Here is a 96,950-nt window from a genome sequence, read left to right as displayed (position 1 = left end):
GACCGCCGTATTTTTTAGCAAGTACAGAAGTAATTGCCGCAGTTAAAGTTGTTTTACCATGGTCAACGTGGCCGATTGTACCAACGTTAACGTGGGGTTTTGTACGTTCAAATTTTTCTTTAGACATTTATCGTCCCTCAATGTAATACAAATCGGTGGTGAGTCACCACATTAACCAAGTATCATATTCAATATCAACATAATACTAACTTAAAATTAGCTCTGAATAATAACAGATAAAGCTATCAAGTGACAAGCTTTAAAGCAGTCAAATTTGATATTTTTAGAAGTTTAGGAAATTAACAAGAATGGTGCTGATAGGCAGATTTGAACTGCCGACCTCACCCTTACCAAGGGTGCGCTCTACCAACTGAGCTATATCAGCAATTGGAGCGGGCAGCGGGAATCGAACCCGCATCATCAGCTTGGAAGGCTGAGGTAATAGCCATTATACGATGCCCGCATGTTCAAACTCGGCTACCTAAATGCTTCAATTAGCTATTGCTAATATTAGATGATGGTGGTGGGGGAAGGATTCGAACCTTCGAAGTGTGACACGGCAGATTTACAGTCTGCTCCCTTTGGCCGCTCGGGAACCCCACCCCGAATCTTTATAAACTGTTTACTTAGGAAAATGGTGCCGGCTGCCGGAATCGAACTGGCGACCTACTGATTACAAGTCAGTTGCTCTACCTACTGAGCTAAGCCGGCCTAAGTGCTGCGCATTATGGACTAGAACATTTAACCTTGCAAGCAAAAAAAACAAATTTTATTTTGTTTGATTAAAAAAAAGTCAAAAATATAAAAAAGACCTGAAATATGAGCTATTTCAGGCCTTTTTTTAATCAAAAAATTAATTTAGATTATTTCTTTTTAGCGACTTTTTTCTTAGGGGTCTCAGCACCTTTTGCTGCGGTATGGATAGCAACATCCTCATTAATGTCCCCTTTGTCCTGATATGCACGACCATAATAGGTATCAAGCAGAATTTGTTTTAACTCTGCAATTAAAGGATATCGAGGATTTGCACCAGTACATTGGTCATCAAAAGCATCAACCGCTAATTGATCGACTTGAGACAAGAAAGTCTTTTCATCCACACCAAATTCTTTAATGGAGAATGGAATATCAAGATCTTTTCTAAGTTGATCTAACCAACCAATTAATTTCTCGACTTTTTTCTCATCTTTATCAGTAGCTGCGGTTAAACCTAAATGATCAGCAACTTCTGCATAACGGGCAATTGCTTTAGGATAACCATATTGGCTAAATGTGCCTTGCTTAGTTGGTTTGTCAGTTGCATTAAAACGCACAACATTACTAATTAACATCGCATTTGCCACACCATGTGGAATATGGAAAGCTGCACCAATTTTATGCGCCATTGAGTGACAAACACCAAGAAATGCCTGAGCAAAAGCAACACCAGCTAATGTCGCTGCACTATGCACTTTTTCTCGAGCGACAGGATTTTTAGCACCTTCCCGATAACTTGCAGGTAGATAAGTTTTAAGTATGCTTAAAGCTTGTAATGCTTGTCCATCAGAAAACTCACTAGCCATGACTGATACATAAGCCTCTAGTGCATGTGTTACTGCATCATAACCGCCAGCTGCACAAAGTGAGCGAGGCATATTCATCACTAAATTAGCATCAACAATAGCCATATGTGGAGTAATTGCATAATCGGCTAATGGATATTTTTGCCCCGTTGCATCATCAGTAACCACAGCAAATGGCGTCACTTCAGAACCTGTACCTGATGTCGTTGTTACACAAATTAATTTTGCTTTTTGACCCATATTTGGGAAATGGCAAGCACGTTTACGGATATCCATAAAGCGCAATGCTAATTCTTCGAATTTGGTTTCAGGATGCTCATATAAAACCCACATGATTTTAGCTGCATCCATTGGTGAACCACCACCTAATGCAATTATAGTATCAGGTTGGAATGCTCGCATAGAATCTGTTCCTTTATGCACAACACTTAAAGTTGGATCTGCTTCTACATCAAAGAAGGTTTCACAAATAACGCCTTGAGCTTCTAATTGATCAGTAATTTGTTTTGAGTAACCATTATTAAATAAGAATTTATCTGTTACCAAAAATACACGTTTTGCGCCTTGCTCAATCACTTCACTTAAAGCAACAGGTAGTGAGCCACGTTTAAAATAGATAGAACTTGGTAGTTTATGCCATAACATATTTTCTGCTCTCTTAGCGATGGTTTTCTTATTAATTAAGTGCTTCGGTCCAACATTTTCAGATACCGAGTTTCCACCCCAAGAGCCACATCCTAAAGTTAAAGATGGCGCTAAATCAAAATTATACAAATCACCAATACCACCATGAGCCGCTGGTTGATTAATTAAAATACGGCAAGTTTTCATTTTACTACCAAAATAAGCAATACGTTCACGGTTGCTATCTTGATCAGTATAAAGAACAGAAGTATGCCCCATTCCCCCCATTTCAACTAATTTTTCCGCTTTATCTACCGCTTCAGAAAAATCTTTCGCTTTAAACATGGCTAGCGTTGGTGAAAGTTTTTCATGGGCAAATGGCTCAGACAAATCGACTTTACTCACTTCACCAACAAGGACTTTTGAACCAGCAGGCACTTTAAGACCAGCCATTTCAGCAATTTTTGTTGCTGGTTGACCAACAATATTGGCATTTAATGCGCCTTTATCGTTTAAAATAATACCTTGTACTGCTTTGGTTTCTTTAGCATTTAATACATATGCACCATATTGGGTTAATAAACGACGCACTTCATCATACACAGAATCAACCACGACAATAGCTTGCTCTGAAGCACAAATCATACCATTATCAAAAGTTTTAGACATAAGTACAGAAGCTACAGCACGTTTTAAATCAGCTGTTTCATCAATAACAACAGGCGTATTACCGGCTCCAACACCTAATGCTGGTTTACCTGAACTATAAGCAGCTTTAACCATACCCGGTCCACCTGTCGCTAAAATAGCTGCCACATCATCGTGATGCATTAATGCATTTGATAATTCGATAGATGGTTCATCAATCCAACCAATAATATCTTTTGGTGCACCCGCTTTTATTGCTGCATCTAACACAATTCGAGCCGCTTCAATCGTTGATTTTTTTGCTCTAGGATGTGGAGAGAAAACAATTGCATTACGTGTTTTTAGACTAATTAAGGATTTGAAAATTGCGGTAGAAGTTGGATTAGTAGTAGGAACAATTCCACAAATAATACCAAGTGGTTCTGCTATAGTAATAGTACCAAATGGCTCATTTTCAGCGACTACCCCACAAGTCTTATCGTGACGATATTTATTTAAAATATACTCTGCAGCAAAAAGATTTTTTATGACTTTATCTTCAACAATTCCCATTCCTGACTCAGCAACAGCCTGCTGTGCAAGAGGGATACGTGCAGCAGCAGCGGCGGTTGCTGCTGCCACAAAGATTTTGTCAACTTGCTCTTGAGTATAAGTCGAATAAGTCTCCTGTGCTTTTTTGACGCGAGCCATTAACTCATTTAACTCATTCATATTAGTTACTGCCATAGATTTCTCCTTGAAATTAAAAAATAAATCGGGATCGTTTGGCGTCTTCCATGAAACTATTTAATGCTTAAGCATAATAACAAAACGAAATTGACGTTATCGTAAATCAGATTTTTACTTTATACAATAATATATTGAAGAAAAAAAAGCATGTTAATAAAAGTAACTAATTTATTTATACTTTGAACCACTGAAAAGAAGTAATTAAACAGTACACAAAGGGAAACTACTTTTAATAAATAAGTAGTTATCCTTTAATGCTATTTCTGATAAAGAAAAAATGGCTAGTTCTAAAAAGTTATATGTTACATAATTTATTTAACACATAACTAACGGCCACAAAACCAAAGGTAGCTGTAACTGTTGTAATTGCTCCAAACCCCGATTCACAGTCCATTTTTTTAGGCCCCTCTGCATCACTTTTTGTAAAGCATATTTGCCCATTTTTAGAAGGATACGTTAATTGTTCCGTTGAAAATACACAAGGAATGCCATATTTACCTTTACTATCTTTGTTTAATTTATAATTATGCTTTAGCTTTTCACGTAACTTCGCCGCTAATGGATCTTGAACGGTTTTTGCTAAATCAGCAATTTTAATTTGTGTCGGATCTTTTTGACCACCAGCCCCGCCAATGGTAATCACTTTTAATTTTTGTCGCTTACAATATGCAAGTACCGCTGCTTTATCATGTACACTATCAATTGCATCGATAATATAGTTATACCGTGGTGATTGCTTTGTTCCCAAATATTCGCTGACGTTATCGATATTAATGAAATCATCAATTTCATTCACCACACATTCAGGGTTAATTTGTAAAATACGTTCTGCCATCACTGAGGTTTTAGCTTTACCTATATTAGATTTTAAAGCATGAATTTGACGATTAGTATTTGTCACGCATACATCATCCATATCAATTAAGGTAATTTTACCAATACCACTACGCGCGAGTGACTCTGTAACCCAAGAACCGACACCTCCAATACCAATTACACAAATATGCGCTTGTGAAAAGCATTGCAAAGCCGACTGACCATAAAGCCTTGCAATACCACTAAAACGTTGAAGATAAGATTCTGTATTCATCGATTATGATTGATGGTGCTTATAGCTAAACACCTACGCTCCTGAAATTTTTTACAAATTATAACTGCAATATTATTTTATAAACAAGTTATTAATAAGTATTAGTGATACTATACCTTTTCAAGAATAAAACACTAAATTTCTAGCTCTCATAAAGATCAACTAAATCATCCCGATGATGCGCAATAAGTAGGATATTATTTGTCATTAATTGTATTCGTTTGAGTTATTAATTTTCCCTACAATAAATGTTGTTAACTATAATAAAAGAGGAAATAAAGAATGCGAAAACCCAAAAAACTACTTAATAATCCAAATAATGTAAGACAAGAAGTCATGCAGGGGTTAATCTATGCCAATCAGGGTAGATTAACTGCAATTTCTGAACATTGTGCCGTTTATGGTAACCATATTGCCAGTGATCAAGTAGTTATTGTCTCAGGTGGTGGTAGTGGCCACGAACCAACCTTTGCAGGATTTATTGGTAAAGGCGGAATTGATGGCTGTGCAATTGGCGAAGTTTTCACATCGCCATCTCCAGATCAAATTATTGAGGTAACCAAAGCTATAGAAAAAGGAAAAGGCGTACTATTTTTGTTTGGTAATTATTCTGGTGATGGAATGAATTTTGATATTGCAGCCGAAATATTAGGAGAAGAAAATATTGTCATCAAAACGATTCGAGCAACTGATGATATTGCTTCGGCACCATTATCTAAGATTTCTGATCGCCGTGGCGTTGCTGGTATTATGTTTTTATACAAAATTGCTGGCGCTGCCGCACAATTTGAAAAATACGACCTTGAAAATCTCTACCAAGTTGTATCAAAAGCAAACAACAATGTTCGTACCATCGGTGTCGCCCTAGATGGATGCGCATTACCTCAATCAAATCATTTCAATTTTGAATTAGATGATAACGAAATTGAAATTGGTATTGGTATTCATGGTGAAGCTGGATTACGTCGACAAGCTATAACGTCATCTGATGAAGTTGTTAACGAGATGATAGACAGCTTGTGTGATGATTTACCGTTTAAAAAAGGCGACCGCGTATGTGTATTAATTAATAATTTAGGCGCACTGAGTAACGCCGAACTGTTCATTGTAACACGTAAAGTCGGTATTGAGCTGGATACACGCGGCATAATCAGCCACGATGTCGTTGTTGGCCATTTTTGTACATCCCTTGAAATGTCTGGTTTTTCAATTAGCTTAATGAAATTAGATGAAGAATTACAACATCTTTATGATTTACCTTGTCAAACACTAGGATGGAGAAAATAGAATGAATTTATTACAAGTTCGTAAAATGATGTTATTTACCGCCCAAAAAATGATCGAAAGTGAACCAACATTAACCGCTTTAGATCAATTAGTCGGCGATGGCGATCACGGCATCGGTATGAAACGTGGATTTACAGCTATCATGGTGCTACTACAAGACGAAAAATTTCAACCAACTAATATAGGTGATTTTTTTACGCAAATTGGTACAAAATTAATGATAAGTATGGGCGGAGCTTCTGGCGCTATTTTTGGTACTTTATTTAGAGCGGGCGGAAAAAGTATTACAGGCGTAACAGAGTTTGATTCTGATGCATTATCAAAACTCCTTAATGAAGGTTGGCAGGCAGTCTATCAACGAGGAAAAGCCAAACCAGGGGATAAAACTATGGTTGATGCCTTAGCCGCTAGTGCAACAACCGCAAGTCAATTAACATCTTCGAAGTTAATCGATGCGCTCCCTAAAATAGCACAATCTACTATGGAAGGCGCAGAAAAAACGAAACAGATGATCGCTGTATTTGGACGAACTAAAAATTTAGGTGAACGCGCAATTGGTCACATGGATCCGGGAGCGGCTTCAATGGCGTATATCTTAAAATATATGAATAAATATATCCAAACCCAATAAAACAATAAATCCGCCGACATTATCGGCGGACATCATCATCGCAATATAGATAAAATAATATTCTAAGTATTCAAACAACATCTAATTTTTTAAAATAAAATTTCTTACTGATTCACTATTTTTCTATTAATTGGCTAAAACCAATAGACTAAAAATCATTTTTTAAATTTAATTTGCGAAGGATATGCCCAACGCTGTAATTCCTCTGGCGGAAATCCACCTGGATCTTTACCACCATTAATCAGTAAAGCGTGATAGTATATTTCAGCCATTTCTTCAATATATGCAGCCTTTAATACAGCCTCATAAGGATCTTTGTCTACGGCAATAGCACCATGCTTTTCCATTAAAATGGCATCAGCTCGTTTTATGGGTTCTATAACGCTATTTGAAAGGTCTGGGGTACCCGGTCGACCATAGGGTGCAACAGGGATCACACCATCTTTTAAATTAAGAATTGCACACTCATAAACAACGGCAGGAATAGGTTTTGCTAATACAGCAAATGATGTTGCAAAAATAGAATGCGTGTGTGAAATAGCAAAAACATCTGGACGGGCTTTATAAATCTCAAGATGCATTAAACACTCACTGGTTGGTCTCAATCCTGAATCGGCTTCAATAACGTTAGCATCAATATCCATCACAACAATATCCCGAATTGTTAACAACTTTTTATCAATTGTTGTTGGCGTGACAAGAACATACCCTGACTCTTTATCACGAACGCTAGAATTACCTGCTTTATGTTTACAAAGCCCCCACTCACTCGATTTTTTAGCCATGTCGACCACATATTGTTTTTGTATCTCTAACATTGTGTAACTCCTATTTTGACAAGATATTCATTGATAATTGGCAAACAATTCCCAAATTTCATTGCTATTTTTGGCATTTCGTATGCGCGTTGCACCTTCGTGAAATTCTAATAATTCATTTAATTGAGCAAGTGCTTTAAGGTGTTTTTGAGGATTATTTGTTGCTAAAACAACAATTAAATCAGCTTGCATATAACCACAAATAGTGATTCTTTCTGATAATTTAAGTAAAGACATAGCGACTTTATTTACACCATCATCAATACCAGCATGGGCAATAATTAACCCATCGACCAGCATAATGTAAGGTTGCTCAAATTGGATTTTATTCACCATTCTTTCAAGATACTCACTTTCTATGGATTGGTTGTTTAACAATGGTTGGGCAGCTAATGCTAATGCATCCTCCCATGCTATATTCACTTTTTCTATAATGTTGATATGTTCTTTTTGCATTAAGTCGGCTAATGAGGGAATTTCTTGTTGTGTTATTAGTACGGGGTTATCATTCATTTCATCGTTATAAAGATATGCAGTTAACTCCTTTTGCAGTGCTTTTTGATCTTTGATATTGCTATATTTTTCAATAATTAACATCAGCTCATCAATTTGAATAATGCTAGGATCAATACCTTGTAAAGTGCCAATCACTTGATGACGAAAAGCATTTTTATGAAAGTTATTCAGTGAAGGATTAACAATAAATAACAATTTATCGGTAGATAAATGTGAGGTAGAAAAAACAATATCATAATAATGATGATATTTTTCGAACTCACGTTTAGACATGGCATCAGAAAAATGTAATTCAGGGAGCAATACTTGTAAAGTCAGGTAAAGATAAGTTGAGACAGTTGCACTATTTTCGCAAACAAAAATAGCGATCTTCTTTGTTTTAATTCGATTAATCAAACCTTCTCGAGTTAACCAACCGCCCAAAAGTACAGTAATAAAAGCGACCTCTTCATCTGGCATATTACAATGCAATATTTTTTCAAAAGGGGAAATTGCTTTTCGTACCATTTCATGTAAGTGACCAAATTCTTGCAATACAATGTCATATACACTGTTGATATTTGAAATATGATATCGAATACGATAATAAGCAGGTTTCCAATGCTGATAAATACGTTCAATCAGTTCGCTCTTATCTTTAAAGGTGATACAACTAATCTGTTCAAAATTAGCAATAACCTCAACGACACATTCTAATAGCACCGCATCTAAATGGAAATATTTATCGGATAGAGTTTGTATATTAGAGCTTTGCACTAATACCATCAAAAAAATTTGCTCATTAAGATCAGTGATACCAAATTTTTCAATGAGCTTTTTCAATAATTGAAAATCACGACTATTTGCAGCTTCAATATAATTCTCTGGCAAAAGCTCAATTTTTTTATCGGTTTCTATGCGCTGTAACATAAAACAAATAAAGTAAGTCAGCTCTTGCAACTGCTCATCAGTAAAAACAATTTTTAATTTTTTTTCTATTTCGCTAAAAACCTGCCCTACTTGTTCTAAACGACCTTGAGTAATAGTCTCATTTTCTCTAAAAATTTTATCAGCTATTGGCATACTAATAATTCGGCGAATTAATTTTAGCAACAAATAACGTTTGTCAATTTCAGTACCGATAATACGATAACCATTCTCGCGGTCATAGTTGATTTGTAAATGATATTGAACAATCATTGCTTGTACTTTTTTGATATCATTAAGAACAGTGTTTTGACTGACGGTAAGGAACGAAGAAAGATGTATTAACGACATTCTTTCCGTTCTAATTAATAGAAAAAAGAGTAGCAAATGAACTCGTTCATCTTCAGAATAAATATAACGTCCAATAGCAAGCGATACAGGCTCATCCCTAAAGGTTTCGATCACTAATTTAGGAACACTAAACTTACCTGTTTTAAATCGTTTAATTAATTCAAGATTAGATGATTCAAGAAAGTCATTAATTTTCTTAATGGTATAACTAAGCTGTTTACGAGTTAACCCAAATTCAGATTGAAGCTCTACACCACTCATATTTGGATTATGAATTAATGCTTTTAAAACAACATGAATTCGCTTATCGACAACCATATAATAATTACCTTATTGTTCGTTGTCTGATGGCAACTAATATTACCACCAGATTTATTGCAAAATATGTTCAACGAATGCTTTAGATCTCATTTATTCATTATTTTTCCGCTATGTCCTGCATGGCTTCTTTACGCAGTTCACGAGCATAAAAGAAATACCCCACACACCAATAAACAGCAAAAAATAATGGAACAAAATAGCCTTTTAAGCATTGCCAAATAAATGAAAATGCATAAGTAAAAATAGGCGCATCAATTGAACTATTTGAAATTAGCTGATTAGCTGGGATATCAATAGCCTTAGTTGTTAATCCTAAATCGGTAATAATCGGTGCAAATTGAGTTCCAACAAATAAGAAGAATGGCACACCAATGATGGCTAAAATCACCATTCTTAATGTGTTTCCTTTAGTTAAAATATATGCAGGAACAATAAGTGCCAAATTGATAATGCCAGCAAAAGGGAGAAGCTTGTTACCAGGTAAAATAACAGCCCAAATTAAGGTAAAAGGAATAGCTGCGATAACTGTAAACCAAATTTCACTTGAACCACCCATAAATGGCCAATCCAAGCCAACAAATAATTTACGTCCAGCAAAGCGTTTATTCATATATTCACTAATTGCTTCAGAAATTGGCGATAATGCCTGCATAAATAACTTAGAAATCATTGGAAATAGCATAAGCGCTGTAGCGGCTTGCACACCTAGCATTAAGATAGCTGCAACATCATAACCAGCAATAATCCCGAAAATCACACCTAACAAAAAACCAATCACATGATTTTCAGCAAATACACCAATTTTAGAACGTAATGTTGCTGCGTCCATTGGTTTATTTAAAATAGGTATTTTGCGAAGGAGTAGATCAAAAGGATAATAAATCGCACTGAAAAATAACATTCTATGAGTACAAGTTACCCCCGGAATACCCGTTAGTTTTTCAATTCGATGTTGGTTAATATCCCCCGAATTAAGCTCTAATATGATCTGCAAAGTAGCAATAATAAAGGCAAGAGGCAAAGCCACAACAGCACCTAAAATTGGTGTAGCGACGGCAACAACAATAAATGCGGTAAAAATTTTCCCCCACACATTCCATAAGTCTGCGTTAAAGGTATCAGTCTTTTTTAGTACCAACATTAAAATATTGACACCTACTTGCAAAGGAAACATAAGAAAAGCATATGGCCAAGCCCAAGATACGTTCGCCATAGTTGTCCAACCGCCATCGATAATACTCAATTCAATCCCTGTTCGCTCCATCATAGTTTGCGCTGCTAAGCCAATAGCACCCACCATAAAACCAATCAACATACTCATACCAACAAATGCTACACCTAACGTAATGGCAGCCGAAGCACCATCTCTAAATTTCATGCGTACAATTAAACCCGCAATGAGCATAATGAATGGTACAAAAACTGGCGCACCTAAATTCAAAATATAATTTATAATTGTTCCTAAAAATTCCATATTTGTACTCCTATTTACAGGCATCAATAATTTTTTGTAGCTCCGCTTCCATATTCATCCCTGTTAAAAACGCAATACCATTGATGACAGGAATAGGGTACTGTTTTTCAATTTTAGTTATCGCTATATAAGCAGCACTATTTTTAATGTGAGTATCGACAGATTTAAGATCAACAACTTCTACTTTTATTTCATCAAGATTCCGTTCTTTTAATAAACGAGTAACCTTGCTGGCGACGGTTTGTGATGTGGCCACTCCGCTGCCACATGCAACAATAACTTTTTTCATAATGCCTCCTTATAAATTGATATTGGATGTCAATAGTGTAAAAATTTCATGTTCAGTTTTTGCGTGATAAAGTTCTTCTAAAAAACACGAATTCACAAAGCAGGACATCAATTTTTGCAATAAATCAATATGCCCATCCTTTTGATTAAACCCTAGCAAAAACACAAAGTTAGCCTTTAACACATGGTCATTATTTGCCATTTCACGCCATGGAATGGTTTCTTTGGCTCGAGTAAAAAAGATAAACGGTCTAATAACATGTTCGACATCAGTATGCGGCATCGCAACCACATAAGGCTCAGTTGGTAATGCGGTAGGAAATGAAGACTCTCTTTGTTTAATTGCATCTAAAAAGGAATGATTTACATAACCACCACTTTTTAAAATAGGAAAAGTAAAATCGAAAAATTGATTTGTATCTTGAAAGTCTTTATCTAAAAGAATCAAATCTTGAAAAAACATTTGGTCGTTAGATTCATTTCCCATTTCATCCTCCATCATGATGTGATCAGCAAACTTTTAGAAATATTGTTAATTTGCTATTGCTAGAATTAAATCAACACTAATTTGATAGCATCAATTGTAGGAAATTAAGGTAAAAGAAACGAATGGATTTGATACCAAATAATATCCATGATATTGCTCATCACAGGGACAATGATGTAGCTATCCCTTAAGCTATTGCAACTCAGAAGTAGCAATTCGCAATTATAAAAACAAAGGAGGTAAACTAGAAAACCATGATAAAGCACAACATTGTATCAATATAAAAAAGCAAGCGCTGGAATTCGAGTTAAATCTCTATGCTATAGAGTGACCTCTAAATAATTTAAATAAGGTGTGTCAATCAACGTCATTGTTAATGATAACAAACTGTTGCTTGACAAAGACCTTATATTTAGTAAGGATATCATTTGACTTTGTACTATTTTGTTCTAACGGCATTTTTCTAAAAAGAATTTAATACATTGAGCCTAAGGAAACTGCTATTACCAATTGTCACTATATAGAAAATATAGCTCGTATTGATAAAAAAATTAAGGATTGTTTCATGACTTGGATAACCGTAAAATCCGTCACCTATCCACGTCAATCCTCAAAAGTAATTGCCAAAGTCAAGACGGGAGTGAGGCCATTAGAAAAGATTTTAATTCGAAGAATACCAGTTAATTTGCTGATATTTGAAGTTGGGCATTTTGGGATTAAATTTTTACATGAAGACGAATCAGAAATAGATAAAGTAATGAAAAATTCACGTGAAAGGGGATTAAAAGAAAAAGATCTTGTTGATAACGATGAAAATCCATTACAAAGCTCAAGTAAAGCCAACGGCTTTCGGGAAAGTTATGGTTGGTATCCTGTAGATTTTCCTTTTCAACCTATAAATATTTTTAATGGCAAAAACATCATTTCTAGCGATAGTACTTTAAATGGTAACCATCCCAAAAGACGAAAGAAAGATCACAACAAAGAATTAACTGAATTAACGCCAACAAAAGACCGAAATGCAGGGCGCAAAAAAAATAATAATGACCATTCTTGCCGAGCCTTTGATCCACATCAAAATGGTCATTTCCATTTGGAGAAAATCAAATTTACAACATCGCCTTATTTGTTGCCTAATGATACGCGAAATGAAGAGCAGATATTTGATGCAATACAACAGAATGGGACACATGAAGAATGGAGTTGGACCAATGACAGTTATAAGAAAAACAATTGCCGTACTTTTTTGTTTTTATTATTAACTACCTGTAATTTAGCTGATCCTGATTGTATTGGGTTAGAGCAAGATAGGCATTTTATCCGTTATAAAAAATCTTTAGATAGCCTTTCTAAAAAAACAACAGAAAAAAATATAATAAGAAAAATACTAATGAAAAAACTATTAGATATATCTGAAAATGCGAAGCTTGAATAATGTAATAAGTAAACCTAAATTTAAAGGAGTTAATAATGACATGAAACATTTAATAAAAATATGTTTATTTTCTTTTGTATTATGGGTAGCAACTTTTCAATCTGTTTTAGCCGAGGTAAAGATGCAAGACCAACAAGCACAACTAGTCAAAAAACTAAAAACACAGGGCATTATACCCAATAAAGTCTATTTTCAACGTGATTTTGATATTTTTATTGATAAAAAATATAGCTTTCCTGAAGAAGATTTATCCACATCGGTAATTGCTCTAGAAAACCATCCTGATATGTATGAAATCGCAACTCAAAATATTGCTCAGGTCAAATTAAATCAGAATTATCAATATAGTAATATATGGCAGCGGGAGCGCAATATTATTGAAATATTATATCCGACCGATTCTTTTCAATCGCTAGAGGATGGTGTTTATTTTTATACCTTAGATGAGCATAAACAATTACAACAACACGCTTCATTTGAAGAAGTGTTTGAATTACCTTGCTATCTGCGGGTTGAAAAAAAGCATGGTATTGTGGTCAGTATTCAAAAAAGACCTTTAGCTGCAATGACGCATTATCGTTATGATTATTGGGACAATAAGAACATAAAACAGCTTAACCTCGATATGTATGATAACAATCATAATATTATTTATACCTCTGAAGTCCTTTTTGATGAAAATACGGGGCTAATGACTCAAGCAACGAGAAAAAACCCGATAACGGGGCGCTATTCAATTGAAAATTATATTAGAGAGATTAATCTTTATAGCATTGCGGACTACTTTAACAAACAAGGCATAAAAACTAATCATGTCATTCATCATAACCAGTCCCTAATACATGCAGAAAACCAAATACTTAATAAAGCAGGTCAAGTTATAAAAACAAAAAATAGGGAGCCTGAAGACATCTTTGATTTTGAAAAAGATTTGCCCGAACCCTATCCTTACAATAAATTAATGATAGATGTAAAAAAAGCCCATATGTTATTTACGGATTCGTTGTTTGAACAGGGTCTGGATGATAATAGTAAATACGATAGTGAGGCTAAACAACGCGTCGAATATTTAGGCATTAAACCTAAGCAAGTTTATTACCATCAATTACCTTTTCCCGGTTTTATGGCAGAGCGATACAAAAACTTTCCCCACCAAGCCCCATTAACATTAATTGAGGCCGAAAACCAATCTCCTCATGATAAATATAGCGATTTAATCCAAGTAGAAATAGGTGATAATTATCAGTATAAAAAAATTAATAAAACAAAATGGCAACAATCGCCAATTTCACTACCTTTAGCGCAGTTTAAATCATTAGAAAATGGTGTATATTTTTATACGTTGACAGATAAAGACCAATTAACGCCATTAGATAGCATTGAGCAGGCAGTTAGCTTACCCACTTATATCCGTGTTGAAAAAGAAATGGGCAAAATCATATCAATATTACAAAAAAAACGAATACAGTGGTTATCCACCGAATTTGAATATAAAAAAAATGTCCCTATTAGCAGTAAATTGACCGTACTTGAAAGCCTAGTGATACCTAAATTAATGATAGAAACCAAGTATGAAAAAGGTAGTTATATACCGTTATCTCAAATTATCAAAAATGAACAAGGAACCACCATCAGAACATTTATACATTGTAAAAAGAAGAATATTGCTGCGATATTAGAAAGATTTAATGAGCAGGGCATTAAAACTAACCATATTGAAATATCAAATGAAGGAGATATCCTGAACCAATATCTTGATAATAAAGGCAATGTGTTATTTACCACCCATGAAATTGAAGACCAAAATAATCCTCAACTCTATGATAATTTACCTTTTAACCCTGATGGTTTTGAAATGATACTATTTGAACATGTTTAATGAAAAAAAATAATAACTAAATAATTTAGATAACTTAAATAAGGTGCGTTAATCAACGACATTTTTCTAAAAAGAATTTAATACATTGAACCTAAGGAAACTACTATTACCAATTGTCACTATATAGAAAATATAGCTCGTATTGATAAAAAAATTAAGGATTATTTCATGACTTGGATAACCATAAAATCCGTCACCTATCCACGTCAATCCTCAAAAGTCATTGCCAAAGTCAAGGCGGGAGTAAGACCATTAGAAGAGATTTTAATTCGAAGAATACCGATTAATTTGCTGATATTTGAAGTTGGGCATTTTAGGATTAAATTTTTACATGAAGACGAATCTGAAATAGATGAAGTAATGAAAAATTCACGTGAAAGGGGATTAAAAGAAAAAGATCTTGTTGATAACAATAAAAATCCATCACAAATCTCAAGTAAAGCCAATGGCTTTCGGGAAAGTTATGGTTGGTATCCTGTAGGTTTTCCTTTCCAACCTATAAATATTTTTAATGGCAAAAACATCATTTCTAGCGATGGTACTTTAAATGGTGACCACTCCAAAAGACAAAAGAAAGATCACAACAAAGAATTAACTGAATTAACGCCAACAAAAGATCGAAATGCAGGGCGCAAAAAAAATAATAATGACCATTCTTGCCGAGCCTTTGAGCCGCATCAAAATGGTCATTTCCATTTGGAGAAAATCAAATTTACAACATCGCCTTATTTGTTGCCTAATGATACGCGAAATGAAGAGCAGATATTTGATGCAATACAACAGGATGGGACACATGAAGAATGGAGTTGGACCAATGACAGTTATAAGGAAACCAATTGCCATACTTTTTTGTTTTTATTATTAGCCACCTGTAATTTAGCTGATCCTGATTGTATTGGGCTAGAGCAAGATAGGCATTTTATCCGTTATAAAAAATCTTTAGATAACCTTTCTAAAAAAACAACAGAAAAAAATATAATAAGAAAAATACTAATGAAAAAACTATTAGATATATCTGAAAATGCAAAGCCGGAATACAACAACTAGTAAATCTAATTTGAAAGGAGTTGAAGACGATATGAAAAACTTGGTAAAGATATGCTTAATCCCTTTTTTATTATGGGTGAGAACTTTTCACTGTGTTTTAGCAGAGGTAAACATAAATAATCAACAACAAATGATACAAAAATTAAAAGCTCAGGGCATTGTACCTGATAATGTCTATTTTCAACATGATTTTCTAAACTTTCTTAATAATAAATACAGTGTCCCTGAAAAAGAGCTATTCTCGTCATTAGTTAATTTAGAAACAAAACCCAAAATGTATAAAATGGCTATTCAAAATATAGCTCAGGTAAAATTAAATAAAAACTATCAATACAACGATGTATGGCAGCGTAAGCGTAATATTATCGAAATATTATATCCAACAGATTCCTTTCAATCGCTAGCTGATGGAGTTTATTTTTATACCTTAGATGAACATAAGCAATTACATAAACAAGCCTCATTCAAAGAGGTTTTTGAGCTACCTTGCTATTTACGGGTTGAAAAAAAACATGGCATAGTGGTCAGTATCCAAAAAAGACCTTTATCAACAATTAATCATTATCATTATGATTATTGGCAAAATCATAATTTAAAAAACCTTAAAATAGAATTATATGATAATGATCACAATATTATATATTCTTCTGAGGTATTTTTTGATGAAGATACGGGATTAATGACCAAAGCAATTAGAAAAAATATAAAATCAGGAAATTCAGTCATTGAATCCTATATTAGACAAGATGGTATCTACGCAATTGATGATTATTTTGATAATCAAGGAATTAAAACTAATCATGTGATTCGTTATGAAAAACCCAAACATATAGAAAATCAAATTTTAAATAAAAATGGCAAAGTAGTTAAAACTAAAAAATACGAGCCAGAAGAAATCTTCGATTCTCAAAAAGATTTAGATGAACCCTATCCTTATAATAAATTAATCATGAATGTACAAAAAAGTAATGCATTATTAACCGATACGATGTTTGAACAAAGTATTGGCGATAATACGATAACCATTCTCTCGCGGTCATAGTTGATTTGTAAATGATATTGAACAATCATTGCTTGTACTTTTTTGATATCATTAAGAACAGTGTTTTGACTGACGGTAAGGAACGAAGAAAGATGTATTAACGACATCCTTTCCGTTCTAATTAATAGAAAAAAGAGTAGCAAATGAACTCGTTCATCTTCAGAATAAATATAACGTCCAATAGCAAGCGATACAGGCTCATCCCTAAAGGTTTCGATGACTAATTTGGGAACACTAAATTTACCAGTTTTAAATCGTTTAATTAATTCAAGATTAGAGGATTCAAGAAAGTCATTAATTTTCTTAATAGTATAACTAAGCTGTTTACGAGTTAACCCAAATTCAGATTAAAGCTCTACACCACTCATATTTGGATTATGAATTAATGCTTTTAAAACAACATGAATTCGCTTATCGACAACCATATAATAATTACCTTATTGTTCGTTGTCTGATGGCAACTAATATTACCACCAGATTTATTGCAAAATATGTTCAACGAATACTTTAGATCTCATTTATTCATTATTTTTCCGCTATATCCTGCATGACTTCTTTACGCAGTTCACGAGCATAAAAAAATACCCCACACACCAATAAACAGCTAAAACCAATGAAACAAAATAGCCTTTTAAGCATTACCAAATAAATAAGTTGATTTCCCTGTATTCCGCCTGCTTTAATGCAAACAGAATAAGGAAATAACTAGATCATTAAAAATTAAGATATTAATTTTTAAATGAATGAATTGGAGCAGGAATTCGTCCCCCACGGTTGATGAAATCACATGAACCAAATTTGCTTACCGGCATAACTGGTGCATGACCTAATAAGCCACCAAATTCGATATTATCGCCGACTTTTAAACCTTCCGCAGGAATAATTCTTACCGCTGTTGTTTTATGGTTAATCACCCCTATTGCAGCCTCATCAGCAATAATTGCTGAAATAGTTTCAGCCGGCGTATCACCAGGAATCGCAATCATATCGAGTCCAACTGAACATACACAGGTCATCGCTTCAAGTTTTTCAAGATTTAATGCACCGTTATTAACAGCATCAATCATACCTGCATCTTCAGAAACAGGAATAAATGCTCCGCTTAAACCACCAACATGACCACACGCCATCACACCACCTTTTTTAACTGCATCATTAAGCATAGCTAGTGCCGCTGTTGTGCCATGCGTGCCTACTGCCTCTAACCCCATTTCTTCTAAAATATGAGCAACCGAGTCACCAATGGCTGGCGTTGGCGCTAACGATAAATCGACAATTCCAAATTTAACACCTAAACGTTCAGAAGCTTCTTTACCAACCAATTGTCCCATTCGTGTAATTTTAAATGCGGTTTTTTTGATGGTTTCAGCAACAATATCAAAAGGTTCACCTTTAACTTTTTCCAGCGCTCGTTTAACTACACCGGGTCCACTAACACCCACATTAATCACACAATCAGCTTCACCTACACCATGAAAGGCACCAGCCATAAATGGGTTATCTTCAACCGCATTGGCAAACACAACTAACTTAGCGCATGCCATGCTGCTATTATCTGCCGTTAATTTCGCCGCTTCTTTGATAATATGTCCCATTTGCTTTACAGCATCCATGTTGATCCCCGTTTGGGTAGAACCAACATTAACTGATGAGCAAACTCGTTCAGTTTGTGCTAAAGCTTGAGGAATGGATTTTATTAAAATCTCATCTCCTTTATGATAGCCTTTTTGCACCAGTGCCGAAAAACCACCAATAAAGTTAACATCTACCGCTTTGGCCGCTTCATCCAGTGTTTTGGCAAACGCGACATAATCTTTATCATCGCTTGCACCAGCAATCAAAGATATTGGTGTGACAGAAATACGTTTATTAATAATTGGAATACCAAATTCTGAGGTAATCTCATTGCCAACTTTGACCAAGTTTTTAGCTAATCGTGTGATTTTGTCATAAATTTTTTGCCGTGCTTTTTCACCATTACTATCTATACAATCAAGGAGAGAAATACCCATGGTTATTGTGCGGATATCAAGCTTTTCTTCCTCAATCATTTTAATGGTTTCGAGGATCTGTTTTGTTTCCATTAGAACTATCCTTTTAAATAAACAACGAATTAATATTACAAACGATGCATAGCATCAAAAATTTCTTCACGTTGTAAGTTGACCTTGACCTTAAGCTTATCGCCTGTTTGGATAAGAGTTGTTTTTACCTCATCAAATGACACTTTAATTTTAGATAAATCAAGTAGCATAATCATCGTAAAATATTCATCCATAATGGTTTGGCTGACATCTAAAATATTAATATCTAGTTCATACAATTTTTGGCTAATACCAGCGATAATTCCCGTTTGATCTTTGCCGATGACTGTTAAAATAGTTTTCATAATACTCCCCGCACAAATTTTAGACAATTAAATAGTATTTATTGAGCTAACTATAATAGCATCTTCAAAAATTATCGAAATAGGAGTAGATTGTTTTTTATTAAAACAAAAAACTATCACAATAAATATAAAGGGCGATATTATGGTGAATTTCCAAAAATCCAATAAATTGGAACATGTTTGTTATGACATTCGTGGACCAATTCTTGAACATGCAAAGCGACTCGAAGAAGAAGGTCAAACTATTCTTAAACTCAACATTGGAAATCCCGCTCCTTTCGGTTTTGCTGCCCCTGATGAATTATTAGTTGATGTAATTAGAAATTTATCTTCTTCACAGGGTTATTGTGACTCCAAAGGTCTTTATTCTGCTCGTAAAGCAATCATGCAACATTATCAAGCCCGAGGAATTAATAGTTTAGATGTTGAAGATATTTACATTGGCAACGGTGTATCAGAACTAATAGTGCAATCTATGCAGGCATTACTTAATAGTGGTGATGAAATACTCGTTCCTATGCCTGATTATCCATTATGGACAGCTGCAGTTAGCTTGTCTGGCGGTAATGCTGTGCACTATCTTTGCGATGAAGAAGCAAACTGGTCACCAGATTTAGAAGATATTAAACAAAAAATCACCCCAAAAACGAAAGGAATAGTGATTATCAATCCCAATAACCCAACTGGTACGGTTTATAGTAAAGATGTGTTACTTGAAATTGCGGAAATCGCTAGACAACATAATTTAATTATTTTTGCTGACGAAATTTACGATAAGATTTTATATGATGATGCCGAGCATTATTCTATTGCCGCATTAGCGCCCGATTTATTTGTTATTACCATGAGTGGTCTATCAAAAACTTATCGCGTTGCTGGGTTCAGGCAAGGTTGGATGGCACTTTGTGGCCCTAAACACCACGTAAAAGGCTATATTGAAGGCTTAAATATGTTGGCTTCAATGCGCTTATGTGCCAATGTACCATTACAACATGCAATTCAAGGTGCACTAGGTGGTTATCAAAGTATCAATGAATTTATTGTACCAGGAGGACGACTATACGATCAGTGTATGTTGGCCTGGAGACTTCTTAATGACATACCCGGCGTTTCATGTACCAAACCACAAGGTGCTTTGTATCTATTTCCAAAATTAGATCAGAAAAAATTTAACATCCATAACGATCAAAAATTAGTTCTGGATTTCTTATTGCAAGAAAAAGTGCTACTTGTACAAGGGACTGGATTTAATTGGCATAAACCCGATCATGTTAGAATTGTTGCATTACCTCATTCCGGTGAACTTGAAGATGCTATTGGGCGATTTGCTAAATTCTTATCTTCTTATAAACAATAAATCGATAATTCATTTATTCCCAGTTTTTACTGGGAATAAATTTAATAGATCAATCAAAATAGCCATATTACCTTTAACTATTTCATCATGAAGACAAGCACCCTCACAATAAAACGTTGAGTTGCTAGTGTTGTTGACGAAAACTTCATATTATCCCAAACAAATGTATAAAATTTAAAGGCTAACTGCGTATCCCAAAATAGCAATATTATCAGTTAATTCAAATTGCAAAGATTTCTGAAGGTAGAAGTTTTCTTTATAACTTCTCATGTTTTCGAATTGAACAGCTTGTTTATAACCTTGATTTGCTACTAAGTATCCCGCCGCAACTGTTGCAATTAGAATAAAAAATTGACTAATCCAAAAACCGGCTTTTTTATTTCATCAATTTTATCTATCTTAGAGTTTGACATTATTTTATCAGGTTTTATTTTCTTCACTCCCTGAGCCAACACTTGATAGATAGCAAAAAAAAGCGCCATGAATGGCGCTTTAGACTAAGAATAACTATTTTTTATTTTTTTAGTTCAGCTAGTTTTTTACGAATGTTTTTAGCGCGATCTGATGAAGATGGATGACTACTTAAAATTGAAGAATCACCGCCACCTAATTTATCAAATGCAGTTGCAAGACCTGCTGGATTAATTTTTTTCTTAACTAAGTAATCGAAAGAGTAATTGTCTGCATCTTGTTCTTGTTTTTGTGAAAACTGAGAATTAATCACAGCTGATGCTAAAGCACCTAATTTAGATTTAGATAATGAAGCTACTGCTGCATTACCTGATGCTGCCGCTGCATCACGTGCTATTTCGGTTGCATAAGCAACTTGCATAGCTTTCTTGCTATGACCTAAAGCAACGTGACCTAATTCGTGGCCTAAAACACCTTCAATTTCATTGTCAGTCATCATGTCCATTAAACCACTATAGACACGAACACAACCATTAGCCATCGCCCAAGCATTAACATCTTTTGTAATGTATACTTTATAGTTAATTGGAGTTCCATCTAAGTTATTACCAAGGGCTTTAGCGATTTTATTTAATCGTTTAGTATAAGCACTTTTTGCAGGAGCGATTTTTGATTGGGCATCCATTTCAGCGCATGATTTTTGACTTAATGCTTTCACATCATTATCACTTAAAGTTGCAGCTTTCAAACCTTTCATTCCAAGACTAGTTAAGTCATCTGCACTCATGTTTTTACAACCAACTAGAGACATTGCAGCAACTAAAGGTAGTGCAACCAACAATGTTTTTTGATGTTTTTTCATACTCTTTTCCTTATATCAATATAAATTTCAATTGCCTATTTTTTTTAGACGGGTGAAATTTTAACGCAACTATCATAATAATCAATAAATAATTACTTGCTTAGGTATTATGAGGGCTTTAGACTAATGCCTCATTTTTTGAGGAACACAATTATGCAACTATCCGATTTTGATTTTTATCTCCCCAAAGAGCTGATTGCCCAACATCCTTCCAAAACCAGAAGTGCATGTCGACTTTTATCACTTGATAGCCACACAGGTAAAATTGAAGATAATGTATTTACTGATATTATAGATAAAATAAATCCTGGCGATTTACTTATTTTTAACAATACGAAAGTTATTCCTGCTCGCTTATATGGGAAAAAAGCTTCAGGAGGAAAAGTTGAAATATTGATTGAAAAAATATTAGATAGTAACCGAGCTCTTGCGCATATTAAGGCATCAAAATCACCCAAAGTAGGCTCTGAAATGATATTAGGAGAAGATGCGTCTATTTATGTTACCATGCTAGCACGCCACGATGCTTTATTTGAATTACAGTTTCCTGATGATATACTTAGCATTTTAAATAAAATTGGTCATATTCCATTACCGCCTTATATCGATCGTCCAGATGATGACCAAGACCGTGAAATTTATCAAACAGTTTATAGCAAAGTGCCTGGTGCTGTTGCTGCACCGACGGCTGGCCTTCATTTTGATAATCCTCTATTAGAAAAATTAAAACAAAAAGGGGTTGAAATGGCATTTGTTACTTTACACGTCGGCGCAGGAACGTTCCAACCGGTTAGAGTTGAAAATATTGAAACACATGTTATGCACTCTGAGTATGCCGAAGTACCTGAATCTGTTGTGGAAGCAGTGTTAGCGTGTAAAGCAAGAAACAATAAAGTTATCGCTGTAGGGACAACGTCTGTTCGAGCTTTAGAAAGTGCTGCACAAAAAACAGGAAAAATAGCATCTTTTTTTGCTGATACCCAAATTTTTATATATCCGGGCTATCAATTTAAGGTTATTGATTCACTTATTACCAATTTCCATTTACCTGAATCAACCTTGATTATGCTTGTTTCTGCATTTGCTGGTTACCAAAATACCATGAATGCTTATCAACATGCAGTTAATGAAAACTATCGATTTTTTAGTTACGGTGATGCCATGTTTATCACCACTGAGGATAACCAATCTTAAAGGCATGTTAAATAAATAGCCAAATAAAATTAGACTAAGCCATAATAACTAAAACTTTATTGGCTATTTTAAAACTATCCATATAAATACTTATTTATTGCTTAATCTACCTAAAATACGATCAATACGTTTTGTATTTGACGGATGTGATGTTATTTTTTGGGTTGAATGAATCGGCATCTTTTTTAACATAGTTACAAGGCCTATAGGATTAATATTTTCGCGTATTAATAAATCTAAAGCATAATGATCCGCTTCAAACTCATATTGTTGGGCAATATCTTCTTTAATAAGAACAACAATATCGTTATTAACTAGCTCAACATAAGGGGCAAGTCTAAAAGATTTTATAGCATGCTTAAGGGCAATATGAGCTTGCTCATGAGCTAAAACAGCCTGTAGCTCATTATCATTCAGTAATTTCATTAGCCCACTATTTATACGAATACAACCATTAACTGTAGACCACGCATTAGGTTCGGTATTTAAATAAACTTTGTAAGTTACTTCAATATTATTAACTTGTTTAGGTAATGTTTGGGTTAGCATTTCAAGTCTTTTGTAAAGCCAACTATTTTCATTAGCAATAACAGATCGTTTATCTGATTGCGTACACGATTGTGCTCCAATAGCCACAAGATCTTGTTCAGACAACTGTTTAATTTGTTCAGATGTAATAATAAATGTAGTGTCATTATTTTGGTTTTGACAACCAACCAATACACTAAATAAAAAGCATGACATTATAAATGAAATAATATGTTTCAAGGGTTTTAATTCCTTTCTATATTGTCTATTGAGACCTAGCACGATAAACTATGCCCCGCAAATGAATGATACTACTACGTAGTATAACAATGATTGGCGCCAAACTGTTTATTTGGTCGCAAGAGGTTAATAAAAAATGAAATTTGAATTAGACAATACCGACGGGTTAGCACGTCGAGGTCGTATGAAATTCGATCGCCGAGGAGTCGAATATACTGTTGAAACTCCAGCATTTATGCCTGTTGGTACTTATGGAACCGTAAAAGGTATGACACCTGAAGAGGTTGCAGCAACCGGGGCTCAAATCTTACTTGGTAATACATTCCATTTATGGTTAAGGCCTGGGCAAGAAATCATGCGCAAACATGGCGACTTACATGACTTTATGCAATGGCATGGCCCTATTTTAACCGATTCTGGTGGGTTTCAAGTTTTTAGTTTAGGAGATATTCGCAAAATCAAAGAAGAAGGCGTCTATTTCCGTAATCCAATCAATGGAGATTCGATTTTCTTATCCCCCGAAATTTCAATGGAAATTCAATACGATTTAGGTTCAGATATTGTCATGATTTTTGATGAATGTGCGCCCTTTCCTGCAGATTGGGATTACGTCAAAAAATCAATGGAGATGTCATTACGCTGGGCCAAACGAAGTCGCCAGAGATTTAATGAATTAGGCAACAAAAATGCGCTATTTGGTATCGTGCAAGGAGGTATACATCAGGAATTACGTGATATCTCAATTAAAGGATTAACCGAAATTGGCTTTGATGGCTATGCAGTTGGGGGATTGGCTGTTGGAGAACCTAAAGCGGATATGCACCGAATTTTAGAAGGTACTTGTCCACAATTACCTGCCGATAAACCTCGTTACCTAATGGGAGTAGGTAAACCTGAAGATTTAGTTGAAGGAGTACGCCGCGGAATTGATATGTTTGACTGTGTAATGCCAACCCGAAATGCGCGTAATGGCCACTTATTTGTTACCGATGGTGTGATAAAAATCCGGAATGCTAAATATAAAGACGACACCACACCACTTGATCCTCATTGTGACTGTTATACGTGTAAGAATTATACTAAATCTTATCTTCATCATTTAGATAAGTGTGGTGAGATTTTAGGTGCGCGTTTAAATACCATCCACAATTTACGTTATTACCAACGCTTAATGACAGAAATTCGTGAAGCTGTTGCTAACAAACGTTATGAAGATTTTGTTGTCGAATTTTATCAACGCATAGGTAAAACACCGGCACCTTTATCAAAATAAACACGTAATGGGCATAATTTTTTGCGGTAAGTATTGACACTTTTTAGTTAGCGCAGTATTATGCGCTTCCTAACGGCGAGTAGCGCAGCTTGGTAGCGCAACTGGTTTGGGACCAGTGGGTCGGAGGTTCGAATCCTCTCTCGCCGACCAATTTTATTAGAAAAGCCTGCTCATATGAGTAGGCTTTTTATTATCCCTATTTCGAAATGATAAAAACCGATTTATATTTCAAACCTAACTTAGCAAAATAACGTTGCTTTAATAATGCAACTAAAAACTAGAATCTAATATCGTTTTTATTCTATCTAATCTTTATCAAAACTATAAACTGTCACGGGATTTAATCACGGGAAATAATGTCGATAAACCTGACTTATACTGTTCTGCTGTGTTTTTAGCTTATTTAATAATAAAGTTGCAATGTATTCCCCAATTTGTTTGGCTTGCAATGCCACTGTTGTCAAAGGGGGAAAGCTAACTCGACTAAACTCATTATCACCAAATCCCTCACAGATAATTGGATATTTTGATTAAGCTTATCGGAAACCTGGCATTCGTAAAGCTTTTGATACTGTCATTGTTCCCACACCAGCATATTTAGGGCTATCACATTTCTATTATTTTTTAATACCTAGTGTTTATTCAGTATGTTAACCTACTTAACAACAATCAATGTTATCAATTCTGTCAGTGATCGAAAAAAGGCAATACAACTTTGTTCTGCGCCATTATTAAAAAATAATACCATTCCACCAAGTTATATTAAGGCTATTTTTGAGCTGCATGAATCAATAGGGCCTTATTACGTATTGGCACAGGGTATTGCTAGACTAGAACAAGGTATAGATCAATTAGGTTTATCCATGTTATTAGTCAAGCAAAGAGTTAAATTTAACTCTCAAGAGAATGACCCTGTCTATTTAATTACTCTATTAGCAGACAATGATAGCACCAGCGAAATCGTGATGAAATTTTAGCTTTTATCGAACTTTATTAAATTCAATTAAAATCAATAAAAAGAAACCAAAATTATTGGTTTCTCTTGCTACCACTTTAAAATATTATCAAACAAACTATTTAATCAGTAATCAAGGTGCTATTAGCTAGCCATACTGCCATACATGATTAACAAAGCAACAACACCAATTGCTAATATCGCTGTAGTGTATTGTGTTTTGATACGATACTTTTTCACTTCACCAACTGACAGATCTCTATTTTGGTTCTTACTTTGATAGTAATAATACATCGGTAAACCAATTAATGTCAGTACGATTGATGCAATACCATTTTCTGTTTGATGAATCAGCATACCATAAATGACATAAAGAGAACCCGCAATAGCAATAATAGGAATAAGTGGATAGCCAATTACTTTATAAGATCTTGGTATATTAGGGTATTTTTTTCTGGCTATAATAACACCAATAAAAGTTAATAAATAAAAAAACCAAATCGAAAACATCGAAATTTCAGACAAACGATCGGCATCTAATAATACCGAGTATAAAAATGAAAAAACGACAAGCACTAAAATTGCATTTACCGGTGAACGGCTGTCTTCATCTATTGTGCTTAAATAGCGCGCACCAACGATATTGCCTCGCTCAGCCATACTAAAAATAGTACGTGATAATGTCATTATATAGCCATTAATTCCTCCCAAAATTGAGACCATGATACCAACTGCAACCAAATTACCACCTAAATGTCCAAACAGACGTTGCGATGCAACAGAAGAAGCCTTATGTCCTAATGAGACCATCTCTTGAACTGGAAAGATTTTAAATAATGCAATATTGATACAAGCATAGACAATGACTAAAAATATAATTCCCAAAATAATTGCTTTAGGCAATACTTTAGCTGGATTATTAATTTCACCCGCAACCGATGCTACTTGAGCCCAGCCATCATAAGCAAATAATGTAGCTAAGATCGCAACAGCAAAGGGGGCATACGTCTCAATACCCTGACCACTAGCACTAAATAATGCAACTTGCCCATTACCTTTACATAATCCAAATATCGCTAGTAACAATATTGGGATCAATTTACAAGCCGTCGCAATAGTTTGCAGATAGCCAGCTTGTTTAACACCAATTGCATTAATAAAAGCAATAAAACCTAATGCTCCAGCTCCTACTGCCATTTTGTATGTACTTTCAATTTCAAATAATGAACAAAACACCGAACTAAAATAGCCTACTAGTGCACCAATTAAAGCAGGCGAAAAAATGACTGTCATCATCCAACCATAAAGATGAGAAATTTTGGCACCATAGATTTTTTCTAAATAAACGAGCATTCCACCAGTTTTTGGAAACATAACACCTAGTTCGCAAAGCGTTAACCCGCCACAAATAGAAATAACACCACCAATTAACCAAGCTAATAGTGCATAATAATAATCACCAGCGACTTCTAGTACTGCAGGGGGTTTCATAAAAGCACCGGCCCCTAAAACCATTCCCACAACCAGTGATAATGCAGAAACTAAACCAAGATCTTTCCTTAATTTATTTTCTAAATTATGTTCTGACATAAAGATCCCCTGAAATATATAAATAAACGTAAAAAATTTATTCATAATAGGGATTTATTTATAAAATACAAGAAAGATTCACTTTACCTAATTAAAAACTTAAAAAATAAGTATGATAAAATAAATAAAAAGTCAGCAAGAACTGACTTTTTATTCGTTATATTTTTGAAAAATTATTCATTTTTCTTCGCTTTCATATCAACAACCATACGACCTCGAATTTTACCAGCCTACATTTTCTCAATCATATCATTGATATTTTCCTATATAACTAAATAATAATTAAAGTTCTACGGTCAGTATTTATTATGCAATATCTTTAGCGATATACTTTTGACTGTTATTATTAATTAATAAAAATAACCCAATCAATGCACCAAATCCAAATAATCCAATAACATAAATGGCAGGCGCCATTTTGCTCACAAAATCACTCAAAAAGGAGATCAACAAAGGGGTTAATCCGCCGGTAATGGCGTAAGCCATATTAAATGAAAACGATACCCCACTGTAACGAATCTGAGTAGGAAACACGGTCACCATAAAATAAGCAAAAGAACCGACAATACCAACGACAAAACCCGTTAATGAATAAGTCACGAATAAAAGGTGCGGATTATCTAATGAAAGATAAAAAATAGCGATAACAATGGTTGCAATAGTACAACCTATAAATATCACTTTTCCCATAGCAAATTTATCCATCATCATGCCATAAAAAGTACAACTTATAATGAGCCCAATAATTGCCAATATATTTCCTTGCAACGCATCGATCGGCGAGTAGCCAAATTGCTTTTGTAATAAAATTGGTGTCATTAGCATAATCACCATAATACCTGCAGATAGCACCCAAGTGAGTAACATTGACAAAATAGTCTGAGGTAAATACTGCGTTAACACAGTTATAACTGGTATTTTTTTAGCCAATTCTTGTTGTTTACGCTTTTGCATTTCCAGAAAAATTGGTGTTTCTTTTAACCAACGACGTAAATACATTGCAATCAATCCAAAAACACCACCGATAATAAATGGTATACGCCATCCCCAATCAATGAGTTGTTCGGCTGATAAGAATTTATTCATAGCTGCTGAAACTAACGAACCGAGTAAAATACCTAGACTTAATCCACTGGTTAAAATGCCACATGCCAATCCAATTTTATTTTTCGGCACATGCTCAGCAACAAAAGTCCAAGCCCCTGGAACTTCACCACCAACCGCTAATCCCTGACACAATCGCATTAATAACAATAATAGAGGTGCAAAAATACCAATATGCGTGTAAGTAGGTAAACAACCTATAAATAGTGTTGGTAATGCCATAAGTAATATACTTAACGTAAACATTTTTTTGCGACCGAACAGATCGCCAAAGTGCGCCATTACAATACCACCGAATGGGCGAATCAAATATCCAGCAGCAAAAATACCAAAAGTTTGAACTTGACTAAGCCAAGCCGGCATATCATTTGGAAAAAACAGATGACTTATGGTTATTGAAAAAAAGACAAAAATAATAAAATCATAAAATTCTAATGCTCCACCTAATGCGGAAAGAGCCAATGTTTTATAGTCCTGAACATTTAGAGTTCTTGTCGGTGTATGGGTTACTACATCTTGCATGTGGATCCTTGTAAATTATTGTTTACAAACAGTTTAACATTGTGAACTACTATACCCTAACGCTTATTTTTTTAAAGGAAATCTTTGCTCGCACGATGATGTAAACTCAATCATCATCGCATTACATAATAATTGAGTTCGCTTTAATTAAGTATAGCGCTAAAACTAGCACAAATGATTAATAAACAACCAAACAAAAAAACTACAATGAAATCTCATAATAAATGGGAGAGCTATAAAATGGCTAAAAAATGTATTTCTCGTGGCAAATTCACACGTATGCAGCAACTATCAAACCAAGATGGTGTTATCGCTGCGTTAGCGATCGATCAACGAGGTTCAATGGTTAAGATGATGGAATCGGCCGTTGGTAAAGATCGTTATCATATTGATATGGTGTATGAATTTAAAGAGCTCGTTTCTCAAGAGTTAACTAAATATGTCAGTGCAATTTTGTTAGATGAAGAATATGGCTTTAAAGGCATGGCTGCCAAAAATAGTAATGCAGGATTAATCATGTCATACGAAAAAACTGGATATGACGCTAATACGCCAGGGCGATTACCCGATATTTTGCCCGAAGATTCATTACAACGTTTAATAAAAAAAGGGGCGGATGCCGCAAAAGTATTGGTTTATTATAATCCTGATGATCCTCAAGATATTTTAGATAAAAAGCACGCTTTTTTAGAACGTTTAGGCAATGAAGCAAGAGCTGCCGATATTCCTGTTTTTGTTGAACCTATTGTATATGATAACGTGATAACTGACGATAAAAGCCCTGAATTTGCAAAAATCAAACCACAAAAAGTCATTAATACCATTAAAGAATTTACTAAAGAACAATATTACATTGATATTTTAAAAGTCGAAGTTCCTGTGCTGTTTAAAAATGTAGAAGACTTTAACGACAACAACGTCGTTGTCTACACGCAAAAACAAGCAGCAGACTACTTTAAACAAGCCAGCGATGCCGCAACGCGCCCTTTCATTTATTTAAGTGCGGGCGTACCAACAAAAACCTTCCACCAAGAACTGATTTTTGCTGGTGAAAATGGTGCTAAATATAGCGGTATTTTAGGCGGTCGTGCAACATGGTTTGAAGGTGTTGCAGCCTATGCAAATGGTGGTAAAGAGGGCTTAAAACGTTGGTTAGATCAAACTGGTCGTGAAAACGTTGAACAGCTTAACAAAATATTAAAACAATACGCTACACCTTGGTATGATATCTATGGTGGCAAAGATAATATTGAAGTAATTGATATTAAATTAAGTAATTAATAAATCAAAAAAACAAACGGGGGTTATTTCTATTTCCCCCGTTCTTTATTATGATGTGACGTTTTATAACTATGGCTTAACATCAAAAAAATAGTAAAATCGACATTCCTGATTATTAAATGGCTCTATCAAAAAACAGATCAACCTTCGTGCGGTCTGCCATTGATTGAATATAAGCCTTAATTTTAGGTGGAAAAGTTAAAGTTTTTACACACGTCAAATTTCGTAAAATGGGAAACAAACAGATATCATCTAAAGACAATTGACCATTACACGCATTTGGCGAAACAATCAATGAATCAAGTTTATTTAATACATCTGAAACGTCAGAAACTAACGAATCGGTTTGCATCAAACATTCATCAAACGAACCCATTTTCTTCGATTTACTAGTGACAAAATAATCAATAGCACTTTGTGTTGCAAATTCGGCTAAACCCAGTTTTATATAACGTGGACACACTAGCTTATAATCGTATTGTTGTAACTGTTTTATTCGCTTTGCAATATCTGAAGATCTCAAACCAGTTAAAATCGGACTGCCGCCATAATTGGTATCAACATAATCAACAATATCTAGGCTTTCTGGCATATAACTGCCATCATCTTTTTGTAAAATAGGTGCCATTTTTTCACCAATCATACGTTCTGGTAATGCAAAATCATCGCTCAGTAATACCTGCTGTTCAACCGATACATTTTTTAAACCAAAAATCATTCTAGCCCTGACACAAAAAGGACAATGTTCATAAATATATAGTTTCATTTTCGACTCCTTAAGCAGTCAATTGCCCAACATAAAAAAGCTAATCCCAAAAAGAATAAAAAAATCTTACTCACAGCAAATAGCGCTTTAAAATAACCAACCTGCACAACATTAATAAAAGGATAAGGATATTGATTAGTACAATAACCTCGAATAAAAATATAAACGCCATATCCAATCATCGATAATAGTGATCCAACGATAACCTTAACATTAATTCGTCGAAATGGCCCCCAAATAAACCAACTTAATACTCCCAAAATAGGGATGACAACATGTAAACTTTCATTAGCTATTTTCAACAGTGTATTAGGTGGATTATGAATACTTCTTAACACCAAGTTATATATAATAGTGGTGATAATCACACCAACTAACCCATTCAACCGAATAACTTTAAAACTATACCGCTGACAATTAGGATTGGCAGCTAGCCAAAAACAACTCAATGCCAACATTAAATTCGATAAAACAGTAAAGAAACTATAATAATAAACTAATCGCCCTATTGAAGAACTTGGTTGCCAAGGACGAAATCGAGTATGACAATAAATATAAGTTTCCATGGCAATAATAAAGATAGCAAACAGCGCAATAAAAAGATTAACACTTCGCTTTAACATAAATAATATTAAAATAACCAAAACCGCAGTATATAGTAATTAATCAAGAAAATAAAAAAATAAGCTACAGCTGTTATAAAAGAAACTTATTGACAAATAGTATATAATGTAACGAATAAATGTAATGTAGAGATGATTTTGATGTCTAATCAAGACACGCCAACCCAAAATAAACGGTTAATAGAACGTTTTCTAGATTCATTATGGCTAGAAAGAAACTTAGCTGAAAATACCATTGAGTCTTATAGGCATGATTTGTTGGCATTAAGTCAATTTTTACAACAACAAAATATCACCTTTCTGACTACTCAAACACATAATTTGCAAGAATTTTTAATGCAACGAGTAAAAGATGGGTATAAAGCAACTAGTTCGGCACGCTTACTTAGCGCAACTAAACGTTTTTTCCAATATTTATATCAAGAAAATTATCGTACCGATGAGCCCTCTGCGGTGCTATCATCCCCTAAACTTCCCAAAAAATTGCCTAAAGATTTAACCGAATCACAAGTGAGTGCGTTACTTGAATCCCCCAGTATCGAAGATCCTATCGAATTAAGAGATAAAGCCATGTTAGAAGTACTTTATGCAACAGGCTTGCGCGTGTCCGAGCTAGTAAATTTAGAAATTAGTGATATTAGTTTACGACAAGGCGTCGTAAGAGTTATAGGAAAAGGAAACAAAGAACGCCTAGTACCACTGGGTGAAGAAGCCATTTATTGGCTTGAATATTATTTTAAATATGCCCGAAACGATCTTCTAAAAAACGGTGCTATTGACGCTCTCTTCCCAAGCCGATTAGGTAAAAAAATGACACGACAGACGTTTTGGCATAGAATAAAATATTATGCCATACTGACTGGCATCAATATTGAGGCACTTTCGCCCCATGTGCTTCGACATGCTTTCGCAACCCATTTACTTAATCATGGAGCGGATTTACGTGTTGTACAAATGTTGCTTGGACACAGTAGCTTATCAACTACACAGATTTATACTCATGTGGCAACAGAAAGATTAAAACAATTACATAGTAAACATCATCCTCGAGCATAATACTCGAAAAAATAAGGATAATTAAATGAAAAAATTAGTTTTAGGTTTGGTATTAATATCAACTACAGCGCTAGCAAGTAATGCCGATATTATTAATTCGATGGGTAAATTAGGCTACAATGAACAAAATATCAAAATTACAACTAGCCCCATAAACGGTTTAAAAAGTGTCAAAACACCTGATGGTATTTTTTATGTTACTGATGATGGAAAATACCTAAGTCAAGGTCCTATTTATGACGTTCAAGGCGATCAACCTGAAAATATCGCCAATAGCTACAATCTTAGCTTAATAAAATCAATTGAAAACGATGCTATCGTTTATAAAGCTAATAATGAAAAATACATCATTTCAGTTTTTACTGATTACACTTGCCATTACTGTCAACTACTACATGAAAATATCAATAAATATTTAGACGCGGGTATTTCTGTACACTATTTTGCTTTCCCTCGCGCAGGCGCTGACAGTGATGTTGGTAAAAACATGCAATCCATTTGGAGTGTAACTAACCGTAAAGCAGCATTTGAGAATGCTTATAAAGGCAACACCATTCCTAAAGCTAACAGTATGGTGCCTTACGTAACACAGCAATTCAATATCGGTAGAAAAATCGGAATTAATGGTACACCAGCGATTATTTTACCCGATGGACAATTGGTTTCTGGTTATGTTCCAGCAGATAAATTAATTGAAACTTTAGATAAAAAAGTAACTAAATAACAATTAACAAATTATTTCTGTTAAAAATTAAAACATAATACATGCTAGCGCCAACACGCTAGCATATAAAATATGAAAAAAAATAAATTAATACATCGTAAATTAGTTGAAGTATATCCAGAATTTACTAATGATATTCCGCTATTATTGCAGCGAATTTATGCTTTACGTGGCATTACTAGCATGCAAGAGCTTGACTACAGCACGCGCAATCTTTGCAATTACAATAAATTAGAAGGTATTGAAAAAGCCGTTGAAATTCTTTATTCAGCAATGAAGAATAATGAACACATCATGATTGTTGGCGATTTTGATACCGACGGCGCTACAAGCACAGCCTTAACAGTTAGAGCACTTAAAAATATGGGCTGTCAATTTGTTGATTACATCATTCCAGATCGCTTTGACGATGGGTATGGATTAAGTATATCGGTTGTAAAAAAAGCTATTCTACAAAAAGCCCAGCTCATTATTACCGTTGACAATGGCATTTCTGCCACTGAGGCTGTTGATTTTGCCAAACAATCAAATTTATCGGTTATTATTACCGACCACCATTTATGCCCCGACCGATTACCTAATGCCGATGCAATAATCAATCCTAATTTACCTAATTGCAGTTTTCCATCCAAGCATTTAGCTGGAGTGGGTGTAGCTTTTTATTTTATGCTAGCTTTACGCGCAAAATTACGACAAGAAAATTGGTTTGCTGACAAAAATTTGACCGAATATAATGTGACAAATTTATTGGATTTAGTTGCTTTAGGTACTATTGCTGATGTGGTTAAACTTGATCACAATAATCGGATTTTAGTTCATCAAGGTATAAACAGAATTCGATCAGGTTATTGTAGTGAAGGCATTAAAGCCTTATTACAAATCGCTAAAAAAGATCAAGCTTCTTTAACCTCAACAGATTTAGCTTTTTACATAGCACCAAGGTTAAACGCAGCAGGCAGAATGGACAATATGGCATTAGGCGTTCAATTATTACTTTGTGATAATTATGATTCAGCTATCAATAAAGCCACTGATCTTGATAATCTCAATAACGATCGAAAGCTCATTGAACAAACAATGCATAAAGAAGCTTTATCTTTTATTGAAGAAGTCGAAAAACAAAACACCTCCATTCCTAACTTACTTGTGTTTTATCACCCTGAGTGGCACCAAGGTATTATTGGCATTTTATCGTCACGTTTAAAAGATAAATATTATCGACCAGTTATATCATTTGCCTCAACTCAAGATGGTTTTTTAAAAGGCTCTGGTCGCTCAATTAAAGGGCTACACCTGCGAGATCTTATTGATGAGTTAAATCAGCAACACCCTAATTTAATAGCCAGCTTTGGTGGCCACGCAATGGCGGTTGGATTAACTATTCGCGAAGAAGATTTAGAACGTTTTAAAATCAGCATTGAAGCACTCTTAAACACACGATTAAAACCTGATTTACTAAAACAGATTATTGAAACCGATGGTGAAATAGATAGCCAAGATTTTACTTACGCAATTGCCAAACAGGTAAAAGAATCGGGCCCATGGGGCGAAGGATTTTGTACCCCCATTTTTGATGGTGAATTTATTATTCATCAACAGCGATTATTGGCCGACAAACACCTTAAATTAGTGTTGGAACCCCAAAATGGGGGTCCACTTATTGATGGGATATTTTTTAATGTAAATAGACAGCAATGGCCAGATCAATCAATAAAAAATGTAAAAGTAGTTTATCATCTAGATGTCGATGAATTTCGTGGTAACCAAGCACCAAATTTAATCATTAAACATCTATGGCCTATCGCATAAGCTACTAGAATCGATTATAATTACAAAATTGCGCCGAATTTACATCTAAATTGCTGACCAAATAGACAATGGTACCCAACATCATTAATATAAAATTTATACAACATTAAGGATAAAAAATGCATATTCATATTCTTGGAATTTGTGGCACATTTATGGCAGGGATTGCATTAATAGCTCGTTCTCTAGGTCACAAAGTAACAGGCTCAGATAAAAATGTTTACCCACCAATGAGCACACTTTTACAAAAAGAGCATATTGATATCATTGAAGGATATGAGCCATCACAACTAACATCTACACCAGATTTAGTCATCATCGGTAATGCCCTATCACGAGGTAATCCTTGCGTTGAATATATTTTGGATAATAATATTCCTTATATTTCAGCACCTCAGTGGTTACATGATAATGTATTACGCGATCGTTGGGTCATTGCTGTAGCTGGCACACATGGAAAAACCACAACCGCAGGGATGATCAATTGGATTTTAGAAAAACAAGGTTATAAGCAAGGTTTTGTGATTGGTGGTGTACCTGGCAATTTTGATGTTTCAGCAAGATTAGGCGAAGGTAATTTTTTTGTCATTGAAGCGGACGAATATGACTGTTCATTCTTTGACAAACGTTCAAAATTTATGCATTACTGTCCTAAAACACTGATCATGAACAATTTAGAATTTGATCATGCAGATATTTTTGATGATCTAAGTTCAATTCAAAAACAATTCCACCATCTAGTTCGTTTAGTACCAAGCAAAGGACTAATCATCTCACCACAAGAAGATGTAAATTTAAAACAAGTATTGGCTAAAGGCTATTGGAGCGAACAAGTATTTACTGAATCAGAAACAGGTTGGTTGGCACAACGCATCAGCAATGATGCAAGCCATTTCGCTGTTTTCTATAACAATAAAAAAGTAGGTGAAGTCAAATATTCATTAGTGGGCGAACATAATATGCATAATGCATTAATGGCAATCGCAGCTGCTCATAATGTGGGTATTGAACCTGCTGACGCCTGCTTAGCATTAGGTTCGTTTGTGAATGCAAAAAGACGCTTAGAACTCTACGGTGAAGTTAATAACATCGAAATCTATGACGACTTTGCACACCACCCAACAGCCATTTTAGCAACATTAGAAGCTTTACGTAGCAAAATCGGTGCTAACCGTCGCATTTTAGCAGTTCTTGAACCCCGTTCAAATACAATGAAATTAGGCATATCTAAAGATGAGCTAGCCCCATCGCTTGGACGTGCAGACGAAATTTTCATCTTCCAACCGGAACATCTCCCTTGGCTAGTTGCTGATGTAGTGGATGCTTGTATTCAACCAGCTTACTGGACTGGCGACATTGATTTACTAGTTGAAATGATCACCAAATCAGCTCGACCAACAGACGTAATTTTAATTATGAGTAATGGTGGCTTTAATGGTATTCACAACAAGATTTTAGAAAGTCTAGAAAAAAAACAAATAAAAGATCGAGAAGAGCAACCATTAATCTAGTCACGATATATTAATAACAACATAAGATATGCTCATCACAGGGCATATCATACAAAAGGATATATCATGACATAATAGCTATGTTATGTCGCAGAATAAAATTGAAAAATTTATCTCATGACGCCCAATTAATTACAGTGAACCGTAATTGCTAGCCCACCCCGTGATGTTTCTCGATATTTTGCATTCATATCTTTTCCTGTTTCATACATGGTTTTAATCACCTTATCTAACGATACTTTTGCCGCAGTAATTCGTCTTAAAGCCATTCTCGTTGCATTAATTGATTTTACCGCAGCAATGGCATTACGCTCAATACAAGGTACTTGCACTTGACCGGCAACCGGATCGCAAGTCAATCCTAAGTTATGTTCCATCGCGATTTCTGCAGCCATGCAAACTTGCTCAGGATTACCCCCTAAAAGCTCAGCAAGCCCTGCCGCAGCCATAGAACAAGCAACACCCACTTCTCCTTGACATCCAACTTCAGCACCAGAAATAGACGCATTGATTTGATAAAGTTGCCCTATCGCACCACAAGTTAGAAAAAATCGAATATAAATATCTGGTGTCACTTCGTTAATAAATTTATCATAATAAGCCAGCACAGCTGGGATAATACCACACGCCCCATTTGTTGGCGCCGTCACCACTCGACCACCAGCAGCATTTTCTTCACTAACAGCAAGCGCAAACATATTTACCCAATCAATAACCACCATGGGATCACTAATAATTTTATCTTTGGTCGTAGATAATTGACGATATAACGAAAACGCACGACGAGGGACTTTTAGTGGTCCAGGTAATAATCCTTCAGTATTCATTCCACGCTTGATACATTTCAAAATAGTTTTTCCAACTCGCGAAAAATAATGTTCAATTTCTTCATAAGTGTGTAATTGCAGCTCATTTTTCATCATAATACTGGAAATTGACAATGAATTATCTTCACAATGTTTTAGTAACTGTTCCGCTGAAGAAAATTGATAAGGAAGTTTTATTGAATCTTGCTCTTGTTGACCAAATTTTTCCTCTTCAACAATTTGACCACCACCAACAGAATAATACGTTTTTTGAAATAGTAATTTATCACCATTATAGGCACTCAACGTCATGCCGTTTTCATGTAATGGCAAAAATTTGGAATGAAACACCATACAACTATCCAAAGGAAAGTCGATTTCGTAACGATTATGATAAATCGGTAAACGGTGAGTTTGGCTTAATTTTTCGATAAAAACAGGAATATTATCAATATCAACAGTATCAGGTTTTTCACCAGCTAACCCCATAATGATAGCAATATCAGTTTGGTGCCCTTTACCTGTTAACGACAAAGAACCATAAACATCAGCAACAATTTTAGTAACCGATGACATCATATCATTGCTAATTAGTTGATCAACAAACGCCTTCCCAGCTCTCATTGGTCCAACTGTATGCGAACTTGAAGGACCAATACCAATTTTAAATATTTCAAATACTGAGCTCATTTTACTCCTTGAAATTATTATCTTTTATTTTTAAAGTAAATAAAAATCTATTCATAATAGGAAAATATTATGCGGTTCACCATAACATAATTAAGCTTAGAATGAATATTTAAATAATTTTGGCAAAAAACGAGTAAGAGAAATTTCAAATAAACGGTATTTTTTAGTAAAAAAGACATAAACAATATAGCGATTATACCTATTGAAATTTAACATTTTATAGTGAAAAAAATAATGTTAAAAATCCCAAAATTATAAAATAACTAATTTTAAAGGCTTAATTATTAAAGATTGTATTTCAATCAAGAATTGAATCATAATAACAAATTATTCCTGTTTCTAAATGCTCAATTTCTAACTCGCCACCTGTTAAAATTTCATCACCAGAAAAATAACTTGGCTTTCTTTTTAGGGTCACTTTTCCCAAAAGCTCATCATTGTAATAAAAATACCCTTCATCACTAATTTTATTATAAGGATCATCCGATTCCATCAATCCTGTACCACAAGGACAATCGATAGAATCAATCCTATGACCATCTTTAGTTTCGCACCCATCTCCTCGCCAGCCAAAATCCAAAATTTCATCATAACTTAAATCCATTAAATAATATTTGGTTATTTTCACAGGATAATAGAGTATAGCAAAGACTAATAGCACATAAATAATATGCGATATTTTTAATTTTTTGAGTTTCATTATTTTCTTATTACTTATTACTAAATTACTTGTATGAATAAAAGGCACAGGTAATGCCTGATTCAAAATCCTTAACGTACAGTTCCCCACCAGTAAATCGTTCTAAAGGAATATAATCAGGTTTTCTTTTCAAATAAACTTTTTTCATCAGATCACTACCAATAATATAGCCATTCCCATCTTTGATATAAATACCGTTACTGTTATACGGATTCAACATGTATTCTCATTCACCCACATAAGCTCCATCATTTCTTCATAACTAAAATCAGTTAAATAATAAATAATAAATTTAACTGATTGGTATAATACCAAAACCACAAAAAAGGCTGCCACCAAGCGTGATAAATTTAATTTATTCATATCGATTTTTCCTATTACTCATGCTGATAATTTACAATTAATCTTTATGATTCACAATAATTATCAATAAAATTGCTTTAGTGTTGCGTTGGGTACTGCTAAACTAGCTCACATTTTTATTATATTTATAAATAAATTATTTTCGGGATAAATTTATGCGAACCAGTAAATATCTTCTTTCAACGTTAAAAGAAACCCCCGCTGATGCAGAAGTCATTAGCCATCAATTAATGTTACGTGCAGGCATGATCCGTAAAGTGGCTGCGGGTTTATATACTTGGCTTCCCACTGGTTACCGAGTCCTTAAAAAAGTAGAAAATATTGTTCGTGAAGAGATGAACAAAGCAGGAGCAATAGAAGTATTAATGCCGGTCGTGCAGCCTGCTGATATTTGGCAAGAAAGTGGTCGTTGGGAACAATATGGCCCAGAACTATTACGGATTAAAGATCGTGGTGATCGTGATTTTGTATTAGGACCAACTCACGAAGAAGTCATTACTGACTTACTACGTAATGAAGTAAGTTCATACAAACAATTACCACTTAATGTCTATCAAATTCAAACTAAATTTCGTGATGAAGTACGCCCACGTTTTGGTGTGATGCGTTCGCGTGAATTTATTATGAAAGATGCATACTCTTTCCATACCACACAAGAATCATTGCAAGAAACTTATGATGATATGTACAAAGCCTATAGCGCTGTATTTACACGCGCAGGTTTAAACTTTAGAGCAGTGCGAGCTGACACAGGATCGATTGGTGGTAACTGGTCACATGAATTCCAAGTATTGGCCGACAGTGGTGAAGACGACATCGTGTTTTCAACAGAATCGGACTATGCCGCTAATATCGAAATGGCACAAGCACAAGCGCCAACACAAAAACGCTTAGCGCCGACTAAAGCAATGGAACTGGTTGATACACCAAACGCCAAAACGATTGAAGAATTAGTCGAACAATTCAATTTACCAATTGAAAAAACCGTGAAAACCCTAATGGTGAAAGCCACAAAAGAAAGCGGTCACCAACTTGTTGCGCTATTAGTCCGTGGAGACCACACCTTAAACGAAATCAAAGCCGAAAAAATTGATATCGTTGCCTCACCACTAGAATTTGCAACCGAAGAAGAAATCCGTACGATTGTGAATGCAGGGCCTGGCTCATTAGGACCAATTAACTTAAATATGCCAATCATCATCGACCGTGATGTTGCAGTCATGAGCGACTTTGGTGCGGGTGCAAATATTGACCACAAACACTACTTCAATATTAATTGGGAACGCGACGTTGCCCTGCCTCGTATTGAAGATATCCGCAACGTGGTTGAAGGCGACATCAGCCCTGATGGCAAAGGCACATTACAAATCAAACGAGGGATTGAAGTTGGTCACATATTCCAACTTGGAACCAAATACTCTCAAGCTATGAAAGCAACAGTTCAAGGCGAAGATGGGCAAAATCACGTTATGATCATGGGTTGCTACGGTATTGGGGTTAGCCGAATTGTGGCAGCAGCAATTGAACAATGCCACGATGAACGTGGTATTGTTTGGCCTGAAGCCATTGCACCATTTAGTGTCGTGATTATTCCAATGAATATGCACAAATCAGAAAAAGTCCAAGCCACGGCCGAAAAACTTTACGCTGATCTACAAGCTGCTGGCATTGAAGTTCTTTTTGACGACCGCAAAGAGCGCCCAGGAGTAATGTTTGCTGATGCTGAACTAATTGGTATTCCACACACAATTGTCATTGGTGAGCGTAACCTTGAAAACGGCGAGGTTGAATACAAACATCGCGCTGGTGGCGACAAACAAATGGTAAAAACAGATAACATTATCGACTTTATCAAACATCGAACTCAATTAGCTTAACGTTCAAATAACTTACTAAATAGCCTAAAAGCACAACTGCAATAAACCAATTACTGTTGTGCTTTTGCATTTTTTATCGTACTCCAAACCACCATCACCTAAGCAACCACTAAAAAGCTAAATTTGATTACAAATTCAAAGTGATATTGTATTTTTTTTCAGCTAAAATAAATCAAAATAAATCTTATCTCAATGGGTTGAAATAATGTTAAAAAAAGTCATGGCATTTACACTATCTGCCTCGTTATTATTACAAAGCACACCTATCGTTTATGCTGATAACATCAACCTACCAGACATGGGTACTGCCGCGGCCACAACCCTCAGTATTGGCCAAGAAATGGAAATGGGCGATTACTACATACGAATGTTACGTGCCAGTGCGCCAATTATTAACGACCCAGTTTTAAACCAATATATTAATGAGTTAGGCAAAAAATTAGTCACTAAATCAGAATCAGTAAAAACCCCTTTTCAATTTTACATTATGAAAAGCGATGTACTTAACGCCTTTGCTTTCTTTGGTGGGAATGTCGTCATTCATTCACAATTGATATTAGACACCGACAACGAAAGCCAATTAGCTTCAGTCATGGCGCACGAAATTGGACACGTCACCCAACGCCACTTAGCCCGAGCAATGGAAAACCAAAACCGTAACAGCCCTTATGTGTGGGGAGCAACATTAGGCTCCATCTTACTGACTTTAGCGAATCCCGAAGCTGGCATGGCGGCAATAACAAGTACTATGGCAGGTTCGGCGCAAAATATGATTAGCTTTACACAAAGTAACGAACAAGAAGCCGATCGAGTTGGTCTTAAAACGCTATCAAAAGCAGGATTTGATCCTTATGCTTCATCGGAGTTTTTACAAAAACTAGCCGATCAAAGCCGTTTTAGTAGCAAACCACCCGAAATATTACTCACTCACCCACTCCCCAACAGCCGAATAACCGATATTCGCAATCGCACATTACAATACAGCAAAAAAAACGTAACACCTTCATTAAACTATTATTTAGCAAAAGCACGATTAGCAATTTTAATCAATAACAAAAAAAATGCCGGTAAACTACTCATACAAGATTACAAAAAACTAAACAATGAACAAAGTAACATTGCCGCTATTTATGGCAACGCTTTAACTGACAACGTAAGCGGTAACAACCAAAAAGCTAAACAACAATTACAACCCTTACTAGACAATGATCCTAATAATATTTGGTATATCGACTTAATGACAGATATTGATTTAGCACTCAATAATAACAATGCAGCCATTACTCGCTTACAAGCGGCGTTAAAAAAAGCACCCGATAGCTCGGCATTGCAATTAAATCTAGCAAATGCATACATAAAAAACCAAAATTATCAACAAGCGGTGAGTTTATTACATCGTTACACTTTCGACCATAATGACGATACTAATGGTTGGGATTTGCTCGTTACAGCTTATGGTGGGTTACGTTCAAGAGCTCAAGAAATGAGTGCTCAAGCAGAAGTCAGTGCATTAAAGGGGAATTTTAAACAAGCGATTATAATTTTACAAAACGCGAAAAACCAAACCAAAGGCAATCAAATAATGATGTCCAAAATCGATGCCAGAATCAACCAATTACAACAACTACAAAAACGTTATGCGGCTTATATGCGATAATGGATTGTAACAATAACTTCTCGACTAATCATCGAAATAGTACTAGTCGAGAAGTTAACAAAAAGCTTATTTTTCAGACAAATGATCCACATTATTGTAGAATTTTACTGTAAATTTTCCAGCTGACTGATTATCATCTTGCTTATAATTAACTACACTAATGCTCGTATTGAGCATCCTCGGAAAATAATCCTCATCACGATGTAAACGCCAATCGCCACCATTTAAAACACAAAGCAATATACGCAATACCGTACCATGTGACACAACCAAAATGTTCCCCGAATCATGAGGCGCATTTTGCACAATAGTGTTTAGTCCTTGCTTCATACGCGCTAAAATATCGGGGTAACTTTCGCCTTGGTTAACAGACGAATCAAAATTAGCCGGATCAGTCAAATAGACATTAAATTCCGGCACATCTTGTTTTAAAGTGGGCACATACTTACCTTCCCAAAGGCCAAAATCCATTTCACGCAGATCCGCAAGCTCAGAAGTAGGAATAGCCATATTATTTTCATTCACAATATAATTACGTGTATCCATTGCACGTTTTTGAGGACTTGAATAAGCTTGCATAAAAGGTACATCTTTTAAATATTGCCCAGTTAATTTAGCACCTAAAATACCTTGTTCGGTTAATGGAGAATCTTTTGACCCTTGCATCTGATCTTTAACATTCCATTGCGTTTGACCATGTCTAATTAAATATAAATTTAAATCTTTCATTCGTACTAACTACCTTTTCTATTTAAAAATTCTGTTTGCTGATATTTATCTTTTCTAAGATAGTTTAAACAGCTCTGTAAAGCATCATCCATAGGTGCATTTAATTGCATCTCTTGTCCCGTTTTAGGATGAATAAATTTGACGCTAGCGGCATGTAAAAACAACCGATTAAGCTTAGTGCCAGCTAACAATACATCAAACTGCCTATCACCATAACGATCATCAAAAGCAATTGGATGATTAGCATATTGCGTATGGATGCGGATTTGATGGGTACGTCCAGTCACAGGGCTGGCTTTAATCAAAGTGGCAAAATCAAAACGCTCTTCAACTTTAAACCGTGTTTCCGATGGCTTACCCTCTTTATCGACTTTCACCACTCGCTCGCCGCTTTTCAATACGTTTTTAAGTAATGGAGCCTGAATCACCTTACATTCAGAAGACCAATTCCCCTTAACAAGCGCCAAATAATTTTTTTGCATTTGTTTAAGGCGCAACTGTTCATGTAACGCTTTTAATGTAGAGCGTTTTTTAGCGATCAACAACACACCCGATGTTTCGCGGTCAATACGATGCACCAACTCCAAAAACTTAGCCTCGGGTCTTAGCGCACGTAAGCCTTCAATTACACCAAAACTTAAACCACTACCGCCATGAACGGCAATACCCGATGGTTTATTAATCGCTAATAAGACATCATCTTCATAGATAATGGACTTTTCTAAATCAGCGACTTTATTAAGCTTGGTTGAAATTTCTGGCGTGGCTTTTTCAGCTACGCGAATAGGAGGGATACGAATTTCATCGCCAATATTTAATTTATATTCAGGTTTAATTCGCTTTTTATTAACACGAACTTCGCCCTTTCTTAAAATACGATAAATCATACTTTTTGGCACACCCTTTAAATAGGTGATTAAAAAGTTATCAATTCGTTGTGTCGCATTTTCCTCTGAAATGGTAACAAATGAGACTTGTAACTTGGTTTGTGGAGCATTTGAGTCCATAAAAAATGATTAATCCGCCATCAATAAATAAAGTCGTTTACATTATTCAAAAATAAATTACACTATCGACATTAAAGAATCACGATAGATAATATCCAATATAATTAAAGAAAAATGATTATAACGGAATATGGAGGAATAAAATAGTATGTTGTCACTGCTTAATCAATACTCACAAAGCAGGTTCGCTTGGTTCTTATTGTTCTTTTCCACGCTTAGTTTTGAAATAACCGCACTTTATTTTCAACATGGTCTAGGGCTGGCACCTTGTACACTTTGTATTTACCAACGTTGTGCCATATTTGGCATCATGCTAGCTAGCATCATAGGACTAATTGCACCTAAAAACATATTTGCACGGTTAGTGGCCATTTTAATTTGGCTTTTTAGCGCCTATAAAGGATTTGCTTTAGCAACATTTCATGCCCATCTACAATTTGAACCAAACTTAAGTGACACTTGCTCACTCAGTCCTCAGTTTCCAGCTTGGTTACCATTAGACTCATGGTTACCTAGTTTATTTAATGCTTACGGATCTTGCGCTGATAAAATATGGACATTTTTAACTATCGAAATGTCACAATGGATGATCATCATCTTTGCTTGCTACCTTATTGTCGGCTTAGCCATATTAGTATCACAGCTATTTTCAGCACCTAAAAGCTCAATGTGGAGCAAGTAACACTATTTATAGAGCTAGCACTTTTTGTTGATTTTGTTAGAATGTGTGACAATTTTATTTTACAAATTGTCACACACAAATGCTTTTGGAATATCACCCACCTATTAAACCTTGGCTGTCTATTTTATATCAAGATGATCACATTGTCGTTGTCAACAAGCAACCTGGTATCTTATCGGTTTCAGGGAATAAACCTCAATTTATTGATAGTATTATTCACCGTTTGCAACAAAAATATAGCTATGTCGAATCCGTACACCGACTAGACATGGCAACCAGTGGCATCATGGTTGCCGCCTTATCGAAACTTGCCGATCGTGAAATAAAAAAACAGTTTCGGGAACGCATTCCCAAAAAAACCTATATCGCCGTTGTTCATGGGCACCTTGAGCAGGACACTGGCCGTGTTGAATTACCCCTAATTTGCGACTGGCCCAACCGCCCAAGGCAAATGGTCGATTTAGAAAATGGCAAACATGCACTGACTGAATATCAAGTTATTGCTCGCAATCCCGACAATACAACACGAGTAGAATTATTTCCTTTTACCGGACGCTCTCACCAATTGCGTGTTCATATGCAAGCCATTGGCCACCCAATTTTAGGCGATAAATTTTATGCGCATCCCGAAGCATTTGCTATGTCTAAAAGACTGCTATTACACGCTCAATTACTCACGATTAATCACCCAAAAACAGGCGAAAGTATGACGTTTAGCTCTGAGCCCGATTTTTGAAATACAAAACCGGTTTATACCAATGGCTAAAACTCATTAAAATAAAGGAAATTAAAATGCAAAAAATTGTATTAGCAACAAACAACCAAGGTAAAGTGAATGAATTGCAAAAATTACTCGCCGATGCCGGTTTTGATATTATTGCACAAAGCCAATTTAACGTACCTGATGCCGATGAAACAGGTTTAACATTTATTGAAAATGCCATATTAAAAGCAAGGCATACTGCCAAATTAACAGGACTGCCTGCCATTGCTGATGACTCAGGCCTAGCGGTCGATGCGCTGGGTGGACAACCGGGGATCTATTCAGCGCGTTATGCGGGTGAACATGGCAACGACAAAAGCAATAATCAAAAACTTCTTACAGCATTACAAAACGTCCCCAAAGAAGCCCGCACAGCCTACTTCTATTGCGCGCTTGTCTTTATGAGACACGAAGCCGATCCAACCCCCATCGTCTGTTTAGGCAAATGGAATGGCTTTATCTTAAATGAAGAACAAGGTGAAGGCGGTTTTGGCTACGATCCACTTTTTTACATCCCAGAATTAGGCTGCACTGCAGCACAGCTCACCAAAGAACAAAAAAGCCAAATATCACATCGAGGCCAAGCACTTAAGCAACTTATTGCAAAAATTAAAACTGATTATTAATGATTAACAATATTATTTATATTCAAAATTGTATATCAAGAAACAAACAGTATATAATTAATGCATCAATGGGCGTGGAGTTAATATTGTGATTCTACTGATAGTAAGTGGTCGCTCCGGTTCGGGCAAATCAATAGCCCTACGAGCGCTGGAAGATATGGGATTTTATTGTGTTGATAATATTCCCGTTGCGTTATTACCGCAATTAGCCAATTCATTAAAAGGCAACAACACACCGGTGGCAATTAGCATTGACATACGGAACTTACCTGAAAATTTTGACGTCAATAGCGACATTTTCCAACGCTTACCACAATCAGTAACCCCAGAAATCATCTTTTTCGACTGCAGTCGCAACACTCTAATTCGACGCTATAGCGAAACAAGGCGCATCCACCCATTAACCAATCAACAATACTCCCTTGAAGAAGCCATCGACCTTGAAGAAGCTTACCTAGAGCCATTAAAATCGCACGCAAGCCTCATCATCAACACCGACAACCTTTCAGTCCATGAACTATCCGATATTTTAAGATCACGTATTTTAGGTAAAAAAGAGCGCGAATTAACCATCATATTTGAATCATTCGGCTTTAAACATGGCTTACCGGTTGATGCTGACTTTGTCTTCGATGTCAGATTTTTACCCAACCCACATTGGGATATTAGTTTGCGCCCACTAACCGGGCTCGATGCACCTGTCAAAGAGTACTTACTAAAACATGACGAAGTATCCCACTTCATCTACCAAACAGCCAATTACTTAAATCAATGGCTACCATTGTTAGAAAAAAACAACCGCAGCTACTTAACCATCGCCATTGGTTGTACAGGTGGGCAACATCGTTCGGTCTTTATTGTTGAACAATTAGCATCGTTTTTTAAAGCACAAAACAAACAAGTACAAATACGTCACCGAACGTTAGAAAAGCGCTAAAAAAAACAGAGCTACTCATCAACCAGCTTAAGGTTTACTATTTCCTCAAGTCGGTGTTTGCATTTTTTAATAATTTCTTTCAACGTTATTTTTGGTTTATGGTTTACAGAATCTGACACCGTCGTAATGAGCTGACTGAGTTTAACCAACTCAATATCTGCAGGTAAATTAGCTAACTTTGTTCTTAACACATTAACTGTCTGCGGATGTGGATGACCAATAGCAATCGCCACACCATTTTTACGAGCCAATTTCACGGCCAAATCAAATTGCTGACTAATTTCGCTTTCGGTTTGCTTATCATCTAAAAAAACATCACGCGTTAACACGGGTATATTATAGTCCAGAGCAGCTTTTTTAACTTGGGTTTTACCGATGGTTTTACTATCCAAAAAAAACATCGAATAACGACTCAACGCTTTCATCACATTTATCATACCGCTTAGGTTCGAAGTCATCAAACTCCCCATATGGTTATTAACCCCAACGGCATAAGGCACCCGTTCAACAGCATTATCGACAATGACTTTAACTTCGCTTTCATTCATCGAAGGAAACAAAGTATCTTTTTCTAACGGTTGTTTATTCATTGGCGCCATAGGCAAATGGATAATCACATCATTACCATGCTCATGAGCCATCGTAGCAATACGTTTAGCATTAGGCGAGTGAGGCAAAACAGCAATGGTAATAAAGGGCGAAAACCCAATAATCTGCTCCTCATTATGTTGACGATAGCCAAAATCATCAATAACCAGCACTAACTGCCCCGCATATAAAACGGGCGAATTTAGCACCAACAAACTAACAACCAGCAGACCAATAAAACAGCGCATTACTTTAACCACCCACTTGGATCAAGTGCCTTACCATCACGGCGAATTTCAAAATATAAAGCAGGCGTATTTTGCCCCCCACTCGAACCAATCAACGCAATGGCTTGCCCGTTTTGAATCTTATCGCCCACCTCAACTAAAATACGTTGATTATAGCCATACAAACTCATATCGCCCTTACCATGCTCAAGCGCCACAACAAAACCATAACCTTGCAACCAACTCGCCAATATCACCCGTCCATCGGCAATAGCTCGCACCTGAGCACCATCTTTAGCATTAATGACCATCCCCTTCCAATGTAACTCACCTTGAAGCAATTCGCCAAAACGGTGAGCAACACTACCGCTAACAGGCCAATTAAACTGATGTTTCGGCTTACCAATACCACTCACCCGCGCCATCAATGCCCGCTCATCAGGGTTAAGGGTATAGCTTGTATTTTTTTGCTTCTCTTCAATATGTTTTGCCTGCCTTGCTTCTTCTTCAGCTATGCGTCGGCTTTCCTTTTCTGCTTGAGCAATTTTGGCTTGTAATTTGGCCTCATTGTTACGCAAACTGGCTAATTTTTGTTGATTTTCTTGCATTGACAATTCAAGCGAAGATATTGTCTTTTGCCGATTTTGACGGTTCTTTTCAAGCCCAGCTTGCTGTTCTTTTTGCTTGCTTTGCAAGGCTTTATGGGTTTCTTGTTTTTTTTGCAGTTCTTGCTTTTTATTGGCTAATTGGGCTTGCGTATCTTCAAGCGCACTAATTTGCTGTTGTCGTGCATTATTAATATAACTGAAATAAGTAATAATGCGATCATTACGCTCACTCTTCTCGCCCGAAAAAACAAGTTCAAACCCCGTCGCATTACCCAGTTTAAATGCACTTTCTAACTGTTTTGCCAGCACAGCTCGTTGCTGTTTTTGTTTTAATGTTAGTAAATCAATTTGTTTAACTAAGCTATTGATGTCTTGATCAAGTTTTCTAAGTGATAAATCGTTTTTTTCAATTGAAGTTAACAATTTCGCGATTTCGGTTTCTTGCTCTTTAAGATCATTAACCAGCTCGGTACGTTCTTTTTTTTGCTGTGCTAGGCGCTTTTCTTGTTCTTCGATAGAGTGACGTAGGGATTGGAGTAGCTGATTGTCATCAGCGTATGAAAAGTTAACTTTCATTAACCCCACAAGAACAATAATTGCAATTTTTTGATAAATGGACATGGTGTTGTATTTGTGATTGATAGCTGAGCAATAATGATGATGTCACTATACCGATAATTAGGGCAAGATGCAAAATGAAAACCAATTGTAATGTGTGGGGGGAGATTGTTTTTTTTAGAAAAAAACACTCAAAAAAAACTTTAATAAAATCAATACCTTTTCTGACCGATTTTTGGGCGGAAAATCAGGACTTTTTTGTTTTGGGGAATAGGATGGATTGGGTGCGGTGGTTTCGGACGTTTTGACCTTGGGTGAACAAAATAGCTATCGTGACCACGTCCGAGCTAAGGGAATTAGAGCGAATTCCCTTAGCAATCCCGCGCTTGGCTGCAGAATGTGGCCTTCGGCTGCCCTCCGCCGTCGCTCGGTCTTGACGCACCGGCTATGATTCGCTCCCGGCGAAGCATAGCCTCGCCAAACATCCCTGTTTGGCGTGCTAACCTCGCTCTGTTGTCGGCACATTCTGACGCCGGAATAAGACAAATAACATAACCATTGTTTTTGGGATGGGGTATTGTGTTTTTATAAGGCGGTTTTTGTTAAAAAACAGCCAGAAAAAACTTTAATAAAATCAGTACCTTTTCTGACCGATTTTTAGCGGAAAATCAGGCCTTTTTGGGTTGGTGAATAGAATAAATTGAGTGCAGTGGTTTCGGACGTTTTGAGCTTGGGTGAACAAAATAGCTATCGTGACCACGTCCGAGCTAAGGGAATTAGAGCGAATTCCCTTAGCAATCCCGCGCTTGGCTGCAGAATGTGGCCTTCGGCTGCCCTCCGCCGCCACTCGGTCTTAACGCACCGTTTGTGGACGCGCTCCAAGCGCACCACAAACTCGCCAAACGTCCTGTTTGGCGTGCTAACCTCGCTCTGTTGTCGGCACATTCTGACGCCGGAATAAGACAAACAACATAACCATTTTTTTTGGGATGGGATATTGTGTTTTTATAATTATATAATTGATTTTGTTTAAATTAAACGCCTACACGGCGTTAAGGGACTGGGGGCAAATGGCTGCTCGTGTCAGAATTTTCTAAACCGCCTACACGGCGTTAAGGCTCCAACGACTGGCCACCTACTTGCTGAGCAGTTTCTAAACCGCCTACACGGCGTTAAGGCCAAATATAATTAAATCTAAAAAAGCCGACATTTTCTAAACCGCCTACACGGCGTTAAGGGAAATATGTTTTCCATTGGCTGGAATGATTATTTTCTAAACCGCCTACACGGCGTTAAGGTGGTTAGACAATGTACAAGCGCCGCTTATATCTTTCTAAACCGCCTACACGGCGTTAAGGTAGAACTCAAGATTTGATAAATCTTGCTGTATAAAGATAAACAACAATTTTGGCTTTGAAAACCCTTTTTTTGAGGTGTTTTATAATTTATTGATTTTATTTAATTTTAAATTATCGTTAAAAAAAGGGTTTGGAGCGGTTAAATTGCTGTTATTAGGGCGCTATTCGTGGTTTTGTTGATTTGTTGTATGTCGGCGCTTTGCTTAGGTTGTGTAAGCGATTGATTTTCCTTGAAAATACAAAAACAAAAACTTAAATAAAATCAATATCTTTCCTGACCACTTTTTGGATGTAATTTCATGGCCTTTTTACACAAAAACAACTCACAAAAAACACCTAAGGTTATGCTGTTTGTCTTATTCCGGCGTCAGAATGTGCCGACAACAGAGCGAGGTTAGCACGCCAAACAGGGATGTTTGGTGAGTTTGTGGTGCGTCTGGAACGCGTCCACAAACGGTGCGTTAAGACCGAGCGGCGGCGGACAAATTTGTCTGGAACAAATTTGAACATCTGAGCAAAGCGAAGATGGCCTCGTAGAGGCGAGTATCAGGATGATACGAGTAGCGTAGCCGTAGGCCACATTCTGTAGCCAAAGCGTGGGATTGCAAAGGGAATTCGCTTTAATTCCCTTTGCTCGGACGTGGTCACTGTGGCTATTTTGTTCACCTAAGGTCAAAACGTCCGAAACCTGCGCACTTAATTTATTCTATTCACCAAAACCAAAAAGGCTTGATTTTCCGCTAAAAATCGGTCAGAAAAGGTATTGATTTTATTAAAGTTTTTCTAGCTGTTTTTTAACAAAAACTGCCTTATAAAAACACAATAACCCATCCCAAAAACGATGGTTATGTTGTTTGTCTTATTCCAGCGTCAGAATGTGACGACAACAGAGCGAGGTTAGCACGCCAAACAGGGATGTTTGGCGAGTTTGTGCTGCGTCTGGAACGCATCACAAACGGTGCGTTAAGACCGAGCGGCGGCGTCGGACAAATTTGTCTGGAACAAATTTGAACATCTGAGCAAAGCGAAGATGGCCTCGTAGAGGCGAGTATCAGGATGATACGAGTAGCGTAGCCGTAGGCCACATTCTGTAGCCAAAGCGTGGGATTGCAAAGGGAATTCGCTTTAATTCCCTTTGCTCGGACGTGGTCACTGTGGCTATTTTGTTCACCTAAGGTCAAAACGTCCGAAACCTGCGCACTTAATTTATTCTATTCACCAAAACCAAAAAGGCTTGATTTTCCGCTAAAAATCGGTCAGAAAAGGTATTGATTTTATTAAAGTTTTTCTAGCTGTTTTTTAACAAAAACTGCCTTATAAAAACACAATAACCCATCCCAAAAACGATGGTTATGTTGTTTGTCTTGTTCCGGCGTCAGAATGTGCCGACAACAGAGCGAGGTTAGCACGCCAAACAAGGATGTTTGGCGAGTTTGTGGTGCGTCTGGAACGCGTCCACAAACGGTGCGTTAAGACCGAGCGGCGGCGTCGGGCAGCCGCAGGCCACATTCTGCAGCCAAGCGCGGGATTGCTAAGGGAATTCGCTTTAATTCCCTTAGCTCGGACGTGGTCACGAGAGCTATTTTATTCACTAAAGGTCAAAACGTCCGAAACCACTGCACTCAATTCATTTTATCCACCAACCCAAAAACACATTAGGATAACGTTTATTAATAACATTAGCCGGAAATCCACCACATACAATAATTTGGTCGAGTTTTTTAATATGCTTAATTATCGGTTTTAAATTAAATCCTAATAATTGACTCATGACATAAAATGACTGGTTATAAGCCTTTAAAAAAAGACCTTCTCTCAAAAAATGTATCGGATTTTCACTTAATGCTAATTTTTGTTCTATTTCCATTACATGACTTCTCTTTATTTATTTGATTTTACCCCCTGAGCCACCGCCATCGACACTTTCAGCGTCGCCGGCGGCAGGGGCGGCGCTATTGTGGCTTTGCCACAACTGCGCAACCCTAAGGGAAAACGCCCCAACTTACGCGGGGGCGTTATTCTTTGTTAGATTGTCCTCTCAGGCTCCATAACCGCCCCCGCGGCCTAAGGATTAAGGAATAAGAAATAAAAGCTAAGGTGCGGGGCAAACGCCATAGCGGGAGTTGCTGGCACTGTTGCTGCCGACGTCGCCGCGGTCCGAGTAGACAAAGAACTGGTTGCTACCTGTTGCGTCACTCGTCCAGTAGCCGCCGCTGGCGACGAAGCCCGCAACAGCGTAGTTGGGCATGTTGCCCCACTCCGTGAAAAAACCTGCACCTATATGACGCATATAATTATAAACAGATGAATGAGGCAAGGCGCCTAAATTGTTATAGTTTGAATTGGTTAAATCCTTAACCTGTGGCGCACGATAACCCAAACCACGACACCAAGATATTTGATTAGACAGAGTACCGTATTTACTACCACGATTGACGAACCACTGCTTTAACACAAATCCATACTTCACCTCATTACCACTACTATCCCTACCCACCAACTCAAAGGTCTGTGGCAAAGATGGTACGGTAAGCCGACTAGGACTAGCTGAGTTTATCTGAGCACTACTTGCCCTAGGACCGCTTAACTTAACTCGTGCGACAATTTTTCCTCTATCAACACTAGGAATCCAATTATTATTAGCTGTTACACTTGTCACCGTAGCCGTTATTCCACCACGCGTGACCGGAGACCACGTCAACTGACTCGCATCAACCCCATCTATACGCAAATCAAAATACAAACCATCTGAACCTGTAGTTGGAAAGTTTTGGTCGTAAGATGATGGATTTGTTGACTGAGTTAAAAAACCCTTTGTAGGACTCCATATGTTAGATGGGCCTGCGTAGCGAGGATTGTCGATAGAATCGATGCCAGTAGTACCACCATATAACAAATTCGGCCTTGCGTACTGCACAAAGTAACAACCACCAGAAGAATCCGGCTTGATGTAATACTCTACACTGCCTCCAATAAATGTACTACTATTTGGTACACCATACTGTGTAGTTAAACTACCCCCTGTACTACTTAAGGTTATCTTATAAGGGGCACTACATTTACTTAATGTATCACCACGACTACTAACAGTTCTGCCATCTTTATCCTTTATTGATAACGATATAATACCTGTTGCAGTAACACCATTTGTACCCTGACCATCTCCATCATCATCTCCCCACTTCCCTTGTGTTATTAGACTATTTAAACTAATAGATGTTGTTCCTGACGGCAATACCGTATGAATATCATTAAATGTTATTCCAGCAGGAACCATTATCGGGTTTGTCAAACTCGATGTGTTTGTCGATGGCGTGATAACTCTACCATTCGGCAACTCTATTGCCAAAAAAGTATCAGTATTAGTTGCCTTTGTTCGACCTCCATCAAATGTTAAATACGGTGGAGTACCTTCAATTACTCTTGATGTATGTGCCGTTAATGCCACAGAACACTGTGAATACGACAACAACAATACCACGAAGAACAACGCCGATTTAGGAAATCTAAATAATCTAAGTAAGCCTGATAAGCCTGATAAGCTTGGTAAGCTTGGTAAGCTTGGTAAGCCTGAAAATTTAGATAGAAGAGGTAAACGCCTCAACCTCGGCGATAACCCTGCCGATAACGGCTCCGATTTCGCTACGCGAAATGACCTCGGTGATGAAAATAAGAACTGTGTCTGATTTAGACTACGGTGAAATTGAAAAAGATTTTGGGCGTAGGTTTGGCAGGCCAGATGCCAGATGCCAGATGCCATAAATGGTAACGCATTTTGCTTATCCTGTCAAGTAATTTTTTGTTTTATTTACACTTTTTATAATTATCCGCTCGACTAATGAGCTTTCCCTTGCTTTAAAAGCTCTTAAATTATAACCGGTTGATTAATAATGCGCTAGTTTTTTTGTTAAAAATTTGTAAAGTTTTGTTAAAGACTGAGTCAGCCTGCGTTGGCGGGCTTTGGGATAAGGGGTTTGGGTGGTGTTTTTTGGCTAAAAATCGCCAAATAAAAACTTGAATAAAATCAATACCTTTTCTGACCGTTTTTTGGGCGGAAAATTAGGTCTTTTTTGTTTTGGTGAATAGAATAAATTGAGTGCGGTGGTTTCGGACGTTTTGACCTTGGGTGGATAAAATAGCTACAGTGACCACGTCCGAGTTAGGGAATTTAAAGCGAATTCCCTAACAACCCACGCTTTGGCTGCAGAATGTGGCCTGCGGCACTACTCGTATCATCCTGATACTCGCCTCTTCGAGGCCATCTTCGCTATGCTCAGATGTTCAAATTTGTTCCAGACAAATTTGTCCTCCGCCGTCGCTCGGTCTTGACGCACCGTTTGTGGACGCGCTCCCGGCGCACCACAAACTCGCCAAACATCCCTGTTTGGCGTGCTAACCTCGCTCTGTTGTCGGCACATTCTGACGCCGGAATAAAACAAACAACATAACCATTGTTTTTTTGGGAAAGATTGTTGTGTTTTTATGAGGCGGTTTTGTTAAAAAAACATCCAAAAAAATCGAATAAAATCAATATGTTTTCTGGCCGATTTTTAAGTAGTTAAATGGCTGTTATTAAAGTGCTCTTTTTGTGATTTTGTTGTTTTTTGTATGTCGGCGCTTTGCTTAGGTTGTGTAAGTGATTGATTTATCTTAAAAACAACAAAACAAAAACTTCAATAAAATCAATACCTTTCCTGACCACTTTTTGAGTGTAATTTCATTGCTTTTTAACAAAAACAACTCACAAAAAAACACCTAAGATTATGTTGTTTGTCCTATTCCGGCGTCAGAATGTGCCGACAACAGAGCGAGGTTAGCACGCCAAACAGGGATGTTTGGCGAGTTTGTGGTGCGCTTGGAGCGCGTCCACAAACGGTGCGTTAAGACCGAGCGCCGGCGGAGGGTAGCCGAAGGCCACATTCTGTAGCCAAAGCGTGGGTTGTCAGGGAATTCGCTTTAATTCCCTGACTCGGACGTGGTCACTATAGCTATTTTGTCCACCCAAGGTCAAAACGTCCGAAACCACTGCACAATTTATTCTATTCACCCAAAAAAAAAAGGCCTAATTTTCCGCCCAAAAATCAGTTAGAAAAGATATTGATTTTATTAAATTTTTCATTTTATTGTTTTTTTACAAAAAAAAACACCCATCTTTAACTCACCCCGTATATTCAAGCATAAAACAATTAGACATTTCACAACTATTGATAAAAAGTATAATATATAGCACTATTTAAATTATCGAAAAACCAATTCAACCATAAAGATAACATCATGCAAAAGTTTAATGTCAAAACCTTTCAGGGGTTAATTCTTACGTTACAAGATTACTGGGCTAATCAAGGATGCACCGTGATTCAGCCTTTAGATATGGAAGTTGGCGCCGGGACTTCTCATCCTATGACTTGTTTACGAGCCTTGGGGCCTGAGCCGATTAATGCTGCTTATGTTCAACCATCTCGCCGCCCAACCGATGGTCGCTATGGCGAAAACCCAAACAGGTTACAACATTATTATCAATTTCAAGTTATCTTAAAACCTTCGCCCGATAATATCCAAGAGCTCTATTTAGGTTCGTTAAAAGAGTTGGGGCTTGATCCTACTGTTAACGATATCCGTTTTGTTGAAGACAATTGGGAAAACCCAACCCTTGGTGCATGGGGGCTTGGTTGGGAGGTTTGGTTAAATGGGATGGAAGTAACTCAGTTTACTTACTTTCAACAAGTTGGCGGGCTTGAATGTAAGCCTGTCACTGGCGAAATCACTTACGGACTTGAGCGTTTAGCAATGTATATTCAAGGCGTCGATAGCGTTTATGATTTAGTTTGGAGTGATGGTGCATTTGGTAAAACGACTTATGGTGATGTGTTCCATCAAAATGAGGTTGAGCAGTCAACGTATAATTTTGAATACGCCAATGTTGAATTTTTATTTTATTGTTTTGAACAACACGAAAAAGAAGCTAAATTTTTACTTGAGCTAGAAAAACCGCTTCCTTTGCCGGCTTATGAGCGTATTTTAAAAGCCGCCCACTGTTTTAATTTGCTTGATGCACGTAAGGCGATTTCGGTCACAGAGCGTCAACGTTATATTTTGCGTATTAGGACGTTAACAAAAATGGTGGCCGAGGCATATTATGCATCTCGTGAAGCACTTGGGTTCCCTATGTGCCAAAATTCACGCGCTAACGACAGTGCATCAAAGTAGGAATTAGAAGATTATGCAAAAAACATTCTTAGTGGAAATCGGTACCGAAGAGTTACCACCAAAATCACTCCGCACTTTAGCAGAAAGCTTTGCGGCAAATTTTATACAACAGCTCGATAATGCCAATTTAGAACATGGTGAAGTGCTTTGGTATGCTTCGCCACGTCGTTTAGCGTTAAAAGTTTTAAATTTGAGCGATACCCAGCCCGATAGCCAAATAGTTAAACGTGGTCCGGCGGTGAGTGCGGCATTTGATGCCAATGGTCATGCGACTAAAGCTGCCGAAGGTTGGGCGCGAGGTTGTGGCATTACTGTTGAGCAAGCTGAGCGTATACAAACAGATAAAGGCGAGTGGCTTTCTTATACTCAAAATCAAAAAGGTCAGCCTGTTGTTAATCTTTTATGTGATATGGTTAAAACCGCATTAAGTAAATTACCTATCCCGAAGCCAATGCGTTGGGCAGCAAGACAAGTCGAATTTATTCGCCCATGTCATACGGTGACCATGTTGTATGGTGATGAGCTTGTGTCTGGTACCATTTTAGATATTGAGTCAAACCGCATTATTCGTGGCCACCGTTTTATGGGTGAACAAGAGTTTACTATCGATAATGCCGATCAGTATCCTGAAATTTTAGAGCAACGCGGTAAGGTGGTGGCTGACTATGATAAGCGTAAAGCGATCATTAAACAACAAGCCGAAGATGCCGCGGCAAAATTAAACGGTAAAGCCGACTTAACCGATAGCCTGCTTGAGGAGGTGTCGTCATTGGTGGAATGGCCTGTTGTGTTAACCGCTAAATTTGAAGAGCGTTTTTTAGCCGTTCCTGCAGAGTCGTTAGTGTATACGATGAAAGGTGATCAGAAGTATTTCCCTGTTTATGATAATCAAGGAAAATTGTTACCTAACTTTATTTTTGTTGCCAATATTGAGTCAAAAGATCCGCAGGTGGTAATTTCGGGTAATGAAAAGGTAGTTCGCCCTCGCCTTGCTGATGCTGAGTTTTTCTATAAAACGGATTTGAAACAACGTTTAGAAGATCGTTTGCCTCGCCTTGATACGGTATTATTTCAACAACAATTGGGTACGGTTAAAGATAAATCACTTCGTATTGAAGCCTTATCTGGTTTTATTGCTGAACATATAGGCACCAATGTTGAGCAAGCGAAACGAGCAGGTAAGTTGACTAAATGTGATTTAGTAACCAATACCGTTTTTGAATTCCCTGAAACGCAAGGCATTATGGGGCGTTATTTGGCACTAAAAGATGGTGAAAGCAGTGAAGTGGCCACCGCAATTGAAGAACAATATAAACCACGTTTTGCTGGCGATGAATTACCAAGTACAGCTGTGTCTTGTGCGGTTTCTATCGCTGAAAAAATGGATACTTTAGCGGGTATTTTTGGTATCGGCCAGCACCCTAAAGGCGATAAAGATCCTTTTGCATTACGTCGCGCTGCAATTGGTGTTTTACGAATCATTGTTGAAAAGACACTACCTTTAGATCTTGTTGAATTAACCAATTATGCCGCATCGTTATATGGTAATAAACTGAGTAATACAAATGTGGTTGAGGATATTGTTACTTTTATGCAAGGTCGTTTCCGCGCTTGGTATCAAGAACAAGGCTTTGCCATTGATACTATTCAAGCGGTTTTAGCGCTTAATCCAACAAAACCGGCTGATTTTGATGCGCGCATTAAAGCAGTTACTCACTTTAGAACCTTGCCAGAAGCATCGTCATTAGCCGAGGCCAATAAACGGGTGTCAAATATCTTATCTAAAGCCGAAATTACTATTCCAGAACAGATCAATGCGGCCTTGCTAGAAGCAGGTGCTGAAGGTGAATTAGCTAAAAAATTGGCGGTTTTAACCGATAAACTTTCACCTTATTTTAGTGAAGGTCGTTATCAAGATGCGTTAGTTGAATTATCATCTCTTAAAGAGACGGTCAATGCCTTTTTTGATTCTGTCATGGTTATGGTTGACAATGAACAGATTAAACTTAATCGATTAGCGCTTTTGAAAAAGTTGCAGAACTTATTCTTAAAAGTAGCGGATATTTCATTACTACAAGCCTAATTGACAAATTAAATTTTTCAACAACATAAATGGTGGTAACAAAACCAGTTACCACCAGAAAGGAACTTTTATGGAAGTGCAAAAAAAACTGACTTTTTCTTTAATTTTTAAACAAACACTGAATTTTACTCGTAACCATATAATGCCTATTTTGCTTGTAAGCCTAATGGTAGCGTTAGCTAATTCGGTTATTACTAGCTACCTTTACTATCTTAGTTTGGACTTCCACTTGTATTTAGATCTATCTCCCCATATTCCAATTTTGATTCTAGGTTTGTTAATCAATAGCGCTATGAAGTCAATTAGTATTGCAACCGTTAATAATCTTAATAGCTGCAATAAACTTAAGCCAAAGCTATTCTTGTCTAGTTTTCTATCCAGTATGCTAAAAATTCTTGGTTTTTATATTACTTTTATTTTTTTAGCCTTCTTAATAGCAATCATTTTATCTTTAGTATTTATTTGTTTAAATTTTTTATTACCTAGCACTCTTATTTTGTTATTACTTGCTTTAATGCTAATTGTTCCAATTATATTTTTATCTATATTTTTTAACCTCTTTTTCGGGTCATTAGCTGATCCTAAACAAAAAAGTTTCTCTGATTTACTTTTTTTAAACTATCAGCTAGTAAAAAAATATTGGGCTCCTGGTTTTTTGATGTTATTAATTAACAGTGCACCTATTATCATTTTGGCCAAATTGAGTATGATCTTCGATAATGAAAATATTATATTGGGTGCTATCATTTCATTAGCCTCTGTCTTTTTGGATATCTTTGTTACTAGCTTTTTCTATCGTCTTTATTCGCTAGCCACTAATACTACTAACCAAAACTTGCCGGAAAAAGATGATCATGAAACAACCAGTAATTTGATTGTTTAACTATTCTGATCCTCACCAATTTTTGTTGGTGAGGATTAACGTGCTATGTCAATTTGCGTGTATTAATTTGTTATAACAAAACCGGTAGGATAATAACTATGACACCCGCTATTAATTTGCTTAAGAAGTTAAACATCAAATTTAACATCCACCAATATAAGCACGATCCCAACCAAACCCACTACGGACAGGAAGCTGTCGATAAACTTGATCCAAGTTTAAATGTCACTGCAGCCCAAGTGTTTAAAACGTTGGTTGTGAGCTTAAACGGTAACTCTAAAACCTTAGCTGTTTGTGTGTTACCCGTTGATGGTCATTTAGATCTTAAAAAAGCCGCAAAAGCGTTAAATTGTAAAAAAGTAGATTTGGCAGCTCCCAATTTAGCACAAAAGGTAACGGGGTATTTAGTCGGTGGAATTAGCCCTTTAGGACAAAAGCAACACTTTCCAACACTGATTGATTTAAGTGCAAATCAGCTCACTACAATGTTTATATCGGGTGGTAGAAGAGGATTAGAAATTGAGATCGCCCCTCAAGATTTGGCCAATATATTAAAAGCCACATTAACTGAAATAACCACTTAAAATTATAGGTAAAACAATTTTTAATTTGCTGTTGAGTTTAAGAGTTACAAGGTGGGATAAAAAACTAAAAAAATAGGCGGTTTTCTATTTTTAGCACATATTATTTTAGCGCAATAACAAAGGCATAAAACAATGTTCTATGCCCTTGAAATGTTCCATCAATAAAATCATCGATAGAAAAAGAATCAACTTATTTGATTGCTTCTTTTAAACTTTTACCAGATACAAATGCAGGTACTTTGCTTGCTGCAATTTTAATTTCTTTACCAGTCTTAGGGTTACGGCCTGTACGTGCTTTACGAGCATTAACTTTGAATGTACCAAAACCAACTAATTGAACTGGTTCACCAGCTTTTAATGATTCAGTAATAGCTGCTAATGTAGCTTCTAATGCTGTTTTAGCCGCAACTTTAGTAATATCTGCTTTGCTAGCAATAGCGTCGACAAGTTCTGTTTTATTCATGGGTATATCCTTACATATTATTTTATTGTTAAAGTTAACATTACATACAAAGCAAGAATCAACAATCCTAGCTTCGTTACTGTAAACAATGTTTAGGTTACATTGCTGTTAAATGTAGTCTATATTTGCTTAAGATTAAAGAAAAATTTAATAAAAAATAAAAAAATCACACTTCAAATGGCTTAATCGCTCAAAAAAACACCAATATTACTTGTTTTAGCCGACCGTATTTCGTCTTTTAAGCCTTTTATTAACTCAATCGTTTCGTTGGTTTCATCACGTAATAATCGAAAGAGTTCCCACTGCAAATCAAACTCGTCAACAACGCTCGGTAAGTTTTGTTGATCGTCTTCAGATAGCGCAACATTGGTTTTAGTCATTTCAAATTCGGCAACAGTAGTGGCGGATATACCACTTACCTTGGCACTATGTTCGCCTATTTCACCACTCAAATAAGAATGTAGAGCTTCACTAAGCGCCTGACAAGCATCAATAGCAGGGTAAACCATATAAGGGCTGTCGTCAGTTACCGTGGGAATAATGGCTTCTAATTTTTCAAGCTGTAAATCGAAGTTGATTTTGACATCTTCAACCAGTAATGATTCCCAGACTAAATCTAGTATTTTTTTGTAGCTCTTTGCATCTTCTTCATTTTGTTGTTGCTGGCAATAAAAAACAAAATTGGGATACATTCGTTCACATAGGCAAGCCATAAATAAACGTTGTTGCCATTGTGGTAACTTTTCTATTCTTAATTGAATAGGATTTTTAATCATGATGAAACCTTTTAGACTTTTGATGCACTGCGTCAATTAAATATTGCACATGTTCGACGGGAATATCTTGATGAATACCGTGACCTAAATTAAAAATATGACCAGAATAAGCACCAAATTCGTTAAGAATGGTGCTAACATTAGATTCGATTGTAAGTTTATCCGCATATAAAACGGATGGATCTAAGTTGCCTTGTACGGCAATTTTTCCCTTTGAAGCAATCGAGCTCAAATTTACAGTCCAATCAACACCAATAGCATCACAACCCGTATTGGCAATACTATCGAACCATAATCCCCCACCCTTTGTAAAAAGCGTGACAGGCACATAAGAGGTGATGTCTGACGTTTTATGACCACGTTTTAATTTTGATAAGATTAATTGCATATAATGCAATGAGAATGTTTGATAACTTTGATGGCTCAATACTCCACCCCAAGTATCAAAAATCATAATAGATTGTGCTCCGGCTTCAATTTGAGCATTTAAGTACAAGGCCACGCTATCAGCAAGCTTTTCAAGTAGTCGGTGTAGCGCTTTAGGTTCGCTATAAAGCATTTTTTTTATTTTAGTAAACGCTTTACTGCTCCCTCCTTCGATCATGTAGGTGGCTAATGTCCATGGACTGCCTGAAAATCCAATTAACGGTACTTTGCCATTGAGCTCTTTTTGAGTTAAACGAATCGCCTCCATCACATAGTTGAGTGATTGATTAGGATCAGGAATCGGTAATTGCTCAATATCAGACATGCAAGTAATCGATTTTGTAAATTTAGGCCCTTCACCTGCCTCAAAATGTAAACCAAGCCCCATAGCATCAGGAATGGTTAAAATATCAGAAAAGATAATAGCGGCATCAAGCTTATATCGTGCTATAGGCTGTAAAGTCGCTTCGCAAGCGAGTTCGGGCGTTTGACATAAAGTCATAAAATCCCCTGCTTTTGCTCTTAACTGGCGATACTCAGGTAAATAGCGACCAGCTTGACGCATCATCCAAATCGGTGTGTAGTCCACAGGTAAACATTGCAAAGCACGTAAATAACGATCATTTTTTAATTGGCTCATATCTTCAGTTCTTTCAATAAAGAGGTTAGTTTGTCAAAAATTTCAGGAAAGTATGCGTTTAAAGATCAAAATCACATTTTTTATCTATTATTTGTGCTCTAAACCTGAGGTTGTGATAATGTATTTTGAGCATAACAGATCAAAGCTTCAGAGATATTTTTCATTACACTACTTTCTGGAGCAAAACGATGCCAATATAACATTCGTCTTTGATATAACCCTTCCGTTAAATTGATTAATTCACCACTTTTTAATTCTTGTTCAACCTGTAATTTTGGTAACATACAACACGCTGAACCTTGTTTAGCAAGTTGTACAAATGCTTCAGATGAACTGGTAATATGGCAAATTACACTGCCTGGCGTAAGGTTGAAGTTTTCTTGTAAAAAGGCTTGATGCATGTCATCTAGATGGTCAAATGCAACAGCAGGAGCTTTTAATAATGAGGAGCGAGTTACACCATTTGGAAAGTACTTTTTAGCAAAATCTGGGGAAGCTACAAAAATATAGTCTAACGCACCAAGTAAATCAGATAGGCAACCTGGCAAAGGGTTAGCTTGAATGCTAATTGCAGCAACCACGGTGCCTAAACGCAATAGTTCTAGCGTATGCTCTTCGTCTTTAACTTGTATATCAAACCGTAAGATATTTTTATCTAAAACTGGTTTTAATGCAGGTAGTAGCCAAGTCGCTAATGAATCGGCATTGATTGCAATAGATAATGATAACGGTGTTGTATTTTGTTCATTATCTCCCAACCATTGTTGTTCTAATAACTCAACTTGATGCAATAACCCTAAAAGATGTTCACCTTGTTTAGTCGCTTTTGGCGGAATAGTTCTGACCAATAATTGCTGCCCAAAAAAGCTTTCTAATTGTTTAATACGTTGCGATACTGCAGGTTGTGTTATACACAATTTATCTGCTGCTCGTTCAAATCCTCGCTCTTTTATCACCGCATCTAATGCTTGTAATGCTCTATAATCTGGACGCTTCATAATCTCTTTACTAATAATTTGATCATTGCTTGAATATTCAAACTAGGTTAATACCGCAATAAATTATAAATATACTAAAAGTTAATATATTTTCTTAAAATACTAATGATTTTTGCTTTCCAATTGGTTACTATGCCATATATTCAACGATTTTGCTTTCAAAATTTTATTTTTTTAACAAAAATTATCCTCAATTTAGGGTGATATCATGACACAAGACGAATTAAAAAAAGCAGTAGGTTGGTCCGCATTAAAATTTATCAAACCTGATTCTTATGTCGGTGTGGGAACTGGCTCAACGGCATCTCATTTTATTGATGCATTAGCGACAATTAAAGATCAGATCAAAGGAACCGTTTCAAGTTCAGAAGCATCAACTCAAAAATTAAAAAGCTATGGTATTCCTGTATTAGATTGTAACCAGGTTGATAGCTTAGATGTTTATGTCGATGGTGCCGATGAAATCAATCATCATTTACAAATGATTAAAGGCGGTGGTGCAGCTTTAACGCGCGAAAAAATTGTTTCAGCTATTGCTAAGCAATTTATTTGTATTGTCGATGAGTCAAAAGTGGTTGATGTATTAGGCTCATTTCCATTACCAATTGAAGTAATTCCTATGGCTCGTTCTTATGTTGCTCGCGAACTATTTAAACTGGGTGGAAAACCAATATATCGTCAAGGCGTAATCACAGATAATGGCAATGTTATTTTGGATGTTCATGATCTCGTCATCGCAAAACCAATGGAATTAGAAAATAAAATTAATGGCATTGCAGGTGTGGTCACTGTCGGCTTATTTGCAAATAAAGGCGCTGATATTGCACTAGTTGGGTGTAGCACAGGTGTAAAAGAGCTCAGATAAGATCATTTGTTAGAATAAATTTAAGAGAGGAAATAATGGTTATTCAGACTTTAACCAAAGATGAAAACAAATTTTTGTTACTTGAGGGCATTCATCCTAGCGCAATAGATGTATTAAAATCTGCAGGCTTTACCAATATTGAATATCATAAAGGTGCATTATCGCCCGAAGAACTTCAACAAGCCTTAAAGGATGTCCGTTTTATTGGGATCCGCTCAAGAACACAATTAACCAAAGATATCATCGACGCAGCGCCAAAACTTGCTGGCATTGGCTGTTTTTGTATTGGCACTAATCAAGTGGATCTTGATGCGGCAACGGTGAAAGGCATTCCGGTATTTAATGCACCATTTTCTAATACTCGATCAGTTGCTGAACTTGTTTTAGCTGAAGCAATTTTGTTATTGCGTCGAGTACCTGAAGCAAACGCTAAAGCACACCAAGGCAAATGGAATAAGATTGCCACCGGTTCGCACGAGGCCCGTGGTAAAAATTTAGGCATCATTGGCTATGGCCATATTGGTAGCCAATTAAGCATTTTAGCTGAATCACTAGGGATGAATGTCTATTTTTATGATATTGAAACAAAACTGCCTTTAGGTAATGCTAAACAAATTTCAACAATGAAAGAGTTATTGTCTATAAGCGATATTGTCTCCATGCATGTGCCGGAAAACGCAACGACCATCAAGATGATCAGCGATAACGAAATCGATGCCATGAAATCAGGTTCAATTTTGATTAATGCTTCGCGCGGTAGAGTCATCGATATTGATGCATTAACTAAAGCGCTAAACACTCATAAACTGAGCGGTGCAGCCATTGATGTTTTCCCAACTGAACCGGCTAGTAACAACGATCCGTTTGAATCACCATTGTGCCAATTTGATAACGTGATTATTACACCACACATTGGCGGTTCAACAAGCGAAGCACAAGAAAACATTGGTATTGAAGTCGCCACAAAACTAGCTAAATACTCAGACACTGGCGCAACGCTTTCAGCGGTTAATTTTCCAGAAGCCTCTTTACCAATTCCAGCTAAAGGCGCAAGCCGTTTTATCAATATTCACCATAATCAACCCGGTGTATTAACCGCTATTAATACCTTATTTGCCGAACAAGGTCTGAATATTTCAGCCCAGTATTTACAAACCGATCCTAAAATTGGTTATGTTGTTATTGATATTGATAGAGTTGAACAAAGCAAAGCTGAAGAGTTGTTAGTGAAACTGAAAAATGTATCAGGGACAATCCGGGCCAGATTGTTATTTTAAGCGATTCAAGCAAGATAGATGGATTAACATTATTTTTTACAATAGGTTAATCCATCCAAAATAAGTTCTAAATCAATTTTATTGATTTTGTCTAATCATATTTAGATAATGATATTTTTATATTATTTATCAATCACTTTTACTTTAATCACTTTAATACCTTTTTGCATTAGTGCATCATAATATCTATCATCTAAATTATCATCAGTGATAATTGTATCGACAGCACTTAAATCACAGACTACATTTGGGCTACGCCGTCCAAATTTGGTTGAGTCAGCTAATAATATTAATTTTGCTGCTGCTTTGCTCATCGCCACACTACCGTGATAACTTTCATTAAAAGTTGTTATGCCACCCACTAAATCTACTCCATCGGCGCCCATAAATAGTTTATCAAATGTATAAAGTTCAAATGCGGCTGCTGTCGATGCACTATTACTGTGAAAAGAGGCTGATTTTCGACGAAAGGTCCCCCCAGACAGAATAATGGTATAATTATTATTATAAGCAACTAGCTCGTTTACTATATGTAGGCTATTAGTCAAAATAGTCAGATTATCGAATCTAGCAAGCATAGGTATCATTTGTGCAACTGTACTACCAGAATCAAAAATAATTGAATCGCCCTCATGAATCAGGTTAGCCGCTTCTTCTGCTATTGCTTTTTTCGATGCGGTGTTAATGTAAGTTTTATGATCGATGGCTCTATCACCAACTTCACGATTTAACATAGCACCACCATAAGTACGTAAAACCAAACCACTTTGGTGAAGCTGGGTTAGATCTTTTCGAATAGTTGTTCCTGTTGTTTTAAAATGTTCCACCAATTCATCAACACTAACCTGTCCATGGTTTTGGAGGTATTCTAAAATAGCTGTTTGTCGTAGCCTTACTTTCATACAAAAATTCCATCATTATTAGTATACAAAAATTTTTATTTTACAAAATATTATACTGTACAATGAAAGAAATTACTTTTTAAAATAAAAGATAATTTTCAATTATTTGCTGTTAAGGCAGTAGTTAATGCACTTTGTGATGCTGCATCATTCGGAAATATCTTTTCTGGAATGATTTTTGATACTGATAATCCATGTAATTGTAAAATGGGTTTAGGTAAAGCAAATACCGTTATCCCTTTCATTATGACTGAATCGATAACAACTTTATTTTCATCTAATGAAATTGCAATTAATACCCTTGGCATAAACCGTTTACCTTTGCTACGACCAACGCCTAAATAAGTGCCTTTTTTCATGGCTAAGAAAGCTTGATTAAAACGGCGAATTTGAAACCAACTAAAAACGATTTGGATACACCAAGCAATTAAGGCAATAGTGATTAACGTGGTCGTCATATTTGTGATTTTCCATTTAATGTAAGTTAGAATAAAAAGTGCGATAAGTCGTAAATTAACTTTCGCACTTTATTTTAACTAGAACATTACTTGTCCGCCAGTGATGTTGATTGATTGTCCTGTGCAATAAGATGCTTTATCGCTTGCATAAAATAGCAATACATTAAGGACATCTTGATAATCACAACCACGTTTTAACGGCACTTTATCAATATAAACTTGCTCAACTTGCTCATCTGGAATACCTAATTTTTTAGCATATTGAGGTATTAATGATTGGAACATTGGTGATTTTAGCAAATTCCCCAACATTAATGAGTTTACCGTAATGCCATAATCAGCGAGATCAAGTGCCAGTGATTGAGTTAATCCAACACCACCAAATTTAGCTGCACTATAACCAGAATTATGCTTACTACCTACTTTGCCTGATTTAGAGTTAATTTGGATAATTCGTCCATGAGTTTTGTGTTTTACCATTAATTTAGCAAACTCACGCGCACATAAAAAATAGCCTGTAAGATTTACATTAACCGATAATTGAAAATCACTTAATGTAAAATTAGTAATAGGTGCAGCTCTTGCAATACCCGCACTGTAGACCATTAAGTCAACACGTTTGAATGTATCATCAGTATCTTGAGCTAGTTTAATGACACTGTCTTCATTTGTTGCGTCAACAGCAAAACCTTTGGCTGTACCTGCTCCATGTTTTTTGTTAATTTCTTCGGCCACTTTATTTGCATTAGTAACATTTAAATCAGCAACAACAACTTTGTATCCAGCATCGGCTATGCCTTTACATAAAAATTCGCCTAAAGTTTGGCCACCACCTACAACGACTGCTACTTGTTTCATTTTTAAGTTCCTTAGTCATTTAAAATTATAATTTCATCACCCACACAAAGTTGATCTGGTACATCCCCTTTTACATGTACCGTTCCAGGCAATTCAGCCTGATGATTACCATCAAATCTTAATGTGATATGTCCCAACTCTCGAAAATTAATACTGCCTACATCACCGACTGCAGTAATTTCATAAACATGTTTACCTAATTTAATTTCCTGACCTACTTGCAAGTCTTGCTGCAAATCATCATGACTGTGAACAAAACAGTACTCAGCTAAATCTGCTGGTGCGCCATTCTTAAACAGGATTAGCATTCCATCAGCTAATGCCTCTTGGGCAAATTCACCAATTTGATTAATTTTTGAATGATAGATAACATTTGCCATTATTAACCTTCCGTCCGCTTAAGATGGGATTTATTCATCCCATTTTTTAATTTATTGATATATAAATAATGAAACAGCCCATGCAATTAAGACCGTTGGCGCGCCAGTTAAAAAACGACTAACCAACACAGATGGAACCCCTACTCTCACTGTATCTTGTTTAGCTTCAGCTAGTGATAACCCCACAGGAATAAAGTCACATGCAGCTTGAGCATTAATAGCAAACAATGCTGGTAATGCTAAATGAGGAGGAATATTACCAAGCCCTATTTGTACACCAACTAAAGTCCCAATAACTTGAGCAATAACCGCTCCAGGGCCTAAGAAAGGAGAAAGTAATGGGAAAGAACAGATCAAGGCTAATATAACAAGTCCAAATGGGTTGTTTGCTAGAGGAACAAGCCCATGAGCAATAAAATTACCTAATCCCGATGCAATGATGATTCCAATTAATGCTGATACAAACGCCATAAAAGGAAGTATTGTTTTAAGTACCGTATCAATAGTATCACGACCAGCTTGGAAGAAAACGGCAACACCGGATCCCATACCAATACCAATCCTTGCTAGTAATCCGTCGCTTTGTTCAGTAATTTTTTTACTGCTGTCATATTCCTTAAATTCAGCTGATTTATTATTTGTTTGCGGTTCTTTGGCTGCTGATGCCATTTCGCTTACGCTATCACCTTCTTTTTCTATCAATTTGATATTGTTTGTCTTTACTGCTGAAACATAAATATCTTCAACAATATATTGGGCAAGAGGACCTGATTTACCTGTTGCATGAATATTGACAGTTGGTACGCGGTTTTTTGGATAGATACCACAACGTAACGTTCCACCGCAGTCAATAACCGCTACACCGATTTCCTCTTTAGGTGGTTCACCTTCTTTGAATCCATCAATAGCTTCCCACCCTGTTAATTCCGCTAATGTATCAACAATCGCTGGACGAGTTCCTGCTGCAATATAGACAATTTTTTTCCCTGCAATGACAGGAAGTTCTAAAGGCCCACCCCAACCAGCTTCTCCTCTTTCAATACGAATAAATTTAGCCATTTTTATATTCCTTATTCTTTATAATTTTACAGATGAACTTTTCTTTCTAATTTAATACCCATTTTTCTTTCAAAAATGGCTGTACAAAAGTCAGTAATCCAACCTCTAAAAAAGTTAGTACCTAAACCAACAAGGAAATAACTCACAGCAAGAGGACCTAAAGGTAAATGTAATGTAGTTAAACCTGCCGCTATCCCCAAATAAACAAAAAGCTCACCAGGGTTAACGTGTGGAAATAATCCATTCATTGAATGGCAACTATAAGATGAAGCTGCATAGTAGCTTGGTTTGTAAAACTCTGGCATAAAACGACCTAAACTTAATGTCATTGGATTACAAAAAACAAAAGTACCAATAAGCGGTAACAGTAAATATCTAGAAATGGGATTACCCGCACAAGCTTGCGCTAAACGCTCAATACGTTCTTGCCCAATAAATTTAATCACTGCATTCATTACAACAAGTAATGAAATTAATAATGGTAGAATTCCCGTTACCATCCCAACAAATACTTTTCCGCCTTCTTGGAATAAACCAATAAACCATTCAGCACCAAATGAAATAGCATCAATCATATTGTCTCCTATTGAGTTGAATTCGAGTTGATAATATCAATACCAAACCACAAAAACTTTTAAATAGATCACAATTTGAAAAAATATCTTTCATTTTGAAAGAAAGTTAATTCAAAAAATAATTAAATTAAAATAAAGAAAATAAATGAAAGTGATAGATTGCTGAAATAACAGTAATAGTTAAAAATAGCTGATTTTTATTGGACATTAATTGTGAGTTGGCGTAACTTGGTACAAAAGCGTTGTTTTATTATTCAATTTAAGGAGAATATATTATGGCTAAAAGTATTACCTCGGCAAAAAAATTACAACAAACAGCAATTTTATTCCCTACTGACTTAGGTCAAAAAGCGTCAAAAGATATTTCTGGAGCAATGAATTCTGTTTTAGCAGATGTTTTTGCTTTATATTTAAAAACCAAAAACTTTCATTGGCATGTGAGCGGTCCTCACTTTCGTGATTACCATTTAATGTTAGACGATCATGGCGAAGAACTATTTGCCATGACAGATCCAATTGCAGAACGTGTACGTAAATTAGGCGGAACAACATTACGTTCAATTGGCCATATCGCTAAATTACAAAGCATTTCTGATAATGATGCTGATTTTGTTGAACCATCAGATATGCTTGCCGAACTTTGCCAAGATAATGTAAGACTGACTGAGCGTATGCGTGTAGCACATGATATCTGTGATAAGTACAACGATACGGCCACAGCAAGTTTAATTGAAGAGTGGATAGATCAAACAGAACAACGTGCATGGTTCTTATTTGAAGCCGGACGAAAAGTCGACTCATCAGGACATTAATAAATAATTATTAATGAATAAGATAAGAGGCATACTCAGTGCCTCTTATTAAAAATACGTGGAGATTTAAGATGAGTAAAAAAATTGCTGTACTGGTTGGGAGTTTACGTAAAGACTCTTATAACTTAAAAGTGGCAAAAGTTTTTCAGAAAATAGCACCACCATCACTTTCGTTACAAATTATCCAAATTGGGGATTTACCTTTATATAATGAAGATATTGATAATAATACCCCTCCAGCCTCTTATACTCGTTTTCGTCAAGAAATAGCCGATTGTCAGGGTGTTATTTTTGTGACACCTGAATATAATCGGGGCTTACCAGCAGTGATCAAAAATGCAATAGATGTAGGCTCTCGCCCTTATGGTAAGAGTATTTGGTCAAAAAAACCTGCTGCGGTTGTTTCCGTTTCACAAGGTGCAATTGGTGGGTTTGGTGCTAATCATCAATTACGACAATCTTTAGTCTTTTTAGATATGCCGACACTACAACAACCTGAAGCTTATATTGGCAATGTGAATGCTGCTTTTGATGAAAGCGGTAATATTACTTCCAAAAGTAAAGAGTTGTTAACCGTTATCATTAATAGCTACGCCAGTTGGGTTGAAAAGTTAAGTCAATAACGCTTTATTTTACGATTCACAGTCAATATAATTGGCTGTGTTTTCTTAGCAAGCAAATTAACTCGTTTTGTCATGCCTATATTTCTTCCTAATAGTGAACAAAAATTATTACATCGCGCGCAGTTAGTGGCGGGGTACACTTTTGGCGAAATCGCACAATATTTAAACATCCCTATCCCCGCTAATTTAAGCAAACAAAAAGGTTGGGTAGGAAATCTTATCGAAATTTTTTTAGGTGCTAATGCTGGTAGTAAGGCTGAGCGTGATTTTGCTAATTTAGGAATTGAATTGAAAACGATTCCTGTTGATAAGCAAGGTAAACCGTTAGAAACTACTTTTGTCAGCGTCACACCATTAATGGCTAATCATGGCGTTATTTGGGAAACCAGCCATGTTAAATATAAACTAACAAAAGTACTTTGGATCCCAATAGAAGGCGAAAGAACGATTCCTCTTGCTGACCGAAAAGTAGGAAAACCTATTTTGTGGACACCAACTCAAGAACAAGAGCAACAACTCAAGCAAGACTGGGAAGAATTAATGGATATGATAGCGCTAGGGCAGGTTGAAAAAATTACCGCTCATTACGGCACCTATCTACAACTGAGACCCAAAGCAGCCAATGGGCAAGCACTTACTGAAGCAATTGGTGAAAATGGACAAATTATTTTAACTCGCCCAAGAGGATTTTATCTTAAAAAGTCATTTACTATGCAAATTTTAGATAATGCAATGAAGTCTTAATAATTTTTATGTTCAATTAAATAGCACACACCATTATACATATCATAATCATCACCTCCTAGTTTTAAAAACAAATAATATTACTTTCATATAGTTGACACAAAAATCAAATCTACGTCACATTTTTTCACATTAGTGATTTACTTAGATCAAATGTGATAATAAATTCACCTTAACATTTGTGAAACAAGAAGAGAATTTGTGAGGATTTAATATGAATTTTATTTTATCTGGGCATGGAAACGTTGCTATTGAAATGAAAAAAAGTATCGAAATGATAGCTGGAAAATACCTCAATTTACATGCAATAACCTTTGAACCTGGTGAAGGTATTGAAAGTTTGCAAGATAAATATCTAAAAATTATTAACCAATCAGAAAACCAGCAATTCATTATTATCACTGATATTTTTTCTGGTAGTCCTTATAACGCAGCAGCGATATTAGCGCTGAAACGAAGAAATATTGAAGTTATCAGCGGGCTCTCCTTACCACTTTGTTTGGAGTTATTAAATTCTGATTACTCCTTAATCAATATTGAAAACGCATTTGAACAACTTGACAATGTCAAATTGGATTTTATCAAGTCATTCAAATCATTATCTAAAAATGCATGTATAGAGGAGGATCTATAAATGATTATAAATTTAGTTCGCATTGATGATCGTTTAATTCATGGTCAAGTGACGACTGTTTGGACCAAAGAAGCCAAAGCAGAAAGAATAATTGTTGTAAGTGATGAAGTTGCCAATGATGAGATCCGTGCAACACTCGTTAAACAAGCTGCCCCTCCAGGCACTAAAGTTTCGGTAGTGAGCATTGAAAAAGCTGTAGCCGTTTATAAAAACATAAAGTATGAACATGATACCGTATTTTATCTATTTACTAATCCAACTGATGTGTTGCGCTTAATTCAAGCTGGTGTTCCTATTAAAAATGTCAATATTGGTGGTATGTCATTCAAAGCTGGTAAAAAACAAATTACTAAAGCTGTTTCTGTTGATGAAAACGACGTATCGGCATTTAGAAAAATGCATGATATTGGAGTAAATCTTTATTTAAAAGTGGTGATTACCGATCCTTTTGTCGATTTTATCAAACTACTTGAACAAGAATTTCCATATTAATAATCGCTATTAATAACAAAATAGGAGGCAATAATGGAGATTTCATTATTTCAAATCATATTAGTTTTTATTTTTTCTTGTGTGGCTGGTATGGGGAGTGTGTTGGATGAGTTTCAAACTCATCGTCCATTAATTTCCTGTACTGTAATTGGTTTAATTTTAGGAGACGTCAAAACCGGAATTATTCTTGGAGGTACATTGGAACTTATCGCATTAGGTTGGATGAACATTGGAGCAGCGCAATCACCCGATTCAGCATTAGCCAGTGTTATATCAACTATTTTAGTTGTAGTTGGTAAACAAGATATCCAAACTGGCATCGCTATCGCATTACCAGTTGCTGCAGCAGGACAAGTACTTACAGTATTTGCTAGAACCATCACAGTGGCCTTTCAACATGAAGCAGATAGTGCAGCTGAAAAAGTCCAATTTAGAAAAATAGAATTATTACATTTTAGTGCACTTTTTGTTCAAGCGCTAAGAGTGGCAATTCCGGCGACATTAGTTGCTATATATGTTGATGCAAACACAGTAAATAGATTATTAAATTTATTACCTGATATTGTTACTGGCGGCCTTGCTGTTGCTGGTGGATTTATTGTTGTTGTCGGTTATGCCATGGTTTTAAATATGATGATGGTCAAATATTTAGCACCATTTTTCTATCTGGGTTTTATTTTGGGTGGATACCTAAACTTTAGCCTCCTGTCATTTGGTATTTTAGGAGTCATTTTTGCCATTATTTATGTTCAATTAAATTCTAAATTTAATACAGTTAAAAATAATGAAAATGCAATAAATCTATCAACCAATAGCAAATCAATTATTGCCGATGATGAATTAGATGATTAATTAACAAGGATTTTATTATGAAAGAAATGATAAACACCATCCAAAAAAAAGATATTATTAGTACGTTTATTCGATCTAATTTTCAACAAGCTTCTTTTAACTATGAACGAATTCACGCTTTGGCATTTTGTGTGGATATGATACCAACAATAAAACGAGTCTACAAAACAAAAGAAGAACAGCGTGAAGCCTTAAAACGACACCTCGCTTTTTTTAATACTACTCCTGCGATGTGTGGTCCTATACTTGGTGTCACAATGGCAATGGAAGAAGCAAGAGCCAACGGTGCACCTATTACAGATGGGACGATTAACAGTTTAAAAATTGGATTGATGGGACCGTTGGCCGGTGTCGGTGATCCATTGGTATGGGGAACACTCCGCCCAATTACAGCAGCACTTGGTGCATCATTAGCGCTTTCCGGCAATATAGCCGGCCCATTATTGTTTTTTATTCTGTTTAATTTAGTTAGGCTTGCTATGAAATGGTATGGACTGACTTATGGTTTATCAAAAGGGATAGGGATTGTTAAAGATCTTTCCGGCAATATTTTACCAAAATTGACAGAAGGCGCGTCAATTCTTGGATTATTTATCATGGGAGTATTGGTCACAAAATGGACTTCAATTAACGTTCCATTAGTTGTATCTCAAACAGCTGACATAAATGGTAACCAAATCACAATGACAGTTCAAAGTATACTTAATGATCTTGTTCCAGGCTTATTACCGCTTGGATTAACACTCTTAATGATGAAACTACTCAGGAAAAAAGTAAGTCCAATAATACTCATTTTTATACTTTTTGCTGTAGGTATTATTGGATATGGTTTAGGAATACTCGCTTAACAAAATGATAAATAAATGTTTATTAAAATTTAAAGAGTTTTAAGTTCAATAACCAAAATTCAAAAAGTACGCAAAAAGGTTAGTCAGTTATTTTATTTACACAATATAAATAAAATCTTTCAGCCTTTTTGTGTCTGCCCTTCAACAAGATTTAACTTATCAAAGAGGAATATATGAAAACTCAAGCTGTTAGGTTGTATGGTAAAAATGATTTGCGACTAGAGTCGTTCGAACTTCCCCAAATAAATGATGATGAAATTTTAGTTTCGGTAGTTGTAGATAGCATGTGTATGTCTTCATTGAAATTAGTCAATCAAGGAGAAGATCATAAAAAAACACCACCTGATTTAGTCAATAATCCTATCATCATTGGTCACGAATGCTGTGGTGAAATTTTAGAAGTTGGAAAAAATTGGCAGCATAAATTTAAAGCGGGACAAAAATATGTAGTACAAGCGAATCTACAACTTAAGGATAGTCCTTATTGTGTCGGTTATTCTTATCCATACACAGGAGGATGCGCCACTTATATGATCATTAATCATGATGTATTAAAACAAGATTGTTTAATTCCATATGATGGCAACACCTACTTTGAGGGTGCTTTAATTGAACCTTTATCCTGTGTTATTGGCGCATTTAATGCTAATTATCATTTAAAACCTAATAGTTACCAACATGTTATGGGCATAAAACGCGGTGGGGATCTGATAATTTTAGGTGGAACAGGCCCAATGGGGATGTTGGCAATTGATTATGCTCTAGGGGGACCAATAAAACCTAAAAAAGTGGTTGTCACAGGACGGAGTAAAGAAAAAATTGCTCATCTTAAAACGTTGTATCCTCCTCGTAATGGCATTGAACTTGAATTTGTTGATATATCAAATGTTGATGACCAATTAGAATCATTAAAAAGCCATTCGACCAAAGGTAGTTTTGATGATGTTTTTGTTTTTTTACCTTCACAAGAATTAATTCAATTAGCATCAAAATTATTAGCTTTTGACGGTTGTCTTAACTTTTTTGCAGGTCCTCAGAATAAAGATTTTTTAGCTGAAATTAACTTTTATGATGTCCATTATAACTTTACCCACATTGTTGGAACATCTGGTGGAAATACCGACGATATGCGTGAGGCAGTCAAACTTATTGAAGCTGGAGCTGTTGATGTAGCTAAAATTGTTTCACATATTATGGGGATCAATCAAGCTAGTAAAGCAACTCAAATGCAAGATAAAATTAAAGGTGGTAAAAAGTTAGTTTATACCCATAAGCAATTTGAACTTAAAAATATAGAATCATTGACTGATAGTAAAGATGATATTGCATTAAAACAAATACTGAATAAAAATCATGGAATTTGGTCAAAAGAAGCTGAAGATTTTATATTAAATTATTTTCCTGATATTGAACCTTAATTTTTGATATACTTTATTAGCATCAAGATGTCATCATGCTGAAAATAAATGACTTCTTGATGTTATTAAATAGGCTAATTTTTAAAACAATAGATAATAAGATAACGCTACAATGATAAATCACAATTTTAGCAATAACGATTTTGAGCAACATAAAATGTTAATTAAAATTGCACAGCTGTATTATGAAGAAAATAAAACGCAGTCAGAGATAGCAAAAATAGTTCATATACATAGGTCGAGCATAAGCCGAATGCTAAAAACAATACGTGAATTAGGCCTCGTCTCTATTTCAATTAATTATGATTTATTACCCAATATCGCCTTAGAAGAAAAGATTTGTAGTCAATTTAATTTAAAACAAGTTATTGTTGTGCCTGTTAACCCCAATTTAGATAATGATACGAAAAATCAAATTGTGTGTAATGTAACATCTAGTGTATTACTTAAAAATATTCACGATAACGATGTTATTGGTATATCTTGGGGACGCTCAATTAATTATATTGTCGATAGTTTAAAAAATGACAATAATACATTTGACAATATAACCATTGTACCAATGATTGGTGGACCTTCTGGAAAAATTGAAACAAAATATCATGTCAATAACATTGCCTATAAATTATCCAACAAACTGAAAAGTAAATCGATATTAATTGATTACCCAGCCATTGTTGACACATCTAAATTGAAAGCTGAAATTGAAAAAACTCAGCACATGAAAGAGTTAAAAGATTGGTGGAATAAAATAACCGTAGCATTGTTTAGTATAGGTTGCCCCGCCATATCTAAAAGTTCAATTTGGTACGGTTTTTATGGCGAACTATTCCAAACGATTACCAATAAAAAAATTGTGGGCGATATATTATCTCGATTTTATGATAAAAATGGAGCTGAATTAGATACACCATTCTCTAATCAAATTATTGGCGTCACCTTAGATAAACTAAAACAAATCCCACTTAAAATTTGTGCTAGTGGTGATCCCGAAAAACTTAATAGCTTAGTTGCAGCATTAAATGCAAATTATATTGATATATTAGTCATTAGTGATGAGTTAGCTAATCAACTAATTGACTAATTTTCAAACCAAAATAATAAAAAATAGTCTTAATTAATAACAATACTCTTTTTGATATTTAATATCAAAAAAATCTAAATAATATCAAGTATTAAAATTTTTGAATTTCGTTGATAATTATAAAGTTGCTTTTTTTTAATTGGCAAATCATCTACCTCTGCTGGATTGAATCCTTTTTCCCTAAACCAGTGAATACTACGAGTAGTGAGAACAAATATTTTTTCTAATCCTAATTGGGTTGCTTTTTCAGTTAGCTTTTCAATTAATACGTTCCCCCGAGAAGAGCTACGATAATCTGGATGAATAGCTACACAGGCCATTTCGCCCATTTTTTCTTCAGGGTAAGGATAAAGCGCAGCACAACCTATTGTCATATTATCACGTTCAATAATGGTAAATTTATCAATTTCCATTTCTAATTGTTCACGAGATCGTTTAACCAATACACCTTGCTCTTCCAGTGGGCGAATAAGTTCTAAAATCCCACCAATATCGTTAATCGTTGCCGAACGAACCTTCTCAGAATGCTCCATTGCAACCTGTGTTCCAATTCCATCGCGCGAAAATAATTCTTGTAAAATCGAACCATCAATCAAATAACTTACCAAGTGGCTTCGTCTAACTCCACTTCGGCATGCTTTAGATGCCGCGCGTAAAAACCGTGCTTCACTGGATAAATGTTTGCCTTGCTGTTCTTTTTGATTAACATAATTATCTGCATCAACAGGATAAAGATCAGTAATGACACGACCTTGTTCATCTAAAACCCCTTGTTCTGCACAAAAGCTGATTAATTTATCCGCTTTTAAGCGAATGGCAACTTCAGCTGCGACATCCTCAGATGCTAAATTAAAACTTTCTCCAGTAACCGAAACGCCAACAGGGCCTAATAACACAATAGAGCCACGAGCTAGCTGTTCTGCTATCGCCTCGTTATTGATTCTTCGAATTTTACCTGTATGACAAAAATCAACGCCATCATCTACACCCAATGGTTGGGCAATTACAAAATTACCACTGACAACACTGATATGAGCACCTTGTAATGGAGTATTATTTAAACTCATCGATAAACTTGCGGTAATATTAAGTTGTAATGATCCTGTAACTTGTTTAATGATGTCTAGCGTCATTGCATCAGTGATGCGCGTATTTTTATGATATTTCGGTACAATATGATGGTTTTTTAAAGACTCATCGATCTGATTACGAGCACCATTGACAATAACAAGTTTAATACCAAGACTATAGAGTAAACCAATATCACTGATAATACTTGAATAATTATTACTTTTTAACACTGCACCTGTGAGCAAAATTACAAATGTTTTTCCATGATGAGCATTAATATAAGGTACTGAATGTCTTAATCCATCAACTAATTCAGTTGTACGTTCTTGCATTTTTACAACCACCTTAAAATGAATATTTATTCAAATTAAATGTAATTTTATTTATTTTTAATCTAATAGCAAGTAATATTTTAAGCATCTATCAACAATCTAAATATTTACTATTTATAAAAGATAAAACTGAAAATCGATAAGTATCTGATTGAAAAATGGCCAATTAGCCCAACATTAAATAGTTAATTAAAAAGATTAAATTAAAATTTTAAAAACCGTTAGTATGAAAAAAAGCATGCCATATTGGCATGCCCCATAACATTAAACTTTAGATCTACAAATTATATTTTTGTTAAATCAATGACCTTCTTAAAACGATAAAAAACAATTGATCCAAGTAATACACTTGATACTGCAATAAAAAAGTCTATTAAAATAGCATAACTGACATTGATCATAGCTAATTTTGGCACTATACGCGGAATGACAACAAACGATAATCCACTGAATGTATACATACAACCAACGGCCAGACCTTTACGAGTAGGGAACAGTTGTTGCATTACAACCAAAGTCAACTGTAACACACCTCCTGCAGCAGTAAACCCTACGCCAATTGCGGCAATGACACACATGACTGGCGAAATATTGAAATAAAACACAATTAATACTAAGGCAGACAAAGCAGGCAGAATAATAATACAAAATATTGGTTTTAAGAAACGTTTAACCACAAATGCTGTAACAAATACCGAGATAATGGATGCGGTGCTATAATAGCTAATCAGTTGTTTTGCATCGATATCGTTCATATTAACACCTTTAACAGCGATAGTTGGCAACCACTGTAAAATAATGACAAATGTTGCTGTTGTAGTAAATCCCATGATAATCAGTAAAATACCTTCAAATTCAAATCGAGGATTACCTGTAAAATAGTTTACTGAACCTTCACAACCTTTGATTGTCGTATCTTTATGTGGGAATTGTTGAGGTAATAATAATAAACTGTTAATGATTAAATAAGCAGTAAAACCAAGAAACGCCCAACCATACCATATTTTGTTGGTATCAAAAAAAGTAACAATAAAAGGTAGAACTAGCGTTCCGATGGAAATAAAAGCTTTTATAAGGACGCTTGCAGAGCTCGCAGATCCAGGAAAGCATTCAGTTAACGCAGGCATAGAACCTGTATCTAAAAAAGAATTACCTGCCCCCACGGCAATCGCTAAACAAAAAGCTATATGAATGTTGGTACAAAAAATGATCCCTACAAAAAAAATAGCATAACAGATCATACCTAGATAAATAAATAACTTTCTACCAAATTTATCTGATAGCACCCCACCAATGAACATTAAAAAGATTTTGCCAATTCCTATGCCTGATGCAACATAACCAAGCCCAACTATATCAGTATTTAGTTGCTTTGAAAGCGCTAGGGAAAATTGCATAATCACAATTAGCGCAATACTTTGAATAATATAGTTTGCATAAATAGATCCAACAATTCCATAAGAATTGACCTTTCGATTTTCCATTTGTCATACTCCATATGTAAAACATAAAACTTTAGTTCTATTCAATATATATGTATTAATATTAGGCAAAAAGAGTAAGTCTAGATTTGTTACTTAACTTTTATCTTTTTTATTCCTAAAAAATATCAAAAATATGACATAAAATTAAAGTCATATAGAATTTTATTATTGTCTATCACCAATAAAAATACCACTTTTTAAGTGGTATCTGTTATAAAAGGTTAAATTAACTTCCAAGCATTTCAAGCATTTTAGCTAGGATCAAGCTTTCATCTTGATCAACATTCACTATATGGTGCGCAGCATCATGATATAAAGGCAGTCTTTCAGCTAACACCTTTTCTATTTCATCAGCAATAGATAAACCCGTTAATGAGGGTCTTTGAGCAACATTCGGATCTTTCATTAAACGAGCAGCTAGTGTTGCCGCTGGCGCAGATAAAAAGATAACCGTACCATTTTGTTTCATAAAATGGCGGTTATGCTCAGCTAATACCATGCCTCCACCAGTTGCAATGACACGATTGGGTTTAGTTGTATCAACAAGCACTTGGCTTTCTCTTGCTCTAAATCCTTCCCAACCTTCTTTTTCAACAATTTCAGCTACTGTTTTTTGAGTAGTCTCAAGTAAATGGCTGTCGGTATCAATAAAAGAAAACGATAGCTTATTTGCTAACATTTTTCCCATTGTTGTTTTACCTGCTGCTCTTGCACCAACTAAAAAAATTGTTTTATTCATATTGGGTTCTGTCCTTTTTTCTTTACAGAATATGTTAGCCATGCTAGTAATTCGCTCTTATTTTGCAATATATTTTAAATATTATTTAATAAATTTAAAAAATAATTTTTAATGAAATCTAACATCACGTTTAAAAATATTTCTGTAAATATTTTTTTACAAAAATTATAGAGATTTTAAATAGTGCTAAAATTTTTTTGATAAAACCAATTAACACAGTTTTTCTAGACCACGAAAATAGAGCTCTGTCGCGATCGATTGATGTAATCGCCACTGAATAATGTCAAGGTCAATATTTACCTTTTTAAACTCTTCGTATGTCATAAAATAACGAATAGTATTACTACCGACACGATCATTGATACTATTGATGATGATATTTATTTTTTCAATTCGAAGCTTTTTTAGCTCTTGCATTGCTGTTGTAACAAATTCTGGAATGGGTTTTGTTCCATTTTCCCAATCATGCCATGTATTAATATCTGTTTTACCAATATATTCACTGGCCTCTGACACTTTTAACATAAAGAAACGACGATATGCTTGCAATTCTAAATTAGTCATAAATGCTCCTTATTATGATGCTCTTGGACTATTCAATTGATATATTAGCTTTGTTTAGACCAATTAATTTGGCAATCACAAAGCAATTATATAAATAGCGGAAAACATGACTAACTCTAATTAACTAGCCATATTTGCCATTTGAGTAATTATTTTTTAGTCAAAGCATCAATTACAGCCTGTTTTGCGCGTTCAGAAAGATTTTTCCCTGTCCAAATTTTAAACTGAGCATTTGCTTGGCCAATAAACATTTCACGTCCTGAAATTGACTCCCAGCCAGCTTGTTCTGCTTCTTGTCTAAAACGCGTATTATATGGAGTATAAACAATATCATAAGCCACACCATTACCTTTAAACCAAGCTTGTTTATAAGGTGTTTGATCTTCAAATTTACCCGTCATGCCTAATGGTGTTGAGTTAATAATAATTTGAGCCTCAGCTTTACTACGATCTTCCCATTTAATAGTTTTAAGATTGAATTCATTAGCTAACATATTAGGTAAATCATCCACAATATCTGTTACTGTAATATCGGTATAACCAAGTTCCTGTAGCCCAACAACAGCTGCGCGAGCAGCTCCCCCTGCACCAAGTAATAATACTTTGTTATAATCTGCAGGTAGTTTTTTTGTTTTAAGCGGTTCCATAAATCCAACAATATCAGTATTGTCACCACAAAGTTTATCCCCATGCCAATAAACCAAATTAGCCGCTCCCGCTTTTTTTACATGCTCGGTTACTTCATCTAAATAAGGAATAATGGTTTGTTTATGCGGAATAGTGACACATAAGCCTCGAATGTTTAATAGCCTTATGGATTTAAATAAAGTTGCAATATCTTCCGGAGGTGTAGCAAAAGGAACTAAAACTGCAGGAATTCCATTGTCTTGAAATGATATAGTATGAATAAGAGGGCTCATACTATGTCCTAAAGGATAACCGATAATGCCGTATATACTATATGGCGTAAACTGGTTCATATAACCTCCTTGAAAATTAGAAAATTAAACCTAAATAGATAAAATCTATAATGCATAGTATTAAAACATATTTATTATAAAATTAAACCGTTTTTGTATTTAATCAACATAATCAAAATTAAAAAGTCATCATTTAGTAGTAATAGACAATAGCTGTTATTTATTTGCTAATATTCCTTTGGACAATAAACTTATTTTTCGGTTAAATAAGATAATGCTTGAGAATTTGCGTATAACAGCGTATACTTCGCTACCTCATTATTGTGGGTGTAGTGTGAGAGGTTAGACTGCTTCTCAGATAGAACTGCAGCAAACTAAAAGCCTGACGAGGTTAATTCCATTAACATATTACGCCCAGGGCTTAAGCATAGAAATTTCGGAGAATTATTGACATGTCACGAGTATGCCAAGTAACAGGAAAAGGCCCTTTAGTAGGGAATAATCGTTCTCATGCGATGAACGCTACTAAACGCCGTTTTCTACCAAACCTTCAAACTCACCGTTTCTGGATTGAGAGTGAAAAACGTTTTGTAAAATTGCGTGTATCTGCTAAAGGTATGCGTACTATCGATAAAAAGGGTATTGATGCAGTTTTAGCTGAACTTCGTGCCCGTGGTGAAAAGTACTAATAAGGAAACCATATCATGGCAAAAGGTGTACGCGAAAAAATTAGATTAGTTTCTTCTGCTGGTACAGGTCATTTTTATACCACTAGCAAAAACAAAAGAACTATGCCTGAAAAAATGGAGATCAAAAAATACGATCCTGTAGTTCGTCAACATGTAGTTTATAAAGAAGCTAAAATTAAATAGTTCTAAATAAACAAAAAACCCAGCAATGCTGGGTTTTTTTATATCTTTTTAAGATTAATATTGATCATTGATTGCCATAATAACTATTTAAGAAATAAAAAAGCTTCAGTTTTCCTGAAGCTTAAAATAAATAAAAAATAATAATTTTATTTTAAATATTGCCGCTCATATGATCTTGCTTTTTTATCGTCAAAGACATGTTCCCAACGTGCAATAACAATTGCAGCTAATGCATTACCTACTACATTAACTACAGTTCTTCCCATATCTAAGATTCGCTCAACCCCCATAATATAACCAATACCTTCAAGAGGTATACCGACACTACCAAGTGTTGCTGATAAAACTAAAATTGAAGCACCTGGAACGCCAGCAATCCCTTTAGATGCAATCATTAATGTAATAACAATAATAATTTGATCCAAAATCGTTAGATCGATACTAAATAGCTGTGCTAAAAAGATAACAGTTATACTTTGATAAAGTGTCGATCCATCAAGATTAAATGAATAGCCTGTAGGAATAACAAAGCTGGTTATTGATTTTGGAGCACCATAAGCTTCCATCTTTTCAATAATCTTCGGTAATGCTGTTTCAGAACTAGCAGTTGAAAATGCAATTACCAACTCTTCTTTTAAAATTTTCAACAATGTAAAAATATTAAAGCGACAAAGTTTACAAACGAGACCAAGTATCACTAATGTGAAAATAATCATTGCCGAATACACAGTCAAAATTAATTTTAATAAAGGCAGTAAGGATTCAAAACCATATTTAGCAACAGTTACTGTAATAAGTGAAAAGACACCAATTGGTGCATAACGCATAATCATGTTAGTTACTTTAAACATGGTATCGGAAATCACTTTTAAGAAGAAAAGAAATGGTTCACGTTGTTTATCTGGTAAAGACATTAGCCCTAAACCGAAAAAGACACAGAAAAAGATAACCGGTAAAATTGCACCATCAGTCATTGCTTTAAAAATATTTGCAGGAATCATATCAAGAATCATAACAATTAAACCATGCGGTTTTCCGCTCAATTCCTCGGCTGCTTTGGCATATTTACTAACATCTGTGGTTGCAAGAGTAGATGAATCAATGCCTGCTCCCGGTGAAAAAATATTTCCCCAGCAAATACCTAACAAAATCGCAATAGTTGTAATAATCTCAAAATAAAGTATTGTTTTAAATCCTAATGTACCTAATCGTTTCGAGCCACCAATACCCGCAATACCTAGTGTTAATGTGCTGAGTATAATAGGTAATACAATCATTTTAATTAAACGAATAAAAATATCACCCGCTGGTTGGAAAATATTGACTATCGAAAACTGATAATAAGAATGTAGAGGATGAGATGGCACAGAAAGCTCAAATAAATAAGCCCCCATCGCAACGCCTAAAACCAAAGCAATTAAAATTTGCCATGCAAGATTTGTTAATATTTTTTTTGTAAAAAACGTCATCTAATACTATTCCTTTTCGAAATTATTCTAAATAAAAAAGGATTAGTTACATTAACTAATCCTTTTTTATAATTAAAAATTATTCTTCGGTCCCCTGCACCAAATCACTCCGCTCTCCACATTGCGATAATAATTCGGATTCATTATCATCCTCTGTTTCAGCGATTCGCTGTAACCCCACTACTTTTTCGGTTTCAGCTGTTCGAATAAGCATAACCCCTTGAGTATTACGACCAACAATACTAACTTCTGAAACTCGAGTACGAACAAGCGTTCCTGCATCTGTAATTAACATGATTTCATCTGTTTCATCAACTTGAACTGCCCCAACCACAGCTCCATTACGCTCACTCACTTTTATAGAAATAACACCTTTAGTTGCTCGTGATTTCGTTGGGTACAATTCTTGCTGTGTACGTTTACCATAACCGTTTTGGGTTGCGGTTAAGATTGCTCCACTTCCACGTGGTACTATCAAAGACACCACTTTGTCATCATTATCAAGTTTTATACCTTTAACACCCGCAGCAGTTCGCCCCATACAACGAACTTTATTCGCAGGGAATCGAACAACTTTACCGTTAGCTGAGAATAACATAATATCTTCAGTAGTTGAAAATTGTGAAACTTCATTATCTTCAGTATCAACATCTTCTATCACGATATCATCATTCATTTCTTCATCATCAGTCATAGCTGAAGGATCATTACGAGTCAAATCAACTCCGATCAATTCATCATCATCACGCAAATTAATCGCAATAATGCCGCCACTTCGTGGACGGCTAAATTCAATTAAAGAAGTTTTCTTAACTGTACCTTGTGCGGTAGCCATAAATACACAATGTTCATCATCAAATTCTCTAACTGGCAAAATTGCAGTAATACGTTCATTTTCTTCCAACGGTAATAAGTTTATTATTGGACGACCACGAGAGCCACGGCTAGCTTCAGGTAATTGATAAACCTTCATCCAATATAATCGACCACGACTTGAGAAACAAAGAATCGTATCATGGGTATTAGCAACTAATAATTTTTCGACAAAGTCTTCTTCTTTAATTTTAGTTGCAGATTTACCTTTACCACCACGACGTTGAGCTTCATAATCTGAAAGCGGTTGATATTTTACATAACCTTGATGCGAAAGAGTAACAACGACATCTTCTTGGGCAATAAGATCTTCAATATTAATATCTGCACTGCTTGCGGTAATTTCGGTTCGTCTTGCATCTTGGAACTGGTCACGAATAGCTTCAAGTTCTTCTCGAATCACTTCCATTAAACGCTCTGAACTTGCTAAAATATGCAATAACTCACCAATTTGAACTAATAAATCTTTATATTCATCAAGAATTTTTTCATGTTCAAGTCCTGTTAGCCTATGTAAGCGAAGATCTAAGATCGCTTGAGCTTGTGCATCTGATAGGTAATAGTGTCCATCATGAATACCAAATTCTGGCGCTAAGTCTTCTGGTCTAGCTGCATCATCACCTGCTTTTTCCAACATTGATGCAACATTTCCAAGTTGCCAAGCTTGAGCCAGTAATTTAGCTTTTGCTTCACCTGGTGTTGCAGCTGCACGAATTAATTCAATAACAGGATCAATATTAGCAAGTGCAATTGCCAAACCTTCTAACACATGAGCACGTTCACGTGCTTTACGTAGTTCATAAATAGTTCGGCGAGTAACTACTTCACGGCGATGAAGTACAAAAGCTTCAATCATTTCACGCAAGTTTAATAGTTTGGGTTGACCTTTATGTAAAGCCACCATATTGATACCGAATGAAACTTGCAATTGAGTCAACGAAAAAAGGTTATTTAAAACAACTTCACCAACCGCATCACGTTTTATTTCAATAACGATACGCATACCATCTTTATCAGATTCATCGCGTAATGCCGAAATACCTTCTATTTTTTTATCCTTAACTAATTCGGCTATTTTTTCGATCAATTTTTTCTTGTTAACTTGATACGGGATTTCATTAACAATGATTGTTTCTCGTCCTGAATGGTCATCAACTTCAATAGTTGCTTTAGAACGAATATAGATAATACCACGACCAGTACGATAAGCATTCTCAATGCCTTTTCGGCCATTAATCAATGCTGCTGTTGGAAAATCAGGCCCATGGATATACTCCATTAAACCATCAACCGAAATATTTTCGTCTTCAATAAAAGCCAAGCAGCCATTAATGACTTCAGATAAATTGTGAGGAGGGATGTTAGTCGCCATACCAACAGCAATTCCTGATGCTCCATTAATTAATAAGTTAGGAATTCGCGTTGGTAACACATCTGGAATCATTTCTGAACCATCATAGTTAGGTGAAAAATCAACTGTTTCTTTATCAAGATCAGTCAATAATGCCCCTGCAAACTTTTGCATACGAATTTCGGTATAACGCATTGCAGCAGCTGAATCACCATCAACAGAACCGAAGTTACCTTGACCATCAACTAACATATAGCGCAATGAAAATGGTTGAGCCATACGTACAATTGTGTCATAAACCGCCGAGTCACCATGTGGATGATATTTACCGATTACATCCCCAACAACACGAGCAGACTTTCGATAAGGTTTATTCCAATCATATCCCGCTTCATGCATAGCAAATAAAACTCGCCTGTGAACAGGCTTTAAACCATCACGGACATCAGGTAAAGCACGCCCAACAATGACAGACATTGCATAATCAAGATAAGAGGATTTTAACTCATCTTCAATATTAACGGGGGTTATTTCTTTGGCTAGTTCGGTCATAACACCATGTTCTCTTATTAATTTAACTCATCAAAACAGTATATAATTATAGCATAAAAATCGCTATTAATGCAGAACTAAACTGTTTTTATTTCAACTTATTCGCTATGAATAAACAACGTATTTTCAATTAATTGGCATAAGCAATTTAAAATCATGGCGTGCATTTCGTAAGCCATCACTTTTTTATAAGATGGAACTCTTATTTCAATGTCATTTTGCCCAAGTAAACCAATAACTTCACCGCCATCAAAAGCAGTTAATGCAACGATTTTCATATCCTTAATTACCGCTTCTTGAACAGCACGAATGATGGCTCGGCTATTTCCTTGGCAAGTTGCTATAATTAAGACATCACTTTGTTGACCTAATGCTTGAATTTGACGCGCATAAATTTCTTCATGATTAGCTATAGCACTTAACAAAACATTGTCCGAGACTAAAGCTATTGCTGGAATACTTGGTCTTTCGATATTAATACTGGTGATTAAACGTGAAGTAAAGCTTTGTACATTAGCAGCAGATGAACCATTACCACAGCTCATAATCTTATTACCGTTAAGTAAACTCTCAACAATAATATTTGCTGCTTTTTCAATAGAGTAACCGAGCGATTCAGCCATCACAATTTGAGTTTGAATACTTTCAGTAAAATAATTTTTAATTAAATCTTGCACGCCTTTTCACCTAAAAATTAAAATGCATTAATAATCCACTTTTGACTTTTACCTGTAATAGCAAAAACATCAAATCTAAACTCTGTATCCTCAATATTTAAATTTTGTTCGATCATCCACTGTTGAGCAGCCTGCTTGATTTTATGTTGTTTATTTAGTGTCACAGTCATTTCAGCATCACCAAAATTTGCATTTTTTCGATAACGCACTTCAATAAAAACAAGGCATTTGTTATCTAACATAATTAAATCGAGTTCACCAAAGCGAAATTGGATATTATGAGCAAGAAGTATAAGTCCCTGTTTAAGTAGATATTGGCAAGCAATATTTTCATAATGCTCGCCGATTTGTTTTTTATTCGCTTTTTGAATCAGATTTGGCTTCACCATAAGTATATTGCTGCCAAGAAAGCGAGCGAGTCACTTCACATTGAGCACTTGTTGATAGTTTTCCTGTCATACCATCTAAAAAATTAGGTTGATATGAATTAAGCTGATTGAACCGATTAGCGAGTCTCCACGCATCAATTCCCATTGCATACAAGCGCATTAATGAATAGTCTTTCTGAATATTGTTAGGTATGTTTGTATTCACATTATCCTTTTGCTCCATAATCATAGGAATTTCTGCATATTCAGTTTTATTCATATCATAATTAAAATCTTTAGAAGAATTGGCTATATGACTTTTTGAACTTGTATAGAGCATGACTGCTGATGAATTGCCAATAGTTTTATTTGCCCCCATATCAAGCATTGGTTTTATCAATGTTAACTCATCATATGAAGAATAAACATAAATAGCATCAAATCCCGCAGATATTTCCACTGATGGCATATCATTAATCAATATAGGATTACCGGTAAGAGTAATACCGATATTACGATTCATATTGGCGCTTAATGTTGTAGTGTTTCCAAAATATTGCACGTAAGCTTGTGAATTATTCGCCGATAATTGCGACCACTGTGCTGCAAAACTTTGTGCAACACGTTGTCCTAAATCAGTTTGCGGCACTAATAATAACGGTTTTACTCTATTTTGAGAATAAATATGGTTTGCCGCATCTTTTGCTTCATCTTCAGGAGATAATGCAAAAAAACACATTTTATTAACAGAGGTAGTCTCATTATCAACTTTATTTAAAGCTAAAATAGGAATAGCGGGAGCTAGCTCTTTTATTTTAGCCACTTCATCTTTTAATAGAGGCCCTACAACTAATTCAACATTATCTTCCTGGGCTTGCTGGATTAAAGTATCCATGGATGCACTAGTTGTATCAAGTACAATCACATTTTGTTGTGGTTCTTGTGGAAAAATTTTTATAGCATTCATATAACCTTGGCGAATAGTTTCACCAAATATACGTGAAGAACCATTTAATGGTAACAATAAAGCAACTTTTTTTGCATTAGCATCAACAGAAAGTGTTTGTTCACCAGTCAATATCGAAATAATCTCTTTAGCTGGATGATCTGGATATTGTGTAGCCCAGTTGTTGACAGCTTGTTTCAATAACTGTTTTTGATTTTCAGATTTTGTTGCAATAGTGTCTGGAGTATCATCATCTTGTGAAACAATTGCTTGGTTATTATTTTGATAAGTATAAGCTAAGTCAACCCAGCCTTGTAGTGTTGTTTCATTTTCACCGACTAAAACTTTGCTGATTTTATCAGATTTTAACTTACGGAAAAAATTCCATGTATTATTTAATAATTGCCTTTTTTCGACTTCTGTTACATATTTTTCTAATTGAAGATAATCGTGAGCTTGAGCATTAATATCCTTACTGTTTATATCCAAACCTAATTTAATCGTATAATAACGATATAGCTGTGAGTTATTCAAATCTGAAATAGCGAATTTATTAAGGTCAAATGATTGTCTTTTTTTTACAGCAATTTCACCTTCTGACAATAACTTTTCTTTTTGCTGCTCAGTATTAAGATTAAGAGGCAAATTTGATAATAGTACATTGGCTTGAGAAAATTTATTTTCTTTTATCAAAGCTCGAATAGCTAATAATTGCCAATTAACTTTAGTAGAACCAGTGCTATTATCTGCTTGTGACAAATAGTAATTAGAGTTTTGATGCTCATCAAAGTTAAAGGATTTCTTTGATATTTCTAAAGCACATCCCACCAAAATCGCAAACAATGGCATTATTAACATAGCACAAAAAGAGCGTTTTAAATTCATACCTATTCTCTTGTAAGTTGTTATCCCCAAATTCGTTGCACATGAACGGTCACTTCTTCTCGATCATGATAAAGCTGTTTAGCCTGAATTTGTACATTAATGTTTTTATTATTTAGTTCGTTGTTTAGTAATTGTAAACTTTGTTTTACTTCTTCATAACGTTTTTTCATTGGTAATTTGAGATTAAAAATAGTCTCTCTACACCAACCATTAATTAGCCATTTGGCTATTAATTCTGTTACTTTTGCCGGCTTTTCAACCATATCACAAACCAACCAGTAAATATTATGCTTTTTAGGTACAAATTTGAAGCCATCTTCACGATAATGTTTAACTTGTCCTGTTTCCATCAGTTTCTCATTCATCGGTCCATTATCAATGGCATAAACCATCATGCTTCTTTTTACTAGCTGATAAGTCCAACCTCCAGGACAAGCTCCCAAGTCAACCGCATTCAAACCACCTTTTAATCGTTCATCCCATTCTTCATAAGGAATAAAAATATGAAAGGCTTCTTCTAATTTTAACGTAGAACGGCTTGGTGCATCGGTTGGAAATTTTAGCCTTGGAATCCCCATATAAAAAGGTGAATTATTTTGACTCAGTGAATAACCAACATAACAACTATTGCTATTGATAAAAAATAAGTGAATAACAGGTCTTGATGGGTTTTCAGCTTTTAATAAAATACATTTACTTCGTAATGCCTGGCGAAGAGGAACTGTAAATTTACGACAAAAACCGGAAAGTGCCTTGCCATCATTAGTATCGGCAACTTCTACACGCAGATCCCCAGCTTTATCTATAATGCCAGATAATGCATCAATAATGGGAGAGATACGATCATTATTCGGCAAATCTGTTAATAAATCACCCGATACAAACATTTGTCTCGCAAAAATTAATGTACGAAAAGCCAATTTTTTTATTAATAATTGCGCACCTCCATCTTGATAGCATTCAAAAACAACATAACCACTGTTTTCTTTAACTTTAGCAAAGCCATATATTTCTCTTTGCACGGCCCTATCTGTGATTTCAGCAGCACACTCTTTTTCAAACCCACAACGACAATATAAAACGATCTTATTTAATTTTTGCATAATTGTATATTAAATTTATTAAACCACCATAATAAGCAACAATCACATCAATCAGATTGAACATTATCGGTATATAAAGGTGCTTCCCCTTTTGGACGAGTTTTAAATCGTCGATGTAACCACATATATTGTTCAGGTGCTTTTAAAATTTCTTGTTCAATAGCTTTATTCATAAAAGTAGCAGCACGTACGTCATCATCTATTGGATAGCCTTTAAGCTCGGAAGTCACATAAACTGTGTAATGTCCACTTTTTTCACGCTTAGGTGTGAATGGGATAATAGCAGGCTGACCTAATTTAACTAATATGCGTGTACCAACGGTTGTTGCTGCTTTTTCTACTGAAAATAGAGGCGCAAATACACTATTTTTAGGGCCATAATCATGATCCGGCGCATACCAAAGCAATTCACCATTTTTTAGTGCTCGGATCATACCCTTTGTATTATGACGGTCTAACATATATTTGTTTGACTTAAGTCGACCTTTAAGCTGAACATAATCCATTACGGGATTATCATTTGGTCGATAAACACCCACACCTGGATGGCTCATTCCTAAAATACGTGCACCTAATTCTAATGTTAAAAAATGAATACCTATGAGCAGAACGCCTTGACCTGATTGTTGCACCTTTTTAATATGAAAGTCGCCAACAATAGAAACGCGCTTGGCAAGCCGTTTATCTGACCAAAACCAAGCCATACCTGTCTCAAAAATAGCCAAACCGGTCGAAATAAAATTTTCACGTAACATCTGGTCACGTTCTTGTTGTGTTTTTTCAGGAAAACAAAGTTTAAGGTTTTGGCTCGCCGTTTCTTTTCGTTTGCCAATTAATTTCATTGAAAGTAAACCTAATCCTTTCCCCAATTGATAAATAATTGGATATGGAAACAGTAGAATTAAATACAAAATACCGATACCAAACCATGTTAACCAATAACGAGGGTGCAGTAAGCATTTAGTAAAGATAGGGCGAATTTCTTGATTTTGACTCATATTAAGATCAAGTTATTGTTAATAATAAAGTTGATTATTATATACCATATCCTGATTTTAGGGGCAGAAAAATCAACAAGGTTAACTTACAACTTTATATTATCATTCAGTAACAAAAGTTAGAATCGATTTATATTTAAAGTAGAAGATCATAGCGAATAATGAGAATTACTCATTATGATCAGTTCTTAGCACTTCCTACTTTTATACTAAAATACATATTTTCCCGAAACTTTTCACAAAAGATCAAACAGCAACAGGGGCTTTGATTGCAGGATGCGGATCATAACCAACAATTTCAAAATCTTCAAATACATAATCAAAAATTGTTGAAGGTTTACGTTTAATTACTAATTTGGGTAATGCTCTTGGCTCACGACTTAATTGTAAATGGGTTTGTTGCATATGATTAGAGTAAAGATGTGTGTCCCCTCCAGTCCAAACAAAATCACCTACTTGCAATTCACATTGCTGTGCAATCATGTGAACTAACAATGAATAGCTAGCGATATTAAATGGTAGTCCTAAAAATACGTCACAAGAACGCTGATAAAGCTGGCAAGAAAGTTTACCATCTGTAACATAAAATTGGAAAAAAGCATGACATGGGGCTAAAGCCATTTGATCTAATTCCCCAACATTCCAGGCAGAAATAATCATGCGTCTAGAATCAGGATCAATTTTAATTTGTTCAATTAATTGTGAAATTTGATCTATTTTACGACCATCAGCTGTACCCCATGCTCGCCATTGTTTACCATAAATAGGACCTAAATCACCATTAGCATCAGCCCATTCATCCCAAATTGTGACTTTGTTGTCTTTTAGATACTTGATATTCGTATCGCCTTTTAGAAACCAAAGCAACTCATGGATAATTGAACGTAAATGGCATTTTTTAGTTGTAATAAGAGGAAAACCTTCTTGCAAATTAAATCGCATTTGATGACCAAAAATAGATAATGTACCGGTACCAGTTCGATCTGATTTAAGTGTACCTTCATCTAAAATTTTTTGCATTAACTCTAAATATTGTTTCATCGTGCTTTTGCCTTCTTGTCAAACCTATACGCAAATAAAAAAATTAAAATACCACCAATAATCATCGGTAAACATAAAATTTGTCCCATACTGATAATATTTAAAAATAAACCTAGTTGTTCGTCAGGTTGTCTAAAAAACTCTATAACAAATCTAAATAAACCATAGCAAAGTAAAAATAACCCAGATACAGCACCTGTAGGCCTTGGTTTTAGAATAAAAATATTTAATATTACAAATAGTATAATTCCTTCAAATGCCATTTCATAAAGTTGTGACGGATGTCTTGGTAAAATACCGTTTAATTGAGAGTAAAGTGAAAACCATTCAGGATGAGACTGAACAAACATAAAATCAGCATGCGATGATGTTGGAAATAACATACCAATAGACGAATTAGTTACTCTTCCCCAAAGTTCTCCATTAATAAAATTACCAAATCGCCCAAACATTAAGCCTATTGGGACAAGAGGAGCAACAAAATCACCTACTTGCATAAAAGTTTTCTTTGTCTTCTTAGCAAAAATAGCAATAACACAAATAGCGCCAATCAAACCGCCGTGGAAAGACATACCTCCTTCCCAAACTTTAAATAAAATTACAGGATCTTTAATAAACGTATCAAAGTTATAGAAGAAGACATAGCCTAATCTACCGCCAATAAATAGCCCCAAAAACCCCCAAAATAATAAATTTTCAACCTCTTGTGGCGTCCATTTACTATTTGGTTTATTTGCTCGACGCTTAGCTAAGTAAAGAGCACCCAGGACGCCAAATAAATACATTGCTCCATACCAATGGAGTGATATAGGGCCAATAGAGAAAGCTATTGGATCAAAATCAGGAAATCGCAAATATTGATTCATTTTTTAATACGCTTTTTATTTTTTCGTTTATGTATAAAGAAATTAAATTTTTTCTTTTTAGGAATACTAATAATTGGTGCATCTAATTCGGTCTGTATAGCAAAAACAGAGGAAGAAAATTCTTTCATTGCTTTTCTATAAACGTCTCTTTTAAAAGCAATAACCTGTCGAATAGGATACCAATAATTAACCCATTTCCAATCATCAAATTCAGGAGTAGAAGATGCATTGAGATTAACTACTGATGGATCTGATATTAATTCTAATAAGAACCATTTTTGCTTTTGTCCAATACAAACTGGTTGGTTTTCCCAACGGATCATCCTTTTAGGTAACCTATATCGCAACCAACCATTAGTAACGGATAAAATTTTTACATCTTTTGATAATAAACCAACTTCTTCATTTAATTCACGAAACATTGCCTGCTCAGGCGTTTCGTTTTGTTTTATTCCGCCCTGAGGAAACTGCCAAGAATTTTGCCCATAACGACGAGCCCAAAGTACTTGACCATACCTGTTACAAATAACTATTCCTACGTTTGGACGGTAGCCATCATTATCGATCACTGACTACCTCAAGAAATCTATTTTTATATAGTTAAATTGTTTCATACATGGAGCAATAAATAAATAGAAAAATGACTTAATTGAGCAAATATGCTTTCTCATATAGGTTATTTTTTCAATAATTTAATAATTGTAACAGTATTAATTATAGCAAATGTTACTTCAATAGCTATGCTGCCTAAAGATCCTATCCACAAGGCTATAAATAATCCATAAAACACTACTTAACAATATAATCAATCGCCTATTTTGCTGTTGTAAACGGAACAGTACAATAGTCACCAATATAGTACCTAAAATTGAAAATAATGAATAAATTACATCCAATCAGGTGTGGTAAGAAAATAAAATATCCGCATTAAAGCAATAAAAGAAAATATCGCAAACATATTTTTAGTAAGCAGAAGCAATATTTCTAAATATATTTACAATATTCAGTACTGCTGCAGGATATGATTCTGGCCCCAATAAATAAAAGTGAAGAGTTATAATGAACATTAACAATGGCCAATTACCATCTAAAAGCATTATCATTACGTTGTAAAAAAGTAATAATGCCTACAAAATAACCTAACATACCCATTAATTGTAGAATTGTCGTATATTTTTCAACAAAATTTACACTAGCAGACTCATATAAAAATTTCAGACTATCCATAAAGCAAAAAAGCCCAGCATGACTGCTGGGCTCTCTCTAATTTAAAAGTCTGGCGGCACCCTACTCTCACATGGGTAATACCCACACTACCATCGGCACTACGGCGTTTCACTTCTGAGTTCGGCATGGGGTCAGGTGGGACCACCGCGCTATTACCGCCAGACA

93 protein-coding genes, 5 tRNA genes, 1 rRNA gene and 1 CRISPR repeat array are annotated in these 96,950 nt (G+C 35.6%); of the genes, 39 read left to right on the top strand and 60 right to left on the bottom strand.

Annotated features, from left to right (window positions below; translation table 11 throughout):
* From ACYH9I_RS08120 to tcdA, 7 genes are all read right to left on the bottom strand, one after another.
* Positions 1-127: GTP-binding protein (locus tag ACYH9I_RS08120; RefSeq protein ID WP_238786112.1), on the bottom strand; the 127-nt coding region annotated here is incomplete at its 3' end.
* 182 nt (positions 128-309) lie between these two features.
* Positions 310-385 (bottom strand) — tRNA-Thr (locus ACYH9I_RS08115).
* A gap of 3 nt (positions 386-388) precedes the next feature.
* A tRNA-Gly gene (locus tag ACYH9I_RS08110) sits at positions 389-463 on the bottom strand.
* Positions 464-518: 55 nt separating this feature from the next.
* Positions 519-603, bottom strand: a tRNA-Tyr gene (locus ACYH9I_RS08105).
* Positions 604-635: 32 nt separating this feature from the next.
* A tRNA-Thr gene (locus ACYH9I_RS08100) sits at positions 636-711 on the bottom strand.
* A 152-nt stretch (positions 712-863) separates the two neighbouring features.
* On the bottom strand, positions 864-3,560 hold the full coding sequence (gene adhE / locus ACYH9I_RS08095; RefSeq protein ID WP_483560225.1) for a bifunctional acetaldehyde-CoA/alcohol dehydrogenase: 2,697 nt from the start codon (positions 3,558-3,560) through the stop codon (positions 864-866).
* Between the two features lie 298 nt (positions 3,561-3,858).
* Positions 3,859-4,653 carry a tRNA cyclic N6-threonylcarbamoyladenosine(37) synthase TcdA gene (tcdA, locus tag ACYH9I_RS08090; protein WP_483560223.1) on the bottom strand — a complete coding sequence of 265 codons (795 nt, stop codon included), beginning with the start codon at positions 4,651-4,653 and terminating at the stop codon, positions 3,859-3,861.
* A 282-nt stretch (positions 4,654-4,935) separates the two neighbouring features.
* Between tcdA and ACYH9I_RS08085 the strand changes: the two genes are divergently transcribed.
* Positions 4,936-5,940 carry a dihydroxyacetone kinase subunit DhaK gene (locus ACYH9I_RS08085; RefSeq protein ID WP_483560221.1) on the top strand — a complete coding sequence of 335 codons (1,005 nt, stop codon included), beginning with the start codon at positions 4,936-4,938 and terminating at the stop codon, positions 5,938-5,940.
* Position 5,941: 1 nt separating this feature from the next.
* Positions 5,942-6,571: a dihydroxyacetone kinase subunit DhaL gene (dhaL, locus tag ACYH9I_RS08080; protein ID WP_483560220.1), complete on the top strand. Its 630-nt coding sequence runs from the start codon at positions 5,942-5,944 to the stop codon at positions 6,569-6,571.
* Positions 6,572-6,726: 155 nt separating this feature from the next.
* Here dhaL and ACYH9I_RS08075 read toward each other — a convergent pair whose 3' ends face one another.
* The 5 genes from ACYH9I_RS08075 to ACYH9I_RS08055 all read right to left on the bottom strand — a co-directional run bounded on the left by ACYH9I_RS08075 (position 6,727) and on the right by ACYH9I_RS08055 (position 11,732).
* Positions 6,727-7,389 carry a class II aldolase/adducin family protein gene (locus tag ACYH9I_RS08075; RefSeq protein WP_483560218.1) on the bottom strand — a complete coding sequence of 221 codons (663 nt, stop codon included), beginning with the start codon at positions 7,387-7,389 and terminating at the stop codon, positions 6,727-6,729.
* 27 nt (positions 7,390-7,416) lie between these two features.
* Positions 7,417-9,480: a BglG family transcription antiterminator gene (locus tag ACYH9I_RS08070; RefSeq protein ID WP_483560216.1), complete on the bottom strand. Its 2,064-nt coding sequence runs from the start codon at positions 9,478-9,480 to the stop codon at positions 7,417-7,419.
* A 100-nt stretch (positions 9,481-9,580) separates the two neighbouring features.
* Complete coding sequence (locus ACYH9I_RS08065) at positions 9,581-10,957, bottom strand: PTS galactitol transporter subunit IIC (protein WP_483560214.1); 1,377 nt, start codon at positions 10,955-10,957, stop codon at positions 9,581-9,583.
* A gap of 10 nt (positions 10,958-10,967) precedes the next feature.
* Positions 10,968-11,246: a PTS sugar transporter subunit IIB gene (locus tag ACYH9I_RS08060; protein WP_091350389.1), complete on the bottom strand. Its 279-nt coding sequence runs from the start codon at positions 11,244-11,246 to the stop codon at positions 10,968-10,970.
* A 9-nt stretch (positions 11,247-11,255) separates the two neighbouring features.
* Positions 11,256-11,732 (bottom strand): PTS sugar transporter subunit IIA, encoded by a 477-nt coding sequence (locus ACYH9I_RS08055; RefSeq protein ID WP_483560212.1) that lies wholly within the window; start codon positions 11,730-11,732, stop codon positions 11,256-11,258.
* Positions 11,733-12,297: 565 nt separating this feature from the next.
* On the opposite strand from ACYH9I_RS08055, the gene ACYH9I_RS08050 reads away from it, so the two are divergent.
* The 4 genes from ACYH9I_RS08050 to ACYH9I_RS08035 all read left to right on the top strand — a co-directional run bounded on the left by ACYH9I_RS08050 (position 12,298) and on the right by ACYH9I_RS08035 (position 17,135).
* Positions 12,298-13,167, top strand: coding sequence for a hypothetical protein (locus ACYH9I_RS08050; protein ID WP_483560211.1), 870 nt, complete (start codon positions 12,298-12,300; stop codon positions 13,165-13,167).
* Between the two features lie 40 nt (positions 13,168-13,207).
* Positions 13,208-15,046, top strand: a complete 1,839-nt coding sequence (locus ACYH9I_RS08045; protein WP_483560209.1) for a hypothetical protein — start codon at positions 13,208-13,210, stop codon at positions 15,044-15,046.
* A gap of 168 nt (positions 15,047-15,214) precedes the next feature.
* Complete coding sequence (locus tag ACYH9I_RS08040; RefSeq protein ID WP_483560208.1) at positions 15,215-16,093, top strand: hypothetical protein; 879 nt, start codon at positions 15,215-15,217, stop codon at positions 16,091-16,093.
* Between the two features lie 31 nt (positions 16,094-16,124).
* Positions 16,125-17,135 (top strand): hypothetical protein, encoded by a 1,011-nt coding sequence (locus ACYH9I_RS08035; protein ID WP_483560207.1) that lies wholly within the window; start codon positions 16,125-16,127, stop codon positions 17,133-17,135.
* Here the strand turns inward: ACYH9I_RS08035 and ACYH9I_RS08030 are convergent.
* The 3 genes from ACYH9I_RS08030 to ACYH9I_RS08020 all read right to left on the bottom strand — a co-directional run bounded on the left by ACYH9I_RS08030 (position 17,027) and on the right by ACYH9I_RS08020 (position 19,524).
* Positions 17,027-17,278 (bottom strand): hypothetical protein, encoded by a 252-nt coding sequence (locus tag ACYH9I_RS08030; RefSeq protein ID WP_483560206.1) that lies wholly within the window; start codon positions 17,276-17,278, stop codon positions 17,027-17,029. The genes ACYH9I_RS08035 and ACYH9I_RS08030 overlap by 109 nt on opposite strands.
* Positions 17,279-17,863: 585 nt before the next feature.
* Positions 17,864-19,219, bottom strand: coding sequence for a DUF711 family protein (locus ACYH9I_RS08025; RefSeq protein WP_483560205.1), 1,356 nt, complete (start codon positions 19,217-19,219; stop codon positions 17,864-17,866).
* A 35-nt stretch (positions 19,220-19,254) separates the two neighbouring features.
* The gene (locus tag ACYH9I_RS08020; protein WP_091350381.1) at positions 19,255-19,524 is read right to left on the bottom strand and encodes an ACT domain-containing protein; all 270 of its coding nucleotides are present in this window, start codon (positions 19,522-19,524) and stop codon (positions 19,255-19,257) included.
* 142 nt (positions 19,525-19,666) lie between these two features.
* Here ACYH9I_RS08020 and ACYH9I_RS08015 point away from each other — a divergent pair, with 142 nt between their 5' ends.
* The gene (locus tag ACYH9I_RS08015) at positions 19,667-20,881 is read left to right on the top strand and encodes a pyridoxal phosphate-dependent aminotransferase (RefSeq protein WP_483560204.1); all 1,215 of its coding nucleotides are present in this window, start codon (positions 19,667-19,669) and stop codon (positions 20,879-20,881) included.
* Positions 20,882-21,395: 514 nt separating this feature from the next.
* Here the strand turns inward: ACYH9I_RS08015 and loiP are convergent.
* Positions 21,396-22,154, bottom strand: coding sequence for a metalloprotease LoiP (gene loiP, locus ACYH9I_RS08010; protein WP_483560203.1), 759 nt, complete (start codon positions 22,152-22,154; stop codon positions 21,396-21,398).
* A 153-nt stretch (positions 22,155-22,307) separates the two neighbouring features.
* Here loiP and queA point away from each other — a divergent pair, with 153 nt between their 5' ends.
* Positions 22,308-23,348, top strand: coding sequence for a tRNA preQ1(34) S-adenosylmethionine ribosyltransferase-isomerase QueA (queA, locus tag ACYH9I_RS08005; protein WP_483560201.1), 1,041 nt, complete (start codon positions 22,308-22,310; stop codon positions 23,346-23,348).
* A gap of 90 nt (positions 23,349-23,438) precedes the next feature.
* Here queA and ACYH9I_RS08000 read toward each other — a convergent pair whose 3' ends face one another.
* The gene (locus ACYH9I_RS08000; RefSeq protein WP_483560199.1) at positions 23,439-24,116 is read right to left on the bottom strand and encodes a M48 family metalloprotease; all 678 of its coding nucleotides are present in this window, start codon (positions 24,114-24,116) and stop codon (positions 23,439-23,441) included.
* Positions 24,117-24,252: 136 nt separating this feature from the next.
* On the opposite strand from ACYH9I_RS08000, the gene tgt reads away from it, so the two are divergent.
* A complete protein-coding gene (gene tgt, locus ACYH9I_RS07995) occupies positions 24,253-25,389 on the top strand; it encodes a tRNA guanosine(34) transglycosylase Tgt (RefSeq protein WP_483560197.1) in 1,137 nt (378 codons plus the stop codon).
* Between the two features lie 73 nt (positions 25,390-25,462).
* Positions 25,463-25,539: transfer RNA gene (locus ACYH9I_RS07990), tRNA-Pro, on the top strand.
* A 194-nt stretch (positions 25,540-25,733) separates the two neighbouring features.
* Here ACYH9I_RS07990 and ACYH9I_RS07985 read toward each other — a convergent pair.
* Entirely contained in the window at positions 25,734-25,904 is a 171-nt protein-coding gene (locus ACYH9I_RS07985) for a substrate-binding domain-containing protein (RefSeq protein ID WP_483560230.1), read from the bottom strand.
* Between the two features lie 132 nt (positions 25,905-26,036).
* Here ACYH9I_RS07985 and ACYH9I_RS07980 point away from each other — a divergent pair, with 132 nt between their 5' ends.
* Positions 26,037-26,366 (top strand): PTS sugar transporter subunit IIA, encoded by a 330-nt coding sequence (locus tag ACYH9I_RS07980; protein WP_483560195.1) that lies wholly within the window; start codon positions 26,037-26,039, stop codon positions 26,364-26,366.
* Between the two features lie 122 nt (positions 26,367-26,488).
* On the opposite strand, the gene ACYH9I_RS07975 is transcribed toward ACYH9I_RS07980, so the two are convergent.
* Together ACYH9I_RS07975 and ACYH9I_RS07970 are read right to left on the bottom strand one after the other, a co-directional pair.
* The gene (locus ACYH9I_RS07975) at positions 26,489-27,934 is read right to left on the bottom strand and encodes an APC family permease (protein ID WP_483560193.1); all 1,446 of its coding nucleotides are present in this window, start codon (positions 27,932-27,934) and stop codon (positions 26,489-26,491) included.
* 306 nt (positions 27,935-28,240) lie between these two features.
* A complete protein-coding gene (locus tag ACYH9I_RS07970) occupies positions 28,241-29,560 on the bottom strand; it encodes an MFS transporter (protein WP_483560191.1) in 1,320 nt (439 codons plus the stop codon).
* A gap of 240 nt (positions 29,561-29,800) precedes the next feature.
* Here ACYH9I_RS07970 and ACYH9I_RS07965 point away from each other — a divergent pair, with 240 nt between their 5' ends.
* Complete coding sequence (locus ACYH9I_RS07965) at positions 29,801-30,841, top strand: tagatose 1,6-diphosphate aldolase (protein WP_483560190.1); 1,041 nt, start codon at positions 29,801-29,803, stop codon at positions 30,839-30,841.
* 115 nt (positions 30,842-30,956) lie between these two features.
* Here the strand turns inward: ACYH9I_RS07965 and grxB are convergent, their stop codons facing one another.
* Entirely contained in the window at positions 30,957-31,607 is a 651-nt protein-coding gene (gene grxB, locus ACYH9I_RS07960; protein ID WP_483560188.1) for a glutaredoxin 2, read from the bottom strand.
* Positions 31,604-32,230: a Pr6Pr family membrane protein gene (locus ACYH9I_RS07955; protein WP_483560187.1), complete on the bottom strand. Its 627-nt coding sequence runs from the start codon at positions 32,228-32,230 to the stop codon at positions 31,604-31,606. The genes grxB and ACYH9I_RS07955 overlap by 4 nt, the downstream gene beginning before the upstream one ends.
* A 141-nt stretch (positions 32,231-32,371) precedes the next feature.
* Here ACYH9I_RS07955 and xerD point away from each other — a divergent pair, with 141 nt between their 5' ends.
* From xerD to mpl, 4 genes are all read left to right on the top strand, one after another.
* On the top strand, positions 32,372-33,286 hold the full coding sequence (gene xerD / locus ACYH9I_RS07950) for a site-specific tyrosine recombinase XerD (RefSeq protein ID WP_483560185.1): 915 nt from the start codon (positions 32,372-32,374) through the stop codon (positions 33,284-33,286).
* A 25-nt stretch (positions 33,287-33,311) separates the two neighbouring features.
* Positions 33,312-34,010, top strand: coding sequence for a bifunctional protein-disulfide isomerase/oxidoreductase DsbC (gene dsbC / locus ACYH9I_RS07945; RefSeq protein WP_483560183.1), 699 nt, complete (start codon positions 33,312-33,314; stop codon positions 34,008-34,010).
* Between the two features lie 72 nt (positions 34,011-34,082).
* Complete coding sequence (recJ, locus tag ACYH9I_RS07940) at positions 34,083-35,819, top strand: single-stranded-DNA-specific exonuclease RecJ (protein ID WP_483560181.1); 1,737 nt, start codon at positions 34,083-34,085, stop codon at positions 35,817-35,819.
* Between the two features lie 119 nt (positions 35,820-35,938).
* The gene (gene mpl / locus ACYH9I_RS07935; RefSeq protein WP_483560179.1) at positions 35,939-37,330 is read left to right on the top strand and encodes a UDP-N-acetylmuramate:L-alanyl-gamma-D-glutamyl-meso-diaminopimelate ligase; all 1,392 of its coding nucleotides are present in this window, start codon (positions 35,939-35,941) and stop codon (positions 37,328-37,330) included.
* 128 nt (positions 37,331-37,458) lie between these two features.
* On the opposite strand, the gene ACYH9I_RS07930 is transcribed toward mpl, so the two are convergent.
* From ACYH9I_RS07930 to ACYH9I_RS07915, 4 genes are all read right to left on the bottom strand, one after another.
* Positions 37,459-38,826, bottom strand: a complete 1,368-nt coding sequence (locus ACYH9I_RS07930; protein ID WP_483560178.1) for an L-serine ammonia-lyase — start codon at positions 38,824-38,826, stop codon at positions 37,459-37,461.
* Positions 38,827-39,124: 298 nt separating this feature from the next.
* The gene (locus tag ACYH9I_RS07925; protein ID WP_483560176.1) at positions 39,125-39,592 is read right to left on the bottom strand and encodes a hypothetical protein; all 468 of its coding nucleotides are present in this window, start codon (positions 39,590-39,592) and stop codon (positions 39,125-39,127) included.
* Positions 39,552-39,746, bottom strand: coding sequence for a hypothetical protein (locus tag ACYH9I_RS07920; protein WP_160402763.1), 195 nt, complete (start codon positions 39,744-39,746; stop codon positions 39,552-39,554). The genes ACYH9I_RS07925 and ACYH9I_RS07920 overlap by 41 nt, the downstream gene beginning before the upstream one ends.
* Positions 39,740-39,889, bottom strand: a complete 150-nt coding sequence (locus ACYH9I_RS07915) for a hypothetical protein (protein ID WP_160402761.1) — start codon at positions 39,887-39,889, stop codon at positions 39,740-39,742. The genes ACYH9I_RS07920 and ACYH9I_RS07915 overlap by 7 nt, the downstream gene beginning before the upstream one ends.
* 155 nt (positions 39,890-40,044) lie before the next feature.
* Here ACYH9I_RS07915 and proS point away from each other — a divergent pair, with 155 nt between their 5' ends.
* A complete protein-coding gene (gene proS, locus ACYH9I_RS07910) occupies positions 40,045-41,766 on the top strand; it encodes a proline--tRNA ligase (RefSeq protein ID WP_483560174.1) in 1,722 nt (573 codons plus the stop codon).
* A gap of 205 nt (positions 41,767-41,971) precedes the next feature.
* Positions 41,972-43,423 (top strand): beta-barrel assembly-enhancing protease, encoded by a 1,452-nt coding sequence (gene bepA, locus ACYH9I_RS07905; protein ID WP_483560173.1) that lies wholly within the window; start codon positions 41,972-41,974, stop codon positions 43,421-43,423.
* Positions 43,424-43,489: 66 nt separating this feature from the next.
* Here bepA and ACYH9I_RS07900 read toward each other — a convergent pair whose 3' ends face one another.
* Both ACYH9I_RS07900 and rluC read right to left on the bottom strand, forming a co-directional pair.
* Entirely contained in the window at positions 43,490-44,152 is a 663-nt protein-coding gene (locus ACYH9I_RS07900; RefSeq protein WP_483560171.1) for a histidine phosphatase family protein, read from the bottom strand.
* 5 nt (positions 44,153-44,157) lie between these two features.
* A complete protein-coding gene (gene rluC / locus ACYH9I_RS07895) occupies positions 44,158-45,159 on the bottom strand; it encodes a 23S rRNA pseudouridine(955/2504/2580) synthase RluC (protein WP_483560170.1) in 1,002 nt (333 codons plus the stop codon).
* 148 nt (positions 45,160-45,307) lie between these two features.
* Between rluC and dsbB the strand changes: the two genes are divergently transcribed.
* From dsbB to rapZ, 4 genes are all read left to right on the top strand, one after another.
* Positions 45,308-45,841 carry a disulfide bond formation protein DsbB gene (gene dsbB, locus ACYH9I_RS07890; protein ID WP_483560168.1) on the top strand — a complete coding sequence of 178 codons (534 nt, stop codon included), beginning with the start codon at positions 45,308-45,310 and terminating at the stop codon, positions 45,839-45,841.
* Between the two features lie 79 nt (positions 45,842-45,920).
* A complete protein-coding gene (gene rluA / locus ACYH9I_RS07885; RefSeq protein ID WP_483560166.1) occupies positions 45,921-46,577 on the top strand; it encodes a bifunctional tRNA pseudouridine(32) synthase/23S rRNA pseudouridine(746) synthase RluA in 657 nt (218 codons plus the stop codon).
* 56 nt (positions 46,578-46,633) lie between these two features.
* Positions 46,634-47,230, top strand: a complete 597-nt coding sequence (locus tag ACYH9I_RS07880) for an XTP/dITP diphosphatase (protein ID WP_160402750.1) — start codon at positions 46,634-46,636, stop codon at positions 47,228-47,230.
* 88 nt (positions 47,231-47,318) lie between these two features.
* Positions 47,319-48,167 carry an RNase adapter RapZ gene (gene rapZ, locus ACYH9I_RS07875; protein ID WP_483560164.1) on the top strand — a complete coding sequence of 283 codons (849 nt, stop codon included), beginning with the start codon at positions 47,319-47,321 and terminating at the stop codon, positions 48,165-48,167.
* Between the two features lie 11 nt (positions 48,168-48,178).
* Here rapZ and ACYH9I_RS07870 read toward each other — a convergent pair whose 3' ends face one another.
* The 4 genes from ACYH9I_RS07870 to ACYH9I_RS07855 form a co-directional block, all read right to left on the bottom strand.
* Positions 48,179-49,003 (bottom strand): divergent polysaccharide deacetylase family protein, encoded by an 825-nt coding sequence (locus tag ACYH9I_RS07870; RefSeq protein ID WP_483560162.1) that lies wholly within the window; start codon positions 49,001-49,003, stop codon positions 48,179-48,181.
* Entirely contained in the window at positions 49,003-50,211 is a 1,209-nt protein-coding gene (gene envC / locus ACYH9I_RS07865; RefSeq protein WP_483560160.1) for a murein hydrolase activator EnvC, read from the bottom strand. The genes ACYH9I_RS07870 and envC overlap by 1 nt, the downstream gene beginning before the upstream one ends.
* 967 nt (positions 50,212-51,178) lie before the next feature.
* Positions 51,179-51,506: a CRISPR direct-repeat array (repeat unit 28 nt; unit sequence TTTCTAAACCGCCTACACGGCGTTAAGG).
* A gap of 1,627 nt (positions 51,507-53,133) precedes the next feature.
* Positions 53,134-53,373: a hypothetical protein gene (locus ACYH9I_RS07860; protein ID WP_483560159.1), complete on the bottom strand. Its 240-nt coding sequence runs from the start codon at positions 53,371-53,373 to the stop codon at positions 53,134-53,136.
* A 225-nt stretch (positions 53,374-53,598) separates the two neighbouring features.
* A complete protein-coding gene (locus ACYH9I_RS07855) occupies positions 53,599-55,266 on the bottom strand; it encodes a hypothetical protein (RefSeq protein ID WP_483560157.1) in 1,668 nt (555 codons plus the stop codon).
* A gap of 1,514 nt (positions 55,267-56,780) precedes the next feature.
* On the opposite strand from ACYH9I_RS07855, the gene glyQ reads away from it, so the two are divergent.
* The 4 genes from glyQ (at position 56,781) to ybaK (ending at position 61,263) form a co-directional block, all read left to right on the top strand.
* Positions 56,781-57,713, top strand: coding sequence for a glycine--tRNA ligase subunit alpha (gene glyQ, locus ACYH9I_RS07850; RefSeq protein ID WP_091350656.1), 933 nt, complete (start codon positions 56,781-56,783; stop codon positions 57,711-57,713).
* Between the two features lie 10 nt (positions 57,714-57,723).
* Complete coding sequence (gene glyS / locus ACYH9I_RS07845) at positions 57,724-59,796, top strand: glycine--tRNA ligase subunit beta (protein ID WP_483560229.1); 2,073 nt, start codon at positions 57,724-57,726, stop codon at positions 59,794-59,796.
* A 70-nt stretch (positions 59,797-59,866) separates the two neighbouring features.
* A complete protein-coding gene (locus ACYH9I_RS07840; protein WP_483560155.1) occupies positions 59,867-60,679 on the top strand; it encodes a hypothetical protein in 813 nt (270 codons plus the stop codon).
* Positions 60,680-60,777: 98 nt separating this feature from the next.
* Positions 60,778-61,263 (top strand): Cys-tRNA(Pro) deacylase, encoded by a 486-nt coding sequence (ybaK, locus tag ACYH9I_RS07835; RefSeq protein WP_483560153.1) that lies wholly within the window; start codon positions 60,778-60,780, stop codon positions 61,261-61,263.
* 190 nt (positions 61,264-61,453) lie between these two features.
* Here the strand turns inward: ybaK and ACYH9I_RS07830 are convergent, their stop codons facing one another.
* The 4 genes from ACYH9I_RS07830 to ACYH9I_RS07815 form a co-directional block, all read right to left on the bottom strand.
* A complete protein-coding gene (locus tag ACYH9I_RS07830; RefSeq protein WP_065558407.1) occupies positions 61,454-61,726 on the bottom strand; it encodes an HU family DNA-binding protein in 273 nt (90 codons plus the stop codon).
* A gap of 182 nt (positions 61,727-61,908) precedes the next feature.
* Positions 61,909-62,502 (bottom strand): YjaG family protein, encoded by a 594-nt coding sequence (locus ACYH9I_RS07825; RefSeq protein ID WP_483560151.1) that lies wholly within the window; start codon positions 62,500-62,502, stop codon positions 61,909-61,911.
* Positions 62,495-63,568 carry a uroporphyrinogen decarboxylase gene (gene hemE / locus ACYH9I_RS07820; protein ID WP_174787340.1) on the bottom strand — a complete coding sequence of 358 codons (1,074 nt, stop codon included), beginning with the start codon at positions 63,566-63,568 and terminating at the stop codon, positions 62,495-62,497. Before hemE ends, ACYH9I_RS07825 begins: the two co-directional genes overlap by 8 nt.
* Before the next feature lie 98 nt (positions 63,569-63,666).
* Entirely contained in the window at positions 63,667-64,566 is a 900-nt protein-coding gene (locus ACYH9I_RS07815) for a LysR family transcriptional regulator ArgP (RefSeq protein WP_091350644.1), read from the bottom strand.
* 208 nt (positions 64,567-64,774) lie between these two features.
* Here ACYH9I_RS07815 and rpiA point away from each other — a divergent pair, with 208 nt between their 5' ends.
* Together rpiA and serA are read left to right on the top strand one after the other, a co-directional pair.
* Complete coding sequence (gene rpiA, locus ACYH9I_RS07810) at positions 64,775-65,431, top strand: ribose-5-phosphate isomerase RpiA (protein ID WP_483560149.1); 657 nt, start codon at positions 64,775-64,777, stop codon at positions 65,429-65,431.
* A gap of 35 nt (positions 65,432-65,466) precedes the next feature.
* Positions 65,467-66,708 (top strand): phosphoglycerate dehydrogenase, encoded by a 1,242-nt coding sequence (gene serA / locus ACYH9I_RS07805; RefSeq protein ID WP_483560147.1) that lies wholly within the window; start codon positions 65,467-65,469, stop codon positions 66,706-66,708.
* Positions 66,709-66,830: 122 nt separating this feature from the next.
* On the opposite strand, the gene srlR is transcribed toward serA, so the two are convergent.
* The 6 genes from srlR to srlA all read right to left on the bottom strand — a co-directional run bounded on the left by srlR (position 66,831) and on the right by srlA (position 70,940).
* The gene (gene srlR, locus ACYH9I_RS07800) at positions 66,831-67,610 is read right to left on the bottom strand and encodes a glucitol operon DNA-binding transcriptional repressor SrlR (protein ID WP_483560145.1); all 780 of its coding nucleotides are present in this window, start codon (positions 67,608-67,610) and stop codon (positions 66,831-66,833) included.
* A 98-nt stretch (positions 67,611-67,708) separates the two neighbouring features.
* Complete coding sequence (locus tag ACYH9I_RS07795; RefSeq protein WP_091350637.1) at positions 67,709-68,068, bottom strand: transcriptional regulator GutM; 360 nt, start codon at positions 68,066-68,068, stop codon at positions 67,709-67,711.
* Between the two features lie 78 nt (positions 68,069-68,146).
* Positions 68,147-68,926, bottom strand: coding sequence for a sorbitol-6-phosphate dehydrogenase (gene srlD / locus ACYH9I_RS07790; protein ID WP_174787339.1), 780 nt, complete (start codon positions 68,924-68,926; stop codon positions 68,147-68,149).
* Positions 68,927-68,937: 11 nt separating this feature from the next.
* Entirely contained in the window at positions 68,938-69,306 is a 369-nt protein-coding gene (gene srlB, locus ACYH9I_RS07785; RefSeq protein ID WP_483560143.1) for a PTS glucitol/sorbitol transporter subunit IIA, read from the bottom strand.
* Between the two features lie 51 nt (positions 69,307-69,357).
* Entirely contained in the window at positions 69,358-70,365 is a 1,008-nt protein-coding gene (gene srlE / locus ACYH9I_RS07780) for a PTS glucitol/sorbitol transporter subunit IIB (protein ID WP_091350630.1), read from the bottom strand.
* A 26-nt stretch (positions 70,366-70,391) separates the two neighbouring features.
* On the bottom strand, positions 70,392-70,940 hold the full coding sequence (srlA, locus tag ACYH9I_RS07775) for a PTS glucitol/sorbitol transporter subunit IIC (RefSeq protein ID WP_091350628.1): 549 nt from the start codon (positions 70,938-70,940) through the stop codon (positions 70,392-70,394).
* Positions 70,941-71,215: 275 nt separating this feature from the next.
* Here srlA and ACYH9I_RS07770 point away from each other — a divergent pair, with 275 nt between their 5' ends.
* The 9 genes from ACYH9I_RS07770 (at position 71,216) to ACYH9I_RS07730 (ending at position 78,447) form a co-directional block, all read left to right on the top strand.
* Positions 71,216-71,752 (top strand): Dps family protein, encoded by a 537-nt coding sequence (locus ACYH9I_RS07770; protein ID WP_091350626.1) that lies wholly within the window; start codon positions 71,216-71,218, stop codon positions 71,750-71,752.
* Positions 71,753-71,823: 71 nt separating this feature from the next.
* Positions 71,824-72,375 carry an NADPH-dependent FMN reductase gene (locus ACYH9I_RS07765; protein ID WP_483560141.1) on the top strand — a complete coding sequence of 184 codons (552 nt, stop codon included), beginning with the start codon at positions 71,824-71,826 and terminating at the stop codon, positions 72,373-72,375.
* Between the two features lie 72 nt (positions 72,376-72,447).
* Positions 72,448-73,119, top strand: coding sequence for a DNA mismatch repair endonuclease MutH (gene mutH / locus ACYH9I_RS07760; RefSeq protein ID WP_483560139.1), 672 nt, complete (start codon positions 72,448-72,450; stop codon positions 73,117-73,119).
* Positions 73,120-73,333: 214 nt separating this feature from the next.
* Entirely contained in the window at positions 73,334-73,753 is a 420-nt protein-coding gene (locus ACYH9I_RS07755) for a PTS sugar transporter subunit IIA (RefSeq protein ID WP_160403428.1), read from the top strand.
* Entirely contained in the window at positions 73,754-74,245 is a 492-nt protein-coding gene (locus ACYH9I_RS07750) for a PTS sugar transporter subunit IIB (RefSeq protein WP_091350622.1), read from the top strand.
* Between the two features lie 33 nt (positions 74,246-74,278).
* The gene (locus ACYH9I_RS07745) at positions 74,279-75,097 is read left to right on the top strand and encodes a PTS mannose/fructose/sorbose transporter subunit IIC (RefSeq protein ID WP_160403429.1); all 819 of its coding nucleotides are present in this window, start codon (positions 74,279-74,281) and stop codon (positions 75,095-75,097) included.
* A 26-nt stretch (positions 75,098-75,123) separates the two neighbouring features.
* Positions 75,124-75,945, top strand: a complete 822-nt coding sequence (locus ACYH9I_RS07740; protein ID WP_483560227.1) for a mannose/fructose/sorbose PTS transporter subunit IID — start codon at positions 75,124-75,126, stop codon at positions 75,943-75,945.
* Positions 75,946-76,118: 173 nt separating this feature from the next.
* Positions 76,119-77,363: a zinc-binding dehydrogenase gene (locus tag ACYH9I_RS07735; RefSeq protein WP_483560136.1), complete on the top strand. Its 1,245-nt coding sequence runs from the start codon at positions 76,119-76,121 to the stop codon at positions 77,361-77,363.
* A 253-nt stretch (positions 77,364-77,616) separates the two neighbouring features.
* Complete coding sequence (locus ACYH9I_RS07730; RefSeq protein ID WP_483560134.1) at positions 77,617-78,447, top strand: sugar-binding transcriptional regulator; 831 nt, start codon at positions 77,617-77,619, stop codon at positions 78,445-78,447.
* A 74-nt stretch (positions 78,448-78,521) separates the two neighbouring features.
* On the opposite strand, the gene argA is transcribed toward ACYH9I_RS07730, so the two are convergent.
* The 5 genes from argA to aroE form a co-directional block, all read right to left on the bottom strand.
* Positions 78,522-79,850: an amino-acid N-acetyltransferase gene (gene argA / locus ACYH9I_RS07725; protein ID WP_483560133.1), complete on the bottom strand. Its 1,329-nt coding sequence runs from the start codon at positions 79,848-79,850 to the stop codon at positions 78,522-78,524.
* 284 nt (positions 79,851-80,134) lie between these two features.
* A complete protein-coding gene (locus tag ACYH9I_RS07720) occupies positions 80,135-81,334 on the bottom strand; it encodes an MFS transporter (RefSeq protein ID WP_483560132.1) in 1,200 nt (399 codons plus the stop codon).
* Between the two features lie 226 nt (positions 81,335-81,560).
* Positions 81,561-82,073, bottom strand: a complete 513-nt coding sequence (gene aroL / locus ACYH9I_RS07715) for a shikimate kinase AroL (RefSeq protein ID WP_483560130.1) — start codon at positions 82,071-82,073, stop codon at positions 81,561-81,563.
* Positions 82,074-82,283: 210 nt separating this feature from the next.
* Positions 82,284-82,637, bottom strand: a complete 354-nt coding sequence (locus tag ACYH9I_RS07710; RefSeq protein WP_483560128.1) for an Aca2/YdiL-like domain-containing protein — start codon at positions 82,635-82,637, stop codon at positions 82,284-82,286.
* Positions 82,638-82,786: 149 nt separating this feature from the next.
* Entirely contained in the window at positions 82,787-83,617 is an 831-nt protein-coding gene (aroE, locus tag ACYH9I_RS07705; protein ID WP_483560126.1) for a shikimate dehydrogenase, read from the bottom strand.
* 392 nt (positions 83,618-84,009) lie between these two features.
* Here aroE and rpmB point away from each other — a divergent pair, with 392 nt between their 5' ends.
* Both rpmB and rpmG read left to right on the top strand, forming a co-directional pair.
* Complete coding sequence (gene rpmB / locus ACYH9I_RS07700; protein WP_034884345.1) at positions 84,010-84,246, top strand: 50S ribosomal protein L28; 237 nt, start codon at positions 84,010-84,012, stop codon at positions 84,244-84,246.
* 15 nt (positions 84,247-84,261) lie between these two features.
* On the top strand, positions 84,262-84,429 hold the full coding sequence (gene rpmG / locus ACYH9I_RS07695; protein ID WP_034884348.1) for a 50S ribosomal protein L33: 168 nt from the start codon (positions 84,262-84,264) through the stop codon (positions 84,427-84,429).
* Between the two features lie 146 nt (positions 84,430-84,575).
* Here the strand turns inward: rpmG and gltP are convergent, their stop codons facing one another.
* The 13 genes from gltP to rrf all read right to left on the bottom strand — a co-directional run bounded on the left by gltP (position 84,576) and on the right by rrf (position 96,948).
* Positions 84,576-85,898 (bottom strand): glutamate/aspartate:proton symporter GltP, encoded by a 1,323-nt coding sequence (gene gltP, locus ACYH9I_RS07690; RefSeq protein ID WP_483560124.1) that lies wholly within the window; start codon positions 85,896-85,898, stop codon positions 84,576-84,578.
* Between the two features lie 79 nt (positions 85,899-85,977).
* The gene (gyrA, locus tag ACYH9I_RS07685; RefSeq protein ID WP_483560122.1) at positions 85,978-88,674 is read right to left on the bottom strand and encodes a DNA topoisomerase (ATP-hydrolyzing) subunit A; all 2,697 of its coding nucleotides are present in this window, start codon (positions 88,672-88,674) and stop codon (positions 85,978-85,980) included.
* A gap of 98 nt (positions 88,675-88,772) precedes the next feature.
* Positions 88,773-89,351 carry an SIS domain-containing protein gene (locus ACYH9I_RS07680; RefSeq protein WP_160403447.1) on the bottom strand — a complete coding sequence of 193 codons (579 nt, stop codon included), beginning with the start codon at positions 89,349-89,351 and terminating at the stop codon, positions 88,773-88,775.
* Between the two features lie 17 nt (positions 89,352-89,368).
* Complete coding sequence (locus ACYH9I_RS07675) at positions 89,369-89,740, bottom strand: YraN family protein (protein WP_483560120.1); 372 nt, start codon at positions 89,738-89,740, stop codon at positions 89,369-89,371.
* Entirely contained in the window at positions 89,706-91,550 is a 1,845-nt protein-coding gene (locus ACYH9I_RS07670) for a penicillin-binding protein activator (protein ID WP_483560118.1), read from the bottom strand. The genes ACYH9I_RS07675 and ACYH9I_RS07670 overlap by 35 nt, the downstream gene beginning before the upstream one ends.
* A gap of 20 nt (positions 91,551-91,570) precedes the next feature.
* Positions 91,571-92,653, bottom strand: a complete 1,083-nt coding sequence (gene rlmM, locus ACYH9I_RS07665) for a 23S rRNA (cytidine(2498)-2'-O)-methyltransferase RlmM (protein WP_483560117.1) — start codon at positions 92,651-92,653, stop codon at positions 91,571-91,573.
* A 47-nt stretch (positions 92,654-92,700) separates the two neighbouring features.
* Complete coding sequence (gene lpxL / locus ACYH9I_RS07660; protein WP_483560115.1) at positions 92,701-93,651, bottom strand: LpxL/LpxP family Kdo(2)-lipid IV(A) lauroyl/palmitoleoyl acyltransferase; 951 nt, start codon at positions 93,649-93,651, stop codon at positions 92,701-92,703.
* A 246-nt stretch (positions 93,652-93,897) separates the two neighbouring features.
* The gene (gene thyA, locus ACYH9I_RS07655; protein ID WP_483560113.1) at positions 93,898-94,692 is read right to left on the bottom strand and encodes a thymidylate synthase; all 795 of its coding nucleotides are present in this window, start codon (positions 94,690-94,692) and stop codon (positions 93,898-93,900) included.
* Entirely contained in the window at positions 94,689-95,558 is an 870-nt protein-coding gene (gene lgt / locus ACYH9I_RS07650) for a prolipoprotein diacylglyceryl transferase (protein ID WP_483560111.1), read from the bottom strand. The genes thyA and lgt overlap by 4 nt, the downstream gene beginning before the upstream one ends.
* Positions 95,555-96,127 carry an RNA pyrophosphohydrolase gene (gene rppH, locus ACYH9I_RS07645; protein WP_483560109.1) on the bottom strand — a complete coding sequence of 191 codons (573 nt, stop codon included), beginning with the start codon at positions 96,125-96,127 and terminating at the stop codon, positions 95,555-95,557. The genes lgt and rppH overlap by 4 nt, the downstream gene beginning before the upstream one ends.
* 162 nt (positions 96,128-96,289) lie before the next feature.
* On the bottom strand, positions 96,290-96,454 hold the full coding sequence (locus ACYH9I_RS07640) for a YgjV family protein (RefSeq protein ID WP_483560108.1): 165 nt from the start codon (positions 96,452-96,454) through the stop codon (positions 96,290-96,292).
* Positions 96,455-96,638: 184 nt separating this feature from the next.
* Entirely contained in the window at positions 96,639-96,785 is a 147-nt protein-coding gene (locus tag ACYH9I_RS07635) for a hypothetical protein (RefSeq protein WP_483560107.1), read from the bottom strand.
* Positions 96,786-96,832: 47 nt separating this feature from the next.
* Positions 96,833-96,948: ribosomal RNA gene (gene rrf / locus ACYH9I_RS07630) — 5S ribosomal RNA — on the bottom strand.
* Positions 96,949-96,950: the final 2 nt, after the last annotated feature.

The organism is Gilliamella sp. X-23 (assembly GCF_057063545.1).
Note: the sequence above shows the minus strand (reverse complement) of the source record. Positions and strands in the feature narration are given on the sequence as shown.

Bases quoted from the DNA above. Each gene is read 5' to 3' on its own strand.
- adhE (WP_483560225.1), bottom strand. From the start codon at position 3,560: ATGGCAGTAACTAATATGAATGAGTTAAATGAGTTAATGGCTCGCGTC.
- tcdA (WP_483560223.1), bottom strand. From the start codon at position 4,653: ATGAATACAGAATCTTATCTTCAACGTTTTAGTGGTATTGCAAGGCTT.
- ACYH9I_RS08085 (WP_483560221.1), top strand. From the start codon at position 4,936: ATGCGAAAACCCAAAAAACTACTTAATAATCCAAATAATGTAAGACAA.
- dhaL (WP_483560220.1), top strand. From the start codon at position 5,942: ATGAATTTATTACAAGTTCGTAAAATGATGTTATTTACCGCCCAAAAA.
- ACYH9I_RS08075 (WP_483560218.1), bottom strand. From the start codon at position 7,389: ATGTTAGAGATACAAAAACAATATGTGGTCGACATGGCTAAAAAATCG.
- ACYH9I_RS08070 (WP_483560216.1), bottom strand. From the start codon at position 9,480: ATGGTTGTCGATAAGCGAATTCATGTTGTTTTAAAAGCATTAATTCAT.
- ACYH9I_RS08065 (WP_483560214.1), bottom strand. From the start codon at position 10,957: ATGGAATTTTTAGGAACAATTATAAATTATATTTTGAATTTAGGTGCG.
- ACYH9I_RS08060 (WP_091350389.1), bottom strand. From the start codon at position 11,246: ATGAAAAAAGTTATTGTTGCATGTGGCAGCGGAGTGGCCACATCACAA.
- ACYH9I_RS08055 (WP_483560212.1), bottom strand. From the start codon at position 11,732: ATGGGAAATGAATCTAACGACCAAATGTTTTTTCAAGATTTGATTCTT.
- ACYH9I_RS08050 (WP_483560211.1), top strand. From the start codon at position 12,298: ATGACTTGGATAACCGTAAAATCCGTCACCTATCCACGTCAATCCTCA.
- ACYH9I_RS08045 (WP_483560209.1), top strand. From the start codon at position 13,208: ATGAAACATTTAATAAAAATATGTTTATTTTCTTTTGTATTATGGGTA.
- ACYH9I_RS08040 (WP_483560208.1), top strand. From the start codon at position 15,215: ATGACTTGGATAACCATAAAATCCGTCACCTATCCACGTCAATCCTCA.
- ACYH9I_RS08035 (WP_483560207.1), top strand. From the start codon at position 16,125: ATGAAAAACTTGGTAAAGATATGCTTAATCCCTTTTTTATTATGGGTG.
- ACYH9I_RS08025 (WP_483560205.1), bottom strand. From the start codon at position 19,219: ATGGAAACAAAACAGATCCTCGAAACCATTAAAATGATTGAGGAAGAA.
- ACYH9I_RS08020 (WP_091350381.1), bottom strand. From the start codon at position 19,524: ATGAAAACTATTTTAACAGTCATCGGCAAAGATCAAACGGGAATTATC.
- ACYH9I_RS08015 (WP_483560204.1), top strand. From the start codon at position 19,667: ATGGTGAATTTCCAAAAATCCAATAAATTGGAACATGTTTGTTATGAC.
- loiP (WP_483560203.1), bottom strand. From the start codon at position 22,154: ATGAAAAAACATCAAAAAACATTGTTGGTTGCACTACCTTTAGTTGCT.
- queA (WP_483560201.1), top strand. From the start codon at position 22,308: ATGCAACTATCCGATTTTGATTTTTATCTCCCCAAAGAGCTGATTGCC.
- tgt (WP_483560197.1), top strand. From the start codon at position 24,253: ATGAAATTTGAATTAGACAATACCGACGGGTTAGCACGTCGAGGTCGT.
- ACYH9I_RS07980 (WP_483560195.1), top strand. From the start codon at position 26,037: ATGTTAACCTACTTAACAACAATCAATGTTATCAATTCTGTCAGTGAT.
- ACYH9I_RS07975 (WP_483560193.1), bottom strand. From the start codon at position 27,934: ATGTCAGAACATAATTTAGAAAATAAATTAAGGAAAGATCTTGGTTTA.
- ACYH9I_RS07970 (WP_483560191.1), bottom strand. From the start codon at position 29,560: ATGCAAGATGTAGTAACCCATACACCGACAAGAACTCTAAATGTTCAG.
- ACYH9I_RS07965 (WP_483560190.1), top strand. From the start codon at position 29,801: ATGGCTAAAAAATGTATTTCTCGTGGCAAATTCACACGTATGCAGCAA.
- grxB (WP_483560188.1), bottom strand. From the start codon at position 31,607: ATGAAACTATATATTTATGAACATTGTCCTTTTTGTGTCAGGGCTAGA.
- ACYH9I_RS07955 (WP_483560187.1), bottom strand. From the start codon at position 32,230: ATGTTAAAGCGAAGTGTTAATCTTTTTATTGCGCTGTTTGCTATCTTT.
- xerD (WP_483560185.1), top strand. From the start codon at position 32,372: ATGTCTAATCAAGACACGCCAACCCAAAATAAACGGTTAATAGAACGT.
- dsbC (WP_483560183.1), top strand. From the start codon at position 33,312: ATGAAAAAATTAGTTTTAGGTTTGGTATTAATATCAACTACAGCGCTA.
- recJ (WP_483560181.1), top strand. From the start codon at position 34,083: ATGAAAAAAAATAAATTAATACATCGTAAATTAGTTGAAGTATATCCA.
- mpl (WP_483560179.1), top strand. From the start codon at position 35,939: ATGCATATTCATATTCTTGGAATTTGTGGCACATTTATGGCAGGGATT.
- ACYH9I_RS07930 (WP_483560178.1), bottom strand. From the start codon at position 38,826: ATGAGCTCAGTATTTGAAATATTTAAAATTGGTATTGGTCCTTCAAGT.
- ACYH9I_RS07920 (WP_160402763.1), bottom strand. From the start codon at position 39,746: ATGTTGAATCCGTATAACAGTAACGGTATTTATATCAAAGATGGGAAT.
- ACYH9I_RS07915 (WP_160402761.1), bottom strand. From the start codon at position 39,889: ATGAATAAATTAAATTTATCACGCTTGGTGGCAGCCTTTTTTGTGGTT.
- proS (WP_483560174.1), top strand. From the start codon at position 40,045: ATGCGAACCAGTAAATATCTTCTTTCAACGTTAAAAGAAACCCCCGCT.
- bepA (WP_483560173.1), top strand. From the start codon at position 41,972: ATGTTAAAAAAAGTCATGGCATTTACACTATCTGCCTCGTTATTATTA.
- ACYH9I_RS07900 (WP_483560171.1), bottom strand. From the start codon at position 44,152: ATGAAAGATTTAAATTTATATTTAATTAGACATGGTCAAACGCAATGG.
- rluC (WP_483560170.1), bottom strand. From the start codon at position 45,159: ATGGACTCAAATGCTCCACAAACCAAGTTACAAGTCTCATTTGTTACC.
- dsbB (WP_483560168.1), top strand. From the start codon at position 45,308: ATGTTGTCACTGCTTAATCAATACTCACAAAGCAGGTTCGCTTGGTTC.
- rluA (WP_483560166.1), top strand. From the start codon at position 45,921: ATGCTTTTGGAATATCACCCACCTATTAAACCTTGGCTGTCTATTTTA.
- ACYH9I_RS07880 (WP_160402750.1), top strand. From the start codon at position 46,634: ATGCAAAAAATTGTATTAGCAACAAACAACCAAGGTAAAGTGAATGAA.
- ACYH9I_RS07870 (WP_483560162.1), bottom strand. From the start codon at position 49,003: ATGCGCTGTTTTATTGGTCTGCTGGTTGTTAGTTTGTTGGTGCTAAAT.
- envC (WP_483560160.1), bottom strand. From the start codon at position 50,211: ATGTCCATTTATCAAAAAATTGCAATTATTGTTCTTGTGGGGTTAATG.
- ACYH9I_RS07860 (WP_483560159.1), bottom strand. From the start codon at position 53,373: ATGGAAATAGAACAAAAATTAGCATTAAGTGAAAATCCGATACATTTT.
- ACYH9I_RS07855 (WP_483560157.1), bottom strand. From the start codon at position 55,266: ATGGCATCTGGCATCTGGCATCTGGCCTGCCAAACCTACGCCCAAAAT.
- glyQ (WP_091350656.1), top strand. From the start codon at position 56,781: ATGCAAAAGTTTAATGTCAAAACCTTTCAGGGGTTAATTCTTACGTTA.
- ACYH9I_RS07840 (WP_483560155.1), top strand. From the start codon at position 59,867: ATGGAAGTGCAAAAAAAACTGACTTTTTCTTTAATTTTTAAACAAACA.
- ybaK (WP_483560153.1), top strand. From the start codon at position 60,778: ATGACACCCGCTATTAATTTGCTTAAGAAGTTAAACATCAAATTTAAC.
- ACYH9I_RS07830 (WP_065558407.1), bottom strand. From the start codon at position 61,726: ATGAATAAAACAGAACTTGTCGACGCTATTGCTAGCAAAGCAGATATT.
- ACYH9I_RS07825 (WP_483560151.1), bottom strand. From the start codon at position 62,502: ATGATTAAAAATCCTATTCAATTAAGAATAGAAAAGTTACCACAATGG.
- hemE (WP_174787340.1), bottom strand. From the start codon at position 63,568: ATGAGCCAATTAAAAAATGATCGTTATTTACGTGCTTTGCAATGTTTA.
- ACYH9I_RS07815 (WP_091350644.1), bottom strand. From the start codon at position 64,566: ATGAAGCGTCCAGATTATAGAGCATTACAAGCATTAGATGCGGTGATA.
- rpiA (WP_483560149.1), top strand. From the start codon at position 64,775: ATGACACAAGACGAATTAAAAAAAGCAGTAGGTTGGTCCGCATTAAAA.
- serA (WP_483560147.1), top strand. From the start codon at position 65,467: ATGGTTATTCAGACTTTAACCAAAGATGAAAACAAATTTTTGTTACTT.
- srlR (WP_483560145.1), bottom strand. From the start codon at position 67,610: ATGAAAGTAAGGCTACGACAAACAGCTATTTTAGAATACCTCCAAAAC.
- ACYH9I_RS07795 (WP_091350637.1), bottom strand. From the start codon at position 68,068: ATGACGACCACGTTAATCACTATTGCCTTAATTGCTTGGTGTATCCAA.
- srlD (WP_174787339.1), bottom strand. From the start codon at position 68,926: ATGAAACAAGTAGCAGTCGTTGTAGGTGGTGGCCAAACTTTAGGCGAA.
- srlB (WP_483560143.1), bottom strand. From the start codon at position 69,306: ATGGCAAATGTTATCTATCATTCAAAAATTAATCAAATTGGTGAATTT.
- srlE (WP_091350630.1), bottom strand. From the start codon at position 70,365: ATGGCTAAATTTATTCGTATTGAAAGAGGAGAAGCTGGTTGGGGTGGG.
- srlA (WP_091350628.1), bottom strand. From the start codon at position 70,940: ATGATTGATGCTATTTCATTTGGTGCTGAATGGTTTATTGGTTTATTC.
- ACYH9I_RS07770 (WP_091350626.1), top strand. From the start codon at position 71,216: ATGGCTAAAAGTATTACCTCGGCAAAAAAATTACAACAAACAGCAATT.
- ACYH9I_RS07765 (WP_483560141.1), top strand. From the start codon at position 71,824: ATGAGTAAAAAAATTGCTGTACTGGTTGGGAGTTTACGTAAAGACTCT.
- mutH (WP_483560139.1), top strand. From the start codon at position 72,448: ATGCCTATATTTCTTCCTAATAGTGAACAAAAATTATTACATCGCGCG.
- ACYH9I_RS07755 (WP_160403428.1), top strand. From the start codon at position 73,334: ATGAATTTTATTTTATCTGGGCATGGAAACGTTGCTATTGAAATGAAA.
- ACYH9I_RS07750 (WP_091350622.1), top strand. From the start codon at position 73,754: ATGATTATAAATTTAGTTCGCATTGATGATCGTTTAATTCATGGTCAA.
- ACYH9I_RS07745 (WP_160403429.1), top strand. From the start codon at position 74,279: ATGGAGATTTCATTATTTCAAATCATATTAGTTTTTATTTTTTCTTGT.
- ACYH9I_RS07740 (WP_483560227.1), top strand. From the start codon at position 75,124: ATGATAAACACCATCCAAAAAAAAGATATTATTAGTACGTTTATTCGA.
- ACYH9I_RS07735 (WP_483560136.1), top strand. From the start codon at position 76,119: ATGAAAACTCAAGCTGTTAGGTTGTATGGTAAAAATGATTTGCGACTA.
- ACYH9I_RS07730 (WP_483560134.1), top strand. From the start codon at position 77,617: ATGCTAAAAACAATACGTGAATTAGGCCTCGTCTCTATTTCAATTAAT.
- argA (WP_483560133.1), bottom strand. From the start codon at position 79,850: ATGCAAGAACGTACAACTGAATTAGTTGATGGATTAAGACATTCAGTA.
- ACYH9I_RS07720 (WP_483560132.1), bottom strand. From the start codon at position 81,334: ATGGAAAATCGAAAGGTCAATTCTTATGGAATTGTTGGATCTATTTAT.
- aroL (WP_483560130.1), bottom strand. From the start codon at position 82,073: ATGAATAAAACAATTTTTTTAGTTGGTGCAAGAGCAGCAGGTAAAACA.
- ACYH9I_RS07710 (WP_483560128.1), bottom strand. From the start codon at position 82,637: ATGACTAATTTAGAATTGCAAGCATATCGTCGTTTCTTTATGTTAAAA.
- aroE (WP_483560126.1), bottom strand. From the start codon at position 83,617: ATGAACCAGTTTACGCCATATAGTATATACGGCATTATCGGTTATCCT.
- rpmB (WP_034884345.1), top strand. From the start codon at position 84,010: ATGTCACGAGTATGCCAAGTAACAGGAAAAGGCCCTTTAGTAGGGAAT.
- rpmG (WP_034884348.1), top strand. From the start codon at position 84,262: ATGGCAAAAGGTGTACGCGAAAAAATTAGATTAGTTTCTTCTGCTGGT.
- gltP (WP_483560124.1), bottom strand. From the start codon at position 85,898: ATGACGTTTTTTACAAAAAAAATATTAACAAATCTTGCATGGCAAATT.
- gyrA (WP_483560122.1), bottom strand. From the start codon at position 88,674: ATGACCGAACTAGCCAAAGAAATAACCCCCGTTAATATTGAAGATGAG.
- ACYH9I_RS07675 (WP_483560120.1), bottom strand. From the start codon at position 89,740: ATGGTGAAGCCAAATCTGATTCAAAAAGCGAATAAAAAACAAATCGGC.
- ACYH9I_RS07670 (WP_483560118.1), bottom strand. From the start codon at position 91,550: ATGAATTTAAAACGCTCTTTTTGTGCTATGTTAATAATGCCATTGTTT.
- rlmM (WP_483560117.1), bottom strand. From the start codon at position 92,653: ATGCAAAAATTAAATAAGATCGTTTTATATTGTCGTTGTGGGTTTGAA.
- lpxL (WP_483560115.1), bottom strand. From the start codon at position 93,651: ATGAGTCAAAATCAAGAAATTCGCCCTATCTTTACTAAATGCTTACTG.
- thyA (WP_483560113.1), bottom strand. From the start codon at position 94,692: ATGAAACAATATTTAGAGTTAATGCAAAAAATTTTAGATGAAGGTACA.
- lgt (WP_483560111.1), bottom strand. From the start codon at position 95,558: ATGAATCAATATTTGCGATTTCCTGATTTTGATCCAATAGCTTTCTCT.
- ACYH9I_RS07635 (WP_483560107.1), bottom strand. From the start codon at position 96,785: ATGGATAGTCTGAAATTTTTATATGAGTCTGCTAGTGTAAATTTTGTT.